Origin of the sequence: Sphingomonas sp. CFBP 13728, from assembly GCF_014841895.1 — a bacterium.
Classification (GTDB): Bacteria; Pseudomonadota; Alphaproteobacteria; order Sphingomonadales; family Sphingomonadaceae; genus Sphingomonas.
The window spans coordinates 805,438-918,560 of sequence record NZ_JACYUS010000001.1 but is presented as its reverse complement, the minus strand read 5'-3'; the positions used below and the strand labels follow the sequence as shown (position 1 = coordinate 918,560).

The 113,123-nt window shown below is 66.1% G+C and carries 104 protein-coding genes and 6 tRNA genes (2 of these 110 only partly in view); 53 read left to right on the top strand and 57 right to left on the bottom strand.

Translation table 11 applies throughout. The features are described from left to right. Together IFT67_RS03990 and IFT67_RS20395 are read left to right on the top strand one after the other, a co-directional pair. Positions 1-272, top strand: partial view of a metallophosphoesterase gene (locus IFT67_RS03990; protein ID WP_244647154.1) — the end only. The gene continues 787 nt to the left of window position 1, outside the view; only the last 272 of its 1,059 coding nucleotides appear in the window; its start codon lies beyond the left edge, outside the window; its stop codon occupies positions 270-272. A 115-nt stretch (positions 273-387) separates the two neighbouring features. Beyond that, complete coding sequence (locus tag IFT67_RS20395) at positions 388-1,161, top strand: hypothetical protein (RefSeq protein ID WP_244647153.1); 774 nt, start codon at positions 388-390, stop codon at positions 1,159-1,161. A 49-nt stretch (positions 1,162-1,210) separates the two neighbouring features. On the opposite strand, the gene IFT67_RS03980 is transcribed toward IFT67_RS20395, so the two are convergent. Beyond that, positions 1,211-1,636 carry an organic hydroperoxide resistance protein gene (locus tag IFT67_RS03980; protein ID WP_107961802.1) on the bottom strand — a complete coding sequence of 142 codons (426 nt, stop codon included), beginning with the start codon at positions 1,634-1,636 and terminating at the stop codon, positions 1,211-1,213. Between the two features lie 118 nt (positions 1,637-1,754). On the opposite strand from IFT67_RS03980, the gene IFT67_RS03975 reads away from it, so the two are divergent. Further along, positions 1,755-2,204 carry a MarR family winged helix-turn-helix transcriptional regulator gene (locus IFT67_RS03975; protein WP_107961803.1) on the top strand — a complete coding sequence of 150 codons (450 nt, stop codon included), beginning with the start codon at positions 1,755-1,757 and terminating at the stop codon, positions 2,202-2,204. A gap of 135 nt (positions 2,205-2,339) precedes the next feature. Then, complete coding sequence (locus tag IFT67_RS03970; protein ID WP_244647152.1) at positions 2,340-3,503, top strand: MFS transporter; 1,164 nt, start codon at positions 2,340-2,342, stop codon at positions 3,501-3,503. On the opposite strand, the gene glsA is transcribed toward IFT67_RS03970, so the two are convergent. The 4 genes from glsA to IFT67_RS03950 all read right to left on the bottom strand — a co-directional run bounded on the left by glsA (position 3,498) and on the right by IFT67_RS03950 (position 6,844). After that, positions 3,498-4,421 (bottom strand): glutaminase A, encoded by a 924-nt coding sequence (gene glsA, locus IFT67_RS03965; RefSeq protein WP_192145113.1) that lies wholly within the window; start codon positions 4,419-4,421, stop codon positions 3,498-3,500. The genes IFT67_RS03970 and glsA overlap by 6 nt on opposite strands. A gap of 521 nt (positions 4,422-4,942) precedes the next feature. Continuing rightward, positions 4,943-5,194 (bottom strand): hypothetical protein, encoded by a 252-nt coding sequence (locus tag IFT67_RS03960; protein ID WP_146168560.1) that lies wholly within the window; start codon positions 5,192-5,194, stop codon positions 4,943-4,945. 296 nt (positions 5,195-5,490) lie between these two features. Beyond that, entirely contained in the window at positions 5,491-5,745 is a 255-nt protein-coding gene (locus tag IFT67_RS20470) for a hypothetical protein (RefSeq protein WP_206757927.1), read from the bottom strand. 214 nt (positions 5,746-5,959) lie between these two features. Beyond that, on the bottom strand, positions 5,960-6,844 hold the full coding sequence (locus IFT67_RS03950) for a MipA/OmpV family protein (protein WP_192145111.1): 885 nt from the start codon (positions 6,842-6,844) through the stop codon (positions 5,960-5,962). Between the two features lie 555 nt (positions 6,845-7,399). Between IFT67_RS03950 and IFT67_RS03945 the strand changes: the two genes are divergently transcribed. From IFT67_RS03945 to IFT67_RS03935, 3 genes are read left to right on the top strand one after another with little or no spacing between them, the layout of a single operon-like run. Beyond that, the gene (locus IFT67_RS03945) at positions 7,400-7,942 is read left to right on the top strand and encodes an RNA polymerase sigma factor (protein WP_192145110.1); all 543 of its coding nucleotides are present in this window, start codon (positions 7,400-7,402) and stop codon (positions 7,940-7,942) included. Next, positions 7,932-8,906, top strand: coding sequence for a FecR family protein (locus IFT67_RS03940; RefSeq protein ID WP_192145109.1), 975 nt, complete (start codon positions 7,932-7,934; stop codon positions 8,904-8,906). The genes IFT67_RS03945 and IFT67_RS03940 overlap by 11 nt, the downstream gene beginning before the upstream one ends. Positions 8,907-8,916: 10 nt before the next feature. After that, on the top strand, positions 8,917-11,259 hold the full coding sequence (locus IFT67_RS03935) for a TonB-dependent receptor (protein ID WP_192145108.1): 2,343 nt from the start codon (positions 8,917-8,919) through the stop codon (positions 11,257-11,259). A gap of 138 nt (positions 11,260-11,397) precedes the next feature. On the opposite strand, the gene IFT67_RS03930 is transcribed toward IFT67_RS03935, so the two are convergent. Continuing rightward, positions 11,398-11,473 (bottom strand) — tRNA-Ala (locus tag IFT67_RS03930). Between the two features lie 235 nt (positions 11,474-11,708). On the opposite strand from IFT67_RS03930, the gene IFT67_RS03925 reads away from it, so the two are divergent. Together IFT67_RS03925 and IFT67_RS03920 are read left to right on the top strand one after the other, a co-directional pair. Further along, the gene (locus IFT67_RS03925; RefSeq protein WP_192145107.1) at positions 11,709-13,058 is read left to right on the top strand and encodes a DUF2171 domain-containing protein; all 1,350 of its coding nucleotides are present in this window, start codon (positions 11,709-11,711) and stop codon (positions 13,056-13,058) included. 141 nt (positions 13,059-13,199) lie between these two features. Next, positions 13,200-14,189: an NADP-dependent oxidoreductase gene (locus IFT67_RS03920; protein ID WP_192145106.1), complete on the top strand. Its 990-nt coding sequence runs from the start codon at positions 13,200-13,202 to the stop codon at positions 14,187-14,189. Between the two features lie 183 nt (positions 14,190-14,372). Here IFT67_RS03920 and IFT67_RS03915 read toward each other — a convergent pair whose 3' ends face one another. The 6 genes from IFT67_RS03915 to IFT67_RS03890 are packed head-to-tail and all read right to left on the bottom strand — an operon-like array spanning position 14,373 to position 19,494. Next, positions 14,373-15,341 carry a magnesium and cobalt transport protein CorA gene (locus tag IFT67_RS03915; RefSeq protein WP_107955333.1) on the bottom strand — a complete coding sequence of 323 codons (969 nt, stop codon included), beginning with the start codon at positions 15,339-15,341 and terminating at the stop codon, positions 14,373-14,375. 38 nt (positions 15,342-15,379) lie between these two features. Next, positions 15,380-16,174, bottom strand: coding sequence for a MetQ/NlpA family ABC transporter substrate-binding protein (locus IFT67_RS03910; protein ID WP_192145105.1), 795 nt, complete (start codon positions 16,172-16,174; stop codon positions 15,380-15,382). Positions 16,175-16,182: 8 nt separating this feature from the next. After that, entirely contained in the window at positions 16,183-16,845 is a 663-nt protein-coding gene (locus IFT67_RS03905; protein WP_056062682.1) for a methionine ABC transporter permease, read from the bottom strand. Continuing rightward, a complete protein-coding gene (locus IFT67_RS03900; protein WP_192145104.1) occupies positions 16,842-17,576 on the bottom strand; it encodes a methionine ABC transporter ATP-binding protein in 735 nt (244 codons plus the stop codon). The genes IFT67_RS03905 and IFT67_RS03900 overlap by 4 nt, the downstream gene beginning before the upstream one ends. Beyond that, on the bottom strand, positions 17,573-18,589 hold the full coding sequence (locus tag IFT67_RS03895) for an LLM class flavin-dependent oxidoreductase (RefSeq protein ID WP_192145103.1): 1,017 nt from the start codon (positions 18,587-18,589) through the stop codon (positions 17,573-17,575). The genes IFT67_RS03900 and IFT67_RS03895 overlap by 4 nt, the downstream gene beginning before the upstream one ends. After that, on the bottom strand, positions 18,589-19,494 hold the full coding sequence (locus IFT67_RS03890; protein ID WP_192145102.1) for an ATP-grasp domain-containing protein: 906 nt from the start codon (positions 19,492-19,494) through the stop codon (positions 18,589-18,591). Before IFT67_RS03890 ends, IFT67_RS03895 begins: the two co-directional genes overlap by 1 nt. Positions 19,495-19,608: 114 nt before the next feature. On the opposite strand from IFT67_RS03890, the gene IFT67_RS03885 reads away from it, so the two are divergent. Beyond that, positions 19,609-20,229 (top strand): peptidylprolyl isomerase, encoded by a 621-nt coding sequence (locus IFT67_RS03885; protein WP_192145101.1) that lies wholly within the window; start codon positions 19,609-19,611, stop codon positions 20,227-20,229. 256 nt (positions 20,230-20,485) lie between these two features. On the opposite strand, the gene IFT67_RS03880 is transcribed toward IFT67_RS03885, so the two are convergent. Then, positions 20,486-21,370, bottom strand: coding sequence for a diacylglycerol/lipid kinase family protein (locus IFT67_RS03880; RefSeq protein ID WP_192145100.1), 885 nt, complete (start codon positions 21,368-21,370; stop codon positions 20,486-20,488). 92 nt (positions 21,371-21,462) lie between these two features. Here IFT67_RS03880 and hemB point away from each other — a divergent pair, with 92 nt between their 5' ends. Then, complete coding sequence (gene hemB / locus IFT67_RS03875; RefSeq protein ID WP_192145099.1) at positions 21,463-22,455, top strand: porphobilinogen synthase; 993 nt, start codon at positions 21,463-21,465, stop codon at positions 22,453-22,455. Continuing rightward, positions 22,448-24,688 (top strand): spermidine synthase, encoded by a 2,241-nt coding sequence (locus IFT67_RS03870; protein ID WP_244647151.1) that lies wholly within the window; start codon positions 22,448-22,450, stop codon positions 24,686-24,688. The genes hemB and IFT67_RS03870 overlap by 8 nt, the downstream gene beginning before the upstream one ends. A 41-nt stretch (positions 24,689-24,729) precedes the next feature. Here the strand turns inward: IFT67_RS03870 and IFT67_RS03865 are convergent, their stop codons facing one another. Then, positions 24,730-25,239 carry a hypothetical protein gene (locus IFT67_RS03865; protein WP_192145098.1) on the bottom strand — a complete coding sequence of 170 codons (510 nt, stop codon included), beginning with the start codon at positions 25,237-25,239 and terminating at the stop codon, positions 24,730-24,732. Between the two features lie 94 nt (positions 25,240-25,333). Between IFT67_RS03865 and IFT67_RS03860 the strand changes: the two genes are divergently transcribed. Further along, a tRNA-Arg gene (locus tag IFT67_RS03860) sits at positions 25,334-25,410 on the top strand. Positions 25,411-25,460: 50 nt separating this feature from the next. Continuing rightward, a tRNA-Arg gene (locus IFT67_RS03855) sits at positions 25,461-25,537 on the top strand. 9 nt (positions 25,538-25,546) lie between these two features. On the opposite strand, the gene IFT67_RS03850 is transcribed toward IFT67_RS03855, so the two are convergent. Continuing rightward, on the bottom strand, positions 25,547-26,476 hold the full coding sequence (locus IFT67_RS03850) for an alpha/beta hydrolase fold domain-containing protein (protein WP_192145097.1): 930 nt from the start codon (positions 26,474-26,476) through the stop codon (positions 25,547-25,549). 117 nt (positions 26,477-26,593) lie between these two features. Between IFT67_RS03850 and IFT67_RS03845 the strand changes: the two genes are divergently transcribed. Further along, positions 26,594-27,541, top strand: coding sequence for an alpha/beta fold hydrolase (locus IFT67_RS03845; RefSeq protein WP_192145096.1), 948 nt, complete (start codon positions 26,594-26,596; stop codon positions 27,539-27,541). 327 nt (positions 27,542-27,868) lie between these two features. Here the strand turns inward: IFT67_RS03845 and IFT67_RS03840 are convergent, their stop codons facing one another. The 5 genes from IFT67_RS03840 to yaaA form a co-directional block, all read right to left on the bottom strand. Continuing rightward, complete coding sequence (locus IFT67_RS03840; protein ID WP_192145095.1) at positions 27,869-28,219, bottom strand: DUF952 domain-containing protein; 351 nt, start codon at positions 28,217-28,219, stop codon at positions 27,869-27,871. Then, complete coding sequence (gene gyrA / locus IFT67_RS03835; protein ID WP_192145094.1) at positions 28,216-30,981, bottom strand: DNA gyrase subunit A; 2,766 nt, start codon at positions 30,979-30,981, stop codon at positions 28,216-28,218. The genes IFT67_RS03840 and gyrA overlap by 4 nt, the downstream gene beginning before the upstream one ends. A 113-nt stretch (positions 30,982-31,094) precedes the next feature. Further along, complete coding sequence (locus IFT67_RS03830; protein ID WP_192145093.1) at positions 31,095-31,382, bottom strand: hypothetical protein; 288 nt, start codon at positions 31,380-31,382, stop codon at positions 31,095-31,097. Positions 31,383-31,593: 211 nt separating this feature from the next. Further along, entirely contained in the window at positions 31,594-32,280 is a 687-nt protein-coding gene (locus tag IFT67_RS03825; RefSeq protein ID WP_192145092.1) for an SDR family NAD(P)-dependent oxidoreductase, read from the bottom strand. After that, positions 32,277-33,026, bottom strand: a complete 750-nt coding sequence (yaaA, locus tag IFT67_RS03820) for a peroxide stress protein YaaA (RefSeq protein ID WP_192145091.1) — start codon at positions 33,024-33,026, stop codon at positions 32,277-32,279. The genes IFT67_RS03825 and yaaA overlap by 4 nt, the downstream gene beginning before the upstream one ends. 161 nt (positions 33,027-33,187) lie before the next feature. On the opposite strand from yaaA, the gene IFT67_RS03815 reads away from it, so the two are divergent. Beyond that, on the top strand, positions 33,188-34,480 hold the full coding sequence (locus IFT67_RS03815) for a tetratricopeptide repeat protein (RefSeq protein ID WP_107961829.1): 1,293 nt from the start codon (positions 33,188-33,190) through the stop codon (positions 34,478-34,480). A 210-nt stretch (positions 34,481-34,690) separates the two neighbouring features. Here IFT67_RS03815 and IFT67_RS03810 read toward each other — a convergent pair whose 3' ends face one another. Then, the gene (locus IFT67_RS03810; protein ID WP_055880606.1) at positions 34,691-35,158 is read right to left on the bottom strand and encodes an Lrp/AsnC family transcriptional regulator; all 468 of its coding nucleotides are present in this window, start codon (positions 35,156-35,158) and stop codon (positions 34,691-34,693) included. Positions 35,159-35,354: 196 nt separating this feature from the next. On the opposite strand from IFT67_RS03810, the gene IFT67_RS03805 reads away from it, so the two are divergent. Next, complete coding sequence (locus tag IFT67_RS03805) at positions 35,355-37,241, top strand: histidine kinase dimerization/phospho-acceptor domain-containing protein (RefSeq protein ID WP_342450551.1); 1,887 nt, start codon at positions 35,355-35,357, stop codon at positions 37,239-37,241. A 47-nt stretch (positions 37,242-37,288) separates the two neighbouring features. Then, on the top strand, positions 37,289-38,233 hold the full coding sequence (locus IFT67_RS03800; protein ID WP_342450550.1) for a polysaccharide deacetylase family protein: 945 nt from the start codon (positions 37,289-37,291) through the stop codon (positions 38,231-38,233). Positions 38,234-38,348: 115 nt separating this feature from the next. Here the strand turns inward: IFT67_RS03800 and rpsI are convergent, their stop codons facing one another. The 3 genes from rpsI to IFT67_RS03785 all read right to left on the bottom strand — a co-directional run bounded on the left by rpsI (position 38,349) and on the right by IFT67_RS03785 (position 40,562). After that, positions 38,349-38,906 carry a 30S ribosomal protein S9 gene (rpsI, locus tag IFT67_RS03795; protein WP_192145090.1) on the bottom strand — a complete coding sequence of 186 codons (558 nt, stop codon included), beginning with the start codon at positions 38,904-38,906 and terminating at the stop codon, positions 38,349-38,351. Continuing rightward, positions 38,906-39,385, bottom strand: coding sequence for a 50S ribosomal protein L13 (rplM, locus tag IFT67_RS03790; protein WP_192145089.1), 480 nt, complete (start codon positions 39,383-39,385; stop codon positions 38,906-38,908). The genes rpsI and rplM overlap by 1 nt, the downstream gene beginning before the upstream one ends. Before the next feature lie 124 nt (positions 39,386-39,509). Further along, on the bottom strand, positions 39,510-40,562 hold the full coding sequence (locus IFT67_RS03785) for a COX15/CtaA family protein (RefSeq protein WP_192145088.1): 1,053 nt from the start codon (positions 40,560-40,562) through the stop codon (positions 39,510-39,512). A 308-nt stretch (positions 40,563-40,870) separates the two neighbouring features. Here IFT67_RS03785 and IFT67_RS03780 point away from each other — a divergent pair, with 308 nt between their 5' ends. Continuing rightward, positions 40,871-41,254, top strand: a complete 384-nt coding sequence (locus tag IFT67_RS03780; protein WP_192145087.1) for a MerC domain-containing protein — start codon at positions 40,871-40,873, stop codon at positions 41,252-41,254. Positions 41,255-41,295: 41 nt separating this feature from the next. Further along, complete coding sequence (locus tag IFT67_RS03775; RefSeq protein ID WP_107961831.1) at positions 41,296-41,763, top strand: Fur family transcriptional regulator; 468 nt, start codon at positions 41,296-41,298, stop codon at positions 41,761-41,763. A gap of 139 nt (positions 41,764-41,902) precedes the next feature. Here the strand turns inward: IFT67_RS03775 and IFT67_RS03770 are convergent, their stop codons facing one another. Then, a complete protein-coding gene (locus tag IFT67_RS03770) occupies positions 41,903-42,433 on the bottom strand; it encodes a GNAT family N-acetyltransferase (RefSeq protein WP_192145086.1) in 531 nt (176 codons plus the stop codon). A 92-nt stretch (positions 42,434-42,525) separates the two neighbouring features. On the opposite strand from IFT67_RS03770, the gene dxs reads away from it, so the two are divergent. Together dxs and IFT67_RS03760 are read left to right on the top strand one after the other, a co-directional pair. Further along, entirely contained in the window at positions 42,526-44,448 is a 1,923-nt protein-coding gene (gene dxs / locus IFT67_RS03765) for a 1-deoxy-D-xylulose-5-phosphate synthase (RefSeq protein WP_056062743.1), read from the top strand. Continuing rightward, a complete protein-coding gene (locus tag IFT67_RS03760) occupies positions 44,445-44,612 on the top strand; it encodes a hypothetical protein (protein WP_192145085.1) in 168 nt (55 codons plus the stop codon). The genes dxs and IFT67_RS03760 overlap by 4 nt, the downstream gene beginning before the upstream one ends. Positions 44,613-44,754: 142 nt before the next feature. On the opposite strand, the gene IFT67_RS03755 is transcribed toward IFT67_RS03760, so the two are convergent. Further along, positions 44,755-45,426 (bottom strand): RBBP9/YdeN family alpha/beta hydrolase, encoded by a 672-nt coding sequence (locus IFT67_RS03755; RefSeq protein WP_121885943.1) that lies wholly within the window; start codon positions 45,424-45,426, stop codon positions 44,755-44,757. Between the two features lie 185 nt (positions 45,427-45,611). Here IFT67_RS03755 and IFT67_RS03750 point away from each other — a divergent pair, with 185 nt between their 5' ends. The 5 genes from IFT67_RS03750 (at position 45,612) to IFT67_RS03730 (ending at position 48,890) form a co-directional block, all read left to right on the top strand. Next, positions 45,612-46,361, top strand: coding sequence for a TlyA family RNA methyltransferase (locus IFT67_RS03750; protein WP_192145084.1), 750 nt, complete (start codon positions 45,612-45,614; stop codon positions 46,359-46,361). 267 nt (positions 46,362-46,628) lie between these two features. After that, entirely contained in the window at positions 46,629-47,147 is a 519-nt protein-coding gene (locus tag IFT67_RS03745; RefSeq protein ID WP_192146443.1) for a TspO/MBR family protein, read from the top strand. A 51-nt stretch (positions 47,148-47,198) separates the two neighbouring features. Continuing rightward, a complete protein-coding gene (locus IFT67_RS03740; protein WP_192145083.1) occupies positions 47,199-47,486 on the top strand; it encodes an accessory factor UbiK family protein in 288 nt (95 codons plus the stop codon). Positions 47,487-47,583: 97 nt separating this feature from the next. Continuing rightward, a complete protein-coding gene (locus IFT67_RS03735; protein WP_056062753.1) occupies positions 47,584-48,090 on the top strand; it encodes a type III secretion system chaperone family protein in 507 nt (168 codons plus the stop codon). Continuing rightward, the gene (locus tag IFT67_RS03730) at positions 48,087-48,890 is read left to right on the top strand and encodes a pyrroline-5-carboxylate reductase family protein (protein ID WP_192145082.1); all 804 of its coding nucleotides are present in this window, start codon (positions 48,087-48,089) and stop codon (positions 48,888-48,890) included. Before IFT67_RS03735 ends, IFT67_RS03730 begins: the two co-directional genes overlap by 4 nt. A gap of 16 nt (positions 48,891-48,906) precedes the next feature. Here the strand turns inward: IFT67_RS03730 and IFT67_RS03725 are convergent. Together IFT67_RS03725 and IFT67_RS03720 are read right to left on the bottom strand one after the other, a co-directional pair. Next, positions 48,907-48,981 (bottom strand) — tRNA-Gln (locus tag IFT67_RS03725). Positions 48,982-49,033: 52 nt separating this feature from the next. Then, a complete protein-coding gene (locus IFT67_RS03720; protein WP_192145081.1) occupies positions 49,034-50,143 on the bottom strand; it encodes a branched-chain amino acid aminotransferase in 1,110 nt (369 codons plus the stop codon). A gap of 59 nt (positions 50,144-50,202) precedes the next feature. Here IFT67_RS03720 and IFT67_RS03715 point away from each other — a divergent pair, with 59 nt between their 5' ends. Then, positions 50,203-50,691 (top strand): MarR family transcriptional regulator, encoded by a 489-nt coding sequence (locus tag IFT67_RS03715; protein ID WP_192145080.1) that lies wholly within the window; start codon positions 50,203-50,205, stop codon positions 50,689-50,691. Between the two features lie 130 nt (positions 50,692-50,821). After that, positions 50,822-50,895: transfer RNA gene (locus IFT67_RS03710), tRNA-Gly, on the top strand. Between the two features lie 32 nt (positions 50,896-50,927). Here IFT67_RS03710 and IFT67_RS03705 read toward each other — a convergent pair. The 3 genes from IFT67_RS03705 to IFT67_RS03695 are packed head-to-tail and all read right to left on the bottom strand — an operon-like array spanning position 50,928 to position 55,428. After that, a complete protein-coding gene (locus tag IFT67_RS03705; RefSeq protein WP_192145079.1) occupies positions 50,928-52,445 on the bottom strand; it encodes a GDSL-type esterase/lipase family protein in 1,518 nt (505 codons plus the stop codon). Positions 52,446-52,483: 38 nt separating this feature from the next. Next, the gene (locus IFT67_RS03700) at positions 52,484-53,350 is read right to left on the bottom strand and encodes a glycosyltransferase family 2 protein (RefSeq protein ID WP_342450547.1); all 867 of its coding nucleotides are present in this window, start codon (positions 53,348-53,350) and stop codon (positions 52,484-52,486) included. After that, positions 53,347-55,428: an HAD-IIB family hydrolase gene (locus IFT67_RS03695; RefSeq protein ID WP_192145078.1), complete on the bottom strand. Its 2,082-nt coding sequence runs from the start codon at positions 55,426-55,428 to the stop codon at positions 53,347-53,349. The genes IFT67_RS03700 and IFT67_RS03695 overlap by 4 nt, the downstream gene beginning before the upstream one ends. A gap of 141 nt (positions 55,429-55,569) precedes the next feature. Between IFT67_RS03695 and IFT67_RS03690 the strand changes: the two genes are divergently transcribed. Next, on the top strand, positions 55,570-56,802 hold the full coding sequence (locus tag IFT67_RS03690) for a glycosyltransferase family 4 protein (RefSeq protein WP_192145077.1): 1,233 nt from the start codon (positions 55,570-55,572) through the stop codon (positions 56,800-56,802). On the opposite strand, the gene IFT67_RS03685 is transcribed toward IFT67_RS03690, so the two are convergent. The 4 genes from IFT67_RS03685 to IFT67_RS03670 form a co-directional block, all read right to left on the bottom strand. Then, positions 56,718-57,665 carry a glycosyltransferase family protein gene (locus tag IFT67_RS03685; RefSeq protein WP_192145076.1) on the bottom strand — a complete coding sequence of 316 codons (948 nt, stop codon included), beginning with the start codon at positions 57,663-57,665 and terminating at the stop codon, positions 56,718-56,720. The genes IFT67_RS03690 and IFT67_RS03685 overlap by 85 nt on opposite strands. A 95-nt stretch (positions 57,666-57,760) precedes the next feature. Further along, positions 57,761-59,407, bottom strand: coding sequence for an inorganic phosphate transporter (locus IFT67_RS03680; RefSeq protein WP_192145075.1), 1,647 nt, complete (start codon positions 59,405-59,407; stop codon positions 57,761-57,763). A gap of 109 nt (positions 59,408-59,516) precedes the next feature. After that, a complete protein-coding gene (locus tag IFT67_RS03675) occupies positions 59,517-59,846 on the bottom strand; it encodes a UrcA family protein (protein ID WP_192145074.1) in 330 nt (109 codons plus the stop codon). A 357-nt stretch (positions 59,847-60,203) separates the two neighbouring features. Continuing rightward, the gene (locus tag IFT67_RS03670; RefSeq protein WP_107961846.1) at positions 60,204-60,599 is read right to left on the bottom strand and encodes a GFA family protein; all 396 of its coding nucleotides are present in this window, start codon (positions 60,597-60,599) and stop codon (positions 60,204-60,206) included. A gap of 109 nt (positions 60,600-60,708) precedes the next feature. Between IFT67_RS03670 and IFT67_RS03665 the strand changes: the two genes are divergently transcribed. Continuing rightward, positions 60,709-62,991 (top strand): ATP-dependent helicase, encoded by a 2,283-nt coding sequence (locus tag IFT67_RS03665; RefSeq protein ID WP_342344857.1) that lies wholly within the window; start codon positions 60,709-60,711, stop codon positions 62,989-62,991. 64 nt (positions 62,992-63,055) lie between these two features. Here the strand turns inward: IFT67_RS03665 and IFT67_RS03660 are convergent, their stop codons facing one another. Together IFT67_RS03660 and IFT67_RS03655 are read right to left on the bottom strand one after the other, a co-directional pair. Continuing rightward, positions 63,056-64,165: a glycosyltransferase gene (locus IFT67_RS03660; protein WP_192145072.1), complete on the bottom strand. Its 1,110-nt coding sequence runs from the start codon at positions 64,163-64,165 to the stop codon at positions 63,056-63,058. A gap of 45 nt (positions 64,166-64,210) precedes the next feature. Next, entirely contained in the window at positions 64,211-64,915 is a 705-nt protein-coding gene (locus IFT67_RS03655; RefSeq protein WP_206757926.1) for a hypothetical protein, read from the bottom strand. 228 nt (positions 64,916-65,143) lie between these two features. Here IFT67_RS03655 and IFT67_RS03650 point away from each other — a divergent pair, with 228 nt between their 5' ends. Continuing rightward, the gene (locus IFT67_RS03650; protein WP_192145070.1) at positions 65,144-65,983 is read left to right on the top strand and encodes a response regulator; all 840 of its coding nucleotides are present in this window, start codon (positions 65,144-65,146) and stop codon (positions 65,981-65,983) included. Positions 65,984-66,016: 33 nt separating this feature from the next. Here IFT67_RS03650 and IFT67_RS03645 read toward each other — a convergent pair whose 3' ends face one another. From IFT67_RS03645 to moaA, 8 genes are all read right to left on the bottom strand, one after another. Further along, entirely contained in the window at positions 66,017-66,817 is an 801-nt protein-coding gene (locus tag IFT67_RS03645) for an IclR family transcriptional regulator (RefSeq protein WP_192145069.1), read from the bottom strand. Beyond that, a complete protein-coding gene (locus IFT67_RS03640) occupies positions 66,807-68,255 on the bottom strand; it encodes a mannitol dehydrogenase family protein (RefSeq protein ID WP_192145068.1) in 1,449 nt (482 codons plus the stop codon). The genes IFT67_RS03645 and IFT67_RS03640 overlap by 11 nt, the downstream gene beginning before the upstream one ends. Continuing rightward, a complete protein-coding gene (locus IFT67_RS03635) occupies positions 68,252-69,739 on the bottom strand; it encodes a UxaA family hydrolase (protein WP_192145067.1) in 1,488 nt (495 codons plus the stop codon). The genes IFT67_RS03640 and IFT67_RS03635 overlap by 4 nt, the downstream gene beginning before the upstream one ends. Before the next feature lie 161 nt (positions 69,740-69,900). Then, positions 69,901-71,835, bottom strand: coding sequence for a CocE/NonD family hydrolase (locus IFT67_RS03630; protein WP_192145066.1), 1,935 nt, complete (start codon positions 71,833-71,835; stop codon positions 69,901-69,903). 39 nt (positions 71,836-71,874) lie between these two features. Further along, complete coding sequence (gene uxuA / locus IFT67_RS03625) at positions 71,875-73,074, bottom strand: mannonate dehydratase (RefSeq protein ID WP_244647150.1); 1,200 nt, start codon at positions 73,072-73,074, stop codon at positions 71,875-71,877. A 368-nt stretch (positions 73,075-73,442) separates the two neighbouring features. Next, positions 73,443-73,517, bottom strand: a tRNA-Asn gene (locus IFT67_RS03620). 88 nt (positions 73,518-73,605) lie between these two features. After that, on the bottom strand, positions 73,606-74,385 hold the full coding sequence (locus IFT67_RS03615) for an NAD kinase (protein WP_192145065.1): 780 nt from the start codon (positions 74,383-74,385) through the stop codon (positions 73,606-73,608). Beyond that, the gene (moaA, locus tag IFT67_RS03610) at positions 74,382-75,395 is read right to left on the bottom strand and encodes a GTP 3',8-cyclase MoaA (protein ID WP_192145064.1); all 1,014 of its coding nucleotides are present in this window, start codon (positions 75,393-75,395) and stop codon (positions 74,382-74,384) included. Before moaA ends, IFT67_RS03615 begins: the two co-directional genes overlap by 4 nt. Positions 75,396-75,519: 124 nt before the next feature. On the opposite strand from moaA, the gene IFT67_RS03605 reads away from it, so the two are divergent. The 6 genes from IFT67_RS03605 to IFT67_RS03580 all read left to right on the top strand — a co-directional run bounded on the left by IFT67_RS03605 (position 75,520) and on the right by IFT67_RS03580 (position 84,315). Further along, positions 75,520-77,193: an EAL domain-containing protein gene (locus IFT67_RS03605; protein WP_192145063.1), complete on the top strand. Its 1,674-nt coding sequence runs from the start codon at positions 75,520-75,522 to the stop codon at positions 77,191-77,193. Beyond that, positions 77,190-77,627 (top strand): YybH family protein, encoded by a 438-nt coding sequence (locus tag IFT67_RS03600; protein WP_244647149.1) that lies wholly within the window; start codon positions 77,190-77,192, stop codon positions 77,625-77,627. The genes IFT67_RS03605 and IFT67_RS03600 overlap by 4 nt, the downstream gene beginning before the upstream one ends. A 32-nt stretch (positions 77,628-77,659) precedes the next feature. Continuing rightward, positions 77,660-78,646, top strand: coding sequence for a DUF2891 domain-containing protein (locus IFT67_RS03595; RefSeq protein WP_192145062.1), 987 nt, complete (start codon positions 77,660-77,662; stop codon positions 78,644-78,646). A gap of 69 nt (positions 78,647-78,715) precedes the next feature. Continuing rightward, positions 78,716-80,824 carry a prolyl oligopeptidase family serine peptidase gene (locus IFT67_RS03590; protein ID WP_244647148.1) on the top strand — a complete coding sequence of 703 codons (2,109 nt, stop codon included), beginning with the start codon at positions 78,716-78,718 and terminating at the stop codon, positions 80,822-80,824. 17 nt (positions 80,825-80,841) lie between these two features. Beyond that, the gene (locus IFT67_RS03585; protein ID WP_192145061.1) at positions 80,842-82,620 is read left to right on the top strand and encodes a DUF885 domain-containing protein; all 1,779 of its coding nucleotides are present in this window, start codon (positions 80,842-80,844) and stop codon (positions 82,618-82,620) included. 312 nt (positions 82,621-82,932) lie between these two features. Further along, complete coding sequence (locus IFT67_RS03580; RefSeq protein ID WP_192145060.1) at positions 82,933-84,315, top strand: NAD-dependent succinate-semialdehyde dehydrogenase; 1,383 nt, start codon at positions 82,933-82,935, stop codon at positions 84,313-84,315. A gap of 144 nt (positions 84,316-84,459) precedes the next feature. Here IFT67_RS03580 and IFT67_RS03575 read toward each other — a convergent pair whose 3' ends face one another. Continuing rightward, complete coding sequence (locus IFT67_RS03575) at positions 84,460-85,290, bottom strand: aldo/keto reductase (RefSeq protein ID WP_192145059.1); 831 nt, start codon at positions 85,288-85,290, stop codon at positions 84,460-84,462. 220 nt (positions 85,291-85,510) lie between these two features. Between IFT67_RS03575 and IFT67_RS03570 the strand changes: the two genes are divergently transcribed. The 5 genes from IFT67_RS03570 (at position 85,511) to IFT67_RS03550 (ending at position 92,306) form a co-directional block, all read left to right on the top strand. After that, positions 85,511-86,050, top strand: a complete 540-nt coding sequence (locus IFT67_RS03570) for a heme NO-binding domain-containing protein (RefSeq protein ID WP_192145058.1) — start codon at positions 85,511-85,513, stop codon at positions 86,048-86,050. Next, a complete protein-coding gene (locus tag IFT67_RS03565; protein WP_192145057.1) occupies positions 86,047-88,035 on the top strand; it encodes a putative bifunctional diguanylate cyclase/phosphodiesterase in 1,989 nt (662 codons plus the stop codon). Before IFT67_RS03570 ends, IFT67_RS03565 begins: the two co-directional genes overlap by 4 nt. A gap of 164 nt (positions 88,036-88,199) precedes the next feature. Continuing rightward, positions 88,200-90,029: a DUF885 domain-containing protein gene (locus IFT67_RS03560; protein ID WP_192145056.1), complete on the top strand. Its 1,830-nt coding sequence runs from the start codon at positions 88,200-88,202 to the stop codon at positions 90,027-90,029. An 8-nt stretch (positions 90,030-90,037) separates the two neighbouring features. After that, the gene (locus IFT67_RS03555) at positions 90,038-91,531 is read left to right on the top strand and encodes a S10 family peptidase (protein ID WP_192146430.1); all 1,494 of its coding nucleotides are present in this window, start codon (positions 90,038-90,040) and stop codon (positions 91,529-91,531) included. 31 nt (positions 91,532-91,562) lie between these two features. Beyond that, complete coding sequence (locus tag IFT67_RS03550) at positions 91,563-92,306, top strand: dienelactone hydrolase family protein (protein WP_192145055.1); 744 nt, start codon at positions 91,563-91,565, stop codon at positions 92,304-92,306. Positions 92,307-92,327: 21 nt separating this feature from the next. Here IFT67_RS03550 and IFT67_RS03545 read toward each other — a convergent pair whose 3' ends face one another. From IFT67_RS03545 to IFT67_RS03515, 7 genes are all read right to left on the bottom strand, one after another. Beyond that, entirely contained in the window at positions 92,328-92,642 is a 315-nt protein-coding gene (locus tag IFT67_RS03545; RefSeq protein ID WP_192145054.1) for a hypothetical protein, read from the bottom strand. 28 nt (positions 92,643-92,670) lie between these two features. After that, positions 92,671-93,441 (bottom strand): hypothetical protein, encoded by a 771-nt coding sequence (locus IFT67_RS03540; RefSeq protein ID WP_192145053.1) that lies wholly within the window; start codon positions 93,439-93,441, stop codon positions 92,671-92,673. Between the two features lie 106 nt (positions 93,442-93,547). Next, complete coding sequence (locus IFT67_RS03535) at positions 93,548-94,057, bottom strand: GNAT family N-acetyltransferase (protein ID WP_192145052.1); 510 nt, start codon at positions 94,055-94,057, stop codon at positions 93,548-93,550. After that, positions 94,054-94,653, bottom strand: coding sequence for a 4'-phosphopantetheinyl transferase superfamily protein (locus IFT67_RS20915; RefSeq protein ID WP_192145051.1), 600 nt, complete (start codon positions 94,651-94,653; stop codon positions 94,054-94,056). Before IFT67_RS20915 ends, IFT67_RS03535 begins: the two co-directional genes overlap by 4 nt. Further along, positions 94,650-98,633 carry a Pls/PosA family non-ribosomal peptide synthetase gene (locus IFT67_RS03525; protein WP_244647147.1) on the bottom strand — a complete coding sequence of 1,328 codons (3,984 nt, stop codon included), beginning with the start codon at positions 98,631-98,633 and terminating at the stop codon, positions 94,650-94,652. The genes IFT67_RS20915 and IFT67_RS03525 overlap by 4 nt, the downstream gene beginning before the upstream one ends. 325 nt (positions 98,634-98,958) lie before the next feature. Beyond that, entirely contained in the window at positions 98,959-99,180 is a 222-nt protein-coding gene (locus IFT67_RS03520) for a hypothetical protein (RefSeq protein WP_192145049.1), read from the bottom strand. Positions 99,181-99,363: 183 nt separating this feature from the next. After that, entirely contained in the window at positions 99,364-99,576 is a 213-nt protein-coding gene (locus IFT67_RS03515; RefSeq protein ID WP_192145048.1) for a hypothetical protein, read from the bottom strand. A 30-nt stretch (positions 99,577-99,606) separates the two neighbouring features. Here IFT67_RS03515 and IFT67_RS03510 point away from each other — a divergent pair, with 30 nt between their 5' ends. The 9 genes from IFT67_RS03510 to IFT67_RS03470 all read left to right on the top strand — a co-directional run bounded on the left by IFT67_RS03510 (position 99,607) and on the right by IFT67_RS03470 (position 106,950). Further along, a complete protein-coding gene (locus tag IFT67_RS03510; RefSeq protein ID WP_060524340.1) occupies positions 99,607-99,852 on the top strand; it encodes a hypothetical protein in 246 nt (81 codons plus the stop codon). Between the two features lie 153 nt (positions 99,853-100,005). Then, positions 100,006-100,374: a 30S ribosomal protein S13 gene (rpsM, locus tag IFT67_RS03505; RefSeq protein WP_056015521.1), complete on the top strand. Its 369-nt coding sequence runs from the start codon at positions 100,006-100,008 to the stop codon at positions 100,372-100,374. Positions 100,375-100,458: 84 nt separating this feature from the next. After that, complete coding sequence (rpsK, locus tag IFT67_RS03500) at positions 100,459-100,848, top strand: 30S ribosomal protein S11 (RefSeq protein ID WP_031395237.1); 390 nt, start codon at positions 100,459-100,461, stop codon at positions 100,846-100,848. 97 nt (positions 100,849-100,945) lie between these two features. Then, positions 100,946-102,016, top strand: a complete 1,071-nt coding sequence (locus IFT67_RS03495; protein WP_192145047.1) for a DNA-directed RNA polymerase subunit alpha — start codon at positions 100,946-100,948, stop codon at positions 102,014-102,016. 250 nt (positions 102,017-102,266) lie between these two features. Next, positions 102,267-102,689, top strand: a complete 423-nt coding sequence (gene rplQ / locus IFT67_RS03490) for a 50S ribosomal protein L17 (RefSeq protein WP_056047937.1) — start codon at positions 102,267-102,269, stop codon at positions 102,687-102,689. A 94-nt stretch (positions 102,690-102,783) separates the two neighbouring features. Continuing rightward, positions 102,784-104,340: a glutamine-hydrolyzing GMP synthase gene (guaA, locus tag IFT67_RS03485; protein WP_192145046.1), complete on the top strand. Its 1,557-nt coding sequence runs from the start codon at positions 102,784-102,786 to the stop codon at positions 104,338-104,340. Between the two features lie 76 nt (positions 104,341-104,416). Next, on the top strand, positions 104,417-105,343 hold the full coding sequence (gene bla, locus IFT67_RS03480) for a subclass B3 metallo-beta-lactamase (RefSeq protein ID WP_192145045.1): 927 nt from the start codon (positions 104,417-104,419) through the stop codon (positions 105,341-105,343). A 6-nt stretch (positions 105,344-105,349) separates the two neighbouring features. Then, on the top strand, positions 105,350-106,003 hold the full coding sequence (locus tag IFT67_RS03475; protein ID WP_192145044.1) for a DUF969 domain-containing protein: 654 nt from the start codon (positions 105,350-105,352) through the stop codon (positions 106,001-106,003). Between the two features lie 5 nt (positions 106,004-106,008). After that, entirely contained in the window at positions 106,009-106,950 is a 942-nt protein-coding gene (locus IFT67_RS03470) for a DUF979 domain-containing protein (protein WP_192146428.1), read from the top strand. Here IFT67_RS03470 and IFT67_RS03465 read toward each other — a convergent pair. The 4 genes from IFT67_RS03465 to IFT67_RS03450 all read right to left on the bottom strand — a co-directional run bounded on the left by IFT67_RS03465 (position 106,929) and on the right by IFT67_RS03450 (position 110,068). After that, on the bottom strand, positions 106,929-107,420 hold the full coding sequence (locus tag IFT67_RS03465; protein ID WP_192145043.1) for a cupin domain-containing protein: 492 nt from the start codon (positions 107,418-107,420) through the stop codon (positions 106,929-106,931). The genes IFT67_RS03470 and IFT67_RS03465 overlap by 22 nt on opposite strands. Beyond that, positions 107,420-108,517 carry a Gfo/Idh/MocA family protein gene (locus tag IFT67_RS03460; protein WP_192145042.1) on the bottom strand — a complete coding sequence of 366 codons (1,098 nt, stop codon included), beginning with the start codon at positions 108,515-108,517 and terminating at the stop codon, positions 107,420-107,422. Before IFT67_RS03460 ends, IFT67_RS03465 begins: the two co-directional genes overlap by 1 nt. Continuing rightward, positions 108,517-109,401: an alpha/beta hydrolase gene (locus IFT67_RS03455; protein ID WP_192145041.1), complete on the bottom strand. Its 885-nt coding sequence runs from the start codon at positions 109,399-109,401 to the stop codon at positions 108,517-108,519. Before IFT67_RS03455 ends, IFT67_RS03460 begins: the two co-directional genes overlap by 1 nt. A 70-nt stretch (positions 109,402-109,471) precedes the next feature. Then, a complete protein-coding gene (locus tag IFT67_RS03450; RefSeq protein ID WP_446740790.1) occupies positions 109,472-110,068 on the bottom strand; it encodes a gluconokinase in 597 nt (198 codons plus the stop codon). Between the two features lie 170 nt (positions 110,069-110,238). Here IFT67_RS03450 and IFT67_RS03445 point away from each other — a divergent pair, with 170 nt between their 5' ends. Next, positions 110,239-113,123, top strand: the 5' portion of a protein-coding gene (locus IFT67_RS03445; RefSeq protein ID WP_342450546.1) for a glycosyl hydrolase family 28-related protein. 157 nt of this gene lie beyond the right edge of the window; only the first 2,885 of its 3,042 coding nucleotides appear in the window; it begins with the start codon at positions 110,239-110,241; its stop codon lies off the right edge, out of view.

The window sequence follows — 113,123 nt, the reverse complement described above, 5'->3', positions numbered from 1 at the left end:
CGATCGTACTGCTCGACCATCAACCGAAGAATGCGCGGCGGGCGGCGGCGCGGGGCATCGCGATCCAGCTTTCGGGGCACACGCATGGCGGCATGATCCGCGGGTTCGACCGGCTGTTCGCATCCGCCAATGGCGGGTTCGTGACGCGGCGGTACGATGTCGACGGCATGACGCTGTACGTCAGCAACGGCACCGGGTTGTGGCCGGGGTTCGCGTTGCGACTGGGGCGGCCAGCGGAGATGACGCGGATCACGCTGCGCGCAACGCGGTAGATTGCGCAGACTTCCGAGCGACTTGATGACTTTCCCGGCGCCACCTCGCGGGCTAAGTCCGGCCAAGGCGATGGCAACGACGATCGCAGGAGAGAGGTGGCTTATGCGCGTGATGATGACCAGTATGTTCGTGTGTCTGGCGCTGGCGGGATGCGGCGTGGACCCCGACCGATCGAACCAGACGACCATCGCGCGCGACACCGAAACCACTGCACCGGCGGCAGAATCGTCGCCGGCATCGACGCGGGCACCGACGAAGGTCGCGCTGACGTCCGGTCCGTCCTCGAGGCCGGCCGCCTCGACACCGATCTCGTCGGAGCTGCTGTCCTGCAGCGCCGAGATCGGCGAGGCCGCCGCCGCCAAGCGCGTGGCGATATGCCGGGATGTGTCACCCGCGACCCATCCGCCGTGCAACGCCGTCAACAGCTGCGCGATCATCGAGGACGAGATCGCACGGAGCTGTGCACTGTTCGATGGTAAAGGTGCGCCGATGGCAGGGTGCGGACCGGCGCCGAAGAGCATGGAAGCCGCCGCCGCGGTGGTGCGACGCTATTATTCTGCGATCAACGCGCGCGATTACGCGACCGCCTGGACACAGTGGGGCGATGAGGGCCGGCCGGGCCAGACGCTCGCCGCGTTCGAGGCGGGATTCGCGCATACCCGCAGCACCCGCGTGACGATCGGTGCGCTACAGCCCGGCGACGGCGGTGCCGGGTCGATCTACCAACCGGTGCCCGTCACCGTCGATGCGACTCTCGACGACGGTACGCAGCAGCGCTTCCGCGGCACCTATGTCGTGCGCCGGGTCAACGATGTCGACGGCGCGTCGGCGAGCCAGTTGCGGTGGCATATCGGGTCGGCACAATTGAAGCGAATACCCGCAGCGTAAAGAGGTAACCCAGGGGCCGGCGACATTCCGCCGGCCCCTGGAGCATGGCTCAGACGAGCGTCAGGCCGACGTCGACGTTGCCGCGCGTTGCGTTCGAGTACGGGCAGATCTGATGCGCCGCATCGACGAGTTCCTGCGCCCGATCGCGCTCCAGGCCTGGCAGCGTTACCGTCAGGTCGGTGGTGATGCCGAAGCCACCAGCCGCACGCGGACCGATGCCGACCTTGGCAGTGACGGCGACGTCGTCCGGAACCTTCATCTTCAACTGCTGGCCCGCGACCTTGAGCGCGCCGATGAAGCATGCGGAATAGCCAGCCGCGAACAGCTGCTCGGGGTTGCTGCCGTCGCCGCCTGCGCCGCCCAGTTCCTTCGGCGTCGAGAGGGCTACGTCGAAGCGGCCGTCCTGCGAACGTGCGTGGCCGTCACGGCCGCCGGTTGCGGTGGCTTCGGTGGTGTACTTGACGTCGATCGACATGCTGTATCTCCATATTGCTTATCGCGATAACTATTTAGGCGAGCCTGATACGGAAGTCCAGCAACAATTGTCGCGATAAGCATTTTCGTGCTATGGCTGGTTGCAAAGGAGCCCCGCCGTGTCCGATCCCCTGCCGCTCGACCAACAGCTCTGCTTTTCGCTGTATGCCGCGACGATCGCGATCAACCGCGCGTACAAACCGGTGCTCGACCGGCTCGGCATCACCTATCCGCAGTTCCTCGTTCTCCAGACGCTGAACGAAGCAGAGGATGGGTGTTCGATCGGGGCGATCGCCGAGCGGCTCGCGCTGGAGCCGAGCACGATCACGCCACTGGCAAAGCGGCTCGAGGCCGCCGGGCTCGTCACCCGGATCCGCAACCCCGCCGACGAACGCCAGGTGCGCGTTCGCCTGACCGACGCGGGCAGGGCGCGGTGGACCGAAACGGGCTGTCTCGGACCATTGATCGTCGAGCGATCGGGCATGACGCCGGACCGTCTCGCGTCGCTCAATGCGGAAGTCGCGGCCCTCCGCCGTGCGCTCGCCAGCGAGGCGCCGGCTACGCAGTGAAGCGCCGGGCTTGCGGCTATTGCGCCCGAGCCGCCGTCGGTTGCCCCGACCATCGCTTCCATGCAGACGTGCAGCACGGGAGGGGCGCGAGACATGGGGAGTGTCGAGTTCAGGCGGGGATGGGGATGGTTGCTGTTGGCGACGCTCGCGATCTCGACGATCGGCGACGAGATCTCCCTGATCACCCTGATGTTCCGCACGGCCGGCGACCGTGCGTCACTCGCCGTACCGCTGCTGCTCATGGCGCAGTTGCTGCCGGCTCTGCTCGCGACGCCGTACATCGGTCGCCTCGTCGATGCGCGTGACGCGGGCATGCTGCTTGCCGGGGCTGCGTTGGCCGATGCGGTCGTGCTGGTCTGGATGGCGTATCATCCGGATCTGAGTTCGACGCTCGCGGGGGCCAGCGTCCTCAGCATCCTCTTTGCGATCGGCGGCACGGCTAGCTTCGCGCTCATCCCCGTGTTGGCGACCGGACTGGGGATGACGCTGGCGCGTGCGAACGCGGTGCTGGAGTTCGTGCGGAGTGCGGGCATGCTCGCGGGGCCGGTCGTCGGGGGCATGCTGGTGGCCTGGGGCGGGGCCGGCAACGCGCTGCTGATCGATGCGGCCAGCTTCGCGCTGCTTGCCGCGGTGATCGTGGGTAGCGGCCTGCGGCGTCCGGTCGAGCGCCATGTTGGCGGGGTAGGGCGGACCCTGTTCGCGGACTATCTGCCGGTGTTGCGGGATCGGCGGATCGTCATCATGATCGGCGCCCTGACGTTCGGCGTCTTCTCCAGCGCGATCGCCGATGTTGCGTTCGTCTTTCTGGTGACCATTTCACTGTCCGCGGGTTCGATAGCGTTCGGGCTGCTGACCGCCTGTTGGGCGGGCGGGATGATGGCGGGTGCGGTCGTCGTGGGAACATGGCCCGTGAACCGACCGGCACCCGCCGCCTTCGCGTCGGTCATGGTGATGGGGACGATGATGGTTACGATCGGTGTCGCCGGTGCGACCATGCTGGCCGGACTGTCGATCGTGGGGATTGCCTTCGTCATCGGCGGCGCGGCGAACAGCGTGCACAACGTCGCCGTCCGGACGATGTTGCAACGCGAAGCGCCCGCTAGCGCTCACGGCAAGGTCGCGGCCCTTTACAGCGCTGCAACGAACGGTGCGGCGATCCTTGGCTACATGGTCGGCGGGCTCTTCATGCCGGACGGCGCAATCGACGCGTATCTTCTGGGAGGGGTGCTCGGGATCTTGGCCGGCGGTATCGGATGGCTGTTGTTTGCGGGGTTGAAGCCAGGAGCGGCCCGGCTATGAGATAGGTGGACCGAAGACCGACCATCCGGTGCGTGCGTTGAGCATTTCCAGCGCGCGGACGCCGAGCATCGAGTTGCCGTGCTGGTCGAGATTGGGCGACCAGACCGCGATCGATGCGATGCCCGGCGCGATCGCCAGGATGCCGCCGCCGACGCCACTCTTGGCGGGGAGACCGACACGCACCGCGAAGTCGCCCGAACCGTCGTAATGGCCGCACGTCATCATCAGCGCGAGGATGGTGCGCATGCGTTTGGCGCGGTTTGCGGTGTCGCCCGAAATGCGCGTGTCGGCCAGATAGCGACCGACTTCGGCCAGCCCGACGCAATCGACCGCCACTGCACACTGGCGCGCATAGGCATCCATGATCGCATCGATCGGCGATCGGATATTATCGTGGTGGACCATGAAATGCAGCATGGCGCGATTGAGATCGCCGCCTTCCTCAAGCACGTCCTTGTCGAGCGTGACCGCTGATTTCGCTGCGGTGTCGTCGATGCCGTCGCGTACGAGATTTAGAACGGCGTCCTTCGCTCGATCGCCGAACTGCTCGACCAGCATGTCGACTATCACCAACGCGCCGGCATTGATGAACGGATTGCGCGGTACGCCGCAGGTTCGTTCCAGATCGATCACCGAATTGAACGGATCGCCCGAAGGTTCGCGCCCGACGCGCTTGAACAGCGGGTCGCCGATCTTCTCTATCGCCAAGCTCAGCGTAAAGACTTTTGAAATGCTCTGGATAGGGAAGACGGTGTCGGCCGATCCCGCTCGGATCAGCGATCCGTCGGCCATCGCGATCGCCATGCCGAACGGGCCTGGTTCGAGCCCCGCTATCTTCGCGTCGGCCGCATGCTCGATATCGCGGGCATCGCGCTGGATGGTAGCGGCAATCTCGGTGGCGATATCGGCGAGGGGCATGGTGGTCGAGGCTCCGTGTTCGGGACGACAACGCCCGCTACTCGTTTCGTCTCCCCTGGCGTGGGCGAGGTCGCCTTCATTGCGTCACGAGGCCCGGCAGTACGCTCTTTTCCAAGGGAAAGTCCCCGTCTGGGACGGTTGTAAGGAACAGGTCATGGCCATGCGACGCGCAAAGATGCACGAACCGCCATGATGTAAATCAAGCGGGGCGGCGATGATCTGGATAGTTGGGGGCGGCGTCATAGCGGCCGGAGCGATTTTACTGCTGCTCGTCGTGACGAAGCGTCGTCGTCAAGCGGGCCAGTCGTCAAGCCGCTATATCCACGATGTGGATAGCACGCGGGCCTGGACGATGATGAACCAGCCTGGCACCAACAAGCACCCTCGCGGCTGACATCCGTCGCGGCCCGGCCCGGCTGTTCGGATTTTTCGATATTCGGGCGTATCGGGTGTCGATGACGGCCCGACGCCGCGCTTGAGAGCAGCAAATGGGGCGACGATGCTTCGCCGCCCCAACCGACTCAGTTGCTGTCGGAATTGTCGTCGTTGTCGATCGCCATGTACAGACCGCCGCCAACTGCGACTGCAGCGATGGCGATGATCAGCAGGCCGGAACCGCTGACGTCAGCGAAATGGCTCTTCTTCCCGGTCGACGATGCGGCGCGAACCGACTTCGTGGTCGAGAGCGATGCTGCGGAATTCGATGCTGCGCTGGCGGCCACTGGCATTGCTGCAACGGCGATCGCGGACAGGGAGAGGATAAGTTTACGCATTTGAACGCTCCAATATTTTACAAGAAGGGCTCGGATAGGAGATTTTCCGAAAATTTTGAAGAGCTAATTGAAGTTAAGAAAATCGGAATTGATCGAGATTTTGGTGGGCCGTGCAGATGCTTGCACAATCGAGCGGGTTTATTCGGCTGTAAAGCCGGAGCGCTGCGACGATCTGCGCACTTCAATTGAACGAAGTTACTGCCAAGCACGCTCAGCTGCGATAATTAGTATATATATCGCAATGGGATAGTGTGATTTGGCCGAGCGGAAGCGACGCCTTGAACTGTGGGGGGCGATCACCGCAAGCCTTGGCGATCCACGAGAAAATCGATCTGTTGCCGTGTGATGCCAGCAGCGAGTGCCGCCTTGAAGATCGCGGGCCGCGGATGGCGTCGGCCGAGTGCGATCACGAGCATCCGCAGCGCTTCGAGGCGAGGATCGGCTAGGCGCGTGACCTGCTCGAACCCGAAGAGCGTCTTGCACAAAGTAGCAAGCCAGCCATCCGGTTTGAGGTACGATTCCCGATCTCGCCGACCGATCTGGACAACCATCAGCTCCAGGACATCGAACGGCTGTATCTCGGCGTTTGCCGACTCGCCGAAAGGAAACGGAGGGCGGTTGGCCCGCGTGGCTGGGGATCGTCGGTGGTCCGGATCGTGGCTTCTACGCCGAGGCAATGAATTGATGATCAGCAGGGCATTGGCCGTTGCGTGAGACAGATACGGCGTGGATGTCGACGACAGGAGCATGAGGGATGCCAACATGCTAAAGTCCGAACCGATAGGTCAGGCCCAGGCCGAGCGTCTTCTGGTTGCGCGATCCGCGTTCGCGGACGAGGGGGGACTTCGCAGCGTCTCCCGACAATCGATCGAACCCGCCGATCAGGACCGCGCTGAGCTTGGGGGAGATGGGAACGACGACGACCGCGTTGACGCCGTAGGACTGCAACCCGCCCTTGGCATCGAACCGTGCAAGACCGGTACGCAAAGACTGCCCGGCATCGATGCTGAAATACGTCGCCTCGTATTTGCTATCGACGACCGTCGCGCCCGGGCCGACCGAAAGGATGATCGGCCGATTACCGATGCTCAGGCCGGCGAACGGGGTCGTGTATCGCAGGCCGAATTCGGCGATGACGCCGTCATGGCCGCCGAGCCCTTTACGCACCTCCGCGTTCGCCGAGAAGGGGCCCGACTGATAGCGGATATAGCCACCTGCCTCAATGGTCGCGTCGACGTCGCCCATACCGAGCAGTGCGGTTGACCGCTTGCCCGCGATCATGAACGTCGATTTGCCGCTCTCCCGGCGCTGCTGCTGGAATTTGACGACCGGGCCCGCCCTGAAGCTGTCGGTCTTGATCAGATCGAAACCGACGCCATCGAGGACCGAAATGAAGACGCGGTCCTTGTAACGCACCGCGATATTGGGACCTGCCTGGAGCTGATAATCCTTGGATCCGACGAAGTTGGGGCTGTAAAAGCCGCCCACGCCGAGCTGAATCTGCCAATCGTCCCGCGGCTCATCTGGTGTGCCGACGGCACGGATCGCGTCGGGATCAAGCGGCGGACGCTCCTGCGCGGATGAAGCCGTGGCCCCCAGCGTTGCAGCAGCGCAGAGGACGGCGGAACGGCACAAGACGGAGATTTTCATATAAGACCTTATGGCTGCTGCCGAACGCGCTCAGAGCGGTGTCCGCCGGGCGTGGAGGCACGGCCCGCGGTTCGTGACCGAGGTGGAGGTGCGCTGTCGGACGAGTTCGGAGCGGTTGTTTGAAATGCAGAATTCGTCGACCGAAGCCGTGGCGTTCGATTGCCGATCGACGAAATTGTCAGACGGCGACGATCACCCGCTTAATTGAGATGTCTTTGCCGAATACGTCGCTACGCATCGGGTATAGTGCGTGAGTAGACGAGTAGGGATCTGCGATATCGGTGCTGTTTATTGCGCTGGACCACAGGTGCCTCCTTTCCTGACTGAGACGCCGACGATATCAATATTCCCCACCACAAATATATTATCGAGCAATGTCAGGTTATTGGCTTTGGTTTAGTCTTGCGTAACCCCGAAATGATTCAATCGTGCTCGCGAAAATGTGATTCTGAGTCTGTCGAGGCGCATTGATAGACATTCACAAAATCGATAACGCTATTGCTTGCGTTCGGTATTGGATGTTGACGGCATATGCCGAATAGAGAAATTCTGGGAATGCTGGTTCCATTGAGGCCGGCATTGCTACGATTTCTCGCGTCCCGTGGCGCCGCCGCGGACGAGGCGGAGGATATTCTCCAGGAAGTGTATCTTACACTTTCGGCAGCAAAGATCGGTCCGGTCACGGAGCCTCGCGCCTATCTGTACCGGACCGCCAACAGTCATTTTCTCGATCATCGTCGCGCGGCGGGACGACGCGTGCGGCGCGAGGGCGACTGGGTCGATGCGCATACCGGCGAGGATCGGGAACTCGACGAGCGACCGTCGGCCGAGACGTCGCTGATCGCCAACCAGCAGGTCGCGATCTTGCAGCACGTGCTGGACGGACTGCCGGAGCGAACCCGGACGATATTCCGACGCTTCCGGGTAGAGGGCGAACCGCAACGGCAGATCGCCGCGGACATCGGCGTCAGTGTCAGCGCGGTCGAGAAGCATCTGACGCGCGCGTACGAAGCGATCGCCGCTGCGAGGCTTCATCTGGATGAGGATCATTCGATGCCGCGGCGTCTCAGGCATGAAAGAGGGCATCATGGAGACTGAGACAGCCCATCGCCACGACGCACGCGCGATCGAATGGCATGTTCGGCTTCGCGATGGCGACGACCGCGCATGGGAAGCGTTCGCCGACTGGCTTGCCGAGGATCCGCGGCATGCTGCTGCATATGACGCCATCGAACGCGTCGATGCCGCGATCGCGCCGCTATTGTCTCAGGTGTCGTTCGCGCCTGCGGAACGAACGGCCGCCAACGACGATGCCGTCATGCCCGCGCCTGAACGCAGGGTACGCGGCTGGCTGATCGCCGGCGCCGCACTGGCCGCGTCGGTCGCCGCGGCGATCGTCGTCGCCCCGCAGTTCGAGTCGGGCCGCTACGATGTCGCGACGGGCCCTGGCGAGCGCCGGACGATCGCACTGGATGCGACGACTGTGGTGGCGCTCAACGGCTCGACGCGAATGACGTTCGATCGCAAGAATGCGCGGTTCGCTTCGCTGGTCGGCGGCGAGGCCTTGTTCCGGGTTCGCCATGACGATGCCGCGCCGTTTACGCTTCACGTCGGTCGCAACCGGGTGGAAGATGTCGGAACCGTCTTCAACGTCGTGAACGATGCAGGCGGGGTGCGGGTCACGGTGGCCGAAGGCGAGGTCGTGTATAACCCCGGCGACAGGGGAATTTCCCTTCATGCCGGCCAGGGATTGATCGATCCGTCGTCCTCGAAGACGGTGCGCGTGATCGCTACGCCGGTCGCGTCCGTCGGCGGGTGGCAAAAAGGGCAATTGCTCTATGGTGGGGCGCCGCTGTCGAGCGTGGCAGCCGACCTCGCCCGGGCGCTCGGCGTTCGCATCGACATGGCGCCCGCCATCGCGAACCGCCCGTTTTCCGGTGCAATTCGCCTCGACGGTTCGGGCCCCGGTCAGCTCGAGCGACTGGCGCCGGCTCTGGGCGTCACCGTGCAGCGTGGGTCCGCGGGCTGGATCATGAAACCCGGTGACGGTGCTGCGCGCTAGATGGGCGGCGATGGCGACGGTCGGTACCGGGCTCGTTCTCGCCATGCCGGCCATCGCTCAGGCCGAAAGGTTCGACGTTTCACCGGGACGGCTCGGCGACGTGGCAGCGACGCTCGGCGCGAGGGCTGGGATCACGATAACGGTGACCGATCCGGTCATCGCCGCCAGACGATCGCCGGGCGTCCGGGGTGCGCGTTCGGTGTCCGCCGCATTGGCGGAGGCTATCAAGGGCACTGGTGCCGACTTCGTCTTTTACGATCGCAAGACTGTCCGGATCATGGCGCGGAAAATCATCCCGCCGAAACAACCCAAACGTCCCGTTCCGGTAAGGACACCGATCGAAACCGCCGAAGTGCCTGGCGATATCATCGTCACAGCCAGCAAGCAGGGAACGCTGCTCGACAGTTTCCCGGGTTCGGTGAAGCTCATGGAATTCGATGCCGGCTGGCTGGCGCGCAACGCGGGCAACGGTAGCGCGGCGATCGCCGCATTGCTTCCGACCATGGGCTCCACGAATTTGGGCCCCGGCCGGGACAAGCTGTTTATCCGGGGGATCGCGGACAGCAGTTTCAGCGGCCAGACCCAGGCGACCGTCGGCCAGTATCTCGGGGAAGTACGCCTGAATTACAGTGCGCCCGATCCCGATCTGAACCTGTACGACATGGAACGCGTCGAAATCCTGGTCGGTCCTCAGGGCACATTGTACGGCGCGAGTGCGCTCGGCGGGATCATGCGTTTCGTCCCCAACGCACCGGCGACCGACCGCATCGCCGCGACCGCTTCCGCCGGGTTGAGTTCGACACGGTCGGGCGGCGTCGGGGGCGACGGTGCTGCGATGCTCAACATCCCGATCGCGGCGGACCGCATCGCCCTGCGTATCGTCGCATTCGGCGCGCGCGAAGCCGGATATATCGACGATCCGTCCCGCAATCTCCGCGACATCAACACGACGCGAAGCTTTGGGCAGCGCGTGACGCTGCGCATCGCCGATCTTTCGGGCTGGACCGTCGATATCGGCGGCGTCGAGCAGAATATCACCAGCCGCGACGGGCAGTACACGATCCGGGGCGATCCGCCGCTGACCCGCGCGACGGCGATCGCGCAGCCGTTCCGCGATCATTATCATCTCGGCTACGTGACTGCGCGACGTCCGCTTGGGCGGGGGGAGATCGTCACGACGGCGTCGGTGGTCGAGCATGATTTCACGACCGTCTTCGATGCGACGGGATATCTCGGCACAACGTCGCCGCTCAAGTTCGAAGAAACGAACGCGATCCGTGCCTATGCCTACGAGACGCGCGTGTCGGGCGGGGGCCAGCGATCGCCTTGGGTGGCGGGGGTGGCGGGGATCCATAACGTCAGCCGATTGTCACGTTCGATCGGGGTGCCGGATGCGCTCGAGCAGATCGCCGGCGTCCGTAACCGGCAGATGGAATTCGCACTGTTCGGACAGGCATCGCAGCCCATAACACGAACGCTGACGGCAACGGCGGGCGTACGCGTCACGCTGGCACGAAGCGCGGGCAGCCTGCTGGACAAATCCAAGAATGGATCGAAGGAGCCCTCCAGTACGGCGCTGCCTGCACTGCCGAGCTTCGCGGTGGATTGGCAGCCGTCCCGGTCGTTCTCGAGCTTCGTGCATTTTCAGAAGGGGTTCAGGGCGGGCGGTCTCGCGGTGGCGCCATCGGGTGACGCGCTGGATAGCCGGAAATTCGTGGCCGACGATCTGTCGATGACCGAACTCGGCGTGCGGTGGGGGCGCAGGGGGGAGGATCGGTTGAGTATTCGCGCCGCGATCTTCTTCGCCGACTGGAACCACATCCAGGCCGACCTCGTCGATACGTCGGGTTTGCCGTACACCGCCAATGTTGGGGACGGGCGGGTCTATGGGCTGGATGCGGAGATAACGTGGCGGTTGTCGCCCGCGCTCACGCTCACCGGCGCGGCGTTCGTCAACAACAGCAAGCTGTACGCGGCCGAGGCCGATTTCGGCACGTCCGAAGAGCAGACTTTGCCCAACGTTCCGAGGAACGGCACGCGCGCGGCCGCTACCTGGCAAAAGACCATCGCCGAGGGGGTGAATTTGAGCGCGGACGTGTCGGTGCGGTACATCGGTCAATCCCGACTTGGTGTCGGCCCTGTTCTGAATATCCCGCAAGGCCGATATGCGGTCGGCGATCTGGGGGGGCGGTTGGGCTTCGATAGGTTCGGCGTGTCGCTCGACATCGACAATATCGGCGACGTCCGCGCGAACAGTTTCGCGTTCGGCAATCCGTTCAGCGTGGCCGAGCGCGACCAGATGACCCCGCTCAGGCCGCGTACCATCAGACTGGGTTTCGACGTCCGCTTCTGACGACCGCTCGATCAGGACAAACTGCTTTCCGCCAGTGCGCGCAACCACTGCCGACACCGGTAAAGGGTATCAATCCAGCAACCCGCCGACGGCATTGTTTGAACCGGAGCGGTGACTTGGCGTTGGGCGATTTGGCGCTGGTGGAGCCGAAGGGAATCGAACCCTTGACCTCCGCAGTGCGATTGCGGCGCTCTCCCATCTGAGCTACGGCCCCGTGCGGTGGCCAGAGGCCATGATCGAGCCATTAGCGGTTGGTTTTGAGCGATGCAATGGTCGCCGCCAGTCCTTCCCGCACGTCGTCGCAGGGCTGCGTCCTGTCGCCGCCACATGGCCGGGTTTGCAGGAACATTCCGCCCTTTTGGCGTTTGTAGTCTTCGGAATGTACGGCCCCGCGATCGACGACAGATCGACGAAGCCGGCAGCCGCAGGACAGCAATTAGGAGGTTCCTATGGTCTACGAACGCAACACCCGAGATCGCCAGTCGGGCGACTATTTCGGTCGGCCGAACTCGAACGATTATGGTCGCGATTTCCGCGCGGACGGTGGTGGCTATGGCCGCTCCAGCGCGCGCGAGTATGAGGCCGCCGGCGAATATGATCGTGACGACAACCGCAGCGGCCGCGGCCAAGGATCTCAGGGGCGTGACGACCAGGGACGCGGCGATCAATATGGTCGCGAGCAGGGCAGTCGCGACTATTATGGCGGCCACAATGATCGCTCGCAGCCATCGGGCGGTGATCGCTATGGCCAGTCGCGTTACGGCCAGGGGGCGGGCCAGGGATATGGCCAACAGGGTAACGGGCAGCAGGGCTATGGCCAGCAGCGCTCCGGCCAGGGCTATGGCCAGCAGCGCTCCGGCCAGGGCTATGGCCAGCAGTCCTACGGCCAGCGCAGCCAGGGTTCGGGCGATACCGAATATCACGGCAGCTATGCATCGGACGGTCGCCGCGTCGAGGACGTAGGCCGCAACCGCGATGCCGATGACGACAACCGCAACTCTTCGCGCGGCGGCAGCCGTAACGAGGGGCGTGACTATGGTCGTCAGCCACAGGGCTATGACTATGACGATCGCGGTTTCATCGCGCGCGCAGGCGACGAAGTTCGCTCGTGGTTCGGTGACGACGAGGCCGAGCGCCGCCGCGAAGCCGATGCGCGCTATGACGAGCGGTCCTATGGCAACTCCGATAACCGTGCGTTCGGCAATCGCCCGTCGAACACGCATGACGACCACTACCATAGCTGGCGCAGCACGCAGATCGCTGCGCTCGACCGTGACTATGATGAGTATCGCAACGAGAACCGCTCGAAGTTCGAGAACGAGTTCTCGTCGTGGCGCAACGAGCGCCAGGGCCAGCGCAGTTCGCTGTCGCAGGTCACCGAGCATATGGAAGTCGTCGGGTCTGACGGTAGCCATGTCGGCACGGTCGACAAGGTGAAGGGCGACCGGATCCTGTTGACCAAGAACGACCGCGATGCGGGCGGCGTGCATCACTCGATCCCGTCGCGCTGGATCAAGACGGTCGATGGCAAGGTGACGCTGTCGAAGTCGGCCGACGAAGCCAAGTCGGCGTGGAAGGAAGAAGAGCGCAACTCGGCGATGTTCGAGTACGGCGATCGCACGGGCGGCGACAAGAAGGATGCCGGCACCAGCGGTTATGCTTCGAGCTCGCAGACGGGCAGCACGCAGACGGGTGGCACGACGACGGGCACGGCATCGACCACCGGCACGACCACCGGCAGCAGCACCACCGGTACGACGTCCGACACGCTCGGCAAGTCGGGTTCGACCACGTACTAACTGGTTGAAAGCGTTGGCTGGCGTCGCATGATGTCAGCCGGAAAGAGGCCCGGGCGGAAACGTCCGGGCCTTTTTGCAGGTTGCGTTGAGTGCGCGTTTCGCCATACCCGCAACACTAATAATCAAGATAGGAGCAAGTTTATGGCCCGTGCATGGAGCCTGAGGGCACGTCCGCAAGGCATGCCGAAGCATACCGACTTCGCCATGATCGATCTCGACCAGTCGGCGCTCGGCGCCGGCGAGGTGCGGATCGCCAATCGCTGGCTGTCGGTCGACCCGTACATGCGCGGGCGAATGAACGACGTGAAAAGCTATGTCCCGCCGTTCGCGTTGGGCGAGGCGATGCAGGGCGGCGCGGTCGGCGAAGTGGTCGAGAGCAACGATGACGGCATCAAGGTCGGCGACATGGTGCTGCACATGGCGGGCTGGCGCGACGAGGCGGTGGTGCCGGCCGCACAGGTGCAGAAGCTGCCCGCGCTCGACGTGCCGGCACAGGCGTTCCTGGGTCAGCTCGGCATGCCGGGCATGACGGGGTATTTTGGGCTGCTCCAGGTTGCCGAGGCGAAGGCGGGCGATACGGTGTTCGTGTCGGCGGCTGCTGGCGCGGTGGGCTCGACCGTCGTGCAGGTCGCCAAGGCCAAGGGCATGACGGTGATCGGGTCGGCCGGCGGGGCGGAGAAATGCGCCTGGGTGAAGTCGCTCGGGGCGGATGCGGTGATCGATTACAAGGGCGACGTGCCGGTGGTGAAGGCGCTGGGCGAGGCGGCTCCTAAAGGCATCGACGTGTATTTCGACAATGTCGGCGGCGAGCATCTCGATGCGGCGCTGGCGCATGCGCGAATGCATGCGCGGTTCGCGGTGTGCGGGATGATCGACGTGTACAACAGCGGTGCGGCGACGCAGCTTAAGTATCTCGCGCGGCTGATCGGTAACCGGGTACAGATCCGCGGGTTCATCGTCAGCGATTACATGAATCGCGCCGAGGAGTTCTACAAGGACATGGGCGGGATGCTGGCGGCGGGGACGCTGAAGCGGCAGGAGACCGTGCACGAGGGTCTCGAGACGATGCTGGATGCGTTTCTGGGGCTGTTCTCGGGTGGAAATACGGGGAAGATGCTCGTCAAGGTTTGAGCTAACCCTCTTCCATCCCAGCACTTACCCCCCCCGGCGGAGGCCGGGGTCCAATTGGAAAGGTCGCAGTAACGGAGCGCAACGCCCGTCATTGGCGGCCCCCAATTGGGCCCCGGCCTTCGCCGGGGTGGGGGGCAAGGTCTGACCGCCTCGCCAAAATGACGATCAGGTCGATCCGCGGGTCTACAACCACTTCGCTTGCTTGAACTTCACGTACAGTGCGGCGCAGACGACCCCGATCACGCCCAGCACGACGAAGTACCCGTACTCCGTCTTCAACTCGGGCATGTTCTCGAAGTTCATGCCGTAGATCCCGGCGATCGCGGTCGGCACGGCCAGGATCGCAGCCCAGGCGGCGAGCTGGCGGGTGATCGCGCCGGTACGTTGTTGTTCGAGCAGGTTGCTGAATTCGAACACAGAGGTCAGCACTTCGCGCAACCCCTCGACCATCGTCTGCACGCGGCGGACGTGGTCGAGCACGTCGCTGAAATAGGGTTTTGCCTCGGTGTCGATGCAGGGGAGGTCGAGGCGGACGATCTTACCTGCGACCTCGCCCATCGGTCCTAGGATTCTCTGGAAACGGATCATCTCTCGTCGAAGCCCGAAGATACGGACAATTTCGTCGCGGCCCAGGAAGGCGTCGATCGTGCGTTGTTCCATCGCCAGCACCTCGTCTTCGATGCTTTCGACGATCGGGAGATAGCCGTCGACGACGTAGTCCAGGATCGCATGGAGGACGTAGTCGACGCCGTTGATCAGCAGTGTCGGCGCGGCTTCGAGTTGTTCGCGGAGTGCCTTGTGCGAGCGTGCCGAGCCGTGTCGGACGCTGATGATGTGGCTGTGGCCGACGAAGATCGCGGTTTCGCCGTATGCGATCTTGTCGTCTTCGAGCTGCGCGGTGCGGGCGACGACGAAGAGCTGATCGCCATAGACGTCGATCTTGGGGAGCTGATCCGCCTTGATCGCATCCTCCACCGCCAGCGGGTGGAGGTTATACTGGTCCTTGAGCGTCCGCATCTCGGCGTCGGTCGGGTCGCAGATGCCGATCCAGACGAACTCCGAACGATCCGCGGGGCAATCGACCTTTTCGTCGATCGAGACCGCGCGGACGCGCTTGCCATGGCGATAGAGATACGCGGCGACGACCGTCATGGAGCCTCAAGGATTACGCTTACAAGGCCGCGCCGGTATCAGAACGCCGGGAGCACCGCACCCCGATAATGCTGCTCGATGAAGGTCTTGGTGGCCGGGCTGCGCAACGCAGCGATCAGTTTCACGACCCGCGGATCCTTCTCGCCGCCGGGCAGGCCGACGACGAAATTGACATAGGGGCTGTTCTTGTCCTCGATCGCGAGCGCGTCGCGGACCGGGTTGAGCTTCGCGTCGAGCGCGTAATTGGTGTTGATCAGCGCGAGATCGACCTCGCCGAGCGTGCGCGGCAGGGTGGCGCCCTCCAGTTCCTTGAACTGCAGGTTTTTGGGGTTGGTGGCGATGTCGTTGAGGCTCGACAGCGGGTTGGTCGGGTTCTTGAGCGTTATCAGCCCGGCCTTCTGGAGCAGCAGCAGCGCGCGGCCGCCGTTGCTCGGTTCGTTCGGGATCGCGACCGTCGCGCCGTTCGGGATCTGCGCGATCGACTTCCACTTGCGCGAATAGGCGCCGAGCGGTTCGACGTGGACGCCTGCATAGGTCACCAGATGCGTACCGCGCGAGGCGTTGAACTGGTCGAGATACGGCTTGGTCTCGAAATAGCTGACGTCGATCTGCTTCTGCTCGACCTGGAGATTGGGCTGGACGTAATCGTTGAAGACGCGGATCTGAAGGTCGACGCCTTCCTTGGCGAGCGTCGGCTTGATCGATTCCAGGATTTCGGCGTGCGGCACCGCGGTTGCGGCGATCGTCAGCGTCTTGCCGTCGTTGGTCTTGGCACCATCGCAGGCGGCGAGCGCGAGCAGCGAGAACGAGGCGAGCAGGGTGCGGCGGTTCATGCGAATTCCTAGCGGCGGGTGAAGTGGCGAGCGAGCGCGTCGCCGGCATATTGGATGATCTGAACGAGCACGACCAGCAGCACGACGGTGACGACCATGACGTCGGTCTGGAAACGCTGATAGCCGAACCGGATTGCGAGATCGCCGAGGCCGCCCGCGCCGACCACGCCCGCCATCGCGGTGAACGACACGAGCGCGACCGCGGTCACGGTGGCGCCGGCGATCAGCCCGGGGAGCGCCTCGGGGATCAGCGCGCCGGTGACGATCTGGCGGGTGGTGGCGCCCATCGCCTGCACCGCCTCGATCGTGGTGCGGTCGACTTCCTTGAGCGACCCTTCGACGAGCCGCGCATAAAAGGGCGCGGCGCCGACGACGAGCGGGGGGATGGCGCCAGCGACGCCTAGCGAGGTGCCGACGAGCATCACGGTGAGCGGGATCATCACGATCAGCAGGATGATGAACGGCACCGAGCGGAGGATGTTGACGATGATCCCGAGCACGGCGTTGGCGACCCTGTTCTGCGACAGGCGGCCCCGGTCGGTGAGGTAAAGCAGGACCCCGAGCGGGAGCCCGAACGCGATCGTCAGGATCAGCGATCCGCCGAGCATGATCAGCGTGTCGAGGCAGGCCTGGCCGATGTCTGACCAGTCGATGTTGGCGAAGAAGCTCATGCCGCCAGCGCTGCCAGCATGCGCTGCGTCGCAGGGTGGGTGGCGTTGGCGAAGATGTCGGTAACGTCTCCGGTCTCGACGATACGGCCGCGTTCGAGGACGGCGACGCGGTCGCAGACGTAGCGGACGACATCCATTTCGTGGGTGATGAGGACGATCGTCAGGCCGAGGTCTCGGTTAAGGTCGCGGAGAAGGGTTAGGACCGAGCGGGTGGTTTCGGGATCTAAAGCGCTGGTGGCTTCGTCGCACAGGAGGATGTCAGGGTCGGTGGCGAGCGCGCGGGCGATGCCGACGCGCTGCTTCTGGCCGCCCGAGAGTTGAGCGGGGTATTTGGTGGCGTGATCGGCGAGGCCTACGCGGTCGAGCAGTGCGGCGACTTTCGTCTCGCATTCGGCTTTGGATACGCCCGCGAGCACGAGCGGGAACGCGACGTTCGCCGCGACCGTGCGCGACGACAGCAGTCCGAAGTTCTGGAAGATCATGCCGATGCGGCGGCGTAGCGCGCGCAGGTCCGCCGCCGACAGGGCCGCGACGTCGACGCCATCGACTTCGACCCGGCCCGAAGTCGGGCGTTCGAGCGCGTTGATCAGGCGGATCAGCGTCGACTTGCCCGCGCCGGACTGGCCGATGACGCCGAATACGCCGCGCGCCGGAATTTCCATCGACACGCCGTCGAGCGCAGCCGCGTCGCTTGCCGGGTAGGTTTTGACGACGTCGGTAAGGCGGATCATGCGGTACCCATGACCTGCGCGGCGAACCGCTCCATTTCCTCGGCCTGCGGGCTCATCTGGAGCAGCAGCAGGTCGAGACCGGCCGCCTCGTATTCCGCGACACGCTCCTTCAACTGCTCGGGCGTGCCGACCAGATTGGGGCGCAGGCCGCGGTTGGAGACGGAATATTCCTGGATCTTGAGTTCGCGTTCGAGCTGCGTGCCCGACAGCCACTGGTCGAAATTGGCGTAGCCCGCGGGGAGTTCGGTGACGCTGGTGATGCGGTCGAGCTCGCGCTTGGCCTCCGCCTCGCTGTCGCGGACGATCGCGTAGGCGGCCATGCCGTATTGCATCGGCGCGCCGCCAGCTGCTTCGCGCCGCGCCGCCATGTCGGCGATCTTCGGTGCAATCGCCTCCGCCGGGTCGCCGTGCATGACGTACGCGTCGCACTGCGCGGCGATCATCGCCTTGGCCTTCTCGCTCTCGCCGCCCGCGTAGACGGTTGGGCGCTTTGCGGGCTTGGGCGCGCAGATCGCCTGTTCGGTGGTGTAGAACTGGCCCGCGAAGTCGAACCGCTCCTGCGTCCACAACCCATCGACGACGGTCAGCCACTCGGCGGTGCGTGCGTAGCGATCGTCGTGCTGGTCGAACTGGAGGCCGTATTGCTTCGCTTCGTCCGCCCACCACGACGACACGACGTTGAGCGCGAGGCGGCCGCCCGAAATGCGGTCGATATTCGCCGCGGCCTTGGCGAACAGCGCGGGGTGGTGGAAGTTCGGGCGGACCGCGACCATCAGTTCGATGCTGTCGGTCACCGCAGCGAGCGCCGCCGCGGTCGACCATGCGTCGAGCGCGGGTTGTTCGATGCCCTTGATATCGTTGAGATTCAGCTCGGCGATCAGCGTCAGGTCATAGCCCCAGCGCTCGGCATTCTGCGTGAGCGCCTTGGTATACGCCCAGCTCGCCTCCATCCCTTCGTCGGGGACATTGCGGAGCCAGCCGCCGAAGACGGGAGTCCAGTAACCATAGCGCATCAGCGGGCCTTCTCGATCTGTTCGATCAGGTAATCGACGAGGCGGTCGTGCGGATCCCAGCCGAGCACATCCAATGGCTTGGCGACGAAGTTCGACAGTGCGTTGATGTCGTAGAAGCGCGCGACGCCGTCGCGGTCGTCGATCATCACCTCGACTCCGCCGACATCGAGATCGACCGCGCGTGCGATCGCTTCGGCGGCGTCCTTCAAGGTCTGTGAGGGCTCGACCGCGGCCATCTTGATGCCCGAGCCGGGGACGACGCAGGCGTCCGCGGGGCAGAGATCGAATGCGCCGCCGCCCGCGACGTCGATCGCGTAAAGGAATTTGCGGTCGAGCGTCTCGATCCGGGTGATCGCGCCGTCGCGGACGGGGACGTATTCCTGGACCAGCAGCACGCCGTCGACACTGCTCGGGAGGCCGGCGTCGGCTACGGCGGTGCGGAGTTCGTCGAGGCTGTCGAAGCGGATGATGCCTGCGCCCGATCCGCCGATGTTCGCTTTGACGACCAGCGGGAAGCGGAGCGTCTGCGCGGCGGGGACGACGTCGGCGGCGCGGTGGACTACGCGCGTCTCGGGGATTGCGAGGCCGAGCGAGGCGATCAGCGACAATTGTCGCGCTTTCGACGCGTCGATCGCGAGGACGTCTGTGCCGTTGATCACGCGCGCGCCTGTGCGGCGCCAGTGATCGAGCATCGCCATCGTGTCGAAGATCGGATGATCGCCGCTTCGCAGGAAGCTCGACATCGCGATGCGGTTGAAGACGACGGGGGCGGGGGCGCTCTGGTCGGCGGGGTTCCAGAAGCCATCGGGCGTCGCGCGGGTGAACGCGACGCCGCGGCGGTCGAGCGCGGCGAACAGCGGTTCGAACCAGAGCGGGTGCTCGTAGAGAATGGCGAGATCGGTCATCCCTCTCCGGATACGCATTGCGCGCGGGCGTGCAAACCCAAGCAAAACTTTGCGGCGCGCAATATCGTGTCGCGGGGCCGCTGACAGGGAGCGGAGGACGCGGTAGCGTGGCGGATGATTTCTAGATTCGCCACGCTCGCTCTCGCCGTTCTCGGCGCGGTTTCCGTCTCGGCGCAGGAGGCTCCGCTTGCGCCGCCGCCTGTTGCTCCGGCGACCGTCTCGATCGTGATGACGACGAGCGAGGGGCCGATCACGCTGGCGCTGGAGAAGGAGCGTGCGCCGCTGACGACCGCGAACTTCCTTCGCTATGTGGATCAGAAGCGGCTCGATGGGGTGACGTTCTACCGGGCGATGAAGCTCGGGGCGGACTCCGGGTTGATCCAGGGCGGGCCGCGGGGTGATGCGAAGCGGCTGCTGCCGCCGGTGAAGCACGAGCCGACCAGCCAGACCGGGCTGTCGCATGTCGATGCGACTATTTCGATGGCTAGGTTTGCGCCGGGGAGTGCGACGGCGGACTTCTTCATTACCGTCGGGCCGGTGTTGTCGCTCGACGCGAACCCGGCGGGGAGTGGCGACACCGCGGGGTTCGCGGCGTTCGGGCATGTCGTCGAGGGAATGGACGTGGTGAAGCGCATCCTTGCTGCGCCGACTTCGCCGACGGCTGGGGTTGGCGTGATGAAGGGGCAGATGATCGCTGCGCCGGTTAAGATTTTGACCGTTCGTCGGGTAAAGTGAGGCAAGGCCTTACGTCACTTGATTAACGCTGCCACCCCGGCGAAGGCCGGGGCCCAGTTGGAAAGGTTGCAGTAACGGCGAACTGCGCATCGTTATAGCCGTCCCCCAACTGGGCCCCGGCCTTCGCCGGGTTGGCGGCTGGTGAGGCGGGCTACCATGACCCAATGCTGTTTCCCCGCGAAGGCGGGGACCCAGACTGGGCTCCCGCCTTCGCGGGAGAACAAGGAGGTGGGCGGTGCGGATAGTCGAGCGCGCTTCAGGCCGGCGCCATAACCCGGATGATCCCGGCCGCGACCTTCGCCGTCACCGGGGTCTTCGCCAGCACCTCGCCGTCGATCGAGATCGGCAATGGCGGGATGGTGTTGATCTTCAGGGTCTTCCCCCGAAAGTCCCGCACCTTCTCATGCCGAGATTCAAGCCGAAACACGCTGGAGAACCAGTTCTGCACCAGCCGCCGCTTCACGTGCCCCATCACCGCCTGCACCACGATTTCGCCCGAATCGACCGCCGCCGCGTCGACCAGTTCGGTGCCGCCATGATAAGGCCCGTTCGAGATCCGCACCTCGACCACGCGTATCTTTACTGCAGTCGGACCCTCGCCGACGATCAGCGTGAACGGGCGGAAGCGCATGTACTGATACGTTGCCCACGCCAGATAGCCGACCTTGCCGAAGACTTTCTTTAAGCCGTGCGGGACCGTCTCGGCGATCTTCGGGCTGATGCCCATCGCCGCGCAGTTCGCGAAATAATCGCCGTCGATCATGCCGAGATCGATCCGGCGCGGCTTGCCGGTGCGGATCACCTCGACCGCACCCTCGACGGTCAACGGTATGCCCAGCGTGCGGGCGAAACTGTTGGCGGTGCCAAGCGGCAGAACGCCCAGGATCACGTCGTGTCCGACCATCAGGTCGACCAAGCCGCTGACCGTACCGTCGCCGCCGCCCAGGATCAGCAGGTCGGGCTTCTTCGCCAGCGCCCGCAATACCGTCGCCTCCAGATCCTTCGGGTCCTCGACCGCATGAGCATCGACCTCATAGGGCAGCCCCGACATCGCCGCACAGGCGCGCTTGAACAGCTTCTGGCCCTTGCGCGACTTGGCGTTGACGACGAGCGCCGCGGACGTGATCGTATCGTTCGACATAAGGCCCCCAACGCACGGCATGCGGTTTCGCACCCGTAACGCTTCTCCCGTAAAACTTGATCCGTCGCCGCGCATCCCGCAAAGCCCGGCGCATGACCGCAAGCTATCCCGCGCTTCGCCTCCGTCGCACCCGCGCCTCTGCCTGGAGCCGCCGCCTCCATGCCGAGACCGTGCTGACTCCCGCCGACCTGATCTGGCCGCTGTTCGTCACCGAAGGGGAGGGCGTCGAGCAACCGATCGCCAGCCTGCCGGGCGTGTCGCGCTGGTCGGTCGACGGGATCGTCGCGCGTGGCCGCGAGGCGCGCGACCTCGGCATCCCGTGCATCGCGCTGTTCCCCTACACGCAGGTCGAGCGCCGGACCGAGGATGGCCGCGAGGCGCTGAACCCCGACAATCTGATGTGCCAGGCGATCCGCGCGCTGAAGGATGCCGTGCCCGAGGTCGGCGTGCTGACCGACGTCGCGCTCGATCCGTACACGAGCCACGGTCATGACGGTCTGGTCGACGCGGCGGGCTATGTCGTCAACGACACGACCGCCGAGATGCTCGTCGCGCAGGCCTTGAACCAGGCGAACGCGGGTGCCGACATCATCGCGCCGTCGGACATGATGGACGGCCGGATTGGCATGATCCGCAGCGCGCTCGAGGCGGAGTCGCACCACAACGTCCAGATCATGTCCTACGCGGCCAAATATGCGAGCGCGTTCTACGGCCCGTTCCGCGATGCGGTCGGTTCGCGTGGGCTGCTGAAGGGCGACAAGAAGACGTACCAGATGGACAATGCCAACGCAGAGGAAGCGCTGCGCGAGGTCGCGATGGACCTGGCGGAGGGCGCCGACACGGTGATGGTCAAGCCCGGCCTGCCGTATCTCGACATCATCGTCCGCGTGCGACAGGCGTTCGAGGTGCCGGTGTTCGCGTACCAGGTGTCGGGCGAGTACGCGATGATCGAGCACGCGGTCGCGGCGGGTGCGGCGGAGCGCGACGTGATGGTGCTGGAGACGCTGATGTCGTTCAAGCGCGCGGGTTGCTCGGGCGTGCTGACGTACCACGCGGCGCATGCGGCGAAATTGCTGAATGGCTGACACGGTCGGCGCGGACGACAGGCCGCTGATGGCACGCTGGTGCAGAACGATGTTCGTGGCGACGATCCTGACGGGGTCGTTCCTGTTGTTCCTCGTCCAGCCGATGGTGGCGCGGATGGCGTTGCCGCGGCTGGGTGGCGCGCCGGCGGTGTGGAACTCGGCGATGCTGGTGTACCAGGCGCTGCTGCTCGCGGGCTATGCGTATGCGCATTGGCTCGGGCGGGTCAGGCCGCGTGCGCAGGCGGCAGTCCATCTTGGCGTGCTTATCGTTGCGGCACTGTGGTTGCCGATCGGGTTGATCGCGATGGACCTGCCGGCGGACGCGTTGCCAGCCTTGTGGGTGCCGTGGCTGCTCGGGCTGTCGATAGGGCCGTTGTTCTTTGCGGTCTCCGCGCAGGCGCCGCTGATCCAGCGCTGGTTCAGTGCGGCGAGTGGCGGCGGCGATCCGTATGCGCTGTATGCCGCGTCGAACCTCGGCAGTTTCGCGGGGCTGATCGCGTATCCGCTGCTGGTCGAGCCGCTGATGGCGGTGCACGGCCAGAGCTTTTTGTGGAGCGGCGGGTATCTGCTGCTGATCGTGCTGGTGCTCGCCTGCGCCACGCGCCTGCCGAAGACCGCGGCGGTCGATCACGTTGCGGCGACCAGCGCGCCGCCGGGTGCCAGGCGGATCGCGCACTGGATCGCGCTCGCGCTCGTGCCGTCGGGGATGATGCTGGCGACGTCGACGTACATCACGACCGATATCGTCGCGATGCCGCTGCTGTGGGTGATCCCGCTCGGGCTGTACCTGCTGAGCTTCAGTGTGGCGTTTGCGAACGATCGCTGGCTCGCCGACCTGCTCACGCGGATCGCGCCGATCACGATTCTGCTGTTCGGTGGCATCATCATGGGCGGGGTCAACGAGCGCCCGTTCTTCAGTGCGGGGATCGCGCTGGTGTTGCTGTTCATGATCTCGGTGGCGCTGCACACGACGCTGTACCGTAAGCGGCCGGCGCCTGATCGTCTGACCGGGTTCTATCTCGCGATGTCGGCGGGTGGCGCGCTCGGCGGGGTGTTCGCTGCGCTGGTGGCGCCCGTGGTGTTCGACTGGACGTACGAGTATCCGCTGCTGATCCTCGCAGCGGGCGCGCTGGTGCCGCAGATGTATCTGTTCGGTCGGTTCCGCGCGCTGTGGATGGGCAAGGGGCCGGCGAAGCATGTCGCGCTGCTCGCGATCGTCGTCGCGTTGGTTGTCCTGATCGGCTTGCGGATCACCCATCCCGACGGCGCGTTCGGCGAGAGCCGGCAGGGTCTCGATTTCCTCGTGATAGCCGCCATCGGGTTCGTCGCGATCGGCGCGCGGCGGCCGTACATGGTCGTGCTGGCGGGTGCGCTGGTGCTGTTCGGCGGATATCGGTCGCTTGAGTTCTCGCTCGATCCCGGCGCGCGCGTGCGGAGTTATTTCGGGGTTTATACCGTACGCAACACGCCGGGCCCGAATGGCGGCGTTCGCGAGCTCGATCACGGGACGACGGTGCACGGCATCCAGCTGCGCGGCTCGCCCGAGCGCGAACGGACGCCGACGACCTATTACGCGGCAGGATCGGGCGTCGGGCAGGCGATGCAAGCCGCGCCCGCCTTGTACGGCCCGCAGGCGCGGATAGGTGTCGTCGGGCTGGGGACGGGGACACTGTCTTGTTACGCAAAGCCCGGTCAGCACTGGCGGTTCTACGAGATCGACCCGGCTGTGGTGCGGATCGCACGCGATACCGGGCAGTTCACCTATCTTTCGCGGTGCCTGCCCAAGTCCGAGATCCGGATGGGCGATGCGCGGATCGCGTTGGCGCATGATACGCCCGACAGCCTCGACCTGCTCGCGCTCGATGCGTTCTCTTCGGATTCGGTGCCGATGCACCTGATGACGCGCGAGGCGTTCGCGACCTATGGCCGGGTGCTGTCACCGCGCGGCCTGTTGCTGGCGCATATCTCCAACCGGTTCATCGATCTCGAGCCGGTGATCGCGGCGGCGGCGCGCGAGGGCGGATGGACTGCGGTCGAGCTGAAATACCGCCCGTCGACCTTGCTGGTCGATCGCGCGTCTGCGTCGGACTGGGTGGCGTTGTCGCGCGATCCGCGTGCAATTGCCAAGTTGCGGTCGGGTGATCCCGAATGGGCGCCGCTGGTGCCGCGCAAGGGCTTCACCGCGTGGACCGACGATTATTCGACGATCCTGCCGTTGCTGAAGGGGTTCTAGCGTTCTGATCCTCCCCCTGTCGGGCGAGGATCAGCAGCGGATCAAGCGGCGGGGAGGCTTGCCTGGATGCGCGTGATCGTGGCGCCTTGGCGATCGTTCTCCGCCTGTGCCTTGTCGCGGATGGCGGCCAGCGCCGGATAGTCGGCCTGCAGCTTGGCGGCGCGATCGGTGGCGCGCTGCTCGATGTCCGTTACCAGAGCAGAGGATTGCGCGCGCCAGTCGTCGAGCCCGGCAAGTGCGGTTTGGGCGGCGAGCCACGCGTCGCTGCCGACGGCGCCGCCGCGTGCGGTCCGTGCGAGGGCCTCGGTCTTGGCTGCGTCGCGCGTGAAGCCGGTGGCGATCGCATCGAGCTTGCCCGATATCGTCCGGATATCCGCGTCGAGCGCGGGATCGGGTGCGGCCACCGCGGACTTTACCTCGGGCTCGGCGAATCCGAGCTTCTCGACCGGGCGCAGGCCGAGCGACGGATAGGCGGTGGTATCCTTGCTGCACGCGGACGCCGCGAGCAGGGCGAGTAGCGACAGCGAGCGGAGCGAAGCGGCGAGTTTCATGCCCGCCGCTCTATGCGTCCGCGTCGCGCGACACAACTTTATCGCGCTACGCTCTTGCGCCCCCGAAAATGCCTGCTATCAGCGCCCCTCCAGTGCACCCATAGCTCAGCTGGATAGAGCATCAGACTACGAATCTGAGGGTCGGGCGTTCGAATCGCTCTGGGTGCACCAGGATTTTCCGCTTCACGGCGGGCTTGTCGAACCGGTCACGGTACGGCGATGCACCCATAGCTCAGCTGGATAGAGCATCAGACTACGAATCTGAGGGTCGGGCGTTCGAATCGCTCTGGGTGCACCATTTTTCCTATCATCGGGCGTCGAGCCAGCGGGCGATGCGATCGAGCAGCCTGTTCGTCGCGTTCAGCCTGCCGCCCATTTGTAGAAACGCGTGGATCATGCCGTCGAACCGGTCGTGGTCGACGGTGACGCCCGCGTCGCGCAGGCGCTGGCCATAGGCTTCGCCTTCGTCGCGTAGCGGGTCGTTCTCGCAGGTTACCAGCAGCGTCGGGGGCAGGGCGGCGAGGTCGCCTGCCAGGATGGGCGACGCGCGGGGGTCGGTGCGGTCTGCGTCCGAGGCGAGGTACAGGTCGATCTGTCGCTCTAGAGACTTCGCGTCGATGATGTTGCCGTCTTCGCTCGCTCGCGAGGGGTAGGCGGCATCGCGGCGCAGGTCGGTGTTCGGATAGAGCAGGATCTGGCCGTGTAGCACTGGTCCGCCTTCGGACGCTGCGCGGGAGGCGAGCGCGGTCGCGAGCGTACCGCCTATACTGTCTCCGGAGATGACGACGCGCGACAGGTCGATATCCAGCGCATCGGCTTGCGCGGCGAGGCCTTGCAACGCCGTCCAGCTGTCGTCGAGTTGCGCGGGGAAGCGGCGTTCGGGCGCCAGACGGTAAGCGGGTGCGGCGACCAGCCAGCCGGTCCGGTTCGCCAGCGCGCGTAACGCCGGGTCGTGGCCGTCTATCGACCCGGCGATCGCGCCGCCGCCGTGGATGTGCAGCAGGAGCGGCAACGGGCCAGGCTTCGGGCGATAGAGCCGCACAGTGAGCGGGCCGGACTCCGACGGCAACAGGATGTGCGTGATCGCGTGGACCGGCTCCGGATCACCCGAGAAGGTCTTCAGCAGTGCCGTCTGATAGCGGAAGTCGGCCAGCCACCGCGCGTCCCCGGCGTGCGGATCGGCGTCTGGGGCGAGTGTCTTTATCGTGTCGAGTATCGTTCGAGCCTGTGGATCCACCGGCGCATCTCCTTCGCGGATCGGACGTTTGGTGGCTGTAACGGGTTCCCTGCGCGCGCAACTGCGACTTTGGACAAAGCCGGGCGTTCAGCGCACAGAGATATCAAGGAGATGGCTATGAAGCGAACGGGCAAGCGATTGATCGGCGGGGCGCTGTTGGCGGCGGTATCGGGGATCGGGCTGTCGCTGTATTCGAGCCGCGTCGCGCGGCTTGCCGAGGACCTGGTGCCGGCGGAAGGGCGTTTTCTCGACGTCGCGGGCGCTCGACTGCATTATATCGATGTCGGCAGCGGGCCGACGATTGTCATGGTCCACGGGCTCGCCGGGCAGTTGCGCAACTTCAGCTACGCGCTCGTCGACCTGCTGAAGGACGAGTATCGCGTGATCGTCGTCGATCGGCCGGGGTCGGGCTATTCGACCGCGACCGGGGCTATGCCGGGGATCATCGGGCAGGGCGCGATCATCGCCGACTTCATCCAGAAGCTCGGGCTCGATCGGCCTTTGCTGGTCGGGCATTCGTTGGGCGGTGCGCTGAGCCTCGCGGTCGGGCTCGACCATCCGCATCTGGTCCGCGCGCTGGCGTTGATCGCGCCGCTGACGCAGCCGCTGGAGCAGGTGCCCGAGAGTTTTCGCGGGTTGGCACGTATTCCGTCGGGTGCGCGTCTGGCGTTCGCGCAGGTGCTGGGTACGCCACTCAGCCGGTTGACCGCGAAGAAGACGCTGGAAGGCGTGTTTGCGCCTGAGGCTGTGCCGGAGGATTTCGTGACGCGCGGTGGCGGCGCGCTGTCCGCGCGGCCGATCGCGATCGCGGCGGCGGCTGCGGATCTGGCTGGGGCGAACGACGATGTGACGGCTATGGTCGGGCGGTATGCGGAGATCGGTTTGCCAGTGCGGATATTGTTTGGGCGGCAGGATGCGATTCTTGATCCGGCCTGGAATGGTCACCGGACTGCTGCGGTTATTCCGGGGGCCAAGATCGATACGATCGAGGGCGGGCATATGATCCCAATTACTGCGCCGGAGGCGTGTGCGCGGTTTGTAAGGGCTGCGTTTGCGGCTGGGTGAGGGGCGGCGTCCCGTAGACTTTCCACCCCGGCGAAGGCCGGGGCCCAACTGGGGAAGCAAGCTAACGAAGCGTATCCCTCCGTTACGCCGAACTTTCCAATTGGGCCCCGGCCTTCGCCGGGGTGGTGCCTTGGTGGAGTACGGCGCGAGCAACTGAGGGGTCGGCGGTGGAGCAAAATACCACCGTCCCCGCTGATACCGCACCGGTAACTCGCAGCGCTACGCCATAATCGAGCGCCATCTCCCGCTCCTTGTTCTCCCACGAAGGCGGGAGCCCAGACTGGGCTCCCGCCTTCGTGGGAGAACAAGCTTGCGTTTGAGTACCGGTCAGCCCGCGACGGGGAGCTTCACCTGGCCGGCTTCGTCACGTTCCAGGGGGCCGTAGGACAGTACGACCTCGAGCAGCAGCGGCCCGCCATAGATGTGTGGGAACTGCTGCCCGCCACGCGACTCTTCCCACTTCACGTCGTCGCCGAGCGCTTCGAGATCGATCGCCGCCACGTGCAGGTCCGACTGACCGGCGAAGTGCTTGTCCACCGTCTCCGTCAGCTGCTCTGCCGTCGACAGGTGGATATAGCCGTCAGCCACATCCACTGGCGCACCCGCAAAGCTCCCGCTTTCCAGCGTCGCCAACTGCTCCCCGGTCAGCACCTTGTACGCGATCGGATCGCGGCTCATTCGCCGTCCTCCGGGCCCGCTGCGTCGTCCTCGCCGATCGTCGCGCCGGTATCCGGAGCGACCTCCGGCACGGCGTCCGCCAGGTTGATCTCGGCGTCTTCCTCGGTTTCCTCGATCCGTGCGGCCGAGACGACGTGCTCGCCCTTCGCCACGTCGAACAGCTTCACGCCGGCCGAGTTGCGGCTGATGACGCGGAGCGACGCTAGCGTCGTGCGGATCAGTTTCGCCTGGTTGGTCACCAGCATCAACTGATGGCCCTTCGCGGCGGCGAAGCTCGCTACGACGGGCCCGTTGCGCGCGATGTTGTCGATGTTCGTGATGCCCTGGCCGCCGCGACCCGTGCGGCGATAGTCATAGGCGCTCGACAGCTTGCCATAGCCGTTCTCGCAGACCGTCAGGATGAACTGCTCGCGGTCCTTGAGGTCGTTGTAGCGGTCGGCGCCCATGCCGTGATCGCCCTCGCGCTCGCCCTTCCACGGTGCGAACTTGAGGTACGTCTCGCGCTCCTCGGGGGTCGCGCCGACCCGGTGCAGGACCGACAGCGAGATCACCTCGTCGTCGCCCTTCAGCGTGACACCGCGCACGCCGGTCGACGTCCGGCTCTGGAACTCGCGGACGTCGTCGCCGGCGAAGCGGATCGCCTTGCCGAGCTTGGTGGCGAGCAGCACGTCGTCATGCTCGCTGAGCAGCGCGACGCCGATCAGCTTGTCCTCGGAGCCCTCTTCGAAGCGCATCGCGATCTTGCCGTTCGACGGCACGTTGGTGAACGCGTCCATCGCGTTGCGGCGCACGAGGCCGCGCTGCGTCGCGAACATCACGTGCAGGCGGCTCCATTCGCTCAGGTCCTCCGGCAGCGGGAGGACGGTCGAGATCGTCTCGCCGGGCGCCAGCGGCAGCAGGTTGATCATCGGCCGGCCACGCGTGGCGGGGCCACCCTCGGGCAGGCGCCAGACCTTGTAGCGGTACACCTTGCCGAGGTTCGAGAAGAACAGCACCGGGGTGTGCGTCGAGGTGACGAACAGCTCGGTGACGACGTCCTCGTCCTTCGTCGACATGCCCGCGCGACCCTTGCCGCCACGCGCCTGTGCGCGGAACGTGTCGAGGCTGGTGCGCTTGATATAGCCCTGCATGGTCACGGTGACGACCATGTCCTCGCGCTCGATCAAATCCTCGTCGTCGATGCCGTTGGCGGCGGCGGCGATCTCGGAGCGGCGCGGGGTGGCGAATTCGTCGCGGATCGCGATCAGCTCGCCGCGCATGACTTCGTACAGCTTCGCACGGTCGCCGAGGATGTGGAGCAGCTCGTCAATCGTCGCGGCCAGCGCCTTCAGCTCGTCGCCGATCTCGTCGCGGCCGAGCAATGTCAGGCGGTGCAGGCGAAGATCGAGGATCGCGCGAACCTGCGGCTCGGACAGCTTGTAGATGCCGTCGGCCTGCTTGTCCTCGACCGCCTCGACCAGCGCGATGTACGGCGCGATCTCCTCGACCGGCCATTCGCGCGCGAGCAGCTTGCCGCGTGCTTCGGCCGGGCTCGACGAGCCGCGGATGATCTTGACGACTTCGTCGAGGTTGGTGACCGCGATGACGAGGCCGAGCAACAGATGCGCGCGCTCGCGGGCCTTGGCGAGTTCGAACTTCGAGCGGCGGGTGATGACCTGCTCGCGGAAGGTGATGAACGCGCCGATGATGTCGCGCAGGTTCAGCAGTTCGGGACGGCCGCCGCGGATCGCCAGCATGTTGGCAGGGAAGCTCGACTGTGCGGGCGTGTGCCGCCAGAGCTGGTTGAGCACCACGTCGACGGTCGCATCGCGCTTCAGGTCGATGACGATGCGGACGCCCATGCGGCTCGATTCGTCGCGGATGTCGCTGACGCCTTCGATCCGCTTGTCCTTGGCGGCTTCGGCGATCTTCTCGACCAGGCCGTTCTTGCCGGTCTGGAACGGGATTTCGGTGAGCACGATCGAGCGACGGTCGCCCTTGCCCTCCTCGACGATGTGCCGCGAGCGGACGATGATCGAGCCTCGGCCGGTCTCGTACGCCGACTTGGCGCCCGCGCGGCCGAGGATGATCGCGCCGGTCGGGAAGTCGGGGCCGGGGACGATCTCGAACAGTTCCTCGGTCGTGATCGCGCCATTGTCCATGTACGCGAGGCACGCGGCGATGACTTCGCCGAGATTGTGCGGCGGGATGTTAGTCGCCATGCCGACCGCAATGCCGCCCGCGCCGTTGACCAGCAGGTTGGGGAAGCGTGCCGGCAGCACCGAAGGCTCGCGCTCCGAACCGTCATAGTTGGGGGTGAAGTCGACCGTATCCTTGTCGAGATCGCCGAGCAGCGCGTTCGCGACCTTGCCGAGGCGGGCCTCGGTGTAGCGCATCGCCGCGGGTGGATCGGGATCCATCGAGCCGAAGTTGCCCTGGCCGTCGATCAGCGGCACGCGCATCGACCAGTCCTGAGTCATGCGGGCCAACGCGTCGTAGATCGAGCTGTCGCCGTGCGGATGGTATTTACCCATCACGTCACCGACGATGCGCGCGGACTTGCGGTACGGCTTGCCGGCGACGAAGCCGCTTTCGTGTGCGCCGTACAGGATGCGGCGATGGACGGGCTTCAGGCCGTCGCGGACGTCGGGCAGCGCGCGCGCGACGATGACGCTCATCGCATAGTCGAGATAGCTCGACTTCATCTCGTCGACGATCGAGATCGTGGCGATGCCGGCGGGCTCGCCGCCCTGGGGTTCGGCGAGTATGGTCTCGTCGGTCAAATCTGAACGCTTTCGGCTTGTTGCGGTATGATGACACACCTTAGCCGAGGGGGGGGCACCTTACTACCCCCGCGCACGCGTACGCACGCGAGGGAGAAGGGTTTCATCGTTAATTACGGGTATTTGCACGCGGTCTTGGTCTTGTTGCCGGCGAGCGAGCAATTGTAGGTGACGGACTTGCCGTTCGCGAGCTTGGCGGTGACCATGCGGCCCTTGGCGACGGTGGTCGTGCGCTTGGCGACCTTGGTGTTGCCCATTGGTGTGGTGGTCTTGGTGGTGGTGGTGTGCGTCGCGACGGTCTTCGGCTTGACGCTGGTCTGCGCCTGCGTCGCGGCGACGGCTGCGGTGCCGGACAGCAGTGTAGCGCCGGCGAGGATCGCGAGGGGGAGGGACTTCTTCATGCGGGTATCCTCTCGTTTCGGCCTTGGTGGACGATGCGAAGAGACTGCGCCGGGGGACCTGAACGGAGTGTGGCAGCGAGGTGAAATCGGCGTCATGCGCGGGGGCGGCGGCGTGCGTTGCAAGCTCGGTTCTCCTGCGCACGCAGGAGTCCAGGGTTACGGGCGGTAGCGTTTGGTATCCTGGGCTCCTGCGTGCGCAGGAGAACAGCGACTAAGGCGTGACCTCGACGCCATCCCACGCAAACAGTTTGCCGCTGTCGGGCGCGCGCAGGCCGTCGATGACGTCGAGCAACTGCACCGCCGCGCGGTCAGGCTTGAACAGGTTGCCGGGCGTCACGTTGCCCTGGAACGGCTTCGACAAACCGGTGTCGACAGTGCCGGGATGCAGGCCGACGACGATCCCGCTGGAGTTCCGCCGCTTGTCCTCGATCGAGATCGTCTTCACCAACTGGTTCAGCGCCGCCTTCGAGGCACGATACCCGTACCAGCCACCGAGCTTGTTATCGCCGATGCTGCCCACGCGAGCAGACAATACAGCAAACACGATCCGCCCCGCCTTCGGCATCGTCGGCAGGAAGTGCTTGGCCACGAGCGCCGGCCCGATCGCGTTGATCGCGAAGTTGCGCGCCATCCACACCGGATCGAGCTCGCGCATCGCCTTTTCGGGGCCCTTGTCGCCGTCGTGGAGCAAGCCCGTCGCGACGATCACCAGCGTCGGCGAGCCGACCCGCGAAGCCGCCGCCGCAATGCTAGCCTCGTCCTCCAGATCGAGATGCCGATCGCCGCTCTCCGACCGCGCGAACCCGTAGACCTTGTCGAACGCCCCTTCCTCGATCAGCGCCTCCTCCAGCGCCTTGCCGATGCCACCCGACACACCGATGACGACCGCGCTGCTCACTTGCGGACGAACCGGAACTGCGCGTCGCTGCTGCCCGCCGCGTCATAGGCATAGCCGTCGCTGTCGAAGCCCTTGATCCCCTCGATGTCGTCGACGCGGTGCTCGACCAGCCACCGCGCGACCATCCCGCGGGCCTTCTTCGCGTGGAAGCTGACGAACTTCTGCGCCTCGCCCTCGCGGAAATCGATCGCGACGACGCGGATCGATTTGGGCAGCTTGCCGTCTGCTGCCGCCCAATATTCCTGGCTCGCGAGGTTGAGGATCGTCCCCGATCCCTCCGCCTCGACATCGTCCGCGAGCAGCTTGGCGATGCGGTCGCCCCACCAGTCGGTCAGCTTCGTCTTCCGCGGCGCCCAGCGCGTGCCCATCTCCAGCCGGTAGGGGCGCATCAGGTCGAGCGGTCGCAACAGACCGTAGAGTCCCGACAACATCCGCACGTGATCCTGCGCGTAATCCACCGCCGCGTCGTCGAGCGTCTTCGCCTCCAGCCCGGTATAGACGTCGCCGGCAAACGCGAACATCGCCGGCCGCTCGGGCAGCGTGTCGAAATCGCGGTACCGGTCCGCGTTCAGCTTCGCCAGCGCGGGCGAGATATGCATCAGCTCGGACAGCTTCTTCTGCGTCAGGTGCGCAGCGGCATGCGCTAGCGTCTTCGCCTCGTCGGCGAACCGTGGCGTGGTGGGCTCGAGATTGGGCAGCGCGCTCTCGTAATCGAGCGTCTTGGCGGGCGATAGGACAGCGATCATCGTCGCGATCTACCGCCCACCGTCATCTCGTTCAATCGCGGTTCACGGGGTAAATTCCATGCGCGGGGATACAAGCCGCTTGCTTGAACGTATGCACGGCGGACCATATAGCGTCGGCGCGCGCCACCACGGTAGGGCCGACGCAGAGGGAGAGTTTCCGCATGAAGACCATTTCCAAGCTTGCACTGGTTGCGGCATTCGCCACTGGCGTAAGCAGCATGGCGCTCACCACGCCCGCCTTCGCCAAGGACAAGAAGGCCGATGCGGCGCCAGCGATGAAGCTGAGCCCCGAAGTCCAGAAGCCCGGCATCGCCGCGCAGACCGCGCTGGCCGCCAAGGATTATGCCGGCGCGCAGACCGCGATCGACCAGATCGATGTCGCCGCCAAGACCGATTACGAGAAGTATATTGGCGCCGCCCTCCGCTATCAGCTGGAAACCGAGAAGATCGTCGCCGCGCAGACCGCGAACCCGAACGCGCCGGTCAACGAGACCACGCTCGCCAAGCCGCTCGACGCGCTGATCGCGAATGCGGCGACGCCTGCTGCCGATCGTGGTCGCTATGCGTATCGCCGCGGCGCACTCGCGTTCAACGGCAAGCAGTATCCGGTCGCGCTGCAGTATTTCGCGAAGGCCAAGGAGCTTGGCTACACCGATCCGAACCTCGGCCTGCAGATCGTCAAGGCCAAGATGGATAGCGGCGACGTCGCCGGTGGCACCGCGGATCTCGAAGCCGCGATCGCACAGATGACCGCAGCGGGTCAGAAGGCGCCGGAAGAATATTACCGGTACGCTGTCGCCAAATCGTACGCCGCAAAGCGCAACGCCGACACGATGGCATGGCTGAAGAAGTGGGTCACCGCGTATCCGTCGGCCAAGAACTGGCGTGACACGCTGGTGCTCTCGGGCATCCAGCAGAACGCGCTGATCACGCTCGACGAGACGCAGAAGATCGACATCTTCCGCCTGATGCGTGCGACCAACTCGCTCGCCGACCAGACCGACTATCTGCAATATGCCGATAGCGTGAACCGTCGCGGCCTGCCGAGCGAAGCGCAGGCTGTGATCAAGGAAGGCATGGCGCAGGGCAAGATCCCGGCGTCGAACACGATGGCTAAGGGCCTGCTGGCCGACGCGACGAAGAACATCGCCGCCGACGGTCCGCTCGCAGGTCTTGAAAAGCGTGCGACGACGGCTGCCAACGGCAAGCTCGCCGCGGGTACGGCCGATGCGTATCTTGGCCAGAACAACTACGCCAAGGCGATCGAGCTGTACCGCCTGGCGCTGACCAAGGGCGGTGTCGACGCCGACGACGTCAACCTGCATCTCGGCATCGCGCTGGCACGCTCGGGCGACAAGGCCGGCGCTGCGACCGCGTTCTCGGCGGTGAAGGCTGCACCGAAGTCGGACGTTGCCGGTCTTTGGACGACCTGGGCTGCCGCACCGGCTGCATAAACGGCTAAGCCTGGACTTGAGGAACGGGGCGGCAGCGATGCCGCCCCGTTTCGTTTATGGGGCTTTGCTTCTGATCCTCACCCGCAAGGGGGAGGTGGCGCCGAAGGTGACGGAGGGGAGGACACGCAACGTCGTTCGTTGCTTACGGCCTCTTTCGTCAGGCGAGTGCCTTCAACCTCCCCCTGGCGGAGGAGGATCGAGGGGCTGATGTCAGTCCACCACCACCGGTATTCCCGACAACGCCTTGGCCGTCCGGATCGTCAGCGACGTCTTCACGCTCGCCACGTTCGGTGCAGGCGTCAGGTGGGTCGTCAGGATCTCCTGGAAGCTCTTCAGGTCCGCTGCGACGATCTTCAGGATGAAGTCGATCTCGCCGTTGAGCATGTGGCATTCCCGAATTTCCGGAATGTCTGCAATATGATGCTCGAACGCGGCGAGGTCGTGCTCGGCCTGGCTGCGCAGCGACACCATCGCGAACACCGTGATCGGGAAGCCCAGCCGGCTCGCGTCGAGATCCGCATGATAGCCACGGATCGCACCTGCTTCCTCAAGCGCGCGCACGCGGCGGAGGCAGGGCGGTGCGGTAAGGCCCACCTGGTCGGCCAGGTCGACATTGGTCATCCGACCGTCGGCCTGCAACAGCGACAGGATCTGCCGATCGATCCGGTCAAAACTCATTTCACGCAACTCCTGATGGGCATCGCAAACCAAGCGATTCATTCTTCATAGCGATAAGATTGTTGCGGCGAAACGCAATTGTCCCACAATGCGACGAAGAGGGTGCCTACCAAAATGGGTTGTTCCTTCGCACCGCCGCGCGCGTTAAGGAATCGGTACGGAGAGCGTGCTAGGCCCGCTGAAGCCGGGGAACGATGTGAGGTTCGACGATAGCCTGAAGACGATCCTTGCCGCCGACATGGCCACCGGTTTCGGTGCGCAATCGGCATGGCGGCAGTTGGTCGACCTGATGGGACGCGGCCGGGCCGTGGTCGACGAGCCCGCGATCGCGCGGTTGCGGTTGCTGCGGCAGGCTGTGCCGGTCGACGTTCGTGCCGCGAGTGCCCGGGCGCTCGCCTTCGCCAAACCCGATGCGCGACTGGTCGGTTTCTTCGCCGAGGACGTTCTGGCGATCGCCGCGCCGGTGTTGCGGACGGCCACGCTGGCGACCGACGAATGGCTTGCGCTTCTCCCGCGGCTGACCCCGGCAAGCCGGTCGGTCCTGCGTCACCGCCGTGATCTGTCCGCTGGCGTTCAGCGCGGTTTGCAGAGCTTCGGCTCGACCGACTTCGTCCTGCCCAATCCCGACGTCGACGAGGGCGCGGTATCGTCGGAACCTGTCGTCGATATGACGATCGCGGACGAGGTGCTCGAGCCTTCCGCCGGCGAGCGTGTCGTCGCTGAGATGCTGGCTGCCGATGCCGCTCCCGAGCCCGCTATCGTCGAGACGGTTGCCGCCGAACCGGTCGCGTCCGCCACTGTCCCGCCCAGTGCACCGCTGAGCGAGACGCCGTTCATGGCACTGGGCGTCGTCGCGCGTGGCCTGCCGTTCGTGGCGGAGGCGCTGCGCCATGCCAAGCTGGCGGAGGCCGAACCGCCGGCTGCTGCGCCGGTAAACGCCGCCCCGGCCGACCGGTTCGAGATCTCCGACCTCGTCGCGCGGATCGAGGCGTTCAACCGCGACCGCACGGTCGACGATGCGATGCCGGCCGCGGTGCCCACCGAGATCGAGAGCTTCCGGTACGAGACCGATGCGCGCGGGGTCATCCGCATGGTCGACGGCGTCGCGCGGTCCGCGCTGATCGGCGTGTCGCTCGCGCATGCGGCCAAGCAGGGCGAGGCGCAGCTCGACGGCGTTGCCGCGGGCGCGTTCCGGCGCCGGTCGCGGTTCGGCGATGCCCGGCTCGAGGTTGGCGGCTTGTCCGACGCGTTCGGATCGTGGCGCGTATCCGGGGTGCCGGCGTTCGATCATGATTCGGGGCGCTTTACCGGCTTTCGCGGCACCGGACGCCGCCCGCGTCGCGACGAGACCGCGGAACCGGCGCGTGCGGCTACCTCGCCGATATCCGATTCGCTGCGCCAGCTTGTCCACGAACTGCGCACGCCGACCAATGCGATCGCCGGGTTTGCCGAGTTGATCGAGACGCAGTTGCTCGGCCCCGTCTCGCCGACCTATCGCGACCGGGCGACCACGATCCGCACGCAGGCGGGCGATCTGCTCGCCGCGATCGACGATCTCGACACTGCCGCGCGGATCGAAGGCCATGCGCTCGATCTGCGGCCGACGACGGTATCGGTCCGCCCGATGCTGGACCGCGTTATGCTGGACCTGCAACCGCTCGCCACCTTGCGTGGTGCAAGTCTCGCGCTCGCGATGCCGGCGGGCGACTGCGATGTGCTCGGCGATGACCGCGCGGTCGAACGGTTGATCGGTCGCCTGCTCGCCGCGCTCGTATCGGCGGGCCGGCAGGGCGAACGGCTCGGCCTGGTGGTCCGGCCGGTCGCGGATACCGTGACGATCGAATTCGACCGCCCCGCAGCGCTGGCCGCGCACGCTACCGACGTCCTCCTCAGCATCGATGCCGAGCAGGGCGGCGACGGCGATGGTGCACCCCTGCTCGGTACCGGCTTCGCGCTTCGTCTCGCGCAGAACCTCGCGGTCGAGTTGGGCGGGGCGCTGACGATCGGCTCGGATCGCCTCACGCTTCAGCTTCCCGCGGCGCATGCCCGCGCGGTGGAGCGGACCGCCGACGAACAGCGGTGATCGCCGACCGCGCGTATCGACCGCCGCGGCCTCGGCTTTCGCAACGCGTGGCGTGGCCCGACGATTTCGGTACGCGCTTCACCGTCTTCGTCGACGTGGAGGAGGAGTTCGACTGGCGCGCGCCACTGGACACGCGCAACCGCGCGACGACCGCGATGACGGCATTTCCCGACGCGCATCGCCGCTTCGCCGAGCGCGGCGTCGCCCTGGCCTGCATGGTCGACCACCCGATCGCTACCGATCCGGCCGCGGTCGAGATCCTGAAACGGGTCGTCGAGGATGGGCGATCCGAGATCGGCACGCAGCTGCACGCCTGGGTCAATCCACCGTTCGAGGAGGATGCGACACCGGAGGCTAGCTACGCCGGCAACCTGCCGGGCGCGCTCGAAGCCGCCAAACTCGATACGCTCAGCAAGGCGATAACGACCGCGTTCGGCCGCGCGCCACGTGCGTATCGCGCCGGCCGCTACGGCATAGGTCCACGGACTTTCGCACTGCTGTCGGCGCTTGGCTACCGGATCGATAGCTCGATCCGACCGGGCTATGATTACCGCGCGGACGGCGGTCCGGATTTCTCGCGGGCCGACGCGCATGCTTACCGCGACGGTCGCATCGTCGAACTGCCGTTGACTACCATCTTCACCGGCTACGCACGGCGAGGCGGGGACAGGCTGTATAATGTGCTCGGGCATCTGCCGAAGGGCAGGGGACTGTTCGCTCGCGCCGGCCTGCTGTCGCGGGTCGCGTTGACCCCGGAGGACATGCCGATCGAGGCCGCGCTCGAAGCCGTCGCGGTTGCGGCCGGCGAGGGGCTTCGGTTGCTGAACCTCTCGTTCCATTCGCCATCGCTAGCCCCCGGCCACACGCCCTATGTTCGCGATGCCGCCGACCTGAAACGCTTTCACGCGTGGTGGACGGCGATGCTCGACGAACTGGACCGCCGCGGGATTCGCAACGCGTCGCTCGACGAAATCATCGCCGCGCTCGGATAGGTTCGTCGTCCGCCGGAACCGCAGTTCGGCCTATGCGCGGTGCACGAACGCCTCAAACCAGAAAGGGCGGCCCGTTGCCGGACCGCCCTCTTGGTAAGCAATACTGAAAGCGAGATTAGCGCTTCGAGAACTGGAAGCTACGACGGGCCTTCGCCTTGCCGTACTTCTTGCGCTCGACGACGCGGCTATCGCGGGTCAGGAAGCCTGCTGCCTTCACCGATGCGCGCAGCACCGGCTCAAAGCGGGTCAGTGCCTGGCTGATGCCGTGCTTGACCGCGCCGGCCTGGCCCGAAAGGCCACCGCCCTTGACGGTGCAGACGACGTCGTACTGACCTTCGCGCTCGGTGATCCCGAACACCTGGTTGATGACGAGACGCAGCGTCGGACGTGCGAAATACACTTCCTGGTCACGACCGTTGATCGTGATCTTGCCGGTGCCGGGCTTGACCCAGACGCGCGCGACGGCGTCCTTGCGACGACCGGTCGCATAGGCGCGGCCCTGCTTGTCGAGGATCTGCTCGCGCAGCGGCATCGGCTCGCGGACGGGCTCGTTCGAGACCGGTGCTTCGATGTCGCCTTCGCTGGTCGGCAGCGTCTGGGCGGCAGGGGCAGCCGGTGCAGGCTGGTTGGTCAGGCTCGCGAGATCGGAGAGCGACTGGCGGTTGTCGGACATTATGCGCCCACCTTGTTCTTGCGGTTCATGCTGCCGATATCGAGAACCTCTGGGTTCTGCGCCTCGTGCGGGTGCTCGCTACCCTTGAAGATACGCAGGTTGCGCATCTGCTCACGACCCAACGGGCCGCGCGGGATCATGCGCTCAACGGCCTTTTCGAGAACGCGCTCCGGGAAGCGGCCGTCGAGGACCTTGGCGGCCGTGATGCCCTTGATGCCGCCGGCGTAACCGGTGTGCTTGTAATAGATCTTCTTCGCGGCCTTGTTGCCGGTGAAGCGGATCTTGTCGGCGTTGATCACGACGACGTTGTCACCGCAATCGACATGCGGGGTGAACGACACCTTGTGCTTGCCGCGCAGGACGTTGGCGATGATCGATGCGGCACGGCCGACGACGAGACCTTCCGCGTCGACGATATGCCACTGCTTGTCCACCTCTGCCGGCTTTGCCGACTTGGTGGTCTTCATTAGCGCCTTCATGGGCGTTAGACCTTCCAGATTGAATGCAAGCGCACCAAGGGGAGGCCCCACAGCGCGAATGCCGGCCTAATGCTGAAAGGAGGGCTTCAAGTCAAGCTTTCCGCCGGTTTCCTGACGGGTATTATTATACCCGCTGCTTCAGGCGGGGCGCTGTGCCGACTGCGTGCGCGGCGAACATCGCCGCGATCAGGAGCAGCGCGGCGTTGCCCTGGTGTGCGACCGCGACGTCGATTTGCACGCCGGTCATCAGCGTGGCGATGCCAAGCATGATCTGGAGCGTGACGAGTCCCACAACGAAGAACCCCGCGCTGCTGCCCGTCTTGGTCGCCTTGATCGCCAGCCAGATAAGTCCGGCGGCGGCGGCGAACGCGAACCAGCGGTGGATGAACTGGACGACGATCGGGTTGTCGACCGCGTTGCTCCAGGCGGGATTGACCATCGGTACGTCGGCCGGGAACAGCCCGTCGCCCATCAGCGGCCAGCTCGCAAAGGCATACCCAGCATCGAGACCGGCGGTGAACGCGCCATAGACGAGCTGGACGAACAGCAGCGCCAGCGCGAGGATCGCGACCGGCGCGAGGCGGGCAGGGACGGCGAGCGGGTTGCGGTGCAGCGCCATCAGGTCGAGTGCGGTCCACACGATCCCGGCGAGAATCGTCAGTGCTGTCAGCAGGTGGACGGCGAGTCGGATGTGGCTGACGTCGGTCCGCACCGACAGTCCGGAGGCGACCATCCACCAGCCGATCGCGCCCTGGAACGCGCCCAGTGCGAGGAGCGCCGACAGCCGCCAGCCATAGCCGACCGGGATACACTTGCGCACCGCGAACCAGATCAGCGGCACTGCGAACACAAGACCGATCACGCGGCCCCATAGCCGATGCAGATATTCCCAGAAGAAGATTGCCTTGAACCCGCCGACCGTCATGTCGGCGTTGAACGCGGCGTATTCGGGGATGCGCTTGTAAGCGTCGAACTCGGCCTGCCACTGTGCGTCGTTGAGCGGTGGGATGATCCCGCTGATCGGCTTCCACTGCGTGATCGACAGCCCCGACTCGGTCAGCCGCGTGATCCCGCCGATGACAACCATCGCGACGATCAGGCCGGCGACCGTGAACAGCCACAAGGCGACGGAGCGAGGACGGGCTTTGGTGAGAAAGGCGGCGCTGGGTTGAAGCATGGGGATGAGATAGTGGTTTGCGGGGCGGGGCGCCATCGGTTCGTGGTGCGCCGTTGCTTCATGTTGCTGGGGGTAGTTCGCAGAAGCTGGACTGGCTACCGAAGCACGCTACTTCCTTGTTCTCCCGAGAAGCCGGGAGTCCAGACTGGGTCCCTGCCTTCGCGGGGAAACAAGCAGGGGGGCGTGGCGTTCCTAACCTCCGGGCCTCGCAGGTCCCGAAGCTATCCTTGGAACCGACGGCAACCCCCAAAGAAAATCTGCAATGTAATGTTGTATCCTTTCAGCCGCCCATCTATATCCGTTGAACGATGACGCCCTCGGCCACGCATACCCACCGCTTCGCCGGGCTCGATCGCTACGCGATCGGGCTGTCGGGCCTGTGCATGGTGCATTGCCTGGCAACCTCCGTGCTGGTTGCGCTGATGTCGACCGCGGGCGGGTTCCTGCTCGATCCGATGTTCCACGAAGTGGGCCTGACGATCGCGATCGGCCTGGGCGCACTCGCGCTCGGCCGCGGCGTGCTGAACCACGGCTATATGATGCCTGCCGCGATGGGCGCGCTCGGGCTCGGCATCATGGCGGGCGCGATGACGCTGCCGCACGACAGCGGCAGCGGCGAGACGTTGTGGACGATCGTCGGCGTCGGGCTGCTCGCGTTCGGCCATGATCTCAACCGCCGCGCGGAAAGCTGAGCGGGTTGCTGGAACTGTTCCGGCATCCTACTTCACCCAGCATGGCGCACGCTCACAACCACACCGAACCGCAGGGCGCCGATCTCACCGTCGCAGCACAGACGACGCTCGAAAAGGCTGGCGAGCAATGGACGACGATGCGCGCCAGCGTTTTCGCCGCACTCGCCAGCTTCGAGAAGCCGGCATCGGCCTACGACATTGCCGAGGCCGTCTCGAAAGCCGAAGGTCGCCGGGTTGCGGCGAACAGCGTGTACCGCATCCTCGACCTGTTCGTCGGTGCCAACCTTGCGCGGCGAGTCGAGAGCGCGAACGCCTATGTTGCTAACGCGCACCCGGATTGTCTGCACGATTGTATCTTCCTGGTCTGCGACTCGTGCGGCCAGACCACGCATCTCGATAACGACACGATCACGAAGGGTGTGCGGAACGCGGCGGAGGCGGCAGGATTCTCCCCGGTCCGCCCGGTGATCGAAGTCCGCGGGCGATGTGCGGACTGCGAGGCTAAGTAGCCATCGCGCAATCCTCCCCCGCCAGGGGGAAGTGGCTGGCGCTTGCCAGTCGGAGGGGGAGGAAAGGGCAATCTCCGCTTCGTGTCCTCCCCCTCCGTCACCTTCGGTGCCACCTCCCCCTGGCGGGGGAGGATCAGATTTACCCCAGCGTCTTCCCCATCCGGATCATCGGCACCGGGACCTCGCCCGGCGTCTCGATCCGCTCGATCGGCAGATACCCGCAGGCACGGTAGAGCGGCTCTCCGGCCAGCGTCGCCATCATTTCCGCCCGCGCAAACCCGGCCTCTCGCGCTGCAGCCTCGCAAACCGACAACACCAGCCGCCCGACACCCCGCCGCGTAAAATTCGGATCGGTATACATTGCCCGTATCCGTGCCGCGTCGCGCACCGGATCGAGCAACGCCGCATCGCGCAACCCCGTGCTGTGATCGCCGCCATACAGCGTCGCCCGCCGACTCCACCCGCCACAGCCGGCCAGCCGACCGTCCGCCTCGACCAGCAGATACGTCCCGTCCGCGATCAGCTGCGTATCGAGCCCCATCACCGCGCGGCTTGCCTCGACCTGCGCCGGCGTGAGGAAGTCCCCCTGCAAGGCGCCGATCGAACGGGCCATCAGCGCCGAGATCGCCGGAATATCCGCTGCTACGGCAACGCGGTGCGTAAAGTTCATATTTGTGCACTTTCCGAGCGATTCCAGTGCGAATGCTAGCTCAGGACACGGTAACAATCGACACGATACGCGCGCTGCATTAAGCCCGTCCGATGGCCGACCTTCCCTCGACACCGCTGCTCGACACCGTTTCGACGCCCGACGACCTCCGCAAGCTGCGCCCGGACCAGCTCCGCCAACTCGCCGACGAACTGCGTACCGAGACGATTTCCGCGGTCGGCACCACCGGCGGGCATCTCGGCTCGGGGCTCGGCGTGGTCGAGCTGACCACCGCGATCCACTATGTCTTCGATACCCCGCGCGACCGGTTGGTGTGGGACGTCGGCCACCAGTGTTATCCGCACAAGATTCTCACCGGACGCCGCGACCGGATTCGCACGCTGCGCCAGGGCGGGGGGCTCAGCGGCTTCACCAAGCGTAGCGAAAGCGAATACGACCCGTTCGGCGCGGCACATTCGTCGACGTCGATCTCGGCAGCGCTGGGATTTGCGATCGCCAACAAGATTGCCGGCACGCCCGGCAAGGGCATCGCGGTGATCGGCGACGGCGCGATGTCCGCGGGCATGGCGTACGAGGCGATGAACAACGCCGCGCAGGCGGGCAACCGGCTGGTCGTGATCCTCAACGATAATGACATGTCGATCGCCCCGCCGGTCGGTGGTCTCTCGGCCTATCTCAGCCGCATCGTGTCGAGTCGCGAGTTCCTAGGCTTCCGTGATCTGGCACGGAAACTCGCCAAGCGGCTGCCACGGCCGATCGCGAGCGGGATGCGCAAGACCGACGAGTTCGCGCGCGGCATGACGATGGGCGGGACGCTGTTCGAGGAATTGGGCTTTTATTATGTCGGCCCGATCGACGGTCATAATCTCGAACATCTGATCCCCGTGCTCGAGAATGTCCGCGATGCTGAGGAGGGCCCGATCCTCGTCCACGTCGTTACCAAGAAGGGCAAGGGCTACGGCCCCGCCGAGGCTGCCGCGGACAAGTATCACGGCGTTCAGAAGTTCGACGTGATCTCGGGCGTGCAGACCAAGGCGCCGCCGGGACCGCCGCAATACCAGAACGTGTTCGGCGCGCAGCTCGTCGCCGAGGCCGCCAAGGACCCGCGGATCTGCGCGATCACCGCGGCAATGCCATCGGGCACCGGGCTCGATGCGTTCGCCAAGGCGTATCCCGACCGGTTCTTCGACGTCGGCATCGCCGAACAGCATGGCGTCACCTTCGCGGCCGGTCTGGCTGCGCAGGGGATGCGTCCGTTCTGCGCGATCTACTCGACGTTCCTTCAGCGTGCGTACGATCAGGTCGTGCATGACGTGGCGATCCAGAACCTGCCGGTCCGTTTCGCGATCGACCGCGCGGGGCTGGTCGGTGCGGATGGTGCGACTCATGCCGGCTCGTTCGACGTTACGTACCTCGCGACGCTGCCGAACTTCGTCGTGATGGCGGCGGCGGACGAGGCCGAGCTCGTCCACATGACGCACACCGCGGCGCAGTACGACACCGGCCCGATTGCTGTGCGCTATCCGCGCGGCAACGGTACCGGCGTTGCGCTGCCCGAGACTCCGCAACTGCTGGAGATCGGCAAGGGCCGTGTCGTGCGCGAGGGCAAGAAGATCGCGATTTTGTCGCTCGGCACGCGTCTCGAGGAGGCGCTCAAGGCCGCCGAGGTTCTCGAGGCCAAGGGCTTGTCGACCACGGTCGCCGATCTACGCTTCGCCAAGCCGCTCGACGTCGATCTGATCCGCAAGCTGCTCACCACGCACGAAGTCGCGGTGACGATCGAGGAGAACTCGGTTGGTGGCTTTGGTGCGCATGTGCTGACGATGGCGTCTGACGAGGGCTTGATCGACGGTGGGCTCAAGCTGCGTACGCTGCGTCTGCCCGACGTGTACCAGGATCAGGACAAGCCCGAAGTCCAGTATGCTGAAGCCGGGCTCGACGCGACCGCGTTGGTTGATACCGTGCTCAAGGCGCTCCGTCACAATTCGGGCGGGGTCGCCGAAGCGCGCGCATGACCGGGCCGACCAAGGGTCTTGTGATCATTGCGCTGGCGGTGGTCGTGATGGTGTCGTTGAATATTGCGATGTGGCGGCGGATGAGGGGTGGCTTGGCGGCGGCGAAAGCTGAGCAGGCGGCGAACCCTGAGCTGTTTGATGAGGACGGTTCGCGGATTTCCTAAGCTGGCGTTGTAGGCAGGCACCACCCCGGCGAAGGCCGGGGCCCAATTGGCAAGCGTTGATAACGAAGCGCGGTCCTCCGTTACTATGACCTCATCAATTGGGCCCCGGCCTTCGCCGGGGTGGTGTATCGTTTGGGGGGCGTCACCCACCCAGATAATGCGTCTGCGCGGCATCGGTCGCGCTTACCGCAAGGATCGACCGCGCTTTACTTGGCGGTAGAGCCTGCCCCCGACCATCGCCACTCGCCGCGATGACCCGGTCGAGCAAATCTTGTCCTTCACGCCACCAGCCGATCCCGCTTGCGGCATTCAGATGCCCCTGCGGCCCGGCATCGACGAAGTGGCTGCCCCAGTCCGCCGCCATGCTGTGCGCACGCTCGGGCGTGACCCAGGGGTCGTCGCTGCTCGCCACCACTATCGACGGGAATGGCAGGGGCGTGCGCGGCGTCGGCGAGAAGCCTTTCAGTTCGGCCTGCGCGCCGCCGCGATCGACGTCCGCCGGCGCCACGAGGAGCGCGCCGGCTACCGGCCAGCCATAAGGCTGCGGGCTGAGTTCGGCCCACCATGCCACTGCGAGGCACCCGAGACTGTGCGCAGCGAGGATCACCGGTGCCTGTGCCTGCCGGATCGCTTCGTCGAGCCGCGTCACCCAAGCGTTGCGGTGCGGCGTGTTCCACATGCCGAGCTCGACGCGCACCGTGTCGGGCCGCGCCTCTTCCCATAACGTCTGCCAGTGCGAAGGCCCCGATCCACCAAGGCCGGGCACGGTCAGGATCGTCGGCTGGACGGAATCATACGGTGCGAAAGAACCCACAGCGCTTCTCCTTCTCCAAAACCTCGTTCTTCGAGGTCGGGAGCGTAGCCGAAGGACGCTCTAGGGCACGCCATCCGGTCCCGATCCCATGCGCTCAAGATAATCCTACCCGTTCGGTAGGCAATGGCATTGCGGCGAAAGGAAGGCAGCTTGCGGCAATCGGATCGGACGGCGATAGCGGGCGGATGGTGAAGGTACGTGCAGACCAGATGCTGGTCGACAGGGGACTGGTCGAGTCGCGGACGCGCGCGCAGGCGCTGATCATGGCGGGCCTCGTGTTCGCGGGGACGAAGAAGGTCGACAAGCCGGGGCAGACGCTTGCGGACGACGTGCAACTCGATGTGCGCGGTCGCGATCACCCCTGGGTTTCGCGCGGCGGGATCAAGCTGGCGCACGGCCTTGCGCATTTTGGTTGGGACGTGACCGGCGCGGTGGCGATTGACGTCGGTTCATCGACCGGCGGCTTTACCGACGTCATGCTGAAGAACGGCGCGGCGAAGGTCTACGCGGTCGACAGCGGGACGAACCAGCTTGCCTGGTCGCTCCGGCAGGATGAGCGCGTCATCGTCCACGAACAGACCAGCGCGCGGATTCTCACGCCCGCGCATATCCCGGAGCCGATCGACCTGATCGTCTGCGATGCGAGCTTCATTGGCTTGGCCAAGGTGCTGGAGCGGCCGATGTCCTTTGCCAAGCCCGACGCGCGGCTGATGGCGCTGGTGAAGCCGCAGTTCGAGGCGGGGCGCGGCGAAGTGGGGAAGGGCGGTGTCGTCCGCGATACCGCCATCCACCAGCGCGTCTGCGACGAGGTCGCGGCGTGGTTGACGGGACAGGGGTGGAGCGTGGTCGGCGTGGTCGAGAGCCCGATCACGGGACCTGAGGGTAACGTCGAGTTCCTGATTGCTGCTTTGCATGGGCGGCCGGCTTCTGAATAGCGGCTATCGGACGTGCCAAGCGGAGCCCAATCACCTCCGTCATCCTGACGAAAGTCAGGGCCCAGAGCCACGTAGGGCGCGCGCGGTACCCTGGGTCCTGACTTTCGTCAGGATGACGGCGTGGGGAGGCACCGTGCCGGAATGAACCACTAGCGGAACGATTCTTGCTGGAGCACGGTTTACCGAACGGTAAATGCGCGGCAGGACGAGCCGCGTAAAGACGGAAGGATTTGTGTGGGCGGTATCGCTTCGAAGGGCCAGTTGAGGATGTCGTTCCTCCGCTGGGCGGTCGTGACCGTGCCCCTGATCCTGTTGCTGGGCTTCCTGTCCGGCCGGTCGGTCAGCGTCGGCAGCGAGAATGCCTGGTACATGGCGCTCGCCAAGCCCGCGCTGAACCCGCCGGGCTGGGTGTTCCCGGTCGTCTGGACAACGCTTTACATCCTGATTGGCCTCGCGCTCGCGATGATCCTCAACGCACGGGGCGCTCGGTTGCGCGGACTGGCCGTCGCTCTGTTCGTCGGCCAGTTCCTGCTCAATCTCGCCTGGACGCCGATGTTCTTCGGCGCGCACAGGATCGGGCTGTCGGTAGTGGTGATCGTCGCGATGCTGGCGCTGTCGATCGCCGCGACCTTCGTATTCGCGCGCATCCGCCCCGCCGCGGCGTGGCTGATGGTGCCGTACATGGTGTGGATCAGCTTCGCCGGCGTGCTCGCGTTCAGCATCGGGCAGTTGAACCCCGATGCCGAAAGCCTTGCACCCGCGCCGCATACGTCCCAAATGCTGTGACGCAGCAGTCACTGTATCAGTCACTGCGACAGTCTTTGGGATTTTGAAGCAATGCAGTCCGAAAACCGCGTGTTCGACGATATCGTCAAGGTCTTGAACGGTGCTGCCGGTACGCTTGCGGGCGTCGGTCGCGAAGCCGGTTCGGGCGCGCGGGAGCGCGCGCGCGAATGGCTCGGCGGACTCGACTTCGTCAGCCGTGAAGAGTTCGATGCCGTGAAGGCGATGGCCTCGACTGCCCGCGACGAGAACGATGCGTTGAAGGCCCGGCTCGATGCGCTCGAAGCAAGGTTTTCCGCACAATCGACAGTAAGTACGCCGACCGGGGCGTCGGTCGACTGACTTTTCCACAGTTTTCCGCAGAATTGGGGCCGATGGGGTTGCCGGGGCGTTTTTGCCTCGGCACCCTTTGTCGTGCGATAAGGACCGCCAGGACCCTATGATGCTTGAACACGCCGACCACGACCACGAAGACGCCGCCCCGATCGACATGCTCGAGAGCTACTACGCCGCGCATGGCTGGGAGCATGAGCGTCACGACGACGAGATCGTCGCGACCGTCAAGGGAAGCTGGGCGACCTACGAGCTGCGCGCGCTGTGGCGCGACGACGATAGCGTCCTGCAATTCCTCGCTTTTCCCGACATCAAGGTGCCCGACGAACGCCGTCAGGCGGTGTACGAGACGATCGGGCTGGTCAACGAACAGCTCTGGATCGGCCATTTCGAACTCTGGTCTTCGAGCGGCATCCTGCTGTTCCGGCACGCGGCGATGGTCGACGGCGGCGATGACGGCACGATGTCGCTCGACGCGGCGGAACTGCTGGTCGAATCGGCGATCGAGGAGTGCGAGCGCTTCTATCCCGTGTTCCAGTTCGTGCTGTGGGGTGGAAAAAGCCCCAAGGAAGCGATCGCCGCGGCACTGATCGAAACGCACGGCGAGGCATGAGCTTTCCCGCAGGTCCGCTGTGGCTGATCGGCTGCGGCAACATGGGCGGCGCGATGCTGCGGCGTTGGATCGCCGCCGGGCTCGATCCGGCGACGGTGACGGTCATCACGCGGAGCGGGCAGGGGGCGCCCGACGGCGTCCGCTCGTTGACCATACTGCCTGACGAAGATGCCCCCGCAACCGTAATGCTCGCGCTCAAGCCTCAGCAGATCGATGCCGCGCAGGTGTTGCTGGCGTCGCTCAGCGGAACTCCCAAGCTGCTCCTGTCGATCCTCGCGGGTGTCGATCATGCAGCGCTCGTGCAGCGGTTCGCCGCAGACACGATCGTCCGCGCGATGCCCAACCTCCCGGTCGCGATCGGCAAGGGCGTGACCTCGCTCTACACCGCTGGGGCGTCCGACGAGGCGATCGCGGCGGCAGAGGCCTTCGCAGCCCCGCTCGGTCATTACGAATGGATCGCCGACGAAGCGCATTTCGACGCGGTTACGGCCCTTGCAGGGTGCGGTCCGGGTTTCGTGTTCCGTTTCGCCGACGCGCTCGCCAAGGCGGGGGCGGCACTCGGCCTGCCGGCCGACCAGTCCGCGCGTCTCGCCATCGCCACGCTGGAAGGCTCCGCGATCATGGCCGCCGAGGCGGACGTCTCGCCCGCGGTGCTGGCCGACCGTGTCGCCAGCCCCGGTGGATCGACCCGCGAAGGCCTGAACGTGCTCGACCGCGACGACGCACTGGTCGCGCTGCTGACGGCGACGCTGGCCGCGTCCGAACGCCGCAACGCCGAGATGGCCGCCGCGGCGCGCTAGATCGATTTTAGGAAGTTGGCTGGGGCGGCAGGGTTCGAACCTGCGCATGGCGGCATCAAAAGCCGCTGCCTTACCACTTGGCGACGCCCCAACAGAGGCGGCCTTATAGCGGGGCAGCGGCCGGTGAAAAGCCCTTGCGGACGTCAATCTGCGAGATGGCGCAGCCAGTTGTTCTCGTCGGGCGCAGTGCCGCGCTGGATCGACACGAGCGCATCGCGCATCCGCATCGTCAGCGCACCCGGAGCGCCGTCACCGACCGTGAAGCGGCCTTCGGGGCTCGCCACCGTACCGATCGGCGTCACCACTGCCGCAGTGCCGCAGGCGAACGCCTCGACCAGCCGGCCACTCGCCGCATCGGCGCGCCACTGGTCGATCGTATAGCCTTCCTCGCGGACCGTAATGCCATTCGCGCGGGCGAGCGTCAGGATCGAGTCGCGCGTGATGCCGGGCAGGATCGTGCCGGTGAGGGCAGGGGTCGCCATGCTGCCGTCGTCGAACACGAAGAAGATGTTCATGCCGCCAAGTTCCTCGACCCAGCGCCGCTCGGCCGCATCGAGGAAGACGACCTGGTCGCAGCCGTTGCGGATCGCCTCGGACTGCGCAAGCAGGCTGGCCGCGTAGTTGCCGCCGCACTTTGCCGCGCCGGTGCCGCCCTGTGCTGCCCGCGTGTATTGCTGGCTCACCCAGATCGAGACGGTGGGGGCGCCGCCCTTGAAATACGCGCCGACCGACGAGGCGAGCACCATGTACAGATATTCGGAGGACGGCTTCACGCCGAGGAACACTTCGCTCGCGAACATGAACGGCCGCAGGTACAGCGCGCCGCCGTCGCTCTCCGGGATCCAGTTCGCATCGGTCTTGACCAGCCGCTCGACCGATTCGAGGAACAGTTCGGTCGGGAGTTCGGGCATTGCGAGCCGGCGCGCCGAATCCTGGAAGCGGCGCGCATTCGCCTCGGGACGGAACAGCGCGGTGCCGCCGTCGGCAAGCCGATACGCCTTCATCCCCTCGAAGATCTCCTGCGCGTAATGCAGCACGGACGACGCCGGATCGATCGTCAGCGGCGCGCGTGCGGTGATGCGCGCGTCGTGCCAGCCCTCGGCGTCGCTATAGCGGATCATCGCCATGTGATCGGTGAAGACTCGCCCGAATCCCGGATCGATCAGCTGCTTCGCACGCTCGTTCGCCGCGACCGGCGTCGCATTCGGTTCGTGCCGAAAGGCGGAGGGCGACGTAAAAGCTGGAGCGGACATCGAAATTCTCTCTCGTGGCGGGTTGCCGACGACTACGGGCGATGTCTAAACCGGTCAACATGTCTGCCACAGCGTCGCCTGCCTCACCCCTGTTCCTCCGCGAACCCGAACTTCGCCGCGGCATGGAGCTCCTCTATTTCGGCTATAGCCACCTGACCCGGTCGATCGACCAGGGGCTTGCCGAAGAGGGGCTGGGGCGGGCGCACCACCGCGCGCTGTATTTCATCGCGCGAAAGCCCGACATGACGGTGAGCGAACTGCTGTCGCTGCTGGCGATCACCAAACAGTCGCTGGGACGCGTGCTGAACGAACTGGCGGATCGCAAGCTGGTCGAGACGCGACCGGGCGAGCGCGATCGGCGGCAGCGGTTGCTGCGGCTCACGGCGGAAGGCTCGATCATGGAGCGCGAGCTGTTCGAGGCCGCGCGAATCCGGATGGCGGAGGCCTATGCGAGTGCAGGGCAGAGCGCGGTATCGGGGTTCTGGGCGGTGCTCGAGGGACTGGTGCCCGAAGCCGACCGTTCGCAGGTGTTCGGCCTGCGCGGTTAGCTGGTTCGCGGGAGCGCAAGCGGGGGGCGACGGGACGATTTGGCGTTGACGCCGCCGCAAGGACTGTGGCACTCGGCCGGTCATCGAGAGCCGGTGCAAGACCCGGACCGACAGGCGTAGATCGCCGTTCGCGGGTGTAGCTCAATGGTAGAGCTTTTGCTTCCCAAGCAAGTGACGAGGGTTCGATTCCCTTCACCCGCTCCACAAATTGACAGACATCGCCGAGACGGCCTGGCTCAGCGCCCGATGCCGGCAGCGAGGATTGCGTCCGCCCACAGGCGATAGCCCGCTTCGTTCGGATGCGTCCCGTCGGGCAGCAGGTCGCGATCGAGGCTGCCGTCCGGTTTCAGGAATTTTGCGCCGATATCGATGTAGCGGACCGCTCGGTCCTGTGCGAACCGCGCCGCCAGCAGCCGGTTGGTCTGCGCGATCGCCATGCGGAGCGGATCGGCGGAAGTGTCGCCGCGCGGAAAGATCGCCATCAGCGCGACATGGCTGCGCGGCGATCTCGCATGGATGTCGCGCAGGATCGCGTCGATGCCCGACACGACTTCGGCGGGGCTGCTGGCACGCGCGTTGTCGGTACCGGTCAGGTTGTTGGTACCGATATTGAGGACGACCCAGTCCGGCGCCATGCCGTCGAACTCGCCGGCGCGTAGCCGCCACAACACGTTCTGCGTTCGATCCCAGCCAAAGCCGAGATTGGCGACCGAGGCGGCCTCGAACGCGTGCCGCCAGGCCTCGGGACCGCTGACACGTGCCGCCGTCGGTTGGCCGGCCCAGAAGTGCGTGATCGAATCGCCGATCATGACGATCCGCGGCGTCATGCCGTTCATCGCGAGCACGTCACGGTGCCGCGCATACCAGTCGTAGGAATCCATCTCGAGCCGGGGCACGGGAATGACCGCGGTATCGATGTCGGTCATCGACGCCAGCGGCACGCGCGGCGGCTCGCCGATGAGTTTGGCCAGCGTCGGTTCGATCGCCTCGGCCATCATCCGCTGGCCTTCGGTATCCGGATGCAGCGGTTTGCCCGGCTGGGGTAGGCGGGGATCGTAGAACCGCGTATCGTTCAACGTGCCGTTCGGTTGGCGGAAGATGGCGCCGATATCGAGATACGCGACCCGCGGATCGACGGCGTAGCGCTTGGCGAGATAGGTGTTCACCGCTGCGTCGATGGCGGTTTTCGCCGGCGTGATCGCGCTGGGCAGCAGCCCGAGCAGGAGAATCCTCGTGTCGGGCAGGCGGTGCTTGAGGTCGTCGACCACCGCATCGATCCCGGCCCGGGTCTGCTCGGCGGTCCGCCCCGCGCTGCCGGTGTCGTTGGTCCCTATCAGCAGCACGACCGCCTTGGGGCGAAGCCCGGCGACCTCGCCGTTGCGCAGCCGCCACAGGACGTTCGCCGTCGTATCGCCGCTGAAGCCCAGGTTCAGCGCATGGCGAGGAGCGTAGAAGGTCGCCCAGGTCGGGGCGAAATTCTCGTCCGGCAGCACCGCCTTGTTATAATTGTTGGTGATCGAATCGCCGATCAGGACGACCGCGGGATCCGGGTGCCGGGCGACCGCCGCCAGGATCGCCGCATGGCGACCCGCCCACCAGCTCTGGTCGAGACGATCGTTGGCGGGGGCCGTCACGCTGGCTGTGGCCGGTGCCGGCTGCGCGCCCAGCGATGCCGAGGCCCCACAAACGACGATGACCGACAGCCAGAGCATCCGGGCAGGGTAGGCGATGCGGCGGGATATCGATGGGGTCATGCAACCCCATAGCCGGATGACGCGGCTAAACCCATGGCTCAACTAAACAGCGTATCCGGCGGCATGAGCGTATCCGCGATCTCCGCGGCGGTTGGATGGCGCAGCACGGTGATCGTGTCCGCGTCCCAGGCGATCAGGCCATGCTCGGCGAACTGTCCCAGCCAATAGTCCATACACCACCGTTCCCAGGTGCCGCGGAACAGTCGCGCGTTGCGGACGATCGCGTCGAAATGCTGATAGGCGGGCGTGTGGACGGCATGGTGCTGGTGATAGGCGCGTGCTCCCCCGACCCACCACATCGGCACCGCGGCCTTTTCCAGTCGCGCGGCGAAGTCGGTCTCTTCGCCGCCATAGCCGACATAGCGCTCGTCCATGCCCCCGGTACGCACCCAGTCGGAAGCCGAGATCGCGAAGGACAGGCCCCAGAGCTCGCCGTGGTTGGGCGTGGGGCGTATCTCGTCGGATGCGATCGGTGGCTTGGCGGGGTGTCGGACACCGACGCTGTCGAGCATGGCGAAATCGAGCCCGCTCTTCTTCGCGTCGGCCGGGAGGTACAGGACTTCGCCCAGGCGGATGCCGCCGGGCCATGTCGCCGTGTCCGCATAGCGTTCGATCAGTGTGGGGGAGGGGATGCAGTCGACGTCGAGGAAGATCAGTTGCTCGCCTGCCGCCGTCGCTGCGGCGCGATTGCGGGCTGCTGCGAGCGGCATGGCGTCGCCCTCGATGAAGACTTCGCGCACCGGGAAGTCGGTTTCGGGCAGGTCGTCGTGCGCATCCGGCTGCATGTACGCGATGACGAGCTCGTCGGGTTTCCGCGTCGATGCGTTGAGCCCGGCGATCAGGTTGATGAGATGGGCACGGCGGCCGCGAACGAGCGTCAGGACGCTGACCGTCGGCACGCTCACGACGCCTTCCTGATCCCCGTCTCGGTCCCGCGGAAATACGCGACGCCTTCGATCACGCCGCGCGCATGGTGGCCGACCGCGACATAGCCGTGCGCGAGATCGGCGCGCGTGCCGAGCCCGTCGGAATAATTGCCGACGATGATCGCGTGGCGGGACGATCGCAGCATCTCGATATCGTTGCCGCTGTCGCCCGCGACGATCACCTGCCGAGGTTCGAGCCCCAGCCGGCGGCGGACGTGCTCGACCGCGGTCCCCTTCGATGCGGCATGCGGGAGGATGTCGAGATAGCGACCATGGCTCTGGATGATCGAACAGCTGTGGCCGTGCTCCGCCAGCAACGCGCGCACGCGTTCCGCCGCCGCCATGTCGCCGTCCGCGAAATAGCTGAGCTTGAACCGGCGTTGTTCGAGCGGGCTTTGCAGCGTCAGCCCGGCGTGGCGACCGATCAACGCGGCCACCGCATCGCGGTCCCATCCGGCAGCGATAATGCCGTCCCATTCGGTATCGCGGTCGTACACCGCGCCGCCCAGCGTCCGGTAATAGATTTCGGAGCCGACCGAGGTGATCAGGATTTCCGGCTGCGGCGCGTCGTGCTGCCCGAGGACCGCCATCGCGCTGTGGAAGCTTCGCCCGGTGGCGATCGCGAACGCGACGTCGGACTGCGCACGATGCCACGTGGCAAAGTCGCCGACGCCGTCTGCGCAACCGATCAGCGTTCCGTCGATATCCGAGACCAGCAGCAGATCGGGCGCGCGATCGACCGCCGTCTCGGGTGCCGCGCCGACGACTTCGCCGAGCAGTCCGGCATAGAGCTGCACGTGTCGATCCCAGTCATAGGCGCGGATCGCGACCGAGCCGGCGGCGGAATAGCGCGACCACAGGATCGGGTCGTCGAGGATCTTCGCGATCGCATCGGTGATTGCGGAGGGCGAGCGCGGATCGACGAGGATGCCGTTGCCGCACGTCTCGACGATGTCGTTGGGTCCGCCGCTGTCCGTTGCGACGACCGGCAATCCGCTCGCCGCCGCTTCGAGCAGGGTCAGCCCGAACGGTTCGTTGAGCGCCGGATTGACGAACACGCCGCGCCGGGTGCGCGCATGGGCATAGATGGCGGCGACGTCGTTCGGGCGATGCTGCTTGGGGTAGGACACCTTGCCGTACAGGTCGTAACGGTCGATCAACTGCAGCAGCTCGGCGATGTTATCGCGGATCTCGGGCTCCAGCGTGGTGCTGTCGTCGCGCGTGCCGGCCAGGATCACGAGGTTGGCGGCGGCCTGCAACGCCGGCGACCGACCGTAGGCGTGGACGAGCGCGGCCAGGTTCTTCTTGGTCACCGGCCGCGCGATCGCCAGGATGACGGGCTTGGTCGGGTCGTCCAGGAAGCGGTTGATCGTTGCGTCGACACGCGGATCGGTGCGGCAATTGGCGAATTGCTTCAGGTCGCTGCCGGGCGCGAAAACGCGAATCCTGCCGGGATCATACGCCGCGTAATCGGCATATTGCACCTCGGCTTCGTCGCGCGACGAGGCGATGATCGCGGCGGCGCCGGCAATGGCTTCCTCTTCGATCGCGATCCGGCGATCGAGGCCGGCGGTCTCCGCACAGTCGCGATCGAACGCCGCACGCTTGACGCGTCCCAGCGAATGCGCGGTGAAGACGTACGGAATCCCGATTCGTGAGGAGACCCGCGCGGCGATCAACCCGGCGTCGGCATAGTGCGCGTGCATGACGTCGGGCGCACGATCGAGCGTCGCGATATGCGCGACCAGCGCGTCGACCAGGCTGTCATGCTCGGTCCAGAGGTCTTCTTTGACGAGATACGCGTCCGACGCGGTTTGAAGACGAACGATCCGGGTCGTCCCGTCGATCGTCTCGATCGGTTCGGCATAGCATTCGGCGTACACCGCATGATGGAAGGCGCGGGTGACGATCTCCATCCGGTCGATCGCCGGATTGCGGCCGCTGGCGGCGACCAGATCGAGCAGATACCGGATATGCCCCCCGGTATCCGCGGTAATTCCGTATTCGACATCGGTGCCGCGCAAACATCCCTGCAACGCGATATGTAGTACGAACACCCTTCCCCCGTTCATCTGTGATTCACTTAAGGAACCGCTCGCGGGGTTGCCGAGTTCCGGGGCGATGACACTTAACTCCCTTGTATTGACACAGGTTATTACGTTCTTTGCGGCGCCCCAGTCGTCCTGCGATCACTCGGCATGAGGATTGCTCTACTCACCTGGGCCTATCCCCCTGAAAAGAGCGGACTTACCCGCGCGGCACGCGAAATTGCGCAGTCGCTGGCGGAGGCTGGCAACGATGTCTGCGTATTCACGATGGACCGCCGCGAAGATAGCAGCGACGGCCGGGTTTCGGTGATCGGGTGTGGATTGCGTGAGGGATCGTTCGCGGCCCAGCTGCGCAAGGTCGCCGGGATCGGGCACCTGGTCGCGCCGTTCGCGTTCCGCCGCGCGGTGGCGCGCGAGTATCGCCGGGCACCGTTCGACGTGGTCGAGGCGACCAACTGGTACGCGCCGGGGCTGGCGATCGCGCTCACCGGCCCCGCACCATTGGTGACTCGCAACTCGACACCGGCGGCGACGTCGGCCGAGACCGTGACGAGCCTGCGCGACCGGTTCGATCGACGCGCCGCAATGCTGGCGGAACGCATCGCCGCGCGGTTCAGCAAGGCGCTGATCTCGAACACGCAACTCCACGGCGACAAGATCGCCACGCTGTACGGCGTCGCGGCGCCCGGCGAAGGCACGGGCCACGCGGTGATCGGGCTCAGCCTGCCGCCGGAGATCGTCGCGCGCGGCACGGCCGCGACCTACCCGGTCGGCGAGCCGATCGAGTTGCTGTTCGTCGGCCGCGACGAGCATCGCAAGGGCTTCGACGCGCTGATCATGGCGCTCAGGATCCTGTCGCGCCGCGCCGACGCCGGGATGCGCGAGTTCCGCCTGACGATCGTCGGTGTGCACGCGAACGACGTCGGCGCGATCCCCGCTTCGGCCCGCGCGCGCCTGACCTGCCACCACCGCGTCGACGAAGCCACGCTGCACGACCTGATGGAAGCCGCGCACGTGATCGTCGCGCCGTCGCGGTACGAGAGCTTCGGACTGGTGTATCAGGAGGCGATGATGTTCGGCCGCCCGGTCGTCGCCTGCGCCGAGGACCCGAGCGCTCGGCTGTTCATCGGCGACAGCGGGGCAGGGCTGCTCGCGAGGACCTGCACCGGTGACGACCTGGCGACGCAGGTGCAACGGCTGATCGAGGATCCGGCGTTGCGCGCGCACTATGCCGCGGCAAGTCGTCGCGCCGCGGGAGTGTTCACGCGCGCGACATTGGGTGCGCAGACTGTTGCGGTCTATCGCACCGCGACCGAGTCGAAGGCCGCGAGCAGCAACGCCTCGTCCTCCGGCCTGCCCGCACCGGCCGACATCGCCTCGTAGACCCGCGTCCGCTCGCGCACCCGCTCGCCGTCGAGCCGGTGTTCGAGCGCACCGGCCAGCGCCAGCGAGCTTTCGACGAACGGCACGACCGGGCGCTCATGGACGCGGCCGGCAAAGCGGATGTCGCTGCGGTTGAGACGGTACTGGATGTCCGGATACGACGCCGACTGCACGCCATCGACCATGTTGTGACGAGGCAAGCCGAGCGACCGCAGCCCATCGCGGTCCGCCGCCGCGACCAGCCAGCCAAGCGCGTCGAGCAAGGCGGCGTCGGGCCGCTCGTCGGTATCGATCTGCAACACCCAGTCGGTCTGCATCGCGTCCTGCAGGCGATTGCGTTGTGCCGCGAAATCGCCGGCAAGCGGGTGATGCGCGACCTCGATCCACGGGAGACGCTCGGCGAGTTCGTCTGCCTCGGCTGCGGTACCGTCGAGCAGCACGACGATTCGGGGGAAGGCGTCGCGGTAGCGGGTGGCGATCTCGACGATGTCGGCGTTATCGGCGGGGCGCGCCATGATGCCGAGCCCTGTCGCGTGAGGCACGGTCGTCGCGCGCGTCGCATGCGCGCGGCCGGGACGGTAATCCGGGGGGAAGCGGACGTCGCCCCGCGCGACGGCGACCGGCTCCACCGCGAACCCGAACCGCCATGCCGCGTTCCGCAACCCTGCCGGGTCGAGCATCCAGCGCTCCGCCGGATCGCGCTCCAGATCGACCAGCCCGCTTTCGAGCCTCGCGACGATCTCGTTTGCGACCGTACCGACTTCGCGCACGTCGCGCACCAGCAGGCGGCAATGGCTACATTCGCACCAGTCGGCGCGCGCGAGCCAGTCCCAGTTTCCACAGATCGAGCATCGTAATCGCATGGGTCGGGCAACCCGCAGCGCGGGCGAGCGGTTCCCCACGGCGCTCGTAGCGAACCGACCTTATGCCACTTACCGCCGGATGACGGGGGTAGGTCTCAATAGCCGAGCGAATGCGCCAGCGTGAGCAGGAGCCAGTACAATACGCCCGACAGCAGCATCGCCACCGGCAGCGTCATCACCCACGCGAGTGCCATGTTCATCACGGTCCGACGCTGCAACCCGGCGCCGTTCGCGACGCTCGCGCCTGCGACGCCCGACGACAAGATGTGCGTGGTCGACACCGGCATGCCGTAATTCACCGCCAGCAGGATCGTCGCCGCGGCCACCAGTTCGGCCGACGCGCCCATCCCGTAGGTCAGGTGCGTCTTGCCGATCCGCTCGCCGACGGTGACGACGATCCGCTTCCACCCGACCATCGTGCCGAGGCCTAGCGCGAGTGCTACCGTCACCTTCACCCAGGTCGGGATGTACCGCGTGCCCTGTTCCAGCTTGCCGCTGTAGCTTTTCAGCGTCGTGATCTCCTGCGCGGTGAAGCGGCTCTGCGCGGCCCTGTCGGCGGCGATCAGCTTGGTCGTGTCGAGCACCAGGTACATGTCGTTGCGCAGGTTCGGCGTCGCCGCGGCCGGCACCTTGCCGAGCGAACCATAGCCCGCGATCCGGCTCGATACGTCGTCCGACAGCGTCGCCAGCGCACCATAGACGACCGGATCGGCGACCCGCTTCGACTTCAGCGCCTGCGTGACGGCGGTCCGCGCCGCACCCACGTTCGCCGGTCTGCCATCGGCATGCGCGACATATGCCGCCGAAGCCGCTCGCGCTGCCTGGACGAACGCCGGCGTCGCGCTCTCGGGCATCGTCCGGTTGAGCGCATAGGCGGTCGGCGCGCAACCGATCAGGATGAGCATGATCAGGCCCATGCCCTTTTGCCCATCATTGCTGCCATGCGCGAAGCTGACTGCGGTGCAGGTCCCGATCAGCAGCGCGCGGATGCCGCGCGGCGGCGGCGTCTGGCCTTCGGGTGCCTCGTACAGCTTCTTGTCGCGCAGGAACCGCTTCATCACGAGCAGCAGCAACAGCGCGCCGACGAAGCCGATCACCGGGCTGAACGCGAGCGCGGAGAGGACTTTCCAGACTTGCGCCATGTCGACGCCCGACGTCCCGTCCGAACCGCCGCTGATCAGCTGGTTGGCCAGCCCGACGCCGAGGATCGATCCGATCAGCGCGTGGCTCGACGAATTGGGTAGCCCGACCGCCCAGGTCGCGAGGTTCCAGAGGATCGCCGCGAGCAGCAGCGCGAAGATCATCGCGAACCCGCCAGCGCTGCCGACGTTGAGGATCAGGTCGACCGGCAACAGCGTGACGATCGAATAGGCGACCGCGCCCGACGACAGCATCACCCCGAGAAAGTTGAAGAAGCCCGACCACACGACCGCGAACGGGGCCGGCATCGAATGCGTGTAGATGACGGTGGCGACCGCATTGGCGGTATCGTGAAAACCGTTTACGAACTCGAACCCGAGTGCGATCAGCAACGCGAGCGCGAGAAACGCGAACGCGCCGCCCGCCAAGCTCTCGCCGACCTGCGCGGTATCGGTGGCGATGCTGATCCCGGCATAGGCCAGTCCGCCGAGCAGGATCGCGAAGAAGATCCACCGCCCGGACGGATGCAGCGAATGATCGAGCTTCGGGCCGCTGCGGGGAGTCGAAGCGATCGCATCCGCGGTGAATGTGGAGGTAGCCATAGCGCGTGCAGTCGGCCCTAACGATGACAACTTTATGACAGGCCCGATCAAGACGTCGCGGGAGGCTGGTCCGAAGACGGGGCGGCAGCCGTGCCGCCCCGTTCGCGGGTCATCGCGGCGCGACGTTGCTTGCCAGCTGCACGCCGTTGCGCCCGAGCAACGCCGCCACCTGGACGCTGGCGTCCTTGATCATTTCGCGCCGGCATTGCTGCGAGTCGCCGAATGCGTCGAGCCCGCCGGTACGCGGTGCGCACGCGGTGGAGATCGCGGCTCGCAGGCGGTGCTGGAACGCGGTCCGCCCGGCCTCGCTGGTCAGGTCGGCACCCGCGAGGCTGACGCGGATGGTGACCGGATCGCGTAACGGCGCGGCCGTGACACTGGTGGATAAAAGGCATGCGCCGACGATCGCCGCGCAAGCGGCGCTGATCGAGATCTTCATGATGATGTCCTCAAATGGTCCTGCGGTCCGCACGCTCGATAGCGCGCGGGCAACGGCTTGCGTTTCGTAAGGCCTTTCTGAATGCGGCCTCTGCGATCACGAACCACGTTGCTGGCGCGAGCCCTACGCCGCGATCGTTACGCTTGCGCGTCGCTTCCGAGACGGTTCGGCGGCGGTCCGGGTTTATACGATTAATCGACCGGGCGCGTCGTCGAACGGAGCGAGGACCCGCCGCGACTCGCCTATTTCTCTCAGACGCCGACCCAAAATTTGATCCGGGACCGAGCAAATCACCCGGTCAGCCACATGAAACGGCACGGTTTGGCCGCCTATCCGCATTAACGTATAGGGCGCGGCCTACATGCCGGGATAGCGATCGAACGCCGGCAGCGCGACTATGTCGGTCATCCACGCCAACCGCTCCGCGACCTGGATATGCGCGCCCGGCGGCGCAGCTTCGGGGTCGTCCAGCGTGCAGGACTGGATATCGATAATCCCCGGCAGGTATGCGGCGTTCGCGTAGAACAGCCCCGTTCCGCATTTTCCACAGAACTGCCTTCGGCCAGTCGCCGACGATTCGTAGGTGACCGGATCGCCCGAAATGGTCACCTGCTCGGTCTTGAACGCGATCCAGCCGACCATCGGCGCGCCTGCGCTGCGACGGCAATCGCCACAATGACAGAGCGCATGATGCTCGGGCTCGCCCTCCGCGACATAGCCGATCGCTCCGCAATGACATCGTCCCGCCAGCATGTCCGCCTCCCGTGGTGTTCTTGACTTGTTCCACGTATCGGCAATCTGCGCAAGCCATACCCGCTTGCCCCATCGGCCCCCGTTCCCTACCTGTTCACCGGTGAACCAGATCGCCCAAACGTCCGCGCCGCAAGCAGAGCCTCCCTATCTGCGCGGTCTCAATCCGCCGCAGCGCGAGGCGGTGCTGACCACCGACGGGCCCGTCCTGATCATCGCAGGCGCCGGCACCGGCAAGACCGCGGCGCTGACGGCACGGCTCGCGCACCTGATCTTCACCAAGAAGGCGTGGCCGTCCGAGATTCTCAGCGTCACCTTCACCAACAAGGCCGCGCGCGAGATGCGCGAGCGGGTCGGGCGGCTGGTCGGCGATGCGGTCGAGGGCATGCCGTGGCTCGGCACGTTCCACGCGATCGCCGCGAAGATGCTGCGTCGCCACGCCGAACTGGTCGGGCTGCAATCGAACTTCACGATCCTCGATACCGACGACCAGTTGCGGTTGCTCAAGCAGCTGATCCTGGCCGCCGATATCGACGAGAAGCGCTTCCCGACGCGCAGCCTCGCCGGGCTGATCGACCAGTGGAAGAACAAGGGCCTCGTCCCCGCCGACATCGATGCAGGCGAGAGCGAACGCTACGCCAATGGCCGCGGCGGTGAGCTGTACCAGCAATACCAGGCGCGGCTGATCGCGCTCAACGCCTGCGACTTCGGCGACCTGCTGCTCCACATGCTGGTGATCCTGAAGACGCACCGTGACGTGCTCGCGCAGTATCAGCAGCGCTTCAAATACATCATGGTCGACGAGTATCAGGACACCAATTCGTCGCAATATCTCTGGCTGCGGCTGCTCGCGCAGGAGCGCAAGAACATCGCCTGCGTCGGCGACGACGACCAGTCGATCTATTCGTGGCGCGGTGCGCAGGTCGAGAACATCCTGAAGTTCGAGCGCGACTTTCCGGGCGCGAAGGTGATCCGCCTCGAGCAGAATTACCGCAGCACGCCGCATATCCTTGGCGCGGCCTCGGGCGTGATCGCCAACAATGGCGGCCGGCTCGGCAAGCAGCTCTGGACCGAGCGCGACGTCGGCGAGAAGGTGAAGGTCATCGGCGTCTGGGACGGTCCCGAGGAAGCACGCCGCGTCGGCGAGGAGATCGACATCGTCCGGCGCTCCGGCAAGAGCCTCGACGAAGTGGCGATCCTGGTCCGCGCGCAGCACCAGACGCGAGAGTTCGAGGACCGCTTCATCGCGATCGGCATGCCGTACAAGATCGTCGGGGGCTTCCGCTTCTACGAACGCGCCGAAATTCGCGACGCGCTGGCGTACCTCCGCGTGGTCAACCAGCCGGCCGACGACCTTGCCTTCGAACGCATCGTCAACGTCCCCAAGCGCGGCCTCGGCGACAAGGCGGTCGCGCGCATCCACCAGCTCGCGCGCGCCACCGGCACGCCGCTGACCACCGCCGCCGCGCGCATCCTCGACACCGACGAACTGACCGGGGCCGCGAAGAAGTCGCTCGGACGGCTGGTCGGCGACATTGCCCGCTGGCGCGACATGGCGACCAGCCTGCCGCACGCCGAACTCGCGCGCCAGTTGCTCGACGAGAGCGGCTACACCGCGATGTACCAGGCCGAGAAGTCGGTCGAGGCGACCGGCCGCCTCGAGAACCTCAGCGAACTCGTCCGCGCGATGGAGGAGTACGACTCGCTCGGCGCGTTCCTGGAGCACGTCTCGCTGGTGATGGACAACGAGGGCGGCGCGCAGGATCCGCAGGTCACGATCATGACCATCCACGCCGCCAAGGGCCTCGAATACGACACCGTATTCCTGGTCGGCTGGGAGGAAGGCCTGTTCCCGTCGCAGCGCTCCTTGGACGAAGGCGGCGTGAAGAGCCTCGAGGAGGAGCGCCGCCTAGCCTATGTCGCGATCACGCGCGCACGCCGGCTCGCGGTCATCATCCACGCGGCGAACCGCCGCATCTACGGCCAGTGGAACTCCTCGATCCCCTCGCGCTTCGTCGCCGAACTTCCGCCTGAGCATATCGACACCGAAACCACGATGTCCGGCGGCGCAAGCCTCTGGCAAGCTAACTGGTCCGACCGCGCCGATCCGTTCGCGGACGTTGCTCGTGGCACTGGCCGAGGCCCCGGCTGGCAGCGCGCGTCGGGCACCGGCAGCACCTTCTCAACCAAACCCGCGCGCGTCGTCGAAAGCCGATCGAGCGCGATCAGCCTCGGCAACAAGGGCCGTGACGACCTGTCGCTCGGCATGCGCGTCTTCCACCAGAAGTTCGGCTACGGCGCGATCGCCGAGATCGAGGGCAACAAGCTGGAGATCGACTTCGAGAGCGCAGGCCGGAAGCGGGTGATGGATACGTTCGTGACGCTTACACCCTAGTCGGGTGCCGGCGCTGAACGGACCGCGCTCATCGCGTACCTCCCTCGCGGGGGCGGGTTTCAATCTAGTCGACTGTAGCGGGCGCCCAAAGCGAGACCGCCAGATCCTCCAGATAGTCCGCTGCCACCTTTGCCGCGTCGGCATCGTACAGGTCCGCGAGCGCCGCTGGGTCGAGCGCCTTGGCGGCGTCGAGGATGCCGCGCCACGGCGTCAGCGCGCCCGGCCATGCCGGGAGCGCCACTGCCGCGCCCAGTTCGGCCAGCCGTTCGGCCTTGCGCGTCTGCTCGCTGAAATATCGCCACTCAGGCGCGCAGACGTAAGGGCGACCGACGCGGGCTATCTCGTGCACGGTGTTGTCGCCAGCCGAGGCGATGACGACGTCGGCGGCGGCGATGTGATCGGTCACGCCCGGCACCCAGCCGAGTTCGACGAGATTGCCGAAATCGGTCTCGTGGCCCTCGCGGTGGACGGGCCCCAGCACCAGCCATCGCGCGTCGGGTACGGCGCGCGCGGCCATCGTCAGCGGCGCGTAGGGCGTTCCCGCACCGCCACCACCGGTGAGGACGACGACGATCTCCTGATCGGGATCGAGCCCCAGTTTCGCGCGCGCCTCCGCCTTGGTCGGGACGTCGTCGACTGTCGTGCAGAGGCCGCCTGCATAGCAGGTGTTGGCGCGCACCCAGTCGGGAGTGTCCGCCTGTTCGAGCGCCTCGCCGAACGGTGCGAGCAGGCCGACGCTTGCCTGATACGCGCCGAGATGCCCGGGATCGAGCCGGTCGCCGTGCATCCGGATGCTGATCGCGGGGACGCTGGCGATCCGTGCGAGCAGCGCGATCTCGGCGGAGACGTCGACCACGAACAGCGCTGGGTCGACGTCGTCGAGATGGTCGACGATCGTCCGCATCGTCGCCCGCGTTTTCGCCACGCCGAGCGGGACGCAGTGCATCACCTCGGGGGTCGCCTGCGCGAACAGGCCGGGCGTCGGCACCGGCGCGCCGATCATGTCGGGCAGCGCGGCGATCGTGATGGGGCGCTTGAACCCGTCGAACAACGAGGGTTTCGCGGTCAGGATCGTCACCGCGCGCGTCGCCGGCAATTCGCGGATGATCGCCATCGCGCGGTTCGCGTGGCCACGGCCCTGATGGTGGATGAAGAAGGTGATCGGCTTGCTCATGACGCCGACCCTAGAGAGATCACCCGGAAACGCGATTGATGTGCGTTAATATACCGCGTCATGCCGGGCGGAGAGCCCGAACGCCGCCTCCACCTCGGGATCGAGCCACGCTGTGATGTGCTCGGCATCGTCGGCCTCCAGCGGGGGATAGGGCGTCGGGACATAGGGCGCATGGCCTTGCCCCTTGTAGCTGGTGATCGGCACGAACGGCTCGCGGCAGGCGATTCCCGCCGCCGCGCCGAGAGCGGTCACGAACGCCCCCGGATCCCGCGCGAACGCGTCATAGCCGAGCAACGCCACGTTGTGCGCGCGGTTCGTCAGCGTCGACCAATGGCGCAGCTTCGCGGTGCGCTTGGCGATGCAATTGGCAAAGCGTTCACCCGTCTCGGGATCGCGTTCATGCAGCATCTCGCCGCCCTGCATCGGATGCCCCGGCTCGATGTGGCCGAAATGATCGTCCCAATAACTGTGCCAGTGGCTGCGGATGAAGACGTCGAACGGCTGCGCCTTGAGGTCGGGATGCGCGTGCCAGGGCTGGCGGTGCAGGCTGCGCGCCCAGTCGAAGGCATCGCGCGCGACGACCAGCACCAGCGTATCCTTCACGAACAACGTCTGCGGCGGCACGAACCAGTGCTTGAACCCGAACGCCTCGGTAATCTCGATGCCCGGCATGTTGGCCTCGATCGCGCGCGTGACCAGATTCGTCCCGCTGCACCGCTGGCCATAGATCTGCACCCGCGTGATCGGCACGTCGCCACGCTTGAGTATCTGTAGTCCCGACAAAGGCCGAAGCCAGTTCAAGGACTTAGGCGGGGATGTGGTGGCGGCGATCGACATGGCGACGTGCCGCTAGCGCCGTCTTGCGTTTCGCACAATGTCGACGTCATCGGCAGCCGTCACGAGACGCGTTATTCGCGCGCTAATATACGGAAGGTGTCCAGACATATCCCGGACAAACATAACCTGCATCAGACCGTCATGATCGCAAACCATCACGGGCTGCCGGCCCCCATTTCCCGCGTTCCCGACAACGGCGACTATCCGGACGCACCCGACGGCATCCGACCTGAAAGTCCGCGGATCGTCATCGTCGACGACGATCCCGGACTGCGCGAGCTGCTCACCGAGTTCCTCGTCGATCACGGGCTTCGCGCCGAGGCGGTGGAGAGCGGCGCGGCGCTTCGCTCCCGGCTCGATCGGTCGCCATGCGATCTCGTCGTTCTGGATATGATGATGCCCGGCGAGGATGGGCTGTCCGTCCTGCGCACGCTGGCCCAGGACGGCGATGCACCCGCCGTCATCATGTTTTCGGCGCTCGCGGGCGAGGTCGATCGCGTCGTCGCGCTCGAACTCGGCGCCGACGATTACGTCACGAAACCGTCCAGCCCCCGCGAAATCCTCGCAAGGATCCGGTCCGTGCTGCGTCGCCGTGGAAACGGGGCGACGGGTGGCGCGATCTCTGCCGGCACAAGCGCCGGCGCACCTGCGCGCGTGGCGTCGGTCGAGGCGCTCGCGTTTGCCGGCTGGAGGCTCGACACCCGCATGCGCCTCCTCCACGCGCCGGACGGCACCACCGTCCGCCTGACGGACGGCGAGTTCCAGTTGCTCAACATCTTCGTAATGGAGCCGCAAAAGGTCCATTCGCGCGACGAGATGATCGAGCGGTCGGGGAGGTCGGACAGCACCGCGCGCGGTCGGACCATCGACGTCAACATCAGCCGGTTACGGCGCAAGTTGCTCGCGGTCGATCCGGTCGAGATCATCCGCACGGTGCGCGGCAACGGCTATGTCTTCATGCCTGCCGTCGTCGCGCTGTAACGCCGCTCGACGATCGATTCCTTTGCACGCGGCTCAGATACGGCCGTCGTTGAGCGACAGCATCCGCGAGATCGCCGCTGCGGCGTCGCATAGGCGCAGGACGACGTCGTCGAGTGCCATCGGCGCCACCTTGGTCCGGACGAACGGTATCGCCAACGCCGCCGCGGCGTGATCGCCGCGCAGGATCGGGGCGGACAGCTCGGTGATGCCTTCGGTGAAGCTGCTCGGCGCGTTGAAATGCCCGCGTGCGCGCGTCGCGTCCGCTTCGGCATGAAGGTCGGCGCGTTCGGCCGGCGTGGCGGGCGGCACGAACAGCGTTTCCCATTGCGCGCGAACCTCCGCCGGCTGGAACGCATACAGGACGATGCCCGACGCGGCATGATGGATCGGGCGGCGATGCCCGACGCGGACCGAGAAGCCGAGCTGTTCGGACGATTCCATCCGCGCGACGACGACCATGTCGCCGCTGGATGCGAACACCAGATGACAGGATTGCTTGGTCTCGAGCGACAGGCTGCGCATCACCGGCAGCGCAGTCTCCACCAGGTTGCGGATCGGCGGGCGACCCAGCCCCATGTCGAACAGCCGCGAGGTCAGGGAATACCCCTCCATCGTCTGCTCGACGAAGCCGCGCTGTTCGAGCACTTGGATCATGCGGAACAGCTCGCCGGTCGATCGTTGCAGGCGCTGGACGATCGCGGTCAGGGTGAGGGGGGCGTGCTCGGTGGCGAGCAGTTCGAGGATATCGAGCCCCTTTTCCAGCGCGGGGGCACGGTAGGTCGTCTTGCCGTTCGCCGGAGCCGCCGCGTCGTCGTGATCGTCCTCAGCCGGCATGCCTTGCCCCCAGCGCGGTCCAGTCGCCGCGCGCGATGCGTTCGGCTGCATCGGCGACGGCTGCGCGAACCGCATCGTCGCCGCGCAGTTCGGGGGGGAAGCCCAGCGCCGCATCGATCAGGCGCGCGACCACGTCGGTGGGCGTGCCGTCGCGTGCGGCGGCGGCAAGGCGCTCGCCGGCCGGATCGACGATCGGCGTCCCGGCGCGTGCCTGGCGGATAAGGAAGGCGACCCATGCGCCGAACGCGGTGACGATGCCGGCGGGCATGCGGCCCGCGCGGCGGTTGGCGATCAGCGTGTCGCCCAGCCGGTAGGAGAGCTTTTGCGAACCGTCCTGCGCGATCTGGTCGAGCCGGTGGACGATGACCGGGTTGCGGAACCGCTGGAGCACGGCCGCGCGATACGCATCGAGATCGAGCCCGGCGGTGGCCGGCAGCATCGGCATGATGTCGTCGCGGATCATCGCATCGACGAACCCGGCGAGATCCGCGTCGCGCATCGCATCCGCGACGCTGGTCGCGCCACGCAGCAGGCCGACATAGGCCAGCGTCGAATGCGCCCCGTTGAGGATCCGCAGCTTGGCCTTCTCATAGCTGGCGACGTCGCGCGTGATCGTCGCGCCGACCGAGGCGAGATCGGGGCCGAGGGGAACGCCGATGTCCTCGATCACCCATTGCACGAAGGATTCGCGTTGCACGGCCGCGCGGTCTTCGAGACCGAGCGTTTCCGCCACGTCGGCGTAGAGCGCGGCGTCGGAGGCGGGGGTGATCGAATCGACCATCGTCGACGGCACGCGCACTTCGCCCGCGATCCAGTCCGCCAGCCCCGCATCGCGCGCGCGGGCGAAGGCGACCAGCGCGGCGTGGAGCTTGGCGCCGTTGTTCGCCAGATTGTCGCACGGCATCGGCACGAACGGCGCAATTCCCGCGACGCGTCGTGCATCGAGCCCCGCCACGAGCCAGCCGATCAGGCTGCGCGGCGTCGCGGTGTCCGCGAGATCATGGACGATGTCGGCATGGGACAGATCGAGCGTCCCGTCGGCGGCGAGGCAATAGCCCTTTTCGGTCACCGTCGACGTCACCAGCCGGACCGCGGGGTCGGCCAGCAGCGCGTGCGTCTGCGCGGCATCGTCGGGACCGAGAAACCGCCGGTGCGCGCCGATCACCCGGTTCGACGAATCGGCATCGCGCACCGCGAGCGTGTAGAGCCCGTCCTGCTCGGCGAGCGCGGCGACGGTCGCCTTGCTCCGCATCGATACCGCGGCGATCCCCCAGCGCGGGTCCTCCGCCAGCAGCGTGTCGACATACGCAGCCTGATGCGCGCGGTGAAATGCTCCCGGCCCGAAATGAACGATACCGATCGTAGGCGGCGTGCGGCCGAGCGGGCTGGGGATCGTCGTCGGCAGCCGAACGAGCGTCGCGTACGTCAGTCGTGTCACAGCGTTACTCCACGTTTCCAGATGGCGATCTCGCGTTCGCCGTTGCGTTCGGCAGCGGTCTCGGCGCCCGACGCGATCGACCGGATGCAGTCGACCAGCGCGGTTTCAGCGGCGGCAAACCCCTGGGCTAGGACCTGGCCCGCGTCGAAATCGATCCAGCCGGGCTTGCGCTGCGCAAGGTCGCTGTTCGACGCGATCTTGATCGTCGGCACGGGAAAGCCGAGCGGTGTGCCGCGTCCGGTGGTGAACAGGATCATGGTCGCGCCCGCGGCGGCCAGCGCGGTCGACGATACCGCGTCGTTGCCGGGCGCCTCCAGCATCGTCAGCCCGTCGATCCGCGCCTGCGCGCCGTAGGGGATGACGTCGGCGATCGTCGAGCGGCCCGCCTTCTGCACCGCGCCGAGCGACTTTTCCTCGAGCGTGGTGATGCCGCCGACGACGTTGCCGGGGGAGGGGTTTTCCGAGACGGGCTCGCCGTGATCGATGAAATACTGCTTGAAGCCGTTCACCACGCCGACGATCGCGTCGAACACCGCGACGTCGGCGGCGCGGTTCATCAGCGCCTGTTCCGCACCGAACATCTCCGGGATCTCGGTGAACACGACACGCCCGCCGGCGCCGACGACGCGGTCGCTCATTCGGCCGACGAGCGGGTTGGCGGTCAGTCCCGACAACCCGTCCGAGCCACCGCACTTGACGCCGAGCACCAGCCGGTCGAGCCCGACCTCCTGTCGCTCGCACGCCGCCAGCGCGGCGAGCTCCTCGACCAGCGCGATGCCTTCCTCGACCTCGTCAGCGCTCAACTGCGCGGTCAGCGTCCGGATCGCCGGCCGCCGCCACGCCGGGATCGCCTCGATCAGCGCCTTGACCTGGTTCTCCTCGCAGCCGAGCCCGACGATCAGCACGCCGCCGGCATTGGGATGGCAGGCCAGGCTCGCGAGGATCTGGCGCGTGCCGTCGAGATCGTGACCGAGCTGCGAACAGCCGTGTGGATGGCTAAAGGCGTGGACGCCGTCGATCGTGCCGGCGAGGCGTGCGCTGGCCTTGGCGGCGATGCGTTCGGCGGTCCGCGCGACGCAGCCGACCGTCGGCAGGATCCAGATTTCGTTGCGCGTACCCACCCGGCCATCGGGACGGACGAAGCCGCGGAATGTCGCGGTTGGAGCAGGCGAGGGGGCGAGTGCGGGAGAGTCGCTAGCCGGGTCGAACCCGTATTCGAGCGTGCCGGCGAGTCCGGTCGACAGGTTCTGGCTGTGGACATGGCCGCCCGCTGCGATGGCGTCCGTCGCCCGACCGATCGAATAGCCGTATTTCATCACGTCGGTGCCGGCGGCGATGGGCGCGAGCGCGATCTTGTGGCCGCGTGGCACGTCATGCGCGAGCGTCAGGACCGCGGCGCCCGTATCGATACGATCGCCGGCCCCGCCGTCATGCAACAGCGTCGCGACGCTGTCGCCGGCATGGACTATCACTGCATCGACCATATCGAACCTTCTCGATCGCCTGAAAGCTTATCGAGCCGGTGCTTAGCCGAAATCGCGTCGACTTCACATGTAAAAATAGTTTCGCATGCGGAAATCGCGGTCGGATTTGCGACGTCCCGCTCGTCGTGCGGCATGGCGAACGGGACTGGCGTGGACAGCGGTTACTTCGCCAGCGCGGCGGACTGATCGAGCGGCACTACCGGGAGCCACACGGCGCTTGCCGACGCGCCGCCGCGAACGATCGTCACGGTTGCTGGCTTGTAGTCCGCTTTCTTCGCGAGGAAGATGTTGGGGACGAAGGTCTGCGGGTTGCGATCATAGAGTGGGAACAGGCTGGACTGGACCTGGATCATGATCTTGTGGCCCGGCTGGAACACGTGGTTCACGGTCGGCAGGCGGAACTTGTATTCCTGCACCTTGCCGGCCGGGATCGCGGTCGGCTTGGCGAAGCTCTGCCGATAGCGACCGCGGAAGATGTCGAGGCTGATCGGCAGTTCGTAGCCGCCCATCTTCGGATCGGTGGCGTTCTCGGCTGGATAGACGTCGATCACCTTGACGATGAAATCGCCGTCGGTGCCGGTCGTCTTGGCGAAGATGTCGGCGATCGGTGCGCCCGACACGCGCACCGGCGCGGTCAGCGCCTCGGTGGTGTAGGTCATCACGTCGGGACGGCCGTCGACGCCGCGCTGGTCGCTGACCAGCCAGTCGCCCCAGCGGCCGTCGCCGAAGTTCACCGGGCGCGGCAGGTGCGGCACGGGCTTCGACGGATCGGAGACATAGCTGTCACCGCCGGTCGTCGCCGTGCCGAAGCCGAGCGCGCCGCCCTCCTGCAGGTAGATCGGCTTGAGCGGCGAGGTGCATCCGGTCTCGCAGGCGAGTGGCCATGTCGCGAACTTGTCCCAGTGGTTCTCGCCGGTGTTGTAGATCGCGGCGGCGGGAAGCGTGACGGGCGCGCCATCCTTCAGATACTGGTTGAAATAGGGGAGCAGCATGTCCTCGCGGAATTGCTGCGCGGTGTCGCCGTTCCACTGGAACGGCCCGAGGCTGCGGCCTTCGCGGTTGATCTGGCTGTGGCGCCACGGACCCATCACGAGGTGGTTGTTGCCGAGCTTGCCCTTAGCTTTCAGCGCCTCCCACGCGGTGATCGCGCCGTACATGTCCTCCTGGTCCCACAGCCCCTGTTCCCAGATCGTCGGCACGTTCGACGGGTTGGCAGCGAGCAGCTTGTCGAGCGCCTGGCCCTGCCAGAAGCCGTCATAGGCAGGGTGCGACACCATCCGCTGCCAATAGGGCAATTGATCGTAGCCGGACTTCTTCGCCCAGTCGCCGGCCGAGCCGACCTCGCGGAAATTCTCGTAGTCGTCGTAGCCTCCGGTGGGTGGCGCCTTGCCCGCGCCCTTGTAGCCGGTCTGGCTGCCGAGCCACGCGATGTTGGCGAGGCGGAAGGCGCCGTAGTGGAACCAGTCGTCGCCCATCCAGCCGTCGATCATCGGGCTCTCGGGCGCCGCGACCTTCAGCGCGGGATGCGGGGCGAGCAGCGCCATTGCGACCGTGAAGCCCTCGTAGGACGAGCCGATCATACCGACCCGGCCGTTGCTCTCGGGCAGGTTCGCCTTGTTCACCAGCCAGTCGATCGTGTCGTACGCGTCGGTGACGTGATCAACCTTGGTCGGGTTAAGCGGACCGATCACCGGACGGGTGACGACATACTCGCCCTCCGACCCGTATTTGCCGCGGATGTCCTGATATACGCGGATATAACCCGCCTTGACGAACATCTCGTCGGCGAGCGGCAGCGTGGCGAGGATGCTCGAACTGTCGGAGCGGTTCGCGCGGCTCTTCGCATCGTACGGCGTGCGCGTGAGCACGATCGGCGCGTTGGTGATGCCCTTGGGATAGACGATGACGGTGTACAGCTTCGTCCCGTCGCGCATCGGGATCATGACCTCGCGCTTGACGTAATCGCGCGCGGTCGTCGGCGGCACGAACTTCGCGGGGATGTCGCCACCGGCCGGCGCAACCTTGTCCTGGGCGATGGCGGTGGTGGCCAGTGCGATCGACGCGAGGGCGATCGTGGGCAGGATCGTGAGTTTCATGCGGGACGGGCTCCGTGACAGCGTTGCCGCACGCTACGCTCAACCGGGCCGCAGGAGCAATTGCGATGTCGCGGCATGGGCGATGCCGAGTTCCAGCCCGCGCAACTCCGCGAGCCCGCGCAGCCGACCGATCGTCGAATAGCCGGGGTTGGTCCGCTTGTTCAGATCGTCGAGCATCTGGTGGCCGTGATCGGGACGCATCGGGATGCTGCGGCCATGGCGGACCGAAATCTCGCGTACCGCCTGCATCACAGCACCCATGTCGGTGCTGCCACCGAGATGCGTCGCCTCGTGAAAATTGCCGGCCTGGTCGCGCTCGACGTTGCGCAGGTGGAGGAAATACACGCGGTCGCCGAACCGGCGCACCATTGCGGGCAGATCGTTGTCGGCGCGGACGCCGAGCGATCCGGTGCAGAAGCAGAGCCCGTTCGCGGCGCTGGGGACGGCGGCGACCAGCAGGTCGAGGTCGGCTTGCGTGCTGACGATGCGCGGCAGGCCGAACAGCGGGAAGGGCGGATCGTCCGGGTGCAGCGCGAGCTGGACGCCGTGCGCGTCGGCGACCGGGCATATCTCCTCGAGGAACGAGATCAGGTTGGCGCGCAACGCGGCGGCGTCGATCCCCGCATAGCCGGCGATGGCGGCGCGGAAATCGGCAGAGGTGAAATGCTCCTCGCTACCCGGAAGCCCGGCGATGATGGTGTTTTCGAGCGTGCGGCGGTCCGCGTCGCTCATCGCCTCGAACCGTGCATGCGCCGCGGCCTGCACGTCCGGCGCATACGCGTCGGCGGCGCCCGGGCGTTGCAGGATGAACAGGTCATACGCCGCGAGGGCGATCGCCTCGTAGCGGAGCGCCAGCGCACCGTCGGGCATCGGATAGGCGAGGTCGGTCCGCGTCCAGTCGAGCAGCGGCATGAAATTATACGTGACGATGGTGATCCCGCAGGTGGCGAGATTGACGATCGTCTCCTGATACGCGGCGATCGCAGCGGCGCGTTCGGGCGTGTTGCGCTTGATCGCCTCGGACACGGGGACGCTTTCGACGACCGCCCAGGTCAGCCCCGCCGCCTCGATCAGCGACTTGCGCGCCATGATCGCGTCGACCGGCCACGCGGTGCCGTTGGGGATGTCGTGCAGCGCGGTGACGATCCCGGTGCACCCCGCCTGGCGGATATCGGCAAGCGACGTCGGGTCGGACGGACCGAACCAGCGCATCGTCTGAACCATGGGGTGTTCGATCATCGGCATTGTCCTTCTCCACCATCGGGCGAGTCAGCAGCGTCGGACTTAGCCCGGCCGCCGCCGCAATTTCGCGCCAAAGACCATGCGCGGCGTATGTCCGACAAGTGGCGTCCGAAAATTTCATGGGTAATCGGATTGCCGCAGAGACCCGGGCCTAGCCGGTCACCCGGCATCAGCCACGGCTTCGAAGGGCGGGTGACATTACCGAACCAGCGTTTCGCCGAGATGGGTTCGCCACGTTCCGCCTTAAGCAAACGGTCGATGAAGACGCGAAAAGTCCGCCGCGGAAAGGCGTAATATCGATGGATTATCTGATGTGAGACCGACACCGGTATGGTCGGTAAGTTCGCCGCCTTAGCGTGCGAAAATGGCTCCCTGAGTAGGATTCGAACCTACGGCCACTCGATTAACAGTCGAGAGCTCTACCGCTGAGCTATCAGGGAACGTTGCCGGAGGCGGCTCTATAAACGGCCGGTCGGACGATGCAAGCGGGTTTCGCCGCAAAAATGCAAAGTCCGCGATAAACCGGGGTCAGGCGACGAACTGCTCCATCGTGATCCGGTCGTCGAGCGCGTGCTCGGGATCGAAAAGCAGCGTCAGTTCGCGCGCGCGGTCCATGCAGATGTCGACGCGCGCGACGTTGCGGATCTCGCGCTGGTCGGCGACGGCGGAAACGGGGCGCTTGCCGGGATCGAGCACGCGGATGCCGATCCGTGCCTTGTCGGGCAGGATCGCGCCGCGCCAGCGCCGGGGGCGGAACGGGCTGATCGGGGTCAGCGCGATCATGCCCGAGCCGAGCGGCAGGATCGGGCCGTGCGCGGACAGGTTGTACGCGGTCGAGCCGGCGGGCGTCGCGACGAGGATGCCGTCGCAGGCGAGTTCGGGCAGGACGATGCGATCGTTGACGGTCACTTCGAGATTGGCGGTCTGTCGGGTCTCGCGCAGGAACGACACCTCGTTGATCGCGGGCAGCGTGTGGGTACGACCGTCGACACCGAGCGCGGTCATGCTGAGCGGGATGACCTTGAACGACTTCGCGCGCTCCAGACGGTCGGTGAGGCCGTGGTGGCGCCATTCGTTCATCAGGAAGCCGACGGTGCCGAGGTTCATCCCGAACACCGGCACTGGCGGCTTGCGGCGCTCCAGCATCGAGTGGAGCGTCTGGAGCATGAAGCCGTCGCCGCCGAGCGCGATGATGACATCCGCCTCTTCGACGGACACCCACTCGCCCATGTCGGCGAGTTCGGCCTCTGCGGCACGAGCGGGCGGGGTATTGGACGCGACCAGCGCCCGCCGCTCGTACCTACTCATCCGCCCGTAACGCTCATGTGACGCGCGACCGCGGGGCCTTCGCCCTGGCCGATGCGGAAATCGTGCGCCTTGGGCTTGGCGTAGAGGCCCGCGTCGATCGCTTCGTCGAGACCAGCGGTGCCGCCTTCGCGCAATGCCGCCTTAAGGTCGACCTGATCGTCATGGCCGAGGCACATGTACAGCTTGCCTTCAGTGGTCAGACGCACACGATTACAGCCATCGCAGAAATTGGCGGTCAGCGGCGAGATCAGACCAAGACGCGTACGCGTGCCGTCGACGTTCCAGTAGCGTGCGGGGCCGCCGGTCTTGTGCGGGTCGCGGGCGAGCGTGAACTGCTGGCCGAGATCCTCGAATACCTTGGTCAGCGGCAGGAAGCGGTCGGTACGGTCCTCGTCAATCGCGCCGAGCGGCATCGTCTCGATCAGCGACAGGTCGAAGCCCTCGTCGCGACACCAGGCGAGCATCGGCGCAATCTCGTCTTCGTTAAAGCCCTTCAGCGCGACCATGTTGATCTTGATCGCCAGCCCCGCGTCGCGTGCGGCGTAGATTCCGCCGATCACCTGCGACACGTCGCCGTGGCGAGTGATGTAGCGGAAGCGCTCGGGATCGCGGCTGTCCATGCTGACATTGACGCGGCGGATACCGGCATCGACCATCGCCTCGGCATGCTGCGCGAGGCGCGTGCCGTTGGTGGTCATCGTCAGTTCTTCGAGACCCGACCCGATGTTGTGACCAAGGCGCTGGACCAGTTCGGCGACATCGCGGCGCACGAGCGGCTCGCCACCCGACAGGCGGATCTTGGTCACGCCGCGCGCGATGAAGCGCTCGGCGATGATCGCGATCTCTTCCAGGCTCAACAGCTTGCTGCGCGGCAGGAACGTCATCTTTTCGGACATGCAGTAGCGACAGCGCAGGTCGCAGCGATCGGTCACCGAAATCCGCAGATACTTGATCGTGCGACCATGCGTATCGCGCAGCGGCTTTTGCAATGAGGCTGGCGCGATCGTCATCGCATCAGAGCTAGGGGCTGACTTGGTCGGTAACAAGGCCGGACCGGCTGGTAATGGATTGGCGGAGGGCGATACGCCAGCTAGGCTCGCACCGATTGGCTGGGGTGCGACGGGAATGGAAGACATGCAGACGGCAACGACGCTGTTCGCGATATCGTTCCGTCAACGCGATGAAATCGCGGAGATTTTGGCGTCGGCTGGCGCCGGTGCCGGCTGGCACGCGGTGGTCGTGCAGGACGCCCAGGCGATCGAAAGCCGCTTCCTGGCGAGCGGCGCCGCAGTGGCTATGATCGACGCGCGTGGTGCGCTCGACGACGCGCTTTCGGCGACGCGTTTGCTGGGAGGGCTCGTCGCCACCAACGGCGCGGCGTTGCTGGTCCTGGTCTCTCGGGGCGACGTCGAGGCGATCGGCGAATTCTTCGATGCGGGCGCGACGCAATTCCTCGCCAGTCCGGCGAGCGATAGCGAACTGGTGCAGGCGTTGCGCTTCGCCGGACGCCATGCGGCGCGTGCATCGGGCGGCACGATCGACCGACGCGGCATACCCGGCGCGTCGTTGTACGATCGCGAGACGGGCGACGCGCGGCGCTGGATCGTCGGGCGGATCGCCGACGACCGGCCGGTCGCGGTCGTGCTGGTCGCGTTGTCGCGGCTCGATATCGTCAATGCGGCGCACGGCCGACCCGCGGTGGACGGGCTGATCGAGGCCGCGGTTCGCCGTGCGGAGACCGTCGCGCGCGAGGCGATCGGCGTCGAGGCGATGGTCGCGCGGCTTGGCGGGTCGGAGTTCGTGCTGGTGATCGAGGCGGCCGGGGCCGCGGTGACGGCGGCGATCACCGCGCTGGACGCGGCGCTCGCGCGGCCGTTCGCGGTGGCGGATACGCGCGCGGTGCTCGGGTGCCGGTTCGGCGTGGCGCAGCGCCAGCCGGGCGACGATGCGGCGGCGTTGCTGCGGCGGGCGAGCGAGGCGCTGGCGGAGGCGAAGGCGAGCGACGGATCGGTGCTGCACGTCGCGCTGCCCGACGGAGTCGCGCCGATCGACGCGCTGGCGATCGACCTCCACCACGCGATCGAACGCGACGAGATCGATCTGCGCTGGCAGCCGCAGGTCGAGATCGCGAGCGGCAGGATCACCGGGGTCGAGGCGCTGGCACGGTGGAGCCATCCGAAGCTGGGGCCGCTCGGCGCCGACGCGCTGTTCGATGCTGCCGACCGTGCCGATCTGGGGATCGCGCTGTCCGATCACATCCAGCGGCTCGTGCTCGCGCGCGCGGTTGCCTGGCCGGCGGAATTGGGGACGCTGCGCGTGTCGCTGAACCTCACCGCCGCCGACATCACCCGCCCCGGCTTCGGTGCGCTGTTCCTGGCGCGGATCGACGAGAGCGGGTTTCCGCGCGGGCGGCTGACCGTCGAGATTACCGAGACCGGCCTGATCGAGGACCTTGCCGCGGCATCGGCGTTGCTGGCGGAGCTGCGCGGGGCAGGGTGTCGGGTGGCGATCGACGATTTCGGGACAGGCTATTCCAGCCTCGCCTATCTGAAGTCGCTGCCGCTCGATTACGTGAAGATCGACAAGTCGTTGGTGCGAGACATCGACGGCAGCGCGCGCGACCGCGTGGTAGTGGCCGGCGCGATCACGATGGCGCGCTCGCTGGGGCTGGCGGTGATCGCCGAGGGGGTCGAGCGACCGTCGCAACTCGAACTGCTCGCCGCGGGTGGGTGCAGCCTGTACCAGGGCTTCCTGCTGTCCGAGCCGGTCGGCGAGGCGGCGTTGCTCGAACTGATGGCGAGAGAATGATGCGTACCCTGATGCTACCCTTCGCACTGATGACGGTCGCGACGGCGGCGCCTGCCCAGACGCGAACGCAAACCCCCGCCGAAACCGCGATCCGCCAAAGCATGGAGGTGAGTGCGGCGGGATGGAATGCCGGCGATCTCGTGCGGTTCATGGATGTGTACGCCGATGATGCGGTGTTCGTGACGCCGAAAGGTCTGCTGCGCGGCAAGGAGGCGATTTCCGCCAAATACCGGCCGAGCTTTCGCGGAACCGGCAATGCGCGCGGCAAGCTGTCGTTCGCGTTCCTGGAAATGCGCGGGATCGATCCGCGTCACGCGATGCTGTTCGCTCGGTGGACGCTGACCGGACCCTCGACCACCGAGTCCGGCATGACCACGCTGGTGTTCGAGCGGCGCGGCGCGGCGTGGCAGATCATCGCCGACCACAGCAGCTGACGCGTGCCAGACACGCTTATCGGGATGGTGAAATGACGCAAACGCTCGACCGCGCGACAGCAGCGCGGTTTGCCGAACTGACGCTGGGGCATCTAACCCGCGAATGGCCGTACAAGCTCGACCAGACGCTGGCCGGGCCCGACGATCTCGCGCTGCCGAAGACGTTGCACCCCGTATTCCACGGCAGTTTCGACTGGCATAGCTGCGTTCACGGCTGGTGGCAGGTGATGCGCCTCGCGCGGCTGTATCCCGACATGGCGCAGGCCCGCGCGGTCGAGGCGCTGGCGGACCGGATGCTGGTGCCCGCGTTGATCGCGGGGGAGGTCGCGTATCTGGACCGGCCGATGACGGGCGGGTTCGAGCGGCCTTATGGCTGGGGATGGCTGCTCGCGCTGCACGACGAGCTGGCGCGGCGTCCCGATCGGCCATGGGCGGCGGCGGTCGAGCCGTTGGCGCGCGCGTTCGCGGCCCGGTTCGCGGCGTATCTGCCGAAGCTGATCTACCCGGTGCGGAGCGGGAAGCATGACTGCACCGCGTTCGCGTTCGTCCACGCGCTGCGCTGGGCGCGGACGCACGACGCGTCGCTCGCCGTGCTGATCGAGACGCGCGCGCGGGACTGGTATGGCGACGATCGCGACTGCCGCCCGTTCGAGCCGAGCGGGGAGGATTTCCTGTCGGCAACGCTGTGCGAAGCGGCGTTGATGAAGGACGTGCTCGGGGCGGAGTTCGCGCCCTGGCTGGCGGCGTTCCTGCCCGATCCGTTCGGCTCCGCGACGGCGTGCCTGCGTTCCCCCGCGATCGTCAGCGACCGGACGGACGGACGGCTCGCGCATCTCGACGGCGTGAACCTGTCGCGCGCGTGGTGCTGGCGGACGATCGCCGACGCGTTGCCCGATCCTGCCGAAGCGCGCGCGATCGCCGACGCGCATTTGGCAGAGGCGCTGCCGCATCTCGCGGACGATTACATGGGTGAGCATTGGCTGGCGACGTTCGCACTGCTCGCGCTGGAGGCCGACTGATCTGAAGAGAAGGGGCTGGCGTAGCGGACTGCGCTGCCTACAGTCGCATCACTGAACGATAAGAGAGTGATGATGCAAAGACGCCTGCCGTTCCTGGCCTTGCTGGCCCTTTCCACGACCGCGCTGGCGCAGACGCCGGCCCCCGCTACCGATCCAAACGCGTATCTCGAGGACATCCACGGCACGCGTGCGCTCGATACCGTCAAGCGGTGGAACACGCAGTCGCTCGCCGCGCTCGAAGCCAAGCCGGGCTATGCGCGCTACCGCCAGCGTGCGCTCGAGCTGTTGCAGGCGGACCGCCAGATCGCGACGCCCGACCAGATCCTCGGCGATCAGGTGCTGAACCTGTGGCAGGACAAGACCAACGTGCGCGGGCTGTGGCGGGTCGCGTCGCTCGCCTCGTTCACCAGCGGCAAGCCGGTATGGCGGACGCTGATCGACGTCGATGCGCTGGGCAAGGCCGAGGGTAAGAGCTGGGTGTGGAAGGGCGCGACGTGCCGCTCGCCGTCGTACGATCGCTGCATGGTCGAACTGTCGAACGGCGGCGGCGATGCGGTGGTCGAGCGCGAGTTCGATATTCCCTCCGGCAAGTTCGTGACCGACGGCTTCGTCGTGCCGAGCTTCAAGACCGGGCTGAACTGGGCCGGGCCTAACGCACTGTACGTCGCGACAGATTTCGGGCCCGACAGCCTCACCAAGTCGGGCTATCCGCGCACCGTCAAGCGGTGGCAGCGCGGCACGCCGCTTGCCGCGGCAACGATCGTCACAAGCGCGACGCCGGACGATGTCGGGATCGAGACCAACGTCTTCTTCGAAGGCGATCGCCGCTATGCGCTTGTCTCTCGCAACGTCGACTTCTTCCATTCCAAGCGCAGCCATATCGCCGATGACGGACGGCTGGTGCCGTCGCCGCTGCCCGACGATGCGGTGATGAGCACCGTGCTCGACGGGCGCCTGATCGCGACGTTGGCGTCGGACTGGCACGGCATTCCGAGCGGATCGGTGATCGCGTATTCGATCGCCGACGTACTGGCAGGCCGCGCGCCGACGATCGAGCGCGTGCTGGTGCCGACCGCGACGCAGGCGGTGGAGCAGGTCGATTCGAGCAAGTCGGCGCTGTGGGTGAAGATGCTCGACGACGTATCAGGCCAGCTCGTGTCGCTGACGCGCGGCGCGGACGGCGTATGGACGCGAGGCGTCGCGACGCTGCCGACCGCGTCGACGATCCACCTCGAGGCGACCGCAGGCAGGGATGACGTCGCCTTCGCGGTGGTCGAGAACTTCCTCAGCCCGCCCGCGCTCTATGCCGTCCGCCCCAACGCGAAGCCGGTGGCGGTCGACACGCTGCCCGCGCGGTTCGACGCCTCGACGATGCAGGTCGAACAGCGGTTCGCGACGTCGAAAGACGGTACGAAGATCCCGTATTTCCTCGTGCGCAAGAAGGGCACGACGGGCCCGGTGCCCGCGCTGGTCCACGCCTATGGCGGGTTCCGCAACGCGCAGACGCCGACCTACCTCGTCGACCAGCCGTACCGCTCGGGCCCGGCCGGGTTGTTCTGGGTCGAGGAGGGCAACGCGTTCGTGCTCGCCAACATCCGTGGCGGCGGCGAATACGGGCCGCGCTGGCACCAGATACCCCTGCGCGAGAACCGGCAAAAGGCGTATGACGATCTTCACGCGGTCGGCGACGATCTGGTCCGCACCGGTGTCAGTGCGAAGCGGAAGATCGCGGTCTCGGGCCGCTCGAACGGTGGCCTGCTGGTCGGCGTCGCGATGGAGCAGCGGCCCGATCTCTACGGCGCGATCGTGATGGGATCGCCGCTGCTCGACATGCAGCGCTATTCGCATCTGTCGGCAGGCGCGTCTTGGATCGGCGAATATGGCGACCCGGACAAGCCTGCGGACTGGGCGTTCATCTCGAAATATTCGCCGTACCAGAACCTGAAGCGCGGCGTGCGATACCCGACGCCGTTCATCTACACCTCGACCGAGGACGACCGCGTCCACCCCGGCCACGCGCGCAAATTCGCCGCGCGGCTGGAGGCGTATGGCGACCCGTTCTTCTATTACGAGAACCCCGAAGGCGGCCACGCGGCGGGCGCCGACAAGATCGAGGACGCCAAGCGCGCCGCGCTCGTCACCGTCTATCTGAACGCGCAACTCGCGCCACAACGCTGATCGTCAGGAATTTCAAGATGCGTAATTTCCGTCTGTTGCTCGGCGCCGCGATGCTCGCGCTGCCCGTCTCGTCGATCCCTGCGCCCGTGCTTGCCGCGCAAGCCGAGACGAGCGCGTTCACGTCGCTGTCGAAGCGCTATGTCGATGGCCTCGCCCGCCTCAATCCGTCGTCGGCGACATCGCTCGGCGATCACCGCTTCGACACACAGGTCACCGACATGTCCGCGGCAGGGCGTGCCAAGCGCGAGGCGTTCTCGAAGGCGATGCTCGCCGATCTCCGGCGGATCGACCGCAAAGCCCTGTCGCGCGAGGAACAGGTCGACGCGGCGCTGCTCGACAATGCGCTGCGCTACGACATCTGGGATACCGAGACGCTCGGCGGCTGGGCGTGGGATCCGCAGGTCTATAACGACATCGCCGGCAGCTCGCTCTACTCGCTCGCCGCGCGCGATTTCGCGCCGTGGCCGCAGAGCCTGAACGCGGCGACCGCGCGGATGGAGGCGCTTCCCGCACTGCTGGCGCAGGCGCGTGCTAACATCGTGGTTGTGCGCGTGCCCTCGATCTATGCGACGACGGTGGCGAAGCAGAACAGCGGCATCGTCGACATCGCCGAGAGCATGCTCGCGCCGCATAAGAGCGAGTTGTCGGCAGCGGACGCCAAGCGGTTCGACGCCGCGCTCGTGAAATTGAAAGCGGCGGTCGCCGAGCATCAGGTCTGGCTCGACAAGACGCTCGTCCCCGGCGCGAAGGGCGACTTCCGTTTGGGTGCCGCGCTCTACGACAAGAAGCTCGGCTTCGCGCTCCAATCCGACCTCACCCGGACCGAGATCAAGCGTCGCGCACAGGCCGCGATCGTCGACACGCGCGCGCAGATGTACGCGATCGCGCGCCAGATATTCGGGGCCAAAAAAGGCGCGCTGCTCCTTCCCGACAAGCCGACCGAAGCGCAGCAACAGGCCGCGATCCAGCTCGCGCTCGAACTCACCTACGCCAAGCGCCCCGCCCGTGACGGCATGATCGACGCCTCGACCAAGGCACTAGCGCAGGCGACCGCCTTCGTCCGCGACAAGGGGCTGGTCGGCATGCCCGACAGCCCCGTGAAGATCATCACCATGCCCAAGTTCCAGCAGGGCGTCGCGGTAGCCTACTGCGATTCCCCCGGCCCGCTGGAGAAGAACCTCGGCACGTTCTTCGCCGTGTCGCCGATCCCCGACGACTGGACGGAGGCGCAGGCGACGTCGTTCCTCAGCGAATATAACGACTACATGATTTACGACTTGGCGGTGCACGAAGCGATGCCGGGGCATTATCTCCAGCTCGCGCATGCCAATGCGACTCAGTCGACGCTGCGTCCGGTGCTCGGCTCGGGGCCGTTCGTCGAGGGATGGGCGGTCTATGCCGAGGGCATGATGGCGGACGAGGGCTATCTGAACGGCGATCCGCTGTTCAAGCTCACCGTGCTCAAGATGCGGCTGCGCTCGATCTCGAACTCGCTGCTCGACATCGGCATCCATACCGAGGGCATGACTCGCGAGCAGGCGATGCAGTTGATGACGCACACCGCGTTCCAGCAGGAGCGCGAGGCGGCGGGCAAATGGGTCCGCGCCTCGCTCGGCTCGACGCAGTTGCTGAGCTATTTCACCGGCTATTCCGAGCACATGGCACTGCGGGCGGAGGCGAAAAAGCGGCAGGGCGCGGCGTTCGATCTCAAGCGCTACAACGACGCGCTGCTCGCGCATGGTTCGCCCCCGGTGCGCTACGTCCGCGAACTGCTGTTCGATTTGCCGATCGGCTGAAGCAAGCAACGAAAATGATGCCCGAACCGGTTGGCTGGTTCGGGACTGGCAACCCCGTGCGACACAAAATCGCACGGGGTTGCCGAAACACCGTGACGACAGACTATCCGCGCGGTTCGCGCGCACGATGCGTCCGTCTGGCAGGGCGCCTTCCGTAGTTTCCGATCCTGACATGCCGCGTCGGCGGTGGCTATTTCGCCGATCGTGATCCGGTCGCGACGGTGCGATCGGAACGCCCGCCGCGTAAGCCCCGCCGCGCCATCGCGCGACGCCACTGACCGCGCCGTCATCATAGCCAGAAAGCGCATCATCATGGCCTATCAAAGCGTCAATCCGTTCGATGGCAAGCTCGTCGAAGCGTTCGAAACCCTCAGCGATCCGCAACTCGAAACCAAGATCGCGGCGGCCGACGCGTGCTTCCGGACATGGCGTCATATGCCGTACGCCGAACGGGCGAAGATCATCGCCAGGGCGGGCGATATTCTCGACGCGCGGGCCGACGAACTCGCCCGCATCATGACGACCGAAATGGGCAAGCGGATCGGCGAGGCGCGTGGCGAGGTTGAATTCAGCGCGCGTATCATGGCGTATTACGCCGCGAATGCGGAACGCTTCCTAGCGCCGGTCAAGCTCAGCCCCACCAATGGCGAGGCGCATATGGAAAGCAGCCCGATCGGCGTGATCTTCTGCGTCGAGCCCTGGAATTTCCCCTATTATCAGCTTGCTCGCGTCGCCGGGCCGCACCTCATGGCGGGCAATACGATGGTGGTGAAGCACGCCGGTATCGTACCGCAGTGCGCGATCGCCTTCGAACAGGTGATGATCGAGGCGGGTGCGCCGGTCGGCCTCTATACCAACCTGCTGATCAGCCACGACCAGTCCGACACCGTAGTGGACGACCCCCGTATCAAGGGCGTCGCGCTGACCGGCAGCGTCGAAGCCGGCCGCAGCATCGCCGCGCGGGCGGGCAGGAACCTGAAGGTTTCCTCGATGGAACTGGGCGGCAGCGATGCCTTCATCGTGCTGGAAGATGCGGATCTCGACCTGACGGTGCCCTGGGCGGTGTGGGGCCGGATGTACAATACCGGTCAGACCTGCTGCGCCGCAAAGCGTTTCATCGTGGTCGAGAGCATGGCCGACGCCTTCCTTGCGAAGTTCAAGGCCGCGCTGGCTCTGCTCGAAGCGGGCGATCCGATGGACGAGGCAACCACGCTTGGTCCGCTCTCGACCGAGCGGGCGCTGGTCGATCTTCTCGAGCAGGTCGACGGTGCGGTCGCGCACGGTGCGAAGGTCGCGCTGGGCGGCAAGCGGATAGATCGTCCGGGGTCGTACATGGCGCCGACCATCCTGACCGATATCGTGCCGGCCAATCCTGCGTTCCGTCAAGAATTCTTCGGCCCGGTCGCATCGTTCTTCCGCGTGAAGGACGAGGACGCTGCGATCGCGCTCGCCAATGATTCCGACTTCGGTCTGGGTGGTTCGGTATGGACCGCCGATGTCGCGCGCGGGCGTCGCGTCGCCAGCCGGGTCGAGACGGGCATGATGTTCATCAACAACATCGACTGGACCGATGCGGAACTGCCCTTTGGCGGGATCAAGGACTCCGGATACGGCCGCGAACTCGGCGACATGGGCATCCAGCAGTTCGTCAACAAAAAGCTCGTTCGCACGCACGACGTGAAGGCGCCGGCCTGACGCTGCTCGAAAATGCCCGGCGGTCAATGCGCCGTCGGGCACCTCGGATGCGTAGGGAGAGATGAAAAACGCTATCCTGCCCGCGTACCCTCGCGCACGCGCAAGACCGGTATCGGCGGCGATGCGCGCCGCCGCCGCGAAGCCTTAAAGCATTTCCAGCGGAGAACGTTGGCGTGGACGGGGGAACGCCGCGTCGAGCGCCGCGATCACGTCGTCCGGCAGTACCAGGTTCGCAGCGGCGGCGTTGTCGCGGACATGCTCGACGGTGCTGGCCTTGGGGATCGCGATGACCTCATCCCGGCGCAGGACCCAGGCAAGCGCGACCTGCGCCGGCGTCGCGCCGATGCTTTTCGCCAGCTCTGCCAGCACCCGGTTGGCGAGCAGCCGACCCTGTTCGACCGGGCTATACGCCATGACCGGGATGGCCTGCGCTTCCAGCCAGGGGAGCAGGTCATGTTCCGGTCCCCGTCGGCCCAGATTGTAGAGGATCTGGTCGGTCGCACAGCCTTCGCCACCCGCCTGGACCAGTTCCTCCATGTCGTCGGTATCGAGGTTGCTGACGCCCCAGTGACGGATCTTGCCCGCCGTCCGCAGCATTTCCATCGCTTCGATCGTCTCGGCGAGCGGCACCGATCCGCGCCAGTGAAGCAGGTACAGGTCGAGCCGATCGGTGCCGAGCCGCTTCAGGCTGGCCTCGCACGCCTTGGCGAGGCGCGTCCGCGACGCGTTTTGCGGATAGGCCTTGCTGACGAGGAATATCTCGTCGCGAACCGGGCCCAGCGCCTCGGCGATCACGCGTTCGGCTGCACCGTCGCCGTACATCTCGGCGGTGTCGATCACCGTCATGCCGTGCTCGACGCCCTCGCGCAGCGCCGCGATCTCGGCTGCGCGGTGCGCTGGCCGTTCTCCCATCATCCAGGTGCCCTGGCCGATCGCCGGTATCTTTTCCCCGCTCGGTAGCGTCACCGTCTTCATCGAACTTCCCATCAATATCGGTGTCACGCGGTCAACGCGGCACGGCATCTTTTGCTGCATCGGCCTGGTCGCAGCGAAGATCTGGGGCGGATCGGACCGAAATTTAGGATGGCAGGGCACGACGCGCGCAGTGCGACAAAACCAGTTCGATGACGGTATCTTAACCAAAGCGAGTTCATTGAAACTAACATAAGCTAAGGTCTGTCGGGGAACGGGTGCGGTGAAGGGTGTTGTGTTCAACTTGCTGGAGCAGGCCGTCACCGATACATATGGCGACGACGCCTGGATCGACCTGCTCGAAGCGGCCGGGGTCGACGGTGCCTATACCTCGCTCGGCAGCTATCCGGATGCGGAGATCGTCGCGCTCGTCGATGCCGCGGCGCATCATCTCGATCTTCGCCCCGCCGACGTGTTGCAGTGGTTCGGCAGGGCGGCGATGCCGATGCTCGCCGACCGCTATCGGCCGTTTTTCGCGGGGCATGTATCGGCGCGCAGCTTCGTGCTGAGCGTCAACGACATCATCCATTCGGAAGTCCGCAAGCTCTATTCGGGCGCGGGGTGTCCGCATTTCCACTTCGGCGACGATGCCGAGGGGCGGCTGGTCATCGGCTATCAATCCCCGCGACGGATGTGCCATCTCGCGCACGGGTTCGTCGAGGGGGCGGCCGACCATTACGGTGAACGCGTCACGATCGAACACCTGGCCTGCATGCAACACGGCAACCCTGTCTGCCGGCTCGCGGTGCGCTGGCTTCCTTGAAGCACTTCGTTGCCCCTGAACCCCGCGATCTCGCCACCCGGCTCGCGCGTGCGGAACGGCGGACCGCGCGGGAACGTGCTGCGCGTTTGGAGGCGGAGGCGATCGCGGAACAGGGGTTGCGACGTCTGTACGAAAGCCAGCAGCGGCTGTTGCTTCTCCAGCGGATCACCGATGGTGCCAACCAGACGGCCGAGATCGAGACCGCGTTGCACGTCGCGGTCACGGAAATCTGTCGGCATATGGACTGGTCTTTCGGCAACGCGCTGCTCGTATCGGGGCAGGGCGACATGGTGACCGGGTGCGACGTCTGGTATGCGGCTGACCCCGACGTGATGTTTCCGTTCGTCGAAGCGTCGCGGGGGGTAAGCTTTGGAAAGGGCGCGGGCCTGCCCGGCCGCGTCCTGATGGATGTCCGGCCGCACTGGATCGACGACGTCATGGTGGATCCCAATTTTCCGCGCGTCGCCGCGGCGGCGCAATGCGGATTGGCCGTGGCCTGCGCGTTTCCCGTCATGGTCGGCGACGAAGTGGCGGGCGTCCTGGAATTCTACGCGCGGCGTCTCATCGTTCCCGACCACGACCTGCTCGGGATCATGGGGCAGATCGGAACACAGCTCGGCCGGGTGATCGAGCGCGACCGCGCGCGCCGCGGGCTGATCCACGACGCGCTCCACGACGCGATGACCCGCTTGCCGAACCGGACCCTCTTCATGGAACGCGCCGAAAGCGGGTTTGCGCGGATGCGAAGCCGACAGGGGGCCGGTATGGCGGTGATGGTCGTCGACCTCGACGGCTTCAAGGCGATCAACGATACGCTCGGCCATCATGCGGGCGACGCGCTGCTGATCGAAATCGCCCGTCGCATGCAGGCGTGCATCGCCGCGGCGGAGGACACGGCACGCGACGGCGTCGCCGCATGGCAGGCGACGCTCGCCCGGGTCGGTGGGGACGAGTTCAACGTGTTGTTCGATGGCGTCGACGACCCGTCCAGCGTCGGCGACCTGGCCGAGACGATCCACCGCTGTCTCGCCGCGCCCAGCGTGCTTGCGGGTACGCATGTCCGCTGCCAGGCGTCGATCGGGATCGCGCACGGCACGACCGCGTATGGCGACGTCGGCCAGATGCTGCGCGACGCCGACCTCGCAATGTACCGCGCAAAGTCGCACGGTCGCGGGCAGAGCGTGACGTTCACCGATCAACTGGGCGTCGAAGTGCGGCATCGCACGCAATTGGAGCAGGAACTGCGCCAAGCGATCGCCGAGCGGCAGTTCGTGCTGCATTACCAGCCGATCGTGTCGTTGACCGATCCCGATGGCGTTTGCGGTTTCGAGGCGCTGATCCGCTGGAACCACCCTTTGCGCGGCCTGCTGGCACCGGCTGCATTCATCGACGTCGCCGAGGAGACCGGGCTGATCCTGTTCATCGGCGATTGGGTGCTGCGCGAAGCCTGTGCGCAGGCATCCGCATGGCACCAGCGGGCCGGCGGTGGTCCACGACCGTTCGTGAGCATCAACATCTCGCCGCAGCAATTCCTGCAACCCGAGTTCGTGGGGCGTGTCCACACCGTCCTGATGGAGACGGGCATCGCACCGGAAACGGTACGGCTCGAAGTGACCGAGGGCGTCGCGATCCTCGATGCGGTGCGAACGTCGACGATCCTCGAGGAAATCCGGGGATGGGGCGTAAAGACCAGCCTCGACGATTTCGGTACCGGCTTCTCGTCGCTCAGCTATCTTCAGACGCTGCCGTTCGATGCGTTGAAGATCGATCGCTCGTTCGTCGCCGCGATGGACGACAGCAGCAAGAGTCGCGGTATCGTCCGTGCGATCCTCGATATTGCCAAGACGATGGGCATGGCGGTGATCGCCGAGGGCATCGAGACCGCGGAGCAGGCGGCCATGCTGCAACGGATGGGCTGCGAGATGGGGCAGGGGTTCCTCTACGGCCGTGCAGAGGAAAATTCCGTGGCGTTCGCGCGACTCTAGCCGGGCTCGCGTCGGGTTGCCCTGCCTGTTCGAGGCGTCTTCGAAACCGGTTCGCGAAAATCCTGGCTCGTCCCGGCCGGGTGTGAACGTGGATGGCTGGTCGCGGACGCTTGCGAGGACATCCGTCGCGCCGTAACCCCGCATCGTCGCATCCGAAGGAACGCATGTTGTCCGTCAAACTGGCTATTGCCGCTTTACTGTCCACCACGCTCACCGCCGTCACGGCGTCCGGGCAGGCGCTGCCCCCGCCCGCCGCGCAACCGGGCGAGAGCGCGGACGACACGCGCCTGAAGCGACTATTCTACGACAGCGACGAGGCCAGCCTGAAGCGCAACCCGATCGAGGCGATTTTCCGCGGCGACCTGCGCTACGCCGATCGCCTCGGCGACTATCTCACCGATGCGTATCTCGCCGCCGAACGCGCCGCGATCGAGCATGACCTCGCCGCGCTGAGAGCGATAGACCGGACCAAGCTGACGCCGACCGACCAGATCGCCTACGACGTGTTCAAGACGCGTAACGAGACCGATCTCGCCGGCTACGCGCCCGCGATCCTCAAGGTCCAGCGCGACCTGCCGATCGACCATTTCGGCGGTTTCCAGACCTTCTATCCCGACTTCGCGTCGGGCAAGGGCGCCGCGCCGTTCAAGACGCTCGCGGACTATGAGAACAACCTCAAGCGCAGCGCGCAATATGCGGCCCTGCTCGACCGCGCGATTACCCTGTTCCGCCAGGGGATGAAGGACAAGATCGTCCAGCCCAAGCTGGTCGTCACCAACATGATCCAGGAGTTCGACAATCTGATCGCGGAAGGCGTCGAGGGCTCGACCTTCTACGGCCCGGTGAAGACCTTCCCCGCGACGATCTCGGCCGCCGACCAAGCGCGCCTCAGGGCGGCGTATGCGAAGCAGATTCGCGACGTCATCACGCCCGCGCACCAGCGGATGCGCGACTTCCTCGCCAAGACCTATCTACCGGTCGCGCGCGATACGGTCGGGCTGTCCGCGCTGCCCGGCGGCGATGCCTATTACACCTACCTGATCCAGCAGCGCACGACGTTGCCGATGACCGCCGAGCAGGTCCACCAGCTCGGCCTGTCCGAAGTCGCGCGCATCCTGAAGGGGATGGAGGCGCAGAAGCAGGCTGTCGGCTTCAAGGGCGATCTGCCCGCGTTCTTCACGTTCCTGCGTACCGATAAGCAGTTCCAGCCAAGTTCGGTCGCGCAGCTTCGCGACGGCTATCAGGCGATCGAGAAGCGCATCTATCAGCGGATTCCCGAGCAATTCTCGCTGACGCCGAAGACCGCGCTCGAAATCCGCCCGGTCCCTGCATTCAAGGAAAAGGGCTCGGCTGGCGGTTCGTACGAAGGCGGCACGCCGGACGGATCGCGGCCGGGCGTGTTCTACTACAACAGCTACGACCTGCCTTCGCGCTACATGTGGGAGATGGAGACGCTGTTCCTGCATGAGGGCGTGCCGGGGCATCATTTCCAGATCAGCCTCGCGCAGGAGAACACCGCGCTCCCCGCCTTCATGCGGTTCGGCGGCAATACCGCCTATGTCGAGGGCTGGGCGCTCTATGCCGAGAGTCTGTGGAAGGAGTTGGGGATGGAGACCGATCCGTATCAGCGGATGGGTGGGCTGAACGACGAGATGCTGCGCGCGATGCGGCTGGTGGTCGACAGCGGCATCCATGCCAAGGGTTGGACGCGCGACCAGGCGATCGACTACATGCTCGCCAATTCGCCGATGGCGCGGACCGATGCGACCGCCGAGGTCGAGCGTTACATTGCGATCCCGGGCCAAGCGCTGGCGTACAAGATCGGCCAGCTGACGATCGCGCGGACCAAGGCGAAGGCACAGGCGGCGCTTGGCACGAAGTTCGATCCGCGTGATTTCCATGCGCAGGTGCTCGATACCGGTTCGCTGCCGATGCCCGTGCTCGAACGCAAGATCGACGCGTGGATCGCGGTCGGCGGGGGGGCAGCCAAGTGATCGCGCGCATGCTCACCGCACTGGCCGCAGCCAGCCTGATCGCCGCGCCGATCGCGGCGCAGGACAAGAAGGAGACCTCGACCGTCGAGAAGAAGGTCGATGACGAGGTCAAGTTCCCGCCGCTCCCCGCCGACAAGACGGTGCGGCAGTCGGCGTCGATCGGCGGCCGGTCGATCGCGTACGACGCGACGGTCGGGACGATCTCGGTGCGCGACGACAAGGGCAAGGAGATCGGCCAGGTCGTCTACACGTCCTATGTCGCGACCGGTGGAGCCACCAACCGCCCGGTGACGTTCGCGTTCAACGGCGGGCCGGGCGCGTCGTCGGTGTATCTAAACCTGGGAGCGGTCGGGCCCAAGCGCGTCCAGTTCGGCGCGCAGGGCAACGCACCGTCCGACGCGCCGATCACGACCGACAACCCGAACAGCTGGCTCGACTTCACCGATCTCGTCTTCATCGATCCGGTCGGCACTGGCTTCAGCCGCAGCCTTGTCGACGAGGAGAAGACCAAGAAGGCGTTCTACGCCAACGACCCCGACATCAAATATCTGTCGAAAGTCGTCTACGACTGGCTCGTGAAGGCCGGGCGATTGCGCTCGCCGAAATACGTGATGGGCGAAAGCTATGGTGGCTACCGCGCACCGCGGATCGCCTACGAACTCCAGTCGCAGATCGGGGTCGGCATCAACGGGATCGTCATGGTCTCGCCGTACCTCGATCCTGCCTCGGGCGACGGTGCGACCGCGTTGTCGCCGCTGCCGTGGATGATCGACCTGCCGTCGATGGCGGCAGCGCATCTCGAGCAACAGCATCAACTAACCCCGGCGGCGATGGTCGACGTCGAGGCCTACACCCGCGGGGCGTTCGCGACCGATCTGCTGCGTGGGCGGACCGATCCGCAGGCGGTGTCGCGGCTCGTGACCAACGTCAGCCGGCTGACGGGGCTCGATCCGGCGCTGGTGCAGAAGGTGGGCGGCCGCGTCGACTCCGCGACGTTCCTGCGCGAGATCCACCGTGCCGACGGGACGATCGGCAGCGTCTACGATTCGAACGTCACCGCGTTCGATCCGTTTCCGTGGTCCGCGCAGCGGCAGTCGAACGACCCGATCCTCGACGCGCTGATCGCGCCGACGACCAGCGCGATGGTCGATTTCGTCACGCGCGTCGTCGGGTGGAAGACCGACGCGCGCTATCATGCGCTGTCCTACGAGGTGAATTCGGCGTGGGATCGCGGCAAGCCCGACGACACACCCGTCACCGACCTGCGGAAAGCGATCGCCAACGATCCCAAGATGGCGGTGATGATCGTGCACGGCTGGGACGACCTGTCCTGTCCGTTCTTCGCCTCGCGGCTGATCGTCGACCAGATGCCGAGCTTCGGCGCCACCGAGCGCGTCAAACTCAACGTCTATCCGGGCGGGCACATGTTCTACAGCCGCGAGGACAGTGGCGCGGCGTTCAAGCGCGACGCGCGGGCGATCTATGGCGGCGGCGCGCGGTGACCCCGAATCGTACCGACATGAGGATGAGCGGATGATCTTGCGCAGCGACGAGACCCAGGATGTCGCCGTGTCCGGCAGCGGCTCGATGCGGATGCACATGTTCCGGCCCGCGATCGAGGGCCGCTTCCCCGGCATTCTCCTGTTCTCGGAAATCTATCAGGTCACCGCGCCGATCCGCAGGCTGGCCGCGATGATCGCCGGCAACGGCTATGTCATCGCCGTACCCGAGGTCTATCACGAGCATGAGGCGCCGGGCACGGTCCTCGCCTATGATCCCGCCGGCACGGATCGCGGCAACGCGTTGAAGATCGCCAAGCCCGTCGCCGCCTTCGACGCGGACGCGGAGGCCGGCCTGTCCGCATTGCTCGCACACCCGGCATGCAATGGCCGGCTGGGGACGTTCGGCGTGTGCCTCGGCGGCCATCTCGCCTACCGCGCCGCGCTCGATCCGCGCGTATCCGCAGCCGCATGCTTCTATCCGACGGACATCCATTCGGGCACGCTCGGTGAGGGACGCTCCGACGACAGCCTTGCGCGGATGGCCGCGCTGAAGGCCGCCACGATGTTCGTATTTGGCCGGCAGGACCCACACGTGCCCTTCGCCGGTCGGGAAACGATCCGCGCTCGGCTGGAGGAGGTCGGCGCGAACTACGAGTGGCACGAGCTGAATGCCCAGCACGCATTTCTCAGAGACGAGGGCCCGCGCTACGATCCCGCGCTGTTCCTCCAGGCCATGAGCCTCACGTTCGAGTTCTACCGCCGCGCGCTGGCCTGACCACGCGCCTGATCACGCGTCCTACCGGTGTGTTGCTGGAGGCGCGGCGACAGTCTCGATATTCGTAAAGCCAGCCATCTGCAGCGTGTAGATGGCGGGGCCCAGACAGCGGTACGAGGGAGCGGACATGTCGGCTTTGATGCGGGCATGACGCCCTTTTCCGGCCTTCGAACGCGCGACGGCCATCAGCGCGTCGTTCGTCATCGTGCGCCCGGCCACGGCAATGCTGCACGATGTCGCAGGACCGCGAACGCTGACGGTGAACGGCGTCACGCGCGCGCAGCTCGAGGAGACGATCGTCGCGATCGACAGCAATACATGCGCGACGGGGCGCATCGATCGTCTCATCGCGCGACCATGCCTATCACGGCAGCTGCCAGCTCAAGGACATCGGTCCTTCGTGGCCGACGCTGTCCTTACCTGATCCGGTTCGCGATTGTGCGCGCATCGTCGCGAACGCCAACAGCGTCGCCCGGCCAAAAGCGGCATCGAACTGCGGCATCGCCATGTTCGCCGCAGCGCCTTGGCCGGGCAGCAGATCGACATGCGGATCGCGACAGTAGAGACTTCGGTCCGCCAGTACCCGGCAGGTCGCGGTGATCCGCGTTCGAGCGTCCGCGCGAAGGGCGGGCGGGGGATAGAATTCGGCAATGTCCGTAATCGATGCGGGATCGATCTTCACGTCGCCCTGGGCAATGGCACCGTTTGCCGTGCTCGGCGCCTTGTCCGCGGACGAAATGGTCACGCGAACCAGGACCGATCGATCGGCGTCGCGCTTGGCGGGGCTCGATGCGCGAACGCGGTAGAACTGCGCCCGTGCGAGCGCTGCCCCGACGACCGGGTCGACTGGCTGACCTCCGATCCAGGCAAAGAGCCGTTGCCTGAAGACCTTGATGTCAGCCGTGCCGCCGTCGTCCGCGGGAATGCAGTCCCCGAGAGTATTATTCGGCCGAACGAGGCACTGGATCGCGACCGTCACGGGTTCGGCGGGCAACCGGGGTAGATCTTGAACGATGATCGCACGCGCGGCCATGGAGGGGACAGCCTGCATCGCAGCTGCATCCAGCGGTGCCGGGGACGTGATCGCTTTGGCGAGCAGCGCTTGTAACATCGCCGTGATGACGAGCGTCGACATGGTGTCCTCCCTCCGGTGCGCCGCCGGGTATCAGCAGTCTCGATCCGTTCTTGGCGAGGAATACATGATTTAGCGCGTCGGGAAACGGCCGCCATCGTCGCCCGCTCTACCCTGGCATTGCCGCGTCGCGTCGTTGGATGAGGCTGGAAACGGATACCGCCGCGAGGTCGAAGCGGAGTTCGTGCATGTCCATGCCCGAGCGGTAGCCGCCGGGCCAGATGCTGGTCAGTTCGAAGCCGCAATGCTGGAAGAACGGCGAGACCTGCGGCGAGGTGTCGACGTTGACGTAGCGCGTGGGCGGTTCGGCTGAGGTGGCGACGTGGAGCAGGCGTTCGAACAGCAGCAGCTTGCCGAGGCCCGAGCCATGGTACGTCCGCGCGACCATGCCCCAGAAGAGCAGCGCCTTGTTGTAATGCTCCCAGATCTCGTAGCCGCCGAACGCGCCGGGGACGCCGTCGACGTCGACCACGAATGCCGGGCCGTCGGGCTCGTCGAGCGTCTCCTCCAGCCATTCGCGGTCGCCGGCGCCGAAATACTCGAGGAGGTTCGAGTCGAAGATCGCGAGGACGGCGGCGCGGTCCTTCTCCTCGTAGCGACGGGTCAGGATTCTGGTCATGACTGGCTCCACTGCGCGATGGTTTCGATCGAGTCAGTGGTGGAACGGCTCCAGCAGCGCGAAGTGCCTTCGAACGTCGCGGTCGCGTGGATTGGATCGGTGACGATGGTTTCGATCGCCTCGGGGCGGATGCGACGGGGTTCGCCGATGAGTTTCGCGTGCGCTTCCTTGATCGTCCAGCGTCGGAGCCAGGCGGGGGGCTGGGCGAGGGCGGGCAGGCGGTGGAGCGCATCGGCTTCGGTCGGGGTGAGCATGTCCCAGAGGGGCGGGTGGTCGTCGATGACCTCGCGGTCGACCGCGATCGGTGCGCGCGCAACGCCGATCAGGGCGCGTGCACCGCGACTGGAGAGGCTGAGATGCCAGCCGCCGGGAGCGGAAACGATCGGTGCGCCCGCTGGGCTGCGTGTGAGGTAGATTTCGACGGACTCGCTGGCCAGTTTTCGGATCAGCGCCGAGGCTAGACCGTGCCGGACCACGCGCGCATCGCCTTGCAGGCCGGCAGCGGACGGTCCGGTCTCGGCAACACTCCATGCGACTGGAGACTGACCGTCCCAGACGAGCGCGTCGAGCGGACCGTCGTGCCAGATCGGCGTCACGTCGCGACGGCGATCCGCGCCGGGCTCCCGTCCCAGCTCGTGCCGTCGGGCAAGGTCTCGCCCTTCATGACCACCGACAGGTCGCCGAGCTGTGCGTCCGCGCCGATCTCCGCGTCGTACAGCACGATCGCGAGCGAGCCGATCGTCGCGCGGTCGCCGACGCGGATCGCGCCGACCTTCATCACGCGGTCCTCGAACAGGTGCGTCTGCAGGCCGGCGAAGTCGTTGAGCGCGACGTCGTCGCCGATATCAACGAGGTCGTGCTCGGTCAGGTCGGTGGTGTCGATGTAGCAGCGCTTGCCGATCCGTGCGCCCATCAGCCGGAGATAGAGCGCTATCCATGGCGTGCCCCGGAGTGGTTCGAGGAGGTTGGCGACGGCGAGGTTCTCGTAGGTCGCCGTGACGAGTTCGGTGCGCCAGACGAAGGGGCTCCAGAGTGGCGCGGTGGTGACCTTGTAGCGGCCGACGACGAGCCATTTGAGTGCGAGCACGAATATCCCGCAAGCCAGGCAGAAGCCGACGTACAGGAAGGGGAAGGTCGCAGCGACGACCAGCGCGCCGTTGTCGAGATCGTCAAGGTCGCCGACTACCGATAGCAGCAGGCTGAAGAACACGAGGAACGCGGTCAGCGACAAGGTGGTGCGGACCGCCTCGATCGACAGGCGCGTGGCGATCAGCGCGCGCGACGGGTTGAACCGCGCGCCCTCGTCGAACATCGTGTTGACCTGTCGCACCGGCAGCTTGATCGCGGGCGAGCCGAACCAGGTGCTGCCCGCCTCGGTGGCGAGCGCGGGGCCGCTTGGTGGCTTCGAGAGCACGCCGACGAGCACCTCGTCGCCGATCTGCGTGCCGCTCGGCAGCAGCGCGGAATTGCCGATGAAGCTGCGGCGGCCGATCTTGGTATGCGCGAGTTCGATCGTGCCGTGGCCGATCCGCGCCGCGCCGAAGATCACCGAGTCCGCGATGAAGCTCTCCTCGCCGATCTCGACGAGGTCGGGCACGATCGCGCTGGCGGTCGAGATTTCCGCGCGACGGCCGACCTTCACGCCGAGCGCACGGTACCACGGCACCACGTACAGCGTCGCGAAGATCGGGTGGAGCAGGCGGAGCGCGAGGTCGTTGATCTGCTGGACGAACCAGTAGCGGACGTAGAACCCGCTGTTGAGCGCATAGACCGCGGGTGCGACGCGACCGAGGATCAGCCGCTTGGCGGCGACCGTCAGCACGCACATCATCACGACATAGGTGACCGCGAGCAGCGGCGCGACCGCGACATAGGCATAGCCGCTCGTCGCCCAATCGAGCTCGATCAGCGCGATCAGGCCCGGCGCGATCGGCAGGATCGCGACCAGCGGCAGGATCAGCGCGCACAGGAACAGGCCGATCGCCGGGCCGGCGTTGCGCGGGGCGGGGGTGGCGGGGCGGCGGGGCGCATCGCCGTCGTGCGCGGCGGGCGAACCGGCCCAGCGCTGGCCGACGGGGATCGTCGTGTCGGCGGGCAGCGCGGACAGGTCGTCGAGCATGGCATCATCGCCCAGCGCGGCGTTGCGGCCGACCACCGCCATCGACCCGACGAACGCGCCCTTGCCGAGCTTTACCTTGCCCAATCGGAGCAGCCCGCGCTCGACCGAACTGGTCGAGAGCACCGACTGATCGCTGATGATCGCATCGTCGTCGGCGTGGAGCAGGTCGGCGGTGTCGATGATCCCGGTGCCGATATGGACGCGCTCGCCGATCTTCGCGCCCATCATCCGGTAATAGCCGCGGATCATCGGCGTGCCTGCGAGATACGGCGTCGCGGTGACGCCGATGATCCGGCGAACCAGCCACCAGCGGAAATAATAGCTGCCCCAGAGCGGGTAATCGCCCGCCTTGAAGCGCCCGACGATCAGCCATTTCAGCGCGATCGACAGGAACATCGACGCGATCGGCACGACCGTGAAGAACAGCCCGCTGAGGATCAGCGCGTCGACCCGCGGCATGTTACCCGCCAGATGCGTGTAGGCGAGATAGGGCGAGAACCACTGGAGGCCCGCCAGCGTGTAGATCGGCAGCAGCGCGAGCGTCTGCGCGGCGACGCACAGCCGCCGCTTCCACGGCGCGATATGATGGAAGCTGGTCTCGTCGAGGATCGCGACGGGCGTGGTGCCACCGATCCGCAGCGCCAGCGCGCGGATCGTCGGCGCGGCATAGACGTCCTCGAGCGACAGCCCTTCGAGCCCGCGCACTTTTCGCGCTGCCGAAACCAACCGTGCGGCCTTCAGCGAATGCCCCCCGAGATCCTCGAACAGGTCGTCGAGCACCGATACCGGCTGCGGCGCGAACGCCTCGGCCCAGACGCGGTGCAGGCTTTCCTCCAGCGGCGTTGCGGGCGCGACCATCTCGCGGTCCGACGTCACGGTGATCTCAGGCTTGACCAGCGCCTTGCGGTCTACCTTCCCCGAGGCGGGGAGCGTCGGCATGTGCGACAACAGCTGGTAGCCCGCGGGGCGCATGTAATTCGGGAGCCGCTCGGCAACGCGGGCCTTGAGGCCGACCATGTCGATTTCCTCGGCCGGACGCGCGATCAGGAACGCGGCGAGGAATTCGGAGCCGTCGTCGTCGGTGAAGAGCTGGACGACGGTCTGCGCGACGCCGGGCCATTCGCCGATCACCGCCTCGATCTCGGCCAACTCGACGCGGAAGCCGCGGATCTTCACCTGCGTATCGATGCGCCCGACGAAATCGATGTCGCCCGCCGCGTCGAGCTTCACCAGGTCGCCCGACCGGTAGATGCGTTCGGGGGCACCGGAAGGCCCATCGAACGGCGTCATGATGAACTTTTCGGCGGTCAGGTCGGGGCGGTTGACGTAGCCGACGCCGACGCCCGGCCCGCCGATCACGAGTTCGCCTTCCTGGCCGTCCGGGACCGGCTGCATATGCTCGTCGACCACCCAGGCGGTGTAGCCGGGGAGAGGCTTGCCGATCGTGATCCGTTGGCCGGGGAACACCTCGGTCCAGGTCGCGGTGACCGACGTCTCGGTCGGGCCGTAGGTGTTGAGCAGGCGGAGGCCCGGCCGCGCGAGCCGGCGCGGCAGGTCGGCCGGGCAAGCCTCGCCGCCCATGTTGAGCAGGCGCAGCGTCGGCACCGGATGCTCGACCAGCGCGATCAGCGAGGGGACGACGTGCCAGATCGTCGTGTTCGCCTCGGTCAGCGCGATCGCCACGTCGGGGCCGCTGGTCGCCAGCGCCTCGGTCGCGACCAGCACCACCGCACCGACGAAGAACGCGCTCCACATCGTCTCGACCGACATGTCGAATGCAAGGCTGAACCCGCCGAACACCACGTCGGCCGCGGTGAGATCGAGGATCGCGCTTTCCGAGCGGACCAGATGGCACGCGTTGCCGTGCGAGATCATCACGCCCTTGGGCCGGCCGGTCGTGCCCGAGGTGTAGATGATGTAGGCGAGGTCCTGCGGATCGCTGAGCGTGACGTCGCGCCCGATTGGTTCGGACGGCTCGGCCGCGAGATCGCCCAGCGCGGCGTCGAGCGCGAGCGTTTTCCCCTTGAGGTTGGCGACGCGGCTGGCGACGGTGATCGTCAGTGCGGCTTCGCTGTCCTCGACGATGAAGTCGATGCGGTCCTGCGGATAGCCCCAGTCGACCGGCACATAGGCGGCACCTGCGCGCAGCACGCCGAGGATCGCCATATATTGGTCGAGCCCGCGCGGCAGGCACAGCACGACGCGGTCGCCGCGGCCGATCCCCATCGCGCGGAGGCGGTGCGCGAGAGCTAAGCTGCGCGTGGCGAGGTCGGTATAGGTCCAGGCGGTCTTGCGATCGTATTCCTCGTCCGCACCGATCAATCGCAGCGCCAGCGCGTCAGGATTTGCCCCGCGGGTGGCGTCGAACAGTTCGTGCAGCAGTTCGTCGCGCGCGTACGGCTCAGCAGCCCGCAACGCCGGAGCGGGCGCGATCGACGCCACCCCGGTTCGTGGCATTATGGCGTGATCCGAGTGGCTTACGGGTGTATCGCTCTGCATGCGACGGCTTTAGCCGAACTGTCGCGCGGTTTGCTACCGGATGTCGCCGCGAAATCGGTCCTGGATGTGCGACGGTCGGGAACAGGTGGTGCGGTTGCCATGCGACAGGTCGTGTACGCGAGCTACCTTCGATGTCTTCCATCGCGGAGATGCCACCGGCGGTTCGGGGACGTTCGCAGGATTCATGGGATGTCCCATCTGGATCGAGACCTGGCGCGATCCGGTTCTGCGGCGGATCAAGTCGGCGGGCCGTCATCGCATACGCATGACGGCCCGCCGCTGCTCAGCGGTGCGCCCGGGCTGCGGCCTTCTGCGCGCGTGCCTGTTTGGCGTAGTGGTGGTGCGCCACTACGCAACCGGCGGCTGCGCCGATGACCGCGTGTCCCTTGCCGACGAAATGGCCGCCGACGCCGCCTGCCGCTGCACCGCGGATACAGCCCTTCGCCAACGCGGGCGATACCGACATCATCAACAGGGGCACGGCGAGAAGGGGAGTAAAACGCATATCGGTTTCCTCGAACTAGGGGGGCTGACACGTTAGATACCGACGACGCGGCCGCGGTGTTCCGTGAGAAATCGTTCATGTTGCTCGGCATTTTGATGACAATGGCTAGCAGGTCGGAATGCTCGGCTGACGGCATAAAGCGACCTCGCGCAGCTACGAGTGGCGCAGGATAAGTGGTGCCAGTCAGTCGCACGGGGGCATGGCGTCCTTCTCGTGCAGGGCGCAACTCATCTGGAACAGGAAGCAGATCGATCCGCCGATATCGTGGTCGGCGCGCAACATCCCGACGGCGGCCGTCAGGATCATGTACTCGCTGCGCGCGACCTGTTCGAGCTTGCCCCAGGGAGACGTCGCGGCAGGTGCTCGACTACGGAATGCGGCCCGACGCAGTGGCATTGTCTCGCCGTTCGGGGCATTGGGCGCGTTATGGACTCCCTCTCCCTATTCGGCCTAGCCGCGGTATCCTTCACGCTGCTATGCTACGCCAAGGAAGCCGGCTCGCACTGGTGGACGCTCGGTTTCGCATTCGGGTGCGTGCTCGGTTCGATCTACGGCTTCCTTCAGGGCGCGTGGCCGTTCGGGGTGGTCGAGCTGATCTGGACGGTCGTGTCGTTCCGCCGCTGGCTCAACATGCGCCACGCTGCACCGTCCGCCGTGGAACCGCTCGCTTGACACTGCGTTAGCGCGCGCCTATTCGAACTCTCCCCGACACGACGGTTCCGGCGGCGCTTGTTTGCGTTCGTCGCTATCGTGCGTTCGGATCATCGCTAAGAGATGGGCTTTGTGCAGCCATGCCGAAGCCCGTGGAGCAGGAGAACCAAGTTCATGGCACGTATCGCGGGTGTTAATATCCCGACCAACAAGCGCGTGGTGATCGCGCTGACCTATATTCACGGCATCGGTTCGACCAAGGCCAAGGAAATCGTCGCGAAGCTCGGCATCGCCGATACCGCCCGCGTCCAGGACCTGACCGACCAGGAAGTCCTGCACATCCGCGAGACGATCGACGCCGATCACACCGTCGAGGGCGATCTGCGCCGCCAGACCTCGATGAACATCAAGCGCCTGATGGATCTCGCCTGCTATCGCGGCCTGCGTCATCGCAAGGGCCTCCCGGTCCGCGGCCAGCGCACGCATACTAATGCGCGCACCCGCAAGGGTAAGGCCAAGCCGATCGCCGGCAAGAAGAAGTAATCCACTTTTTCAATGGATTACTCCGCCGGCGCTGGTCCCAACGGGCCGCCCGGCGTCACGCAGATACAGGTCAGGAAATACACCATGGCACGCGAACCTCAGCGCATTAAGCGGCGCGAGCGCAAGAACATCACCTCTGGCGTCGCTCACGTGAATGCCAGCTTCAATAACACCATGATCACGATCACCGATGCCCAGGGCAACGCGATTTCGTGGTCGTCGGCCGGCGCAATGGGCTTCAAGGGCTCGCGCAAGTCGACTCCGTACGCGGCCCAGGTCGCAGCGGAAGACGCCGGCAAGAAGGCTGCCGAGCACGGCGTCCGCACGATCGAAGTCGAGGTCAAGGGCCCCGGCTCGGGTCGCGAATCGGCCCTGCGCGCGCTTCAGGCAGTCGGTTTCCAGATCACGTCGATCCGCGACGTGACCTCGATCCCGCACAACGGCGTGCGCCCTTCGAAGCGTCGTCGCGTCTGATTCTCCGCCTCCCGTGCGCGGTTGATCGCGCCGCACGGGTGTATTTTATTGGTCGGCGGACACACCCGTTCGCCGGCCCCCAAATTAGGGGAAGCATGTGTCTGTCAACGCAAAGAACTGGCAGGAACTCAAGAAGCCCAGCGGCCTGGAGAAAAAGGCCGGTGGCGACACCAAGCGCAAGGCGACCTTCATCGCCGAGCCGCTCGAGCGTGGCTTCGGCCTGACGCTCGGCAACGCGCTGCGTCGCGTGTTGCTCTCGTCGCTGCAGGGCGCGGCCGTCACCTCGATCAAGATCGAGAACGTGCTGCATGAGTTCTCGTCTTTGGCCGGCGTCCGCGAGGACGTGACCGACATCGTCCTCAACGTGAAGCAGATCGCGATCCGCATGCAGGGCGAGGGGCCCAAGCGCCTTCAGCTCTCGGCAACGGGTCCGGGTGAAGTCAAGGCCGGCGACATCGCCGTCTCGGGCGACATCGAGATCATGAACAAGGATCTCGTGATCTGTCACCTCGATGAGGGTGCGACGCTCAACATGGAGCTGACCGCCGACATCGGTAAGGGTTACGTGCCCGCGACCGCAAACCGCCCGGCCGATGCGCCGATCGGTCTGATCCCGGTCGATGCGCTGTACTCGCCGGTACGTCAGGTTTCGTACAAGGTCGACCCGACCCGCGTCGGTCAGGACCTGGATTACGACAAGCTGACGCTGACGATCGAAACCGACGGCACGATCACCCCGGAAGACGCAGTCGGCTATGCTGGTCGCATCCTTCAGGACCAGCTCGCGCTGTTCGTCCACTTCGACGATTCGTCGGTCACGCGTTCGTCGGCCCCGATCGGCCAGGCAGCCCCCGCTGCCGGTGGTGCGGAGCCCACAGGCGACACCCAGCAGATCAACCGTTACCTTCTCAAGAAGGTCGACGAGTTGGAACTGTCGGTGCGGTCTGCGAACTGCCTCAAGAACGACAACATCATCTACATCGGCGATCTGGTCGGCAAGACCGAAGCCGAGATGCTGCGTACGCCTAACTTCGGCCGCAAGTCCTTGAACGAGATCAAGGAAGTGCTGTCGTCGATGGGTCTTCGCCTGGGCATGGAAATCCCGGGCTGGCCACCTGAGAACATCGAAGAGATGGCCAAGAAGCTCGAGCAAGAGATAATGGGATAAGGCCAAGTCGCACCGGGTTAGCGCATGCTAACCCGGAGACGACGCCAGCCCGGCCGGCGGGTTTCACCCGACCGACGACGCGGCTTTGCCGCGGCGCCACCCGGCTCAAGGTGACAGAGAAGGGCTGAGGACACGTCCTAGGCGTGACCTTATCCTAACCTTTGAACGAAAGGCGATCGGTCGCGGCCTAAACGGCGACCAGCTCCCGGGTACCTCACACGGCCCCTGAACGAACGAAAAGGTATTAAACATGCGCCATCGCGTAGGCGGCCGTAAGCTTCAGCGGACCTCGGCCCACCGTCTTGCTCTCTTCCGCAACATGAGCGCCGCGCTCATCAAGCACGAGCAGATCACCACCACCGTCGCCAAGGCGAAGGAACTGCGTCCCTACGTCGAGAAGCTGATCACGCTCGCGAAGAAGGGTGGCCTGTCCAACCGTCGTCTCGCGCACGGCAAGCTGCTCGACGATGCGCAGCTGATCAAGTTGTTCGACACGCTCGCGACCCGTTATGCGGATCGCAACGGCGGCTACACCCGCGTCATCAAGGCCGGTATCCGCATGTCGGACGCCTCGCCGATGGCCGTCATCGAGTTCGTCGACCGCGACGTCTCGGCGAAGGGCCAGGATTCGGGTCCGGTGATGTCGGACGAGGATTACAACGAAGCGGCATAATCCCCGCCTCGTACTAGTCGAATTGCAGGCCGCGTTTCCCATATGGGAGGCGCGGCCTCTTTCGTTACGGGTCCCATCCGGCTATGCGCCCGACATGGAGCACCCAGACAGCATTCTCATCGTCGATTTCGGCAGCCAGGTAACCCAGCTGATCGCCCGCCGCGTGCGCGAGGCTGGCGTCTATAGCGAGATCGCCCCCTTCCAGTCCGCCGAGGCCGCGTTCGACCGGATGCAGCCAAAGGGCATCATCCTCTCGGGTGGCCCCGCCTCGGTCACCACCGAGAACTCCCCGCGCGTGCCGCAGCGCTTCTTCGAGGCGGGCATTCCGATCCTCGGCATCTGCTACGGCCAGCAGGTCATGTCCGCACAGCTCGGCGGCAACGTCGTCGTCTCGGGCGACGGCGGCGAGTTCGGCAGTGCCTTCATCAAGGTCAAGTCCAACTGCGCGCTGTTCGACGGCCTCTGGGCAGAGGGCGAGCGCCATCAGGTCTGGATGAGCCACGGCGACAAGGTCGATACAATCCCGCCCGGCTTCACCCCCGTCGCGACCTCGACCGGCGCGCCCTACGCGATCGTGGCCGACGAGGCGCGACGCTTCTACGGCGTGCAGTTCCACCCCGAGGTGGTCCACACCCCCGACGGCGGCAAGCTGATCGCCAACTTCGCGCGCCACGTCTGCGGGCTGAGCGGCGACTGGACGATGGCCGAGTTCCGCGAGACCAAGATCGCCGAGATCCGCGCACAGGTCGGCAAGGGTCGCGTCATCTGCGGCCTGTCGGGCGGCGTCGATTCGGCGGTCGCGGCGGTGCTGATCCACGAGGCGATCGGCGAGCAGCTGACCTGCGTGTACGTCGACCACGGCCTGATGCGCGCGGGCGAGAGCGAGCAGGTCGTCAGCCTGTTCCGCGGCGCCTACAACATCCCGCTGATCCACGTGAACGTCGAGGAGTTGTTCCTGAGCGGCCTTGCCGGGATCACCGACCCTGAGCTGAAGCGCAAGTTCATCGGCAAGACCTTCATCGACGTGTTCGACACCGAGGCGAAGAAGCTCGGCGGCGCGGAGTTCCTCGCGCAGGGCACGCTGTACCCGGACGTGATCGAGAGCGTCAGCTTCACTGGTGGCCCGTCGGTGACGATCAAGAGCCACCACAATGTTGGAGGCCTGCCCGAGCGCATGAACATGAAGCTCGTCGAGCCGTTGCGCGAGCTGTTCAAGGACGAGGTCCGCGTGTTGGGGCGCGAACTCGGGCTTCCCGAGATCTTCGTCGGCCGTCACCCGTTCCCCGGACCCGGTCTCGCGATCCGCATTCCCGGCGAAGTCACCAAGGAACGCTGCGACATCCTGCGCAAGGCCGACGCGATCTACCTCGAGGAGATCCGCGCGGCGGGGCTCTATGACACGATCTGGCAGGCGTTCGCGGTGCTGCTCCCGGTCCGCAGCGTCGGCGTGATGGGCGACGGCCGCACCTACGACAACGTGCTGGCATTGCGCGCGGTCACCTCGACCGACGGCATGACGGCGCAGGCGTTCCAGTTCCCCGACGACTTCCTGCCGCGCGTCGCGACCCGGATCATCAACGAGGTCAAGGGCATCAACCGGGTGACCTACGACTACACCTCGAAGCCCCCCGGCACGATCGAGTGGGAATAAGCTAGACACGCACTACGCGATCCTCCCCCGCAAGGGGGAGGTGGCTGGCTCTTGCCAGACGGAGGGGGAGGATAAGATGCATAGGTTACCGCTGACCGCCCCCTCCGTCAGGCTACGCCTGCCACCTCCCCCTGGCGGGGGAGGATCGTTACGTCGCACCAAACCACTGGTCAGCGCAGTGGCGATCGCCGCTACCGCTCCGCTCCTGCTGGGCGCGGCCGATCCGCCCGCGTGGACGCGCCCGCAAGCACCGTTCCCGATCGCCGGCCCGATCACCTATGTCGGCAGCGAAGGTATCGCCGCCTACCTCATCAAGACCAGCGCCGGCGCGATCCTGATCGACGGCACGCTCGCCGAGAATGCCGGCATGATCGAACGCAATATCGCAGCCGCTGGAGTACGCCCGCGCGACGTAAAGCTGATCCTGGTCACGCACGCGCACTTCGATCACGCTGCGGGTGTCGCTGCGCTCAAGCGCGCAACCGGCGCTCGCGTGGTCGCCGGCGCTCGCGATGTCCGCGCGCTCGAAACCGGCGTGCCACCGAGCGAGACCAGCTACGGCGTCATACGCTTCCCGCCCGTCCACGTCGATCGCAGCGTCGGCGATCGTGAGAAGGTCACGCTCGGCAACGTCACGCTGACCGCACGCGCCACGCCGGGCCACACCCCCGGCTGCACGACCTGGACGATGCGCATCCCCGCAAGGCCGCGCCCGCTCGACGTCGTCTTCCCGTGCAGCGTCAGCGTCGCCGGCAACCGCCTGATCGGCAACCGCGCCTATCCGGGCATCGTCGCCGACTACCGCCGCAGCATCGCCATGCTCGGCGCGTTGCATGCCGACATCGTCCTGCCGTCGCACCCCGAACTCGCCGACGTGATCGCCAAGGGCAAACGTCGCCAAGCCGGCGACGCGAGCGCGTTCGTTGATCCGACTTTGCTCCAAAAGATCGTCGCGAAGGCCAAGACCGCGTTCGACGCCGATCTCGCCAAGCAGGCGCGCTGAGCGGCGATGCTGGTCCTTTGCGGCATCGCGGTGATCGTCGCGGGCTTCCTGCTCCGGTTCAATCCGCTGCTCGTCGTCGCCGTCTCCGCGCTCGTCACCGGCCTTGCCGCCGGGATAGCCCCCCTCGCGATCCTTGCCGCGTTCGGGAAGGCATTCAACGAGAACCGCTACGTCACGGTGATCTACATTGTCCTCCCAGTGATCGGGATGCTCGAACGCCACGGTCTCCAGGAACGCGCCCGGCTCGCGATCGGCAAGCTCCGCGGCGCCACGGTAGGGCGGCTGCTGATTGGCTACCTCCTGTTCCGTCAACTCACCGCGGCACTCGGCCTGACCTCGATCGCCGGCCCGGCACAAAGCGTCCGCCCCCTGGTCGCCCCGATGGCCGAAGCCGCCGCCGAAGCGCAAGGCCTGCCACCCGGTGGCGACCGCATCCCCGCGATGGCCGCGGCAACCGACAATATCGGGCTCTTTTTCGGCGAAGACATCTTTATCGCGATCGGATCGATCCTGCTGATGAAGGGCGTGCTGGAGGGCTACGGCATTGTCATCCAGCCGCTCCACCTCTCGATGTGGGCAATCCCAACCGCGATCGCCGCGTTCCTGATCCACGGCTTCCGCCTCTGGCTGCTCGACCGCCGATTGGCGCGCGGTCGATGATCGGCATGATCGGCACCGGCTTCATCTACGGCATCGCCGGCCTGATGTTCGCGGCGTTCGCGGTCCTGAGCGCCACCGACAATGCCAACCCGAAGCGTTTCGGCAATGCCGCGTTCTACGCAGTGCTCGCGATCAGCTTCCTGCTGGGTGGAAAGCTCGGTGATGTCGGCAACGGCGTTCTCGTCCTGGCGCTCGTCGCGATCGCCGGCTCGGGCGCGATGGGCCGCGGCGGGCGTGCCACTACCACGCTCGACGAACGGCGTGCCGAAGCCACCCGGCTCGGCAACCGGATATTCCTCCCCGCACTGATCATTCCGGCCGCAGCACTTGGCGGAACGGTCCTGTTCCGCGCAGTCCCAAGCCTCGTCGACCCGAAGCAAGCAACGCTCGTCGCGCTGACCTGCGGCGTCCTGATCGCACTGGTGGCAATGCAACTCTGGTTCCGCCCCCGCGTCGCCACGCCGCTTGCCGAGGGTGTCAGGCTGATGGACGCGATCGGCTGGGCGGCCGTACTCCCCCAGATGCTGGCGAGCCTCGGCGCAGTGTTCGCGCTGGCCGGCGTTGGCGACGTCGTCGGCGGTCTGGCCGGTCACGCGATCCCGGAGGGCAGCCTGATCGGCGCGGTGCTCGCCTACACACTCGGTATGGCGCTGTTCACGATGGTTATGGGCAACGCGTTCGCAGCGTTCCCGGTGATGGCGGCGGCGATCGGCATCCCGTTGCTCGTGCGGCATTACGGCGGCGACCCAGCGGTGGTCGCGGCGATCGGCATGCTCAGCGGGTTCTGCGGCACGCTGATGACGCCGATGGCGGCCAACTTCAATCTCGTGCCCGCGGCGTTGCTCGATCTCAAGGACAAGAACGCCGTCATCCGCGCGCAGATACCGACCGCGCTGCCCTTGCTCGCGGTCAATATCGGCTTGCTCTACTGGCTAGGCTTCCGCTGACCTGACGGCTTGATCTTCGTCCCAAGCATGACCAGCTTGCCATTGATCCCGAACCAGTGCGGCGTCCCCGCCGGGATCAGGAAGACGTCACCGACCGCAAGCTTCCGCGTTGTGCCACCCTCGATCCGATCACCTTCGACCAGCCCCGGAAAGCGCAGCTTCGGCGCGACCAGCGTACCGCCCGAGACGAGCGTCCCCGATCCTGCCATCACGGTCGCGTATTCGGCCTCGTCGGGATGCACCGCGGGTTTGCCCGGCGCCTTCCAATATTCGAGCGCGGCGCTCGTCCCGTCCGCCTGCACCAGCGGCGCCATGGCGAACCCCTGGCCCGGCTTCATCGTCTTCTCGAGCGCAACGATCCGCGCGCGCACGTCGGCCGATCCGGCAAAGCTCGTCGGATCGCTGGCGGTCTGTGCGGGCAGGGAGGAGGTCGCGCCAATAGCTAGCACGACCGCAAGCAAAGGCCGCATCACAGCTTTACCGTCCGGCCTTCACGCACGGACCGATAGATCGCCTCGACGATCCGCATGTCGCGCAGGCCCTCTTCGCCCGAGACGATCGGTTCGCGCCCGTCGAGAATGCATTCGGCCAGATGATCGAGCTGCCCCGCGAACTGCGTCTTGCCGGGGCCGGGCGGGGGGCTGGTGATCGCGGTCTCGCGACCGTCGCGGCCGGTCCACATCTTGTTGCCATCGTAGCGCGTCGCCGGCTCAAGCTCGATGCGCCCCTTGTCGCCCATCAGTAGGACGTGGTTCTGGTTCGCGCTGTACATCGACTGGCATCCGGCGATCGCACCCGATGGAAACTCGAGCGTCCATTCGATCATGTCCTCGACCTCGCGAAACCGCGGATCGCGACGGTCGGTGGATTCGCGCGCGGTGACGGCGATCGGCTCCTCGCCGGTCATGTAGCGCGCCGCCTGCAGGCTGTAGATACCCATGTCCATCAGCGACCCGCCGCCCGACAGTGCGCGCTTCAGCCGCCACTTGTTCGGATCACCCTGGACGAAACCATGCTCCGAACGGACGTAGCGGATCTTGCCCGCCGCACCGGACTTGGCCAGCCGCATCGCCTCCAGGTTGAACGGCTCGAAATGGCAGCGATAACCGATCATCAGCTTCTTGCCGGCGGTCTTGCACGCCCGGATCATCGCCTCGCATTCCGCGACCGAGATCGCCATCGGCTTCTCGCACATGACGTGCTTGCCCGCTTTCGCCGCGCGAATGGTGTATTCGGCATGCATCGAATTGGGCAGGCAGACATAGACGATGTCGACGTCCGGATTGTCGCGGATGCGGTCGAAATCGGCATAGGTATAGATCGACCGCTCGGGCACGCCGTATTTGGTCGCGGTCGCGAGCGCCTTGGCCCGGTCGCCGCTGACCAGCGCCGTCACGCGCGAATGCTCGCAATTGACGAACTGCGGCATGATCGTCTGCAACCCGTAATAGCCGAGCCCGACGATCGCATAGCCGAGCTTGCGATCGGGGGCGGCACGGGCCACGCCGCTCGACGTTACGGCCAGCGTTGCCGCGGCGACCAGGAGATCACGCCTGCCGAATTCCATCAGGGTTCCCTTCGAGAAACTGGAAGCATCTTTGCCGATCCGCGCGGAATGAGCCAGCCGCCATCGGCAAGCCAGTCGGCTAACCGATCCGGCCAATGCTGGATCGAAATCCTTTCCGATCGCGTGCCCAGATTGAACGCATGATCGGTGTCCGCGTACAGATGCAGTTCTGCGGAAACACCCGCGCTGCGAAGCTGCGAATACAGCGTCATTGCCGATGTCGCGCAGCACTGGTCGAGCGAGCCCGCGATGAGGAACGCAGGCGGCGCGTTTGCGACGGCCTTTGCCGGCGTGCCGAGCGGCCCCGGATAGACGAGCACCTGGAAGTCCGGCCGTGCACTCACGCGGTCGACCGAGTCCGCCGGCGTCTGGGCCGGCGCGGGGTTGTCGGCGACGAGCGACACGAGTTCGCCGCCTGCCGAAAAGCCCATCACGCCGATCCGGGCAGGATCGATCGCGTAGTCGCTCGCATGCGCGCGGACCCACCGGACCGCACGCCGCAGATCGGCCGCCGCGTCGCGCTCGATATCGTACGATGAGCCAACATCACGCGCGAGGCGATATTTCAGGACGAACGTCGTGACGCCGTAGCGGTTGAGCGCTTTGGCGGGCACCTCGCCCTCGTTGATCCACACCAGCATGCGGTGACCGCCACCGGGCGCGACGATCACCGCGGCACCGTTGGCATGGCTGGGGGCGGGACGGTGGATCGTCAGCGTGGGGTTGTGGACGTTGCTGACATAGCTGTCCTTTACCGTCTCGGCCTCGGTCCGGCGCGCTTCCGATCCGGGCGCGCCGTTCGGCCAGAGCGAGACGACGGGGGCCTGTTGCGCAGCGGCGGGCGCGGAGACCAGCATGAGAGCGAAAACAACGCGTAGCGACATCAACGACCCTCGACCGCACTCCTGCGCGAGTACTGCCGCCGAATGTCGGCCTTGTCGGTCGGCTTGGCTATTACGACCTTCGTCGTGCGTCTTCGGGTATCTTGGTCCCGCCGGATATTTCGCGTCCGATCCACGCGAGCGCTTCGGCGCAGAGCCGATCGGGCGCATCTTCCGCATCGAGTGTGACGGCGCGCTCGTCGGGACCGAGTGCTTCCAACGTATCGAGCTGACTCGCGAGCAGGCTGGCCGGCATGTAATGGTCCGCACGGTGGACCAGTCGTCGGGCGAGCTCGCCGCTGTCCTCCGTATCGAGGAACACGAACAGCAACGGCATACCGACGGCGTGCGCCAGTCGATCGCGATAAGCCCGCTTCAACGCCGAACACGCTGCGACCGCAGTACCATCCGTCCGGGCGGCATCGTGCAATCCGGCTGCGATCCTATCGAGCCAGGGCCAGCGATCCTGGTCGTCGAGCGGCTGGCCCGACCGCATCTTCGCCACGCTGTCGGCACTGTGGAAGGCATCGCCTTCGAGGAAATCGCAACGCAGACGGCGCGCGAGTTCGGCACCCAGCGTCGACTTGCCGCTGCCGCTGACGCCCATCACGATGATGGCATAGGGTAGCGCGTTGGCCGGATTGCGGATCGTTTCGGAGGAAGGAGGCACTGGCTCTCCATAAGCTGCGCGCGGTCGGTTCGTCACCGTCTATCGTCCGTGCGCGCGGGATCGGCTACTACGACCTTGGTCGTGATCGCCTATGATCGCATGCGCCCCTACCTCAGGTGCAGACTGGCGGCCATCGTCCGGCGCGTCCCACAACAATCTCGGGTGAGCCTGTGAAACTGACGCTAACCACCGCGATCGCGCTTCTCGGGACGACCGTTCCAGCGTTTGCCGCCCCGCGTTCAGCCTCACCATCTCGATCGGTATTTCTCACCGCGCCAGCAGATCCACGCGCGGTGACGGTTCGGGGCCGCGGTGACGGCCGAACCGACGATACCGCCGCGATCCAGGCCGCGATCGACAGCGCGGCGAGCGCGAAAGGGGGCGAGGGCATCGTCTTCCTGCCCGCCGGCCGCTACCGCATCTCGCGGACGATCTTCGTCTGGCCCGGCGTGCGCGTGTTCGGAACCGGCAAGACGCGCCCCGTCATCACGCTCGGCGCGGCGACCCCCGGTTTCCAGACCGGCGTGGCGAACATGCTGTTCTTCACCGGTTCGCGTGCCGACGCCCGCGCCGCACCGCCAAAGGTGCCGGTGCCACCGCCGACCAGCGTACCGTTCGATGCCACCATCGCCGACGCCAATTCGGGGACGTTCTACTCCGCGCTCAGCAATGTCGATTTCGAGATCGGCGACGGCAATCCCGCGGCGACCGCGGTGCGGTTCCACTTGGCGCAGCACGCGTATCTGAGCCACGTCGACTTCCACATCGGCTCCGGGCTGGCTGGGATCTACCAGGTCGGCAATGTCGGGCAGGACCTGCGCTTCTTCGGCGGGCGCTATGGTATTCTCAGCGAGAAGACCTCGCCCGCATGGCAGTACACATTGCTGGATTCGTCGTTCGAGGGCCAGCGCGACGCCGCGATCCGCGAGCATGAGGCGGGGCTGACACTCGTCAACACCAGCATCCGCAACGTCCCCGTCGGGATCGAGATCGACCGTGGCTATGGCGACTGGCTATGGGGCCGCGACGTGCGGTTCGAGAACGTCTCGGACGCCGCCGTCGTCATCAGCAACGAGGACAATGTCTACACGCAGATCGGCTTCCAGGACGCGACCGCCAGCGCCGTGCCGATCTTCGCGCGGTTCCGCGACAGTGGGAAAACCGTGGCGGGACAGGGCGCACGATACCGGGTCAAGGCGTTCACCTACGGCCTGACGCTGCCGGGGCTCGGCGCGACCGGCAAGTACGAGACGCGCGTCGATGCCGCGACGATCCCGGCAATGCCGAAGCGGACACCGCCCGCGATCCGCTCGCTGCCGCCTGTCGCGCAGTGGTTCGACGTGCGGAGCGCGGGCGCAAAGGGCGACGACGCCACCGACGATACCGCCGCGATCCAGCGCGCGATCGACACGCACCGCGTGGTCTATTTCCCCACCGGCTTTTACCGCGTTTCCGATACGCTCAAGCTGCGGCCCGACACGGTACTGATCGGCCTTCATCCGGACATGACCCAGATCGTGCTCACCGACGACACGCCGGCCTTCCGCGGCATCGGCACGGCCAAGGGCCTGATCGAAAGCGCGAAGGGTGGCGCGGCGATCGTCTCCGGCATCGGCCTGACCACCGGCGGCATCAACCCGCGCGCGACCGCGCTGCTGTGGAAGGCGGGGGCGGATTCGCTGGTCGACGACGTCCGCTTCCATGGTGGCCACGGCACCAGCCGTGCCGACGGCAGCCGGATCGATCCGTACAATGCCGACCACACCGGCGACGCCGATCCGCGCAAGCGCTGGGACGGGCAATATGCGAGCCTGTCGGTCACCGATGGTGGCGGCGGCACGTTCAACAATCTGTGGACGCCCAACACCTTCGCCGCCGCCGGCCTCCACGTCTCGAACACCAGCACGCCGGGCCATGTGTACGAGATGTCCGCCGAGCATCACGCGCGCGCCGAGATCGTCCTCGATGGAGTCAGAAACTGGGAGTTCCTCGCGCCGCAGACCGAGGAAGAGGCGGGAGAAAGCCGTAACGCGCTGTCGCTCGAGGTTCGCAATTCGAGCAACATCCTGTTCGCGAACTATCACGCCTACCGCGTGACGCGGTCGCTCCAGCCGGCGCCATCGGCGGCACGGATTTACGATTCGGACGATATCCGCTTCCGCAACGTGCATGTGAACGGCGAGAGCGGGCTGGCGTTCTGCGATGCGGAGGGCTGCGGTACGGATTTGCGCGCGAGCAAGTTCCCGTACGAGAACGCGATCCAGGACATGACCTCCGGGCTGGAAGTGCGCGAACGCGAGTTCGCGGTGCTGGACGTGAAGCGCGGCGCCACGCCGGTCGCGACGACCACTGGCCCGGCCGTTCGCAAGCTGGAAGACGGGTTCTACTCGATCGCAGGCGCGGCGGTGGATGCCAAGGGCAAGCTCTACTTCGTCGAGCATAATACACACCGCATCTATGGCTGGACGGCGAGCGAGGGGCTGTCGGTCGCCGCCGACGCGCCCGTCGATCCGGTCAATCTCGCGGTCGATCGCTCGGGTAACCTCATGGTGCTGTCGTCCGATGGCGCGGCGGGGACGGTCTACAGCATCAAGCCCGGTGATCCCGACAGCATCGCCGTGATCCCCTCGACGCCGGTCACTCCGCACCGCGATGCGAGCGTCGCGCTGCCCGGCAATTTCTGGGTCAATGGCGAGTTCAAGGATCAGATCGATCCGAGGACGTACGAGTTCACGACGCTCGGTGAAATGTTCGCGCGCGACATGGCCGTGCCGAAACCCCGCGAATATGTCTCGCCTGACGGCTCGCTGGTCCTGCCCGCGTATCGCACCGTCCAGCAGGGGCCACCCAACCATCTCGGCTGGCGCTTCTCGGACGCACTCGACACCTACGGCTTCGTGAAGGCCAAGGTCGGCGAACGGGTGTTCGTCAGCAACGGCTCCGAAGCCAGGACCTATAGCGGGCTGGTCGGCGCGGGCGGCAGCATTACCGACCTGAAGCCGTTCGCCAATCGCGGTGGCGAAAGCGTGGCGGTCGGTCCAGACGGCCGCGTCTA

Excerpts from the sequence above, each read along its gene's own strand:
- IFT67_RS03730 (WP_192145082.1), top strand. The coding sequence starts at position 48,087 with ATGAGCTTTCCCGCAGGTCCGCTGTGGCTGATCGGCTGCGGCAACATG.
- IFT67_RS03690 (WP_192145077.1), top strand. The coding sequence starts at position 55,570 with ATGAGGATTGCTCTACTCACCTGGGCCTATCCCCCTGAAAAGAGCGGA.
- IFT67_RS03475 (WP_192145044.1), top strand. The coding sequence starts at position 105,350 with ATGCTGGTCCTTTGCGGCATCGCGGTGATCGTCGCGGGCTTCCTGCTC.
- IFT67_RS03745 (WP_192146443.1), top strand. The coding sequence starts at position 46,629 with ATGTCGTTCCTCCGCTGGGCGGTCGTGACCGTGCCCCTGATCCTGTTG.
- IFT67_RS03915 (WP_107955333.1), bottom strand. The coding sequence starts at position 15,341 with ATGACGGTCGTCGCCGCGTATCTCTATCGCCATGGCAAGCGCGTCCGC.
- IFT67_RS03705 (WP_192145079.1), bottom strand. The coding sequence starts at position 52,445 with ATGACCCCATCGATATCCCGCCGCATCGCCTACCCTGCCCGGATGCTC.
- IFT67_RS03960 (WP_146168560.1), bottom strand. The coding sequence starts at position 5,194 with ATGCGTAAACTTATCCTCTCCCTGTCCGCGATCGCCGTTGCAGCAATG.
- IFT67_RS03785 (WP_192145088.1), bottom strand. The coding sequence starts at position 40,562 with ATGCTTCAACCCAGCGCCGCCTTTCTCACCAAAGCCCGTCCTCGCTCC.
- IFT67_RS03685 (WP_192145076.1), bottom strand. The coding sequence starts at position 57,665 with ATGCGATTACGATGCTCGATCTGTGGAAACTGGGACTGGCTCGCGCGC.
- IFT67_RS03605 (WP_192145063.1), top strand. The coding sequence starts at position 75,520 with ATGCAGACGGCAACGACGCTGTTCGCGATATCGTTCCGTCAACGCGAT.
- IFT67_RS03845 (WP_192145096.1), top strand. The coding sequence starts at position 26,594 with ATGAAGCGAACGGGCAAGCGATTGATCGGCGGGGCGCTGTTGGCGGCG.
- IFT67_RS03635 (WP_192145067.1), bottom strand. The coding sequence starts at position 69,739 with ATGGTCGATGCAGTGATAGTCCATGCCGGCGACAGCGTCGCGACGCTG.
- IFT67_RS03895 (WP_192145103.1), bottom strand. The coding sequence starts at position 18,589 with ATGCGCTATGGTTACTGGACTCCCGTCTTCGGCGGCTGGCTCCGCAAT.
- IFT67_RS03905 (WP_056062682.1), bottom strand. The coding sequence starts at position 16,845 with ATGAGCTTCTTCGCCAACATCGACTGGTCAGACATCGGCCAGGCCTGC.
- IFT67_RS03945 (WP_192145110.1), top strand. The coding sequence starts at position 7,400 with ATGCTGGTTCCATTGAGGCCGGCATTGCTACGATTTCTCGCGTCCCGT.
- IFT67_RS03890 (WP_192145102.1), bottom strand. The coding sequence starts at position 19,494 with ATGACCGATCTCGCCATTCTCTACGAGCACCCGCTCTGGTTCGAACCG.
- IFT67_RS03920 (WP_192145106.1), top strand. The coding sequence starts at position 13,200 with ATGGCCCGTGCATGGAGCCTGAGGGCACGTCCGCAAGGCATGCCGAAG.
- IFT67_RS03675 (WP_192145074.1), bottom strand. The coding sequence starts at position 59,846 with ATGAAGATCTCGATCAGCGCCGCTTGCGCGGCGATCGTCGGCGCATGC.
- IFT67_RS03455 (WP_192145041.1), bottom strand. The coding sequence starts at position 109,401 with ATGTCGCTACGCGTTGTTTTCGCTCTCATGCTGGTCTCCGCGCCCGCC.
- guaA (WP_192145046.1), top strand. The coding sequence starts at position 102,784 with ATGGAGCACCCAGACAGCATTCTCATCGTCGATTTCGGCAGCCAGGTA.
- IFT67_RS03810 (WP_055880606.1), bottom strand. The coding sequence starts at position 35,158 with ATGAGTTTTGACCGGATCGATCGGCAGATCCTGTCGCTGTTGCAGGCC.
- IFT67_RS03525 (WP_244647147.1), bottom strand. The coding sequence starts at position 98,633 with ATGCCACGAACCGGGGTGGCGTCGATCGCGCCCGCTCCGGCGTTGCGG.
- IFT67_RS03925 (WP_192145107.1), top strand. The coding sequence starts at position 11,709 with ATGGTCTACGAACGCAACACCCGAGATCGCCAGTCGGGCGACTATTTC.
- IFT67_RS03815 (WP_107961829.1), top strand. The coding sequence starts at position 33,188 with ATGAAGACCATTTCCAAGCTTGCACTGGTTGCGGCATTCGCCACTGGC.
- IFT67_RS03590 (WP_244647148.1), top strand. The coding sequence starts at position 78,716 with ATGATGCAAAGACGCCTGCCGTTCCTGGCCTTGCTGGCCCTTTCCACG.
- yaaA (WP_192145091.1), bottom strand. The coding sequence starts at position 33,026 with ATGATCGCTGTCCTATCGCCCGCCAAGACGCTCGATTACGAGAGCGCG.
- IFT67_RS03630 (WP_192145066.1), bottom strand. The coding sequence starts at position 71,835 with ATGAAACTCACGATCCTGCCCACGATCGCCCTCGCGTCGATCGCACTG.
- IFT67_RS03775 (WP_107961831.1), top strand. The coding sequence starts at position 41,296 with ATGGCGCACGCTCACAACCACACCGAACCGCAGGGCGCCGATCTCACC.
- IFT67_RS03545 (WP_192145054.1), bottom strand. The coding sequence starts at position 92,642 with ATGCGCCCCGTCGCGCATGTATTGCTGTCGATCGCGACGATCGTCTCC.
- glsA (WP_192145113.1), bottom strand. The coding sequence starts at position 4,421 with ATGCCCCTCGCCGATATCGCCACCGAGATTGCCGCTACCATCCAGCGC.
- IFT67_RS03650 (WP_192145070.1), top strand. The coding sequence starts at position 65,144 with ATGATCGCAAACCATCACGGGCTGCCGGCCCCCATTTCCCGCGTTCCC.
- IFT67_RS03470 (WP_192146428.1), top strand. The coding sequence starts at position 106,009 with ATGATCGGCACCGGCTTCATCTACGGCATCGCCGGCCTGATGTTCGCG.
- rplM (WP_192145089.1), bottom strand. The coding sequence starts at position 39,385 with ATGAAGGCGCTAATGAAGACCACCAAGTCGGCAAAGCCGGCAGAGGTG.
- IFT67_RS03885 (WP_192145101.1), top strand. The coding sequence starts at position 19,609 with ATGATTTCTAGATTCGCCACGCTCGCTCTCGCCGTTCTCGGCGCGGTT.
- IFT67_RS03770 (WP_192145086.1), bottom strand. The coding sequence starts at position 42,433 with ATGAACTTTACGCACCGCGTTGCCGTAGCAGCGGATATTCCGGCGATC.
- IFT67_RS03940 (WP_192145109.1), top strand. The coding sequence starts at position 7,932 with ATGGAGACTGAGACAGCCCATCGCCACGACGCACGCGCGATCGAATGG.
- IFT67_RS03935 (WP_192145108.1), top strand. The coding sequence starts at position 8,917 with ATGGCGACGGTCGGTACCGGGCTCGTTCTCGCCATGCCGGCCATCGCT.
- IFT67_RS03760 (WP_192145085.1), top strand. The coding sequence starts at position 44,445 with ATGACCGGGCCGACCAAGGGTCTTGTGATCATTGCGCTGGCGGTGGTC.
- rpsI (WP_192145090.1), bottom strand. The coding sequence starts at position 38,906 with ATGTCCGACAACCGCCAGTCGCTCTCCGATCTCGCGAGCCTGACCAAC.
- IFT67_RS03585 (WP_192145061.1), top strand. The coding sequence starts at position 80,842 with ATGCGTAATTTCCGTCTGTTGCTCGGCGCCGCGATGCTCGCGCTGCCC.
- IFT67_RS03595 (WP_192145062.1), top strand. The coding sequence starts at position 77,660 with ATGACGCAAACGCTCGACCGCGCGACAGCAGCGCGGTTTGCCGAACTG.
- IFT67_RS03670 (WP_107961846.1), bottom strand. The coding sequence starts at position 60,599 with ATGCTGGCGGGACGATGTCATTGCGGAGCGATCGGCTATGTCGCGGAG.
- uxuA (WP_244647150.1), bottom strand. The coding sequence starts at position 73,074 with ATGATCGAACACCCCATGGTTCAGACGATGCGCTGGTTCGGTCCGTCC.
- hemB (WP_192145099.1), top strand. The coding sequence starts at position 21,463 with ATGACCGCAAGCTATCCCGCGCTTCGCCTCCGTCGCACCCGCGCCTCT.
- IFT67_RS03615 (WP_192145065.1), bottom strand. The coding sequence starts at position 74,385 with ATGAGTAGGTACGAGCGGCGGGCGCTGGTCGCGTCCAATACCCCGCCC.
- IFT67_RS03750 (WP_192145084.1), top strand. The coding sequence starts at position 45,612 with ATGGTGAAGGTACGTGCAGACCAGATGCTGGTCGACAGGGGACTGGTC.
- IFT67_RS03740 (WP_192145083.1), top strand. The coding sequence starts at position 47,199 with ATGCAGTCCGAAAACCGCGTGTTCGACGATATCGTCAAGGTCTTGAAC.
- IFT67_RS03910 (WP_192145105.1), bottom strand. The coding sequence starts at position 16,174 with ATGAACCGCCGCACCCTGCTCGCCTCGTTCTCGCTGCTCGCGCTCGCC.
- IFT67_RS03550 (WP_192145055.1), top strand. The coding sequence starts at position 91,563 with ATGATCTTGCGCAGCGACGAGACCCAGGATGTCGCCGTGTCCGGCAGC.
- rplQ (WP_056047937.1), top strand. The coding sequence starts at position 102,267 with ATGCGCCATCGCGTAGGCGGCCGTAAGCTTCAGCGGACCTCGGCCCAC.
- IFT67_RS03460 (WP_192145042.1), bottom strand. The coding sequence starts at position 108,517 with ATGGAATTCGGCAGGCGTGATCTCCTGGTCGCCGCGGCAACGCTGGCC.
- IFT67_RS03660 (WP_192145072.1), bottom strand. The coding sequence starts at position 64,165 with ATGAGCAAGCCGATCACCTTCTTCATCCACCATCAGGGCCGTGGCCAC.
- IFT67_RS03515 (WP_192145048.1), bottom strand. The coding sequence starts at position 99,576 with ATGCCACTGCGTCGGGCCGCATTCCGTAGTCGAGCACCTGCCGCGACG.
- rpsK (WP_031395237.1), top strand. The coding sequence starts at position 100,459 with ATGGCACGCGAACCTCAGCGCATTAAGCGGCGCGAGCGCAAGAACATC.
- IFT67_RS03680 (WP_192145075.1), bottom strand. The coding sequence starts at position 59,407 with ATGGCTACCTCCACATTCACCGCGGATGCGATCGCTTCGACTCCCCGC.
- IFT67_RS03780 (WP_192145087.1), top strand. The coding sequence starts at position 40,871 with ATGACGCCCTCGGCCACGCATACCCACCGCTTCGCCGGGCTCGATCGC.
- IFT67_RS03900 (WP_192145104.1), bottom strand. The coding sequence starts at position 17,576 with ATGATCCGCCTTACCGACGTCGTCAAAACCTACCCGGCAAGCGACGCG.
- IFT67_RS03600 (WP_244647149.1), top strand. The coding sequence starts at position 77,190 with ATGATGCGTACCCTGATGCTACCCTTCGCACTGATGACGGTCGCGACG.
- IFT67_RS03645 (WP_192145069.1), bottom strand. The coding sequence starts at position 66,817 with ATGCCGGCTGAGGACGATCACGACGACGCGGCGGCTCCGGCGAACGGC.
- IFT67_RS03510 (WP_060524340.1), top strand. The coding sequence starts at position 99,607 with ATGGACTCCCTCTCCCTATTCGGCCTAGCCGCGGTATCCTTCACGCTG.
- IFT67_RS20395 (WP_244647153.1), top strand. The coding sequence starts at position 388 with ATGACCAGTATGTTCGTGTGTCTGGCGCTGGCGGGATGCGGCGTGGAC.
- IFT67_RS03575 (WP_192145059.1), bottom strand. The coding sequence starts at position 85,290 with ATGAAGACGGTGACGCTACCGAGCGGGGAAAAGATACCGGCGATCGGC.
- IFT67_RS03735 (WP_056062753.1), top strand. The coding sequence starts at position 47,584 with ATGATGCTTGAACACGCCGACCACGACCACGAAGACGCCGCCCCGATC.
- bla (WP_192145045.1), top strand. The coding sequence starts at position 104,417 with ATGCATAGGTTACCGCTGACCGCCCCCTCCGTCAGGCTACGCCTGCCA.
- IFT67_RS03870 (WP_244647151.1), top strand. The coding sequence starts at position 22,448 with ATGGCTGACACGGTCGGCGCGGACGACAGGCCGCTGATGGCACGCTGG.
- IFT67_RS03580 (WP_192145060.1), top strand. The coding sequence starts at position 82,933 with ATGGCCTATCAAAGCGTCAATCCGTTCGATGGCAAGCTCGTCGAAGCG.
- IFT67_RS03865 (WP_192145098.1), bottom strand. The coding sequence starts at position 25,239 with ATGAAACTCGCCGCTTCGCTCCGCTCGCTGTCGCTACTCGCCCTGCTC.
- dxs (WP_056062743.1), top strand. The coding sequence starts at position 42,526 with ATGGCCGACCTTCCCTCGACACCGCTGCTCGACACCGTTTCGACGCCC.
- IFT67_RS03880 (WP_192145100.1), bottom strand. The coding sequence starts at position 21,370 with ATGTCGAACGATACGATCACGTCCGCGGCGCTCGTCGTCAACGCCAAG.
- IFT67_RS03535 (WP_192145052.1), bottom strand. The coding sequence starts at position 94,057 with ATGACCAGAATCCTGACCCGTCGCTACGAGGAGAAGGACCGCGCCGCC.
- moaA (WP_192145064.1), bottom strand. The coding sequence starts at position 75,395 with ATGACGATCGCGCCAGCCTCATTGCAAAAGCCGCTGCGCGATACGCAT.
- IFT67_RS03950 (WP_192145111.1), bottom strand. The coding sequence starts at position 6,844 with ATGAAAATCTCCGTCTTGTGCCGTTCCGCCGTCCTCTGCGCTGCTGCA.
- IFT67_RS03555 (WP_192146430.1), top strand. The coding sequence starts at position 90,038 with ATGCTCACCGCACTGGCCGCAGCCAGCCTGATCGCCGCGCCGATCGCG.
- IFT67_RS03540 (WP_192145053.1), bottom strand. The coding sequence starts at position 93,441 with ATGTCGACGCTCGTCATCACGGCGATGTTACAAGCGCTGCTCGCCAAA.
- IFT67_RS20470 (WP_206757927.1), bottom strand. The coding sequence starts at position 5,745 with ATGGTTGTCCAGATCGGTCGGCGAGATCGGGAATCGTACCTCAAACCG.
- IFT67_RS03560 (WP_192145056.1), top strand. The coding sequence starts at position 88,200 with ATGTTGTCCGTCAAACTGGCTATTGCCGCTTTACTGTCCACCACGCTC.
- IFT67_RS03720 (WP_192145081.1), bottom strand. The coding sequence starts at position 50,143 with ATGTCCGCTCCAGCTTTTACGTCGCCCTCCGCCTTTCGGCACGAACCG.
- IFT67_RS03840 (WP_192145095.1), bottom strand. The coding sequence starts at position 28,219 with ATGAGCCGCGATCCGATCGCGTACAAGGTGCTGACCGGGGAGCAGTTG.
- rpsM (WP_056015521.1), top strand. The coding sequence starts at position 100,006 with ATGGCACGTATCGCGGGTGTTAATATCCCGACCAACAAGCGCGTGGTG.
- IFT67_RS03715 (WP_192145080.1), top strand. The coding sequence starts at position 50,203 with ATGTCTGCCACAGCGTCGCCTGCCTCACCCCTGTTCCTCCGCGAACCC.
- IFT67_RS03465 (WP_192145043.1), bottom strand. The coding sequence starts at position 107,420 with ATGCGGCCTTTGCTTGCGGTCGTGCTAGCTATTGGCGCGACCTCCTCC.
- IFT67_RS03980 (WP_107961802.1), bottom strand. The coding sequence starts at position 1,636 with ATGTCGATCGACGTCAAGTACACCACCGAAGCCACCGCAACCGGCGGC.
- IFT67_RS03520 (WP_192145049.1), bottom strand. The coding sequence starts at position 99,180 with ATGCGTTTTACTCCCCTTCTCGCCGTGCCCCTGTTGATGATGTCGGTA.
- IFT67_RS03830 (WP_192145093.1), bottom strand. The coding sequence starts at position 31,382 with ATGAAGAAGTCCCTCCCCCTCGCGATCCTCGCCGGCGCTACACTGCTG.